The following is a 113,843-nucleotide window of genomic DNA, read 5'->3' on the forward strand; positions in this document are numbered from 1 at the left end:
TTTTAAAGAGCATTTCTGCGAGAAACCTGGAGTTTCTCAGCAGCGCTGCGTTTTCAGCAGCAGAGAAGCGAGATTATGAACCGTCTTTTTCAGCTCGTCAACAACTTTCTGAACTGCTTCGTTGCGACGACCGGGGTTCAACTTCGTGTGCGCCGGGGTTCTACCACCGCCCTCGTCCGCACCGCTCCCCTTTTCCTCCCGCGCCGCGTTTCCGTGAGCGCGAAAGAGGCGTGATTCTAAGCAGCTCCCGGCGATCGCGCAAGGGGTTTCTCGAAAAAATATAAGGCCCCGCACGCTACCGCGTGCGGGGCCTTATATAGAGGCAGCCGAAGCGTCAGACCATACGCGCCTGGCGCGCCACTATCTCCATATAGTGATCGAGACCAGGCGTCACCTTGCCCTCTTCCTTCGCGGTATCGTCCCAGCGGCGCAGGCGCAGAGCGTCCTCCGCGAACGGGCGCCGCAGGAACGCCGCCGTTTCCTCTTCACTGAAGATGCCTCCCTGCAGCGCGAGGCTGCGCACCGAATCCGGCGACAGGCTCCCGAAGTAGCCGGCGTCCGTGCGGCACAGGCAACGCTTGGCGTCGACGTGCAACCGGATCGGCTCCAGCACCGCCTCGTTGAACAGCGGCCGCAGAAACGGCAGCACGTAATACTGATGCAGGTCGTCGATCCCCCGCGCGCTCGGCGTCTCGCCCTGCCGATTCAGCAGATGCCCCAGGTCGTGCAGGAACGCGGACGCAACCAATGCGTCGTCGGCGCCCGCTTCCTCCGCCAGCAACCCGCTCTGCAACGCATGCTCCAACTGCGTGACCGGTTCGCCGCTATACGCGACGTGGCCATGCTCGCGATACAGCCCATGAATCTCTTCCACCGTCAGTGCCATCCGCTCACTCCCAAGGCAGCGAAAACGTCTTCAGGTTCGTGAAGCTCTTCATCGCTTCCTGAACGCCTTCCTTATAGCCGAGCCCCGAATCCTTGATCCCGCCGAACGGCGACAGCTCGATCCGGTATCCGGGCACTTCCCAGACATTCACCGTCCCGACGTTCAGCTCGTTCACGAACCGCACGACCGCGGCCGTACTGTCCGTACAGACACCCGACGACAGCCCGAACGCCGTGCCGTTGCTGATCCGGATCGCGTCGTCGATCGTGTCGAACGCGATGACGGGCGAGACGGGGCCGAAGGTCTCCTCGCGCACGATCGTCATCGACGGATCGACGTTGTCGAGCACGGTCGGCGAATAGAGCGCCCCGCGACGCACGTTGCCGATCAGCAGGCGCGCCCCCCGCGCGACCGCCTCGCCGACCCGCGCCTCGAACAGTCGCGCCGCCGCGTCGTCGATCACCGTGCCCATTTCATTCGCGGGATCGAACGGATCGCCATATTTCCATGCACGCGTCTTCTCGACGAGCAACTCGGTGAACGCCGGCGCGATCGAGCGCTGTACCAGGATCCGCTTGACGGCCGTGCAGCGTTGCCCCGAATTCCGGTACGAGCCGAGCACGGCCAGCGATGCGGCACGTTCCAAATCGGCGTCGTCGAGCACGATCAGCGGATCGTTGCCGCCGAGTTCCAGCACGATGCGCCGATAGCCGGCCCGCGCGGCGATCGCCTTGCCGATCGACACACCGCCCGTAAAGGTGATCAGCGATGCGTGCGGATGCGTGACGAGTTCGTCCGAGATTTCGCGCGGGTCGCCGGTCAGTACCTGCAGCATCGGCTCGGGCAAGCCGGCCTCGTAGAGCAGGTCCGCCAGATAGAACGCCGACAACGGCACCTTCTCCGACGGCTTCACGATCACGCGGTTATTGGTCGCGATCGCCGGCGCGATCTTGTGTGCGACCTGATTCATCGGATGATTGAACGGCGTGATCGCGACGATCACGCCGTCGAGCGGCTGCCGCTGCGAAAACACACGGCGCGCCTTGCCGTGGGGCGTCAGGTCGCACGAGAAGCTCTGCGCGTCGTCGCGCAGCGCCTCCACCGCCGCGAACTTCAGCACGTCGGCAACGCGGCCGATCTCATAGCGAGAATCCCGTTTCGACAATCCCGATTCGAGCGTGATCAGGTCGGATGCTTCCTCGGTACGCTCGCGCAGCAACGCCGCCGCGCGTTCGAGAATCTGCGAACGCTCGTAACGCGTGAGCGCCGGCCGGTACGCCATCGCGTAGTCGAACGCGGCGCGCACGTCGTCGACGCTCGCCAGCGGCACCGTGCCGACACGCGTGCCGGTATACGGATCGGCGACGTCGAGAACACGGTCGCGCGTCGCACGCGTGCCGCACCAGCGCAGCGCCTCGGCGCGAAAGGCGGGGTGATCCTGTCGGGGATGAGCCATCATGACGCGACCCGGTTCAGCACGAAATCGAAGACGTCGAAGTTGCGCGGACGACGTACGGGGTCGTCCCGCTCGATCCGACGGTTGAACAGCAACGGCACCTCCTGCTCGGACACGCCGCCGTGCGAACGCAGCGGCACGGTCAGGCCGGACAGGTCGTGTTCGCGCTCGCGCGTGCCGAGCGTCATGTCGCGCCGACCGATCACGACGAGGTCGCCGATCCGGTCGGCCGGCAGCTCGAAGCGCGCGGAGGCTTCCGCGTTGTCGAGCACGAGCTCGACGCCGTCGATCCCGCCAACGCGCCACATCGCTTCGGTCCGGTCGACGCCGGGTGCCAGGTAGACGGTCGCGAACGAGCCAAGCGCGCCGTGGTGCACGACGTACGGATCGGTGATCGGCAGGATCACGCGAGCGGCCCGCGCGCCGAACCAGCCGTCGAACGCGTCCTGCAGATAGATCACGTTCGGGCGGCCCGTTGCCGGATCGTGCTTCGCGTTCATCCCGTGGTCGGCCGTGAGCCCGATCGCCCAGCCGAGCGCGTCGAGCTGCGCGAGATAGCCGTCCATCATTGCGTAGAACGCGTTCGCGCCGGCACTGCCGGGCTCGCACTTGTGCTGCACGTAATCGGTGGTCGACAGGTACATCAGGTCGACCTGGCGCGTTTGCGCAAGCCGCACGCCGGCCGCGAACACGAATTCGGAAAGCGCCGCGCTGTACACGTCGGGCGACGGCAGGCCAACCCAGTCGAGCACGTCGACGATCCCGTTTTCCGCGAGATTCGCCTGCGCGGCCTTCTCGGCGGAAAAACAGATGCCCTTCATCTGCCAGCCGAGCAGCCGGCGCAGCTTGTCCTTCGCCGTGACGACGGCCACCCGCGCGCCGGCGTCGGACGCCGCCGCGAGCAGCGTGCCGGCGCGCAGGTAGGCTGGGTCGTTCATCATCACTTCGGCACCGCGTCCGCCGTCGGCGGCCGGATCCCAGAAGTAGTTGCCGCAGATCCCGTGGACCGCCGGCGGCACGCCGCAGACAATCGACAGATTGTTCGGGTTGGTGAAGGTCGGCACGACGCAGTCGGCGCGCCAGGCCGTGCCTTCCGCGATCATCCTGCCGATGAACGGCGCGACGCCCGCATCCACCGCGCGCTCGAGATAATCGTACTCGCAGCCGTCGACGCAGACGACGACGGTCGGTTCGACCGGCAGCCGGTAGCGCCGGCCGTTGACGTCGACGGAACGCCCCGCGAGATCCGCCGATACCTTGCCGGCGGCCGGTTGCTCGCCGGGCTGCCGCAATGCGAACGCGGCGTTCATGATGCCGCCCGCTTGCCGCGCGGCACCCGCGCGGCGATCAGCAGCAGCGCCGCGAGCGACGCGCCGAGCATCAGCAGCGACAGCGCCGACGCCGGAAGGTAGTAGCCGCGCTCGACCTGACCAATCACGACGATCGGCACGGTCGCGAAACCTGGCGGGTAGACGGTCAGCGTCGCGCCGAGTTCGCCGAGCGACAGCGCGAAGCCGAGCGCGAGACTCGCGCGCAGCGCCGGCACGAGTTGCGGCAGCAGTACGCGGCGCAGCACCATCGCGGGCGGCGCACCGAGGCTCGCCGCGGCTTCGCGCAGCACGGTCAGCTCCGGGCGCAGCGCGGCGGCCGCGCAGCGATAGCAGAACGGCAGAATCAGCGCGAGTTGTACGAGCACGACGATCGCGGCGGAACTCGACAGATCGAGCGGCTTCTGGTGATACGCGATCAGCACCGCAAGCCCGAGCACGACGCTCGGCACGCCGTTCGGCACCATCACGAGCGCATCGACCACCGCGCCGAGACCGCGCCGGTCGCGCCCTTCGAGCGCGAGTGCGAGCCACAGCCCGAGGATCGTGCCGATCGCCGACACGCCGAAGCCGATCTCGAGGCTCGTCAGCAGCGCGTCGTATTCCGGCGAACCCAACCGCTCGAACCAGCGCAGGCTGTAGCCGGCCGGCAGGATCGTGCCCGACCACTGCGTCGACACGCTCGACAGTGCAACGACGATGACCGGCAGCACGAACAGCCAGAAGCAGGCGAACGCGGCCAGCGCGAGCGCCGCGCGCGACGCATGCTTGAGCAGCGTGTCGCCCCAGCCGATCCGATGGCGCGGCACGGCTTGCCCGATACGAAATTCAGCGGACATCGTTCCCTCCCGTCGCACGCCGGTTTACCCGGCGATAAACCGCATAGAGCGCCAGCGACAGCGCGAGCATCACGACCGCGCCGGCCGATGCGGTCGGCAGGTCGAGGTCGACGGTCGCGCTGCTGTAGATCGCGACCGGCAGCGTCACGAGCCGCGCGCTGCCGAGCACGAGCAGGATGCCGAACTCGTTCAGCGTCAGCAGGAAGCACAGCACGGTGCCGGCGGCGATGCCCGGCCACGCGATCGGCAGCACGACACGGCGCGCGAGCATCCAGCCGGACGCGCCGAGGCTGCGTGCCGCCTCGATCAGGCGCAGGTCGAGCGTCGCGAACGACGCGAGCGTCGGCCGCACGACGAACGGCGTATAGAACACGGTCTGCGCGAGAATCACGCCGCCGATGCCGAACAGGAAATCGAGCGGCGGGGTCTCGAGATGGAACAGGTGCTGCAGCGCGATGCTGATCGAGCCTTGCGAGCCGTACAGGAAGATCAGCGTGAACGCGACGAGGAACGACGGGAACGCGACGTACAGTTCCAGGAAGCGCGTGACGAGCGATGCGCCCGGAAACGGCTTGAAGAACAGCAGCGCGGCCAGCAGCACGCCGAGCACCGACGCCGTGCCGGCGCTCGCGAACAGCACGCCGACGGTCGTCAGCAGCACGTTGCGCGTATCGGGGTTGCCGAAGAACGTTCGGTACGCGGCAAAGCTCAGCCCGTGATCGCCGGACACGCTCAGCAGCACGAGCCGCACCAGCGGATAGACGACGAGCGGGCCGAGCACGACGATCGCGAGCGCAGCGAGGTGCAGATCGCCCATGCGCTTGCGGCGCCGCGCGGCGGCGGCATGCGCGGCGGCCGACGCGAGCACGTGCGGCGGCAGGCCGGCTTCAGGGCGCGATAAGGACGACATCGTCTGCCTCGCAATGCAGGGAAACGCGCGCCCCGCGCTCGGGAGCCGCGCCGCGGCCGCGTTGCATCGTGACGCGCACGGGTTCGTCGGGCGCCGCGTCGATCACGACCGCGATCGACAGGTCGGCGCCCTGCCATTCGACCGACGACACCGTGCCGTGCAGGCCGCCCGCCGCGAGCGGCATCACGGTCAGGCGCTCGGGACGCACGCAGGCGACCTTGCCGCGCACGTCGTGACGCGGGTCGCCGAGCGGGAAGATCACGTGCGGCGGCAGCAGGTTGGCCGGGCCGAGATAGCGCGCGACGTAGCCGTCCCGCGGCGCGTCGTACAGCTGCTGCGGCGTGCCGAGCTGCGCGATGCGGCCGTCGCGCATCAGCAGCGCGCGGTCGGACAGCACGAGCGCGTCGTCGCGGTCGTGCGTCACGCAGACGACGGTCAGGTTCGGCAGGCGCTCGTGCAGCGCCTTCAGCTCGCTGCGCACCGACGCGCGCAGGTTGGCGTCGAGCGCCGACAGCGGTTCGTCGAGCAGCAGCACGTCCGGCTCGATCACGAGCGCGCGGGCCAGCGCGACGCGCTGCTGCATCCCGCCCGACAGTTGCGCGGGCAGGTGGTGGCCGGCCTCGCCGAGCTGCACGAGCTTCAGCGCGTCGGCGACGCGGCGCGTCACTTCCGACGAGGCCATCCCGCGCGCGCGCAGCCCGAATGCGACGTTCTCGAACACCGACAAGTGCGGGAACAGCGCGTAATTCTGGAACAACAGACCGAGATTGCGCTTGTGCGGCGGCGCATGGGTCAGGTCGCGTCCGGCCACGGTCAGTGTGCCGGTCAGGCCATCGGCCTTCACGAACCCGGCGATGAAGCGCAGCAGCGTGGTCTTGCCGCAGCCGCTCTTGCCGAGCACGGTCAGAAATTCACCGGCGCCGATCGACAGCGACAGATCTTCCAGCACCGTGCGTGCGCCGTAGCGCACGCTCAGGTGCTCGATCTGCACGCCGCCCGGCGCGCCGGACCGCAGCGTGGCGCGCGGTTCGGCGGCGCCGAATGCGCCGGGATGGGTCAGGGTGGTTTCCACCGGGTTCATCCTCTTGCTCACTAATACAGGCGGCGTGTGCCGATCACTTCGGCTTGACGACGTCGAGCTGCTTGCCCGAGCTGCCGATCACGTCCTTCTTCCAGCGCTCGATCCACACCGGCTTCTTCGCCATCACCTGCGCCCAGTCGACCGGGATCAGCTTCACGCCCGCGATCGCCTTCTTGACCGCTTCGCCGTTCTTGCCGGCCAGCGGCACGTCCGTGCGGCCCGGGATGCCGTACATGTCCGGCACCTTCGACTGCACGTCCGTCGACATCAGGTAGTCGATCAGCTTCTTGCCGGCGTCCTGGTTCGGGCCGCTCTTGATCAGGCCGATGCCGTACGGCAGCTGGAAGGTGGTCGGCTGGTCGCCGTCCTTCGCGGCCAGGAAGATCGGCTTGACGGCCAGCGCGCCGTGCTCGGCGTCGTCGAGATCCATCTGCAGGTCGCCGTTGGCGACGCTGATCTCGTTACGCGACAGCAGCACGTTCAGATAGCCGGTGCCCTTCGTGTGGAATTTCACGCTCTGCGACAGCTTCGCGAGGTAGTCGAACGCCTTGTCCTCGCCCATCAGCGACGTCGTCAGGATCAGCACGGCCATCCCGTCGCCGGCCGTGGCCGGGTTCGAGTACGCGACCTTGCCCGCGTAGGCCGGCGACAGCAGGTCCGCGAACGTCTTCGGCTGGTTCTTCACGACGTCCGGGTTGATCGCGAACGAGAAGTAGTTGTTCACGAACGTCGCCCACGTGCCGTCTTCCGCCTTCGCGATCGCCGGCACATTCTTGTAATTGACGCTCTGGTACGGCTGCAGCAGGCCCATCTGGCCGGCTTGCTGGATGAACGGCGGCAGCGTGACGATCACGTCCGCCTTCGGCGAGTTCTTTTCGATGTTCGCGCGGTTGACGACCTCGCCGCTGCCCGCCGTCACGATGTTCACCTTGACGCCTTCCTTCTTCTCGAACGCCGGCAGCACATCGCGATAGAGATTCTCGAGACCGTCCGCCGTATACAGCACGACCGCGTTCGCCGCATGCGCGGGCATCGCGGCGCCTTGCAGCAGACCGGCGGCGCAGGCGGCCAGCGCGAGCTTGCGGAACGCGCCGGCAGCGGCGCGCGAGGAATTCTGCAGTGTCATCTCACTTCTCCGTAGGCGGAACACCAAACGGCCGGGGCACGATCCGGCTCCTTTCAGTCGGACAGACCGACGACCGGCCTGCCTCGCTGCCGCGCTGCAGGTGGTCTCGCGCGGCAACCGAAGGATCACAGCGTTCGATGACAACGCCGTGACGCGCGCCACAATTTCCACAAAATGACACATTTCGCCAATATCATGCAAGTCGCCCAGAAATGCCAACCTGGCGTTTCGTCCGATCTTTGCTGGAGAAAATGTCATGCCCGCCCCGATTCTGCTCACGCCCGGCCCGCTCACCACGTCCGCCACAACACGCCACGCAATGCAACATGACTGGGGCTCGTGGGACGCCGCTTTCAATCAATTGACGGCCAGCGTCTGCGCGGATCTCGTCACGATCGCGCGCGGCGGCGACGAATACGTGTGCGTGCCGATGCAAGGCAGCGGCACGTTCTCGGTCGAGGCCGCGCTGGGCACGCTGGTGCCGCGCGACGGCGTCGTGCTGGTGCCGGACAACGGCGCGTATTGCGCGCGCATCCTGAAGATCCTCGGCCGGCTCGGCATCGAGGCGATCGCGCTGCCGTTCGGCGAGGACGCCGCGGTCGTCCCGGCGGCGATCGAAACCGCGTTCGCGCGCGAGCCGCGCATCACGCACGTCGCGCTGGTGCATCTGGAAACGAGCGCCGGCATTCTGAATCCGCTCGACGCGATCGCGGCCGCATGCCGCCGGCACGGCAAGCGGCTGATCGTCGACGCGATGAGTTCATTCGGCGCGTTGCCAATCGCGCTGGCGGACAGCGGGATCGACGCGCTGATCTCGGCGAGCGGCAAATGCCTGGAAGGCGTGCCGGGGATGGGGTTCGCGATCGTACGGCGCGACGCGCTCGACGCGTGCGAAGGCAATTCGCCGTCGCTCGCGCTCGATCTCCATGATCAGTACGCCTACCTGCGCAAGACGGGCCAGTGGCGCTTCACGCCGCCGACCCACGTGATCGCCGCGCTGCGCGCCGCGCTCGACCAGTACCTGGCCGAAGGCGGCCAGCCCGCGCGCGGCGCGCGCTATGCGGAGAACTGCCGGACCTTGATCGAATCGATGCGCGCGCTCGGCTTCACGCCGTTCCTCGACGCCAGCGTGCAGGCGCCGGTGATCGTCACGTTCCATGCGCCCGACCATCCGGCCTACGATTTCCGCCGCTTCTACGACGCGGTGCGCGACGCGGGCTTCATCCTGTATCCGGGCAAACTGACGCAACGCGAGACGTTCCGCGTCGGCTGCATCGGCGCGATCGATGCCGGCGACATCCGGCGTGCGGTCGCGGCGATCGCGCTCGCGGTCGAATCGCTCGGGATTGCCGTGCAGCGCGCGTGAGCGCTGACGCATGCCACGGCGCGCAAGCAGGGAACGCAGAAACAAAAAAGCCCGGCGACCCACAGGTCGCCGGGCGAACGCACCGAGAGTGCGTGGAGCCGGTACTTACAGTTCGATCCGCTTGATGTCGCCGACGACGAAGATGTACGACAGCGCACCGATCAGCGCGATCACGCCGATGAACACGAGCGCGCCGACGAACGATCCGGTCGTTGCGACGATGAAGCCGACGACGAGCGGCGTGATGATGCCCGCGAGGTTCGCCGCGAAGTTGAAGATGCCGCCGGTCACGCCGAGCAGGCCGTCCGGCGCGATGTCGGACACGAGCGTCCAGCCGAGCGCGGCCATCCCCTGCGCGAAGAATGCGACCGACATGATCGCGATCACGGCTTCGTTGCTTTGCACGTAGTTCGCGAGAATGATCGTCGACGCGAGCAGCAGGCCGGCGATGATCGGCAGCTTGCGCGCGAGGTTCGCGGACTTGCCGCGGCGCAGCAGCCAGTCGGAGAAGATCCCGCCGAACATCACGCCGACCGACGCGGCGATGAACGGCATGATCGCGAAGAAGCCGATCTTCAGCCAGCCCATATGGCGCTCGGTCGCGAGATAGGTCGGGAACCAGGTCAGGAAGAACACGAGCGTCGAGTTGCCGGCGAACTGGCCGAGGCAGATACCCGCGAGCTGGCGCTTCTTCAGCAGCCGGCCGGCCATCGACCAGCTGAACTTGGCCTGCGCGGGCTTGCCGCTCTTGTCGCCGTCCTTGCGCGCGCCGTGCACGAGACCGCCGCCCGCTTCGATGTACGCGAGTTCCTCCGAATTAGCGGCCGGATGGTTGCGCGGCTCGTGATAGAACTTCCACCAGACCAGACCGAACACGATGCCGACCGCGCCGACGACCCAGAACAGCGAGCGCCAGCCGAACGCACCCATCAGCGCGAACAGCACGGGGCTGAAGAACGCGAGGCCGATGTACTCGCCGACGGTGTAGGTGCCGGTCGCCATCGCGCGCTCGTTCTGCGGGAACCACGTCGCGACGACCCGGCTGTTGGTCGGGAAACACGGCGCTTCCGTCACGCCGAGGCCGAGCCGGCATGCGAGCAGCGTCCCGACACCGGGCACGAAGCCCTGCAGCAGCGTGCACAGCGACCACAGCGTCATCGACCAGTAATAAGTGATCTTGCTGCCGAAACGGTCGAGGAACAGGCCGCCGGGCACCTGCATCGCGACGTACGTCCACGAGAACGCGGAGAACATGATGCCCATCACCGCCGCGTTGATGCCGAGCTCCTTGGTGAGCTGCGGCGCAGCCACCCCCAGCACGGTACGGTCGAGATAGTTGATCATCGTGCCGATCGCGAGCAGCGCGAGGATCTTGTAGCGCGCCGAGGTCCGCCGGACCGTGCCGGCCGCCGCGGGCGCGGCGTTCGTGTGGGTGGTGTGCTGCATGGTTGTCTCCTGGTCTATTTTTCAGCTAGTCGGTAGAAGGGTCAGCGTGCGACGAGCGACTGAAAGTGTTCGAACATCCGCTCGTCGTCCGGCGTTCGTCCGGTGAAGATCTCGAACGCATCGACGGCCTGGTACACGGCCATCCCGCCGCCCGGCAGCGTCGCGCAGCCGGCCGCGCGCGCGGCGCGGATCAGTTCGGTTTCGAGCGGGAAATACACGATGTCGGCGACCCACATTCCCGCGTGGAGCAGCTCGGCCGGCAGCGGCAGGCCCGGATGCTTGGCCATGCCGGTCGGCGTGCAATGGATCAGGCCGGTCGCGGCCTGCATCGCGGCCGCGAGATCGCTGCCCGGCGTGACCCGGGCGGCCGGGAAGCGCTGCTGCAGCTCACCCGCGAGCGCGACGGCACGCGTGCCGTCGACGTCGAAGATCGTCAGCTCGGCGGCGCCCATCTGCAGCGCAGCATGCGCGACGGCCGCACCCGCGCCGCCCGCGCCCAGCTGCACGACACGCTCGAGCGACGCGTCGGGCAACCCCCGGCGGAACGACTTCGCGAAACCCGACCAGTCGGTGTTGTGGCCGATCCGCTTGCCGTCCTTGAACAGCACCGTGTTCACCGCGCCGAGCGCGCGCGCGTCGTCCGACAGCGCGTCGAGGTGCTCGATCACGCGCTGCTTGCACGGATGCGTAATGTTGAGCCCGTTGTAGCCCATCCGCTGCGCGGCATCGAGCAGCTCCGGCAGCGCGTCGGCGGTCACGCCGAGCACGTCGAGATCGATGCGCCGGTACACGTAGCCGAATCCCTGGCGGAAACCTTCTTCCTCATGCATCGCGGGCGACAGCGAACCGCCGATGCCCTGGCCGATCAGGCCGATCAGAAAAGACGGGCGGCTCATCGTGCGGCTCCCTGCGCAAAAAGGGTCGACAGGCGCTGCAGCGCGAATACGTAGCCTTCGGTGCCGCAGCCGCAGATCACGGCTTCGGCCACCGCCGACACATACGAGTGGTGACGGAATGCCTCGCGACGATGCACGTTCGAGATATGCACCTCGATCACGGGTTTCGCGATCGCGGACAGCGCGTCGGCCAGCGCGACCGACGTGTGCGTATACGCGGCCGGGTTGATCACGATGCCGTGCGTATCGTGACGCGCGGCGTGCAGCCAGTCGATCAGCTGGTGCTCGGCGTTCGACTGGCGAAAGTCGATCTCCAGTCCGAGCCCCTCGGCCGCCGTGCGGCAGCGCTGCTCGACGTCGGCAAGGGTTTCCGCGCCGTAGATGTGGGGCTCGCGGGTCCCCAGCAGATTCAGGTTCGGGCCGTTCAGCACCAGCACCTTGTGCTTGCTCATGGTGTTTCTGCTCCTAAAACGGGGGCGCATCGCTAGCCGACTTCGCCCCTTGAAGTCAAGATTTGGCGCTAGTGTGCGCTTGCGCAAGCGCAATGTCTTTTCGGGTTTTCGCTAATTTGTACCATCTAGTTAGTTTGTATAATTCGCCATACTCCCTTAGTAAATTCGGGATGTGGCGCCCGCAGGTCGTTCAACGACTGGTTCATTCCGGCCCGATCCGGCCGACGCCACGCCCCGCTCACCCGCAGGATTCGCCCATGCAGCGCTCGATCGCCACCGTGTCACTGTCCGGCACGCTCGCCGAGAAGCTCACCGCCATCCAGGCCGCCGGCTTCGACGGCGTCGAAATCTTCGAGAACGACCTCGTCTACTTCGATGGATCGCCCGCCGACGTGCGGCGCATGGCCGCCGATCTCGGCCTCGACATCGTGCTGTTCCAGCCGTTTCGCGACTTTGAGGGCGTGAGCCCGGCCCAGCTCGCCCGCAATCTCGACCGCATCCGCCGCAAGTTCGACGTGATGCACGCGCTCGGCACCGACCGCATCCTGGTGTGCAGCAGCGTGGCGCCCGACACGATCGCGGACGACGCGCTGCTGGTCGACCAGCTCGGCACGCTCGCCGAAGCCGCGCGCCAGGCCGGCGTGGTCGCCGCGTACGAGGCGCTCGCGTGGGGCCGCGTCGTGAACCGGTACAGCCACGCATGGCAGCTCGTGAACGCGGTGAACAGCCCGCATCTCGGCCTCGCGCTCGACAGCTTCCATACGCTGTCGCTCGACGATTCTCCGGACGCGATCGCCGACATCCCGGGCGACCGGATCGCGTTCGTGCAGATCGCCGACGCGCCGAAGCTCGCGATGGACGTGATCGAATGGAGCCGCCACTTCCGCTCGTTTCCCGGCCAGGGCGACTTCGACCTCGCGCGCTTCACGGCCCGCGTGATCGAGTCCGGTTATACGGGGCCGCTGTCGCTCGAAATCTTCAACGACGGCTTCCGCGCCGCACCGACCGCGATCACGGCCGCCGACGGCCACCGCTCGCTGCTTTATCTGGAAGAACTGACGCGCGCGCGGCTCGCGCAGGACGGCCGCGCGCCCGCCGCCGGCCAGCCGCTGTTCGCGCCGCCGGCGCCGCCCGCGCACGTCGGGTTCCAGTTCATCGAATTCGCGGTCGACGCGCAGGCGGCAGCCACCGTCGGCGAATGGCTCGGCCGGATGCGATTCCGGCTCGCGGGCCGCCATCGATCGAAGGACGTGACGCTGTTTCAGCACGGCGCCGCGTCGATCGTGCTGAACGCCGAGCGCGACTCGTTCGCCGACGCGTTCTTCCAGCAGCACGGGTTGTCGCTGTGCGCGTCGGCGTTCCGCGTCGACGATGCGAAAGTGGCATTCGAACGCGCGGCCGGCTTCGGCTACGCACCGTTTTCAGGGCGCGTCGGCCCGAACGAGCGCGTGCTGCCGGGCGTGCAGGCGCCGGACGGCAGCCTCGAATATTTCGTCGACGAGACGCCGAACGCGCCAACGCTGTATGAATCCGATTTCGTGCTGACCGACATCGACGGCCCCAGCGAGGTCGGTCCGCTGACGGGCATCGATCACGTCTGCCTCGCGCTGCCGGCCGACGCGCTCGATACGTGGATCCTGTTCTTCAAGACCGCCTTCGGCTTCGAGGCCGAGCGCAGCTGGCTCGTGCCCGATCCGTACGGCCTGATGCGCAGCCGCGCGGTGCGCAGCGCCGACGGCTCGGTGCGGATCGCGCTGAATGCGTCGGTCGACCGCCACACGGCCGTCGCGGAATCGCTCGACCGCTATCACGGCACGGGGCTGAACCACGTCGCGTTCCGGACCGACGACATCGTGAAGACGGTCGCCGCGTTCGCGGCCGACGGCGTGCCGTTCCTGCGGATTCCGCCGAACTATTACGACGATCTCGCCGCGCGCTACGCGCTGCCGGACGAACTGATCGAGACGCTCAGCGCCCACCATCTGCTGTACGACCGCGACGACGACGGCGGCGAATTCCTGCATGCGTATACGGAACTGGTCGACAACCGCTTCTCGCTCGAAATCGTCGAGCGGCGCGGCGGCTACGACGGCTACGGCGCGGCCAACGCGGCCGTGCGGCTCGCCGCGCAGGCCCAGCGCAGGAAATAAGGGAGCAAGCGAATTGCGCGCAGGGGGCGAATCGAATGGGAAAACTACGTCGACCCTGCGACGTGCGACGCGCGGACGCACCGTCGTGGTGAATACCGCGGCGGCGCCCCGCCCGGCAAGGCCGGCCGCTCGGCACCGGAAACCATCGCCGGGCGGAGGTTACATCCCGTAACGCACGCCGCACTGCAGCATCGGCCTGGCCACCGCGGTTTTAAGAATCGCTTAAGTCTTCGACGGCACCATCCGCAACCAGTACCCGACGGATATCTCGAAAAGGAGGACAGCGATGAGCGCCGTAGATGCACCCGCGGGCCGCCCGGCCGCGCCCCCTGTGAAAAAGACGATGCTGCGCCGTTTGCTCAGCCATCATGAAATCGCGACGCTGCTCGTGCTGCTGCACGCACCGATCGGCGCAAACGCCAAACCCGAATTGCCCGCGCTGCAGGAAGCCGGCCTCGTCGAGATGATCAAGCTCGACGCCGACACGGCACCGAGCTTCCGGCTGACCGAAGACGGCACGGCCGTCCTGAAAGGCCTCGGCTACCGCTGAGCCGCCGCTTTCCCACTTCCTTTCCCCGCTTCGTACTCTCGCACCGCCCCGATCCTTCAGACCCGCCGGCCCGCCCGGCGCGTCACTTCACCCTGCCCGGTCCTGCAGCATCAGCCGGTATTCCGTCGGCGTCATGCCGACCGTCGCCTTGAACTGGCGCGTGAACGCGCTGTGATCCGTATAACCGCATAGCGCCGCGACGTCGGTCACCTTGTCGTGCGTGACGAGCAGCGCCGTGGCCGCGTCGAGCCGCGTTTTCAGCAGCACCTGGCGCGGCGTCAGGTGAAACACCTTGTGGAAGTAGCGTTCGAGCTGCGCGACCGACATCCCGGCCATCTGCGCAAGCTGCTTCAGGTTCAGCGGTTGCACGTAGTGATCCTGGATGTGCTGCACCACGTCGGCGAGCTTGCTGTAGGCCGGATGCGATCCCTCGTGCGCCTTCAGGTCGCGCGAGATGCCCGCGAGACCGACCACCTTGCCGGCCGCGTCGCGCAGCGGCTCCTTGCAGGTCAGGCACCAGCCCGGCTGGCGGCCCGGATACAGATGCAGCTCGAGCTGGTCCATCAGCTGCTGGCCGGCGGTGATCGTCGCCATGTCCTGTTCGAAGTAGGTCCGGCCGAAGCGGCGCGGAAACACCTCGTCGGTCGTCTTGCCGAGCAGGTCGCGCTTGTCCTTGTAGCCGCAGCGCATCGCCAGCGTGCGGTTGACGAGCGCGTAGCGGCCGTTCGCGTCCTTCACGAAGAACGCGACGTCGGGCAGTGCGTCGAACACCGGCTCGAGCAGGCGGAAGTGCGCGAGCATCGCGCCGAGATCGGCGTTGTCGGGCTGGTAGCGCAGCGTATCGGACAGGCTCATGGGCGGTGCGGCAAGAAAGGTCGTCATCCCGGCATTGGCGAAGGGAGTGGCTGATGGCGTCGATTATAGGAGCGCGCTCGAGAACACGTCGTGGCGATCTCGGGCAAGCGATCGGGCGGCGCGATGAACGGCGGTCCGCGCAACGCGCCGCCGATCGGCGACGATCAGCGACGATCGGGGGGCCGCATACGTCGGCGCATCGTACGCCGTGCGGTTGTGCGCGCAACCACTGCGGCGCGCTTGTCGGGCGGCGCCGATTTCGCATCGGCCCGCTGCATGGCGCCGGGCATCCGTCGGCAACGTCGGCGATATCGATGCACCCCGCTGGCGCCGCGACAACCCGCGCCCGGACCCGCCATCCTAGAAATGCCGGCGTGTCGCGTCTTGGCGCGATTGCGCATTCCACATGACGATTTCGGCACATATCAGGGTTATCGACGATATGCCGAAATCGTCGCCGGCCGCGCATCGAACGCGCAAGACGCGCGCATTTTCGCTACCTAGACTTCGATCAACGGTTACGAGACGACATCCCGCCGACACCGCGCACGCCGATTCCGGCACAACCTGCGCGGCGCATGGCACACACCGCACGGCCGTCGCAACGGCCTGCGGACCGATACGTCTCGCCCGGTTTACCGCACCGGCCCGCTGGCCGGCGGCGGCCCAACCACGCCATCAAGGGGAAGTGAAAGTGAAGCTGAAGGTATCGCACGTCGCGCTGGCCGCTGCCTGCGCACTGTCGGGCGCACACGCCATCGCCGCAGACGTCGTCAAGATCGGTTTCGCCGCACCGCTGACGGGGCCGCAGTCGAACTACGGCACGGACATGCAGAAGGGCGTGCAGCTCGCGATCGCCGATTTCAACGCGACGCATCCGACGATCGGCGGTCAGCCGGTCACGTTCCAGCTCGACTCGCAGGACGACCAGGCCGACCCGCGCACCGGCACGACGGTCGCGCAGCGGCTGATCGACGACAACGTCCGCGGCGTCATCGGCCACTTCAACTCGGGCACCAGCATTCCGGCGTCCGACCTGTACGATCGCGCGGGGCTGCCGCAAATCTCGATGGCGACGTCGCCGCAATACACGGCGCGCGGCTACAAGACGACCTACCGGCTGCTGACGAGCGACGCGCAAGCGGGCCGAATCGTCGGCACGTACGCGGTGAAGACGCTGCGCTTCAAGCGCATCGCGATCATCGACGACCGCACGGCCTACGGCCAGGGCATCGCCGACGAATTCGCGAAGGCCGTGCAGGCCGCCGGCGGCACCATCGTCAAGCGTGATTTCACGAACGACAAGGCGCTCGACTTCTCTGCAATCCTGACCAACCTGAAGGGCATCAACCCCGACGCGATCTTCTACGGCGGCGGCGACGCGCAGTCGTCGCCGATGATCCGCAAGATGCGCCAGCTCGGGATGAAGGCCGCCTTCGTGACCGGCGAGATGTCGCGCTCGCCGACGTTCCTGAAGGTCGGCGGCGAAGCGGCCGAAGGCGCGATCGTCTACATGGGCGGGCTGCCGAAGGAAAAGATGCCGGGCTTCGCCGGCTACGCATCGCGCTACAAGGCACGCTTCAATGAAGACGTGATCACCTATTCGCCCTACTCGTACGACGGCACGATCGCGCTGCTCACCGCGATGAAGGATGCAAACTCGACCGACCCGAAGGTTTACACGCCGTATCTCGGCAAGGTGTCGATCAAGGGCGTGTCGGCGCCGAGCATCGCGTACGACGCGAAGGGCGACCTGAAGGATGCGCCGGTGACGATCTACAAAGTCGAGCACGGCGCGTTCAAGCCGGTCGACACGATCGCCGGCAACTGATCGAGCAGACCCTGTCACGCGCGCGGCGCGGCAAGCGGTTCACCCGCCTGCCGCGCCGCGTGCGTTTCGTCCCGACGAAGTCCGAAGCATTCCTCGGCGCGGCCCCGCGCGCACGCATTTCGCGCTCCTGTAGAATCCCCCCACCCGCTTTGTGACGCTTCGTCTGCGTCGTGCCCCATCCCGGTGCGACGGTGCGTGTCGCGTGCCCATCCGGCGCTCGGCACACGCTCGACGACGCAAGCCGCGCCTTGCCAGTCCATGCCGATAGCGGGTTCTGGAGACGCAGCACCGACAACAACATTCGAAAACCGATCGTCCTGACCATGCAAGCTTCCGAATTGAGCGGCGTGCCTCGCGCCGCCGAACGCGCGCTCACGCGCAGCGACTATAAAACTCTTGGCCTTGCCGCACTCGGCGGCGCCCTCGAGTTCTACGACTTCATCATCTTCGTGTTCTTCGCACCCGCGATCGGACAGCTGTTCTTCCCGCACGACATTCCCGACTGGCTGCGCCAGCTGCAGACGTTCGGCATCTTCGCGGCCGGCTATCTCGCGCGCCCGCTCGGCGGCGTGATCATGGCGCACTTCGGCGACCTGTTCGGCCGCAAGCGGATGTTCACGCTGAGCGTGCTGATGATGTCGGTGCCGACGCTGCTGATGGGCCTGCTGCCGACCTACGACTCGATCGGCATCCTCGCGCCGGTGTTGCTGCTGCTGTTCCGCGTGCTGCAGGGCGCGGCGGTCGGCGGCGAAGTGCCGGGCGCATGGGTGTTCGTGTCGGAGCACGTGCCGTCGCGCCACATCGGCTATGCGTGCGGCACGCTGACCGCGGGCCTCACGGCCGGCATCCTGCTCGGCTCGCTGGTCGCCGCCGGCATCAACAGCCGTTACTCGGGCGCCGAAGTCACCGCGTTCGCGTGGCGCATTCCGTTCCTGCTCGGCGGCGTGTTCGGCCTGTTCTCCGTGTACCTGCGCCGCTGGCTGCACGAGACGCCGGTGTTCGCCGAGATGAAGGCGAAGAAGGCGCTCGCGGCCGAGATTCCGCTGAAGGCCGTGCTGCGCGACCACGGCCGCGCGGTAATCGTGTCGATGCTGCTCACGTGGATGTTGTCGGCGGCGATCGTCGTCGTGATCCTGATGACGCCCGCGTTGCTGCAGAAGCAGTTTCACCTGACGCCCGCGACCACGCTGTTCGCGAACAGCATCGCGACGCTGTGCCTGACGGCCGGCTGCATCACCGCCGGCTCGCTCGCGGGCTGGATCGGCGCGAAGCGCGTGCTCGGCATCGGCGGCCTCGTGCTGGCCGCGTGCTACTACCTGCTGTTCGCGCAGGTCGCGGCCGATGCGTCGACGCTGCCGCTGTACTACGGGATCGCCGGCTTCGCGGTCGGCACGATCGGCGCGGTGCCGTTCGTGATGGTGAAAAGCTTCCCGGCCGTCGTGCGCTTCTCGGGCATCTCGTTCTCGTACAACGTCGCGTATGCGATCTTCGGCGGCCTGACGCCGGTGATCGTGTCGCTGATGATGAAGTCGAACCCGCTCGCGCCGGTCGTGTACGTCGCGACGATCTGCGTGCTCGGCGCGATCGCCGTGCAGTTCTCGAAGGATGCGAAGGACCTGAAGGACGCGCGCTGAACCCCGGCGCGCATGCGCCCGCTGGATGAACAAAGGGCCGAATCCCGCAGCATGCGGGATTCGGCCCTTTTGATTTGGTTCAGCGCGGTGCGCGACGTGCGAGCGTCGCGCCGTTCTGCCCGGTTCGACTCAGCGCAGCGCGCCGTACGACGAACTCGGCCGGCGCAGCGCGTCGATGCTCGCGCCGCCCGCGCCGGTCACGAACAGCAGCAGGAAGCCGCCGGCGATCGCGATGTTCTTCCAGAAGTGGATCACCATGTCGTGCTGGACCGCGGCGTCGGTCGCGTCCCAGAAATTGTGTCCGACCATCGCGGTCGCGACCGTATAGAACGCCATCAGCAACGCGAGCGGCTTCACCTTGTAGCCGACGATCAGCAGCAGGCCGCCGAGCGCTTCGATCGTGACGACGACCGGGCCCGTCACCTGCGGATAGGGCACGTTCAGCCCATGCAGATAGCCGATGAAATCGCTGTAGCCGAGCAGCTTCATCACGCCGCCCCACAAGAACAACGCCGCCAGCGCCAGGCGTGCGAAAAAAATGACGCCGGAATCGACGGAACGCGTCATGCCACTCTCCTCGTATGCAATTCGGCCGTCCGCGCGAGGCGTGCCCGCGCGGTTCGGAGCCGCGCGGCCCTGTCGGGCCCGCGGCAAATGGGCCAGCATAGAGGGTCTTTTCGCGGTGTCCAAGAAAAAGGTTGTAGCAAATCTTTACACCGCGGCGGCGACGCAGGCATGACGGCACCACGAAGAACGACGCCCGGCCGCCGCCGCGAATAAAGGGAACGAGCCTTAACCGGCGTCGCTCAGCAGCACGCCTTTCTTGAACAGGAAGCAGCCGTAGCCGCGCAGCTCGCCGGTGACGATCACCGCATACGCCTGCTGCGCACGCTCGTAGAACGCGAATCGATCGACGCCCACGAGCGGCACGGCGCGCCCTTCCGCGCGATCGATTTCGGCCTGCACCTCGCGCTGCACGGGCGGCACCGCGGCCGGATCGCCGACCACTTCCATCCGCCACGCCGGCGTCTCGACGAACGTATCGAGCGGCAACACGGACAGCACCGCGCGCGCGACGCGCGCCGAGTCGGCGCCGTCGATGCGCAGTGCGCGGCCGACCACCGTGTGCTCGGCGACGGATTCCGCCGGAAAATTCGCATCGCAAATCGCCACTTCATCTCCGTGGCCCATCGCGCGCAGCGTGTGCAGGATGTCGGCGTGCAGCAGAGGATCGAGATTCTTCAGCATGTGGGCAAGTCTCCGGGATCGGGAACGAATGGCATAAGTTACCCGATCCCGGCGGCCGCGGGGCATGCATCGCTCACGTCACGACGCCGCGCCCGGCATTTCGTCGATGAAACCCGTGACCGACTTCAGGCGGCCCGACGCATCGACGATGCCGAAATCCGAACCCTTCACGATCGCCGCGCCGTCGGGCGACACGAGCGCCCATGAGAAGCGCAGATGCTGGCCGAATCCGTCGACGTCGGTCGTGCGGCGGAATCGGAACGCGGGGAAGCGCGCCTGCACCGCGGCGATCATCGTGTCGATGCCCGCGTGGCCGTCGCCGGCCATCAGCGGATCGCGATAGGCCGCGTCGCTCGCGTAGGTCGCATCGATCAGCGCGCGCCGGCGTGCGACGTCGGGCTCGTTCCACGCGTCGAAATAGCGGTCGATCAGATCGGCGTGTGCGGACTGGACGGTTTGGGCGGTGTTCATGCGAGGCTCCTGGTCTGGATGAAGGGAGGACAGCGCCGCGGACGTTTCGTGTTCGCGTGCCGCCATCGTCGCCGGCCTCGCATCGGCGGTCGATTACGTTCGAGGTAAGGAAATCGCGTCGCCGCAATCAAAAACGGGCGCCCGAAGGCGCCCGCATGGTCTGCCGTTGCAAGCGCGCGCGTCAGGTCACGGGCGCCGGATTGAACAGCGTCAGCGCATTCGCGAGCTTCCATTGCTCGGCCCACGTGCGGCGCTTGCCGCTCGCGACGTCGAGCATCAGCCGGAACAGCTCCCAGCCCACGTCCTCGATCGACGCCGCGCCGGTCGCGATCTGCCCCGCGTCGAGATCCATCAGGTCGTGCCAGCGCCGCGCGAGATCGCTGCGCGTGGCGACCTTGATCACCGGCACCTGCGCGAGGCCGTACGGCGTGCCGCGGCCGGTCGTGAAAACGTGCAGGTTCATCCCCGCCGCGAGCTGCAGCGTGCCGCAGATGAAATCGCTCGCAGGCGTCGCCGCGTACAGCAGCCCCTTCTGCCGCGCCCGATCGCCGGGACGCACGACGCCGGCGATCGGCGCGCTGCCCGACTTCACGATCGAACCCATCGCCTTCTCGACGATGTTCGACAGGCCGCCCTTCTTGTTGCCGGGCGTCGTGTTCGCGCTGCGATCGACGCGGCCGCGCTGCAGATAGCGGTCGTACCAGTCCATCTCGCGGATGATCTCGCGGGCGACGTCCTCGTTCGCCGCGCGCGACGTGAGCTGCGCGACGCCGTCGCGCACTTCGGTCACTTCCGAGAACATGATCGTCGCGCCCGCGCGCACGAGCAGGTCGGCCGCGAAGCCGACCGCCGGGTTCGCGGTCAGCCCCGAGAACGCGTCGCTGCCGCCGCACTGCACGCCGACGACGAGATCCGACGCCGGACAGGTTTCGCGACGGCGGCGGTTCAGTCGCTCGAGATGCGATTCGGCCATCGTCATGATCGAGTCGATCATCGAGTTGAAGCCGACGTGCGCGGCGTCCTGCAGGCACACGACGCCGCCGTTGTCCGTCGCGCCGTCGGCCGCCAGCGGAATCGTGCCGGGCGGCAGCAGGCGCTCGGGCTGCAGCTTCTCGCAGCCGAGGCTCACCGTCATCACCTCGCCGCCGAAGTTCGGGTTCAGGCTGATGTTGCGCAGCGTGCGGATCGGGATGTCGGCATCGGGCGCATCGATCGCGACGCCGCAGCCATACGTGTGCTCGAGCCCGACCACGTCGTCGACATTCGGGTAACGCGGCAGCAGTTCGTCCTTGATCCGCTTCACCGCATGCTCGACGACGCCCGACACGCACTGCACGGTCGTCGTGATCGCGAGGATGTTGCGCGTGCCGACCGACCCGTCGGGATTGCGAAAGCCCTCGAACGTATAGCCTTCGAGCGGCGCCAGCGGCGGCGCGGCACGCGTGGCGAGCGGCAGGTCGTCGAGCCCCGGCGGCTCGGGCATGCGCATCGTGCGCTCGTTGACCCAGCTGCCGCGGCGCAGCTCGGCGAGCGCGTAGCCGATCACGACGTTGTAGCGGACGATCGGGTCGCCGGCCGCGAGGTCGACCAGCGCGACCTTGTGCCCTTGCGGCACGCCTTCGCGCAGCGTCAGGCCGTCGGCGAACGTCGCGCCCTCGGGCAAGCCGCCGTCGTTGACGACGATCGCGACGTTGTCGTCCGGGTGCACGCGGATATAAAGGGGGGAAGCAGTCATTGGAATTCCTGGAAGGCTACCAGCCAAATCGTTAGTCATCATATGACATTCGACGTCAACCCGCGATGCTGCGTAAACCCTTATCCGGAAAGACCCTACCCTTTACCCGCCGGCAAACCGCTTGCGCTGCGCTTTCCTGCGTTGTACGATGACATACAACGACATCGCCAATATGGCTCGGATGGCGTACCCGACGAACCCAGCACTGCGCTAGACGGACGACCCAACCATGACCTCACCGCAAGAACTCAAACAGATCATCTCCCACGGCCTGCTGTCGTTTCCGCTGACGGACTTCGACGCGGACGGCAGCTTCCGCCCGACCACCTATGCCGAGCGTCTGGAATGGCTCGCGCCGTATGGCGCGACCGCGCTGTTCGCGGCCGGCGGCACCGGTGAATTCTTCTCGCTCACGCAGCGCGAGTATTCGGACGTGATCCGCGTCGCGACGGAAACCTGCAAGGGCAAGGTGCCGATCCTGGCCGGCGCCGGCGGCGGGACACGCGTCGCGATCGAATATGCGCAGGAAGCCGAGCGCCTCGGCGCGAGCGGCGTGCTGCTGATGCCGCACTACCTGACCGAAGCCAGCCAGGAAGGCATCGCCGAACACGTCGAGCAGGTGTGCCGCGCGCTGAAGATCGGCGTCGTGGTGTACAACCGCGCGAATTCGAAGCTGAATGCCGACATGCTCGAGCGCCTCGCCGACCGCTGCCCGAACCTGATCGGCTTCAAGGACGGCGTCGGCGAAATCGAGAGCATGGTCACGATCCGCCGCCGCCTCGGCGACCGCTTCGCGTACCTCGGCGGCCTGCCGACGGCCGAAGTCTATGCAGCCGCGTACAAGGCGCTCGGCGTGCCGGTGTACTCGTCGGCCGTATTCAACTTCATCCCGAAGACGGCGATGGCGTTCTACGAAGCGATCGCGAAGGACGACCACGCAACGGTCGGCCGCCTGATCGACGAATTCTTCCTGCCGTACCTGAAGATCCGCAACCGTCGCGCGGGCTACGCGGTCAGCATCGTGAAGGCGGGCGCGAAGCTCGTCGGCCACGACGCGGGCCCGGTGCGCGCGCCGCTCGTCGACCTGACCGACGCCGAAATGGCCGAACTCGACGTGCTGATCAGGAAGATGGGCCCGCAATAAGCGGATATGGCCGGCGCGGCGCCTTCGACGGCAGCGCGGCCGGCTCGTTGCCTGTGTTGCATCGCGGCCGGCGCCTGCCGGCCGCGGTCGTTTGCAGCGGCGGCCATGCCACGCGTCCCGCCGCGATGCACGCGGTCACATCTGCGCGATGACGCCGATGATTCGGTGACGCACGTTGCCGAGCTTGATCCGGGTCGCCTCGATCTGCCCTTGCGCACCCGCACGCACGCGTGCATTCGACCCGTCGCCGAGAATCTGCCCCAGCACGTCGCGATCGACGACCGCGTCGAAGAACCGGCCGACCGTGATCGTCGCCGACTGCTTCGCGGTCAGAAGCGCGCTGTTGGCCTGCATCAGCGCTTCGGTGCGCAGGCTCTGGTCGCGGTCGTCGATGTTGCGGCGATGCTCGAGCGCGAACACCAGCGCTTCCATGTCCTGCCGGAAACGTCGCACGGCGAGGCCGAACATGAGCGAATGCGCATCGGAGCCCGTGACGGGCCGCCCCTGGTTGATGGTCACGTCGAATTCGCTGCCGCCCAGGTCGCGCTGGAATTCCAGCAGCGCATTCGCGAGTACGCGCCCTTCGCTGTACTGGCCGATCCGGCTGCGCACCGAATGCGCGACGTCGCCGATCGCCTTCCACAATCCGGCGGCGAACAGGTGGTCGCCGCGCTTGCTGATGTTCATCGGATGGTTCCCTCTTGGAATTTTGTGGTCTCTCAGGCTCGCCTGCGGGCCGGGCGGCCCGAGGCCCCGCTACTGTAGGAGAAATTCCGGTGACGCGGAAGCCATCATGAAAAAAGCGGAGGCAGCCCGCCGGCCGCCCCCGCTTTCAGTCGTTCAGCAAGCGGCCAGGCTTCGCGCCGCGCCGCCGCACCGTCACTCCGCCTTTCCGTCCCGCAGCCGCGGAACGCCGAGCGGATTGCTTTCCTGCAGCCCTTCGGGCAGCAGGTCGTCCGGGAAGTCCTGATAGCACACGGGCCGCAGGAAACGGTCGATCGCGGTCGCGCCGACCGACGTGACCGCCGGGTTCGACGTCGCCGGGAACGGCCCGCCGTGCACCATCGCGTCGCACACTTCGACGCCGGTCGGGTAGCCGTTGACGAGCAGGCGCCCGGCCTTGCGTTCGAGGATCGGCAGCAGGCGGCGCGCGAGCGGCTTGTCGTCGGCGTCCATCTGGAGCGTGGCCGTCAGCTGGCCCTCGAGTGCGTCGAGCACGCGTGCGACTTCGTCGAGATCACGGCAACGCACGATCAGCGATGCCGGCCCGAACACTTCGTGGCCGAACGCCGGCTCGGCCAGGAACGCCGGCGCCGCGACTTCGTACAGCGCGCCGCCTGCCTGGCATTCGGTCTGCGCCGCCTCGCCCGCGCCGACTTCGCGCACGCCCGGCAGTTCGGCCAGCTTGCCGCGTCCATTGCGATACGCGTCGGCGATGCCGCTCGTCAGCATCACGCCGGCCGGTTTCTTCGCGAGCGCCTGTGCCGCGACGGACTCGAAGCGGTCGAGATCGGGGCCATCGACCGCCAGCACGAGGCCCGGATTCGTGCAGAACTGGCCGGTGCCGAGCGTCAGCGAATCGACGAAGCCGGTCGCGATCGCGTCGCCGCGCGCGGCCAGCGCGGCCGGGAACAGCACGACCGGGTTGATGCTGCTCATTTCCGCATAGACGGGAATCGGCTGCGGGCGCGCGTTCGCGAGCTGCACGAGCGCCATGCCGCCCTGCCGCGAGCCGGTGAAGCCGACGGCCTGCACCGCCGGATGGCTGACGAGCGCCGCGCCGGTCACGCGGCCGGGGCCGATCAGCAGCGAGAACACGCCGGCCGGCATCCCGCATTTCGCGACCGCGGCGCGGATCGCGCGGCCGACCAGCTCGGACGTGCCGAGGTGCGCCTCATGGGCCTTCACGATCACCGGGCAGCCGGCCGCGAGTGCCGACGCGGTATCGCCGCCGGCCACCGAGAACGCGAGCGGGAAGTTGCTCGCGCCGAACACCGCGACGGGCCCGAGCCCGACCTTCTGCAGCCGCAGGTCCGAGCGCGGCAGCGGCGTGCGCGCGGGCTGCGCGGGATCGATCGACGCGGCGAGGAAGCGTCCGTCGCGCACGACGCGCGCGAACAGCCGGAGCTGGCCGACGGTGCGGCCGCGCTCGCCCTGCAGCCGCGCGACGGGCAGGCCCGTTTCGGCGTGTGCGCGCTCGATCAGCGCGTCGCCGAGCGCGACGATTTCGTCGGCGATCGTTTCGAGAAACACCGCGCGGGCCGCCAGCGGCTGCGCGCGGTACGCATCGAACGCGTCGCGCGCGAGCTCGCACGCGCGGTCGACGTCGGCCTGCGTCGCGACGCCGAAGGCCGGCGCATCGATCGGCGCGCCCTTCGTCGGGTCGAACGCGTGCAGGGTACCGGCCGAGCCGGCCACCGCATCGGCGCCGATCAGCATCTCTCCAGTCAGTTGCATGGGGTGTGCTCCGTGTTTCGGGAATGATTGGTTCATTGTAGCTCAACAGATACGATGTCTGCCGACACGATTACAGGATTCGCGCCGATCGTCGATCCTGCCACACTCTGCGCGAAACCCTTATCCATTCGGGTCTTGCCCAAATGTTGGCCATTTCACGCCGCTTCGCCAAGGGAAAACCCGACGTTTCGGGTTCGGCGAGGCCTCATGAACTTCTGGTCATGTCATACGACGACGTACGTTAAAGCACCCAATCAAACCTCCCCTCGCGATCTTCCGATCGATCTTGCACGCACCGCCCGCCGCACCGCCGTGCGCTACTGGATCCTGGCGATGCTGTTCGCCGTCTCGGGGTTCAGCTGGGGCATACGTGCCCGCGCAATTGCCGAACGACTTGCAAAGACGACGGCGGCCGCGCATGAGCGGCCGCCGTTCTTACATCGCTCAAGCCGCCGAATGCGCGACGCGCAGCATGTCGTGCACGCCGGACGTCATCAGCGCGAGAAACGCGAGCAGGCCGACGTAGAAAAGCGCGTAGGTCGTTTTCGTCTCGACCGACGTCGTGTAGTACGCGCGGTTCTCCGGCGCGTCGGGATCGTAGCGCCAGGCGCGCTTCAACTGCGGCAACGCGAGGATCGCCATCACGATCAGGAGCGGGCTCGGCCGGTACGCGAACAGCGCGATCAGCACGGGCACGCCCGCGAACCAGATGCGCGGCGACAGCACCGCCGTGATGCGCCCGCCGTCGAACGGCGACAGCGGAATCATGTTGAACAGGTTCAGGAAGAAGCCCGTATAGGCGAGCGCGAGCAGCAGGTTGCTGTCGTAGTGCCGCGCGGCCGCGTAGCAGGCCAGCGCGCCGAGCGTGCCGACGAACGGCCCGGCCAGCCCGACGTACGCTTCGGTTTCGGCGTCGTGCGGCATCTCCTTCAGCTGGATCCACGCGCCGACGAACGGAATGAACGTCGGCAGCCCGACGTCGAGCCCGCGTCGCTGCGCGGCCATGTAGTGGCCGGCTTCGTGAACCAGCAGCAGCGCGACGAAACCGGCCGCGAAGCGCCACCCGTAAAACAGCGCGTAGACCGCGATCGACGCCAGCATGGTGCCCGCCGACATGAGCACCTTGCCGAGCTTCAGGCCGCCGAAGATCAGCAGCAGCAGCTTGGTCATTCCTTGCGCTCCATGCCGGACACGGCGGCTGCGTCGGTTGCATCGGCGACGACCGGCACGGCCGCCGGCTTCGGCTTGCGCCCGAAGAAGCGCTTCAGCGCCGCGCCGCCTGCCAGCAACGCGACCGCGCCGATCTTGAAGAACTTCACGGCGAACGCGCCGATCAGCGCGAGCAGCCCGAGCTTCTTCGCGCCGACGCCGACGATCAGCGCCGCGAGCCCGTACTCGGCGACGTGGTCGGTCGACTTGTTGAAATCGGCATAGCGCTTGCCGTCGTTGAAGCGGATGTTCGCGAGCAGGTCGTCGGCCGAAGCCTTGTACTTCGGCAGATCGGCGAGCGTCGACGCCATCGTCAGCGACAGGTAGCCGTCACGGCCGAGCACGAGCGTCCGGTAGTTCACGCCGTCGCTCTCCGCATTCGCGGCCGCGCCCTTGTCGCGGATGATCGCCGACCACACGAGCCGGTGCGTGGCGGCGTCGTACGCGGGCGCCTGCGCCCAGCCGACCACCTCGGTCTCGGGCAGCCCGCGCTCCTTGCGCGCCGGGTTGTTTTCCTCGGTGCCGGCCTGCAGGCTCTTCAGCAATTCGTCGGGTTTCCAGTCTTTCGCGTCGTCGTCGCGGATGTAGCCGCTCGGCTCGAACGACACGACCGAGATCCAGTCGGCGTCCGGGTCCTCGGGCAGCACGAGGCCGACCAGCTTCGATTCGTCGATCGAGTTGCCCATCGAGCGCAGGTAGCGTCCGGCTTCGGCGGCCGGCACGAACGATTCGCCTTCCTTCAGCTTCAGCACGGCTTCGTGCTTGACGTCGATATCGGCCGGCCCCTTCACGACGACCTTGTTGGCGGCCGCGGCGGCGGCCCTCATTTCGACCTGCGCGGCTTCGGTCTGCGCATGGCCGCTGGTTGCGGCGAGCGCGAGCATCGCCACGCAGGCGACGCGGACGGCGATTTTTTTCATTGTTGGATTCCCCTGGAATGCCTTGTCGTGAATGTGCGCGGCATCCGGCCCGTGCGTGGTGGTCGCGGGTCCGGTGCCGCCTCTCAGGTGGCACGAGGGCTATGGTAACGCAGCGTCGGCGCGCATCCGGGATCGAAATGCGGGGGCGGAAGAGAGCTTCAGGCGACAGCGGGCGGAGGCGGCGATGCACGCCCGATGCACATCGATCCGGAATGCTTACCTCGCAGGTAATGCCCGATGCGCGCGGGATTGCCTATCATCCTCGTCATGAACTCGACCGCCGCCCTTCAATCGCTCCCCCCGTCCGCCGGCCGCGCGTCCGGCATCGGCTCGCTGCTGCGCACCTGGCGTCAACGCCGGCGCCTGAGCCAGATGGCCCTCGCGCTGGAGGCCGAGGTGTCCGCGCGGCACCTGAGCTTCGTCGAATCGGGGCGCGCGCAGCCGAGCCGGGAGATGGTGCTGCATCTCGCGGAGCGCCTCGACGTGCCGCTGCGCGAGCGCAACGCGCTGCTCGTCGCGGCCGGCTATGCGCCGCTGTTTCGCGAGCGGCCCTTCTCCGATCCGCAGCTCGATGCGGCGCGCCACGCGGTCGAAGCCGTGCTGCGCGGCCACGAGCCCTACCCGGCACTCGCGGTGGATCGCCACTGGACGCTGCTCGCCGCGAACCGGATGCTCGGCGCGCTGGTCGCGCAGGCCGATCCGGCGCTCCTGCAGCCGCCCGTCAACGTGCTGCGCCTCAGTTTGCATCCTGACGGCCTCGCGCCACAGATCGTCAACTGGCACGAATGGCGCGCGCATATCCTGCACCGGCTGCAACGGCAGATCGACGCGAGCGGCGACCGCACGCTCCATGCGCTGCGCGACGAACTCGCCGCATATCCGGCACCGGCCGGCCAGCCCGACGACACGCATGCGCGCGCCGACTATGCGGACATCGCGGTGCCGCTGCGGCTGCGCACGGCCGCCGGCGAACTGACGTTCTTCAGCACGACGACGGTGTTCGGCACGCCGGTCGACGTCACGCTGTCGGAACTCGCGATCGAGGCGTTTTTCCCGGCGAACCCGGAAACGGTGGACGCGATGCGCGCGCTGGCGGACGCGCTGCCGGCTCCTCAGTGAGCATCGTCAACGACGTTCGAACGCCAGCTTCACGCCCAGCCCGAGGAGCACCGCGCCGCTCACCCGATGCATGCGGGTCAGGATGTGCGGATTACGCCGGATCGACGTCGACAGCAGGCCGGCGAACAGCGCGACCGGCCCCTTGACGAGAAACGTCAGGCCGGCAAACGTCATGCCGAGCACGAACAGCGACACCATCGGATGCGCGGCGCCCGCGGGCACGAACTGCGGCAGAAACGCGAGATAGAACAGCGCGACCTTCGGATTCGACACGTTGGACAGCGCGCCCTGCGCGAACGTGCGCCACCCGGACGCCGGCGCATCGCGACCGCTCGCGAGCGTCAGCTCGCCGGACGAACGCAGCAGCGTGATGCCGAGGTACAGCAGGTACAACGCGCCGATCATCTTCAATGCAGTGAACAGCCATTCGGATGCCTGAAGAAGCGCGCCCAGCCCGAGCGTCGCGAACATCGTATGCACTAGCAACCCGACGCTGACGCCCGCAGCGGTCACGAGGCCCGCCCGCGTGCCGCCGGATAGCGTGCGCGACATCACGAGCACCATGTCCTGGCCCGGCGTCAGAATGATCAGAAGGGAAGTGGCCATGAACGGCAACCAGGCTACGTGCGGCATCGGAATTCTCCTGAAAGCGGCACCGGGCGCGACGGACGGGAATCGCACACGCCTCCGGGGCCGGGCAGTCATCGGATTATCGGCAAGTTGCCGTGGAGAATGGCTGCGAAATTGGCTACTTTCGATGCTTGATGTGGGGTTATTCTCCAACATCGACATTCTTGGTAGCTAAAAATGCCAATCAAGCTGGACGCCATCGACCGGCGCATTTTGCGTGCGCTGCAACGAAACTCGAACCAGACGAATGCCGAGCTCGCGCAGCAGGCCGGCCTCTCGCCCACGCCCTGCCTGCGCCGCGTTCACCTGCTCGAGGAACAGGGCGTCATCGACGCATACGTCGCCCTGCTGAACCCGGCGGCCGTCGAGCTGCGATTCACGGCATTCGTGCGCGTCACGCTGGAACGCCAGGACAAGACCACCGTCGAACGCTTCGCGCGCGAGATGGAGCAGGCGCCCGAGGTGCTCGAATGCCACCTGATGGCCGGCAGCTACGACTATCTGCTGCGCGTCATCGCGAAGGATCTGGACGATTACCAGCGCTTTCAGATGGAGACGCTCACCCGGATCGAAGGGGTACGCAACGTCGAAACCGAGATCCCGCTGAAGCGCATCAAGCAGACGGTACGTCTGCCGATCTAGGCATGCGGAAAGGCGAGGGCGTGCGCGCTGCCGTCATCGGATCGATGCGCCGGAACACTACAGTGACGTCCGTTCGTACAAGATCCTGAAATGCCGTTCGCCGTCCGGGCCACACCGGCGGCGGCACCCGATTTTCTCCGGCACCTTCTTCATCGTTCTCGGCATTTCGTTCCTGGCGGCGATCGGGTGGCGGGCCGAGGCGAATATCAGAAAGGAAGAAACCGCGAAGCATCCGGCGCTCGAGAAAAGCGCGCGTCTGCCGTGCATCGAGATGCCGCCCGGTACGCGGCTGTCGCTCTCGCGCGCCGGCGACATGAAATCGATCGAGAAAGCCGAGTTCCCGCACGCGGTCGATGTCTACGGCATTCCCGTCGTCGCAATGACGGTCGGGACGGAATTCGACGATGAAGTGCCGCACGACGAGACGCCTACCCGCACGAGCGCGCCGCACCACCTGCCCACCACCGCCCCCCCTCACCGACCGAGTTTCTCCCGAAACATAGCGTTCAGACGCCGCGGCAAACATAGGCTCGGCCGAGGCCAATCAAAATGCGTCGTCGCGGCTCGAGCTTCGGATCCCCGAAGTCCGGATGTGGCCGCGACCGAAGCACGTAGCTGCGATCCGTGCGCGGTTCTTGTCTCTTCAATACCGGCGAATGTCGAATTTGATTAGTAGACCTTTTGTTTGCCGGATGGACAGGCGGCACCTGTCACGAAAGAGACACGAACGATTCGATGCGAGCGTGAAATCGTGCGCGGACCGTGCAAAACACAACACGACTTTTACATTGAGCCTGGGAACACGAAATGAACAAGCATCAACGAGGGTTGGAACTTTCCGCACGACGCGCACCGAAGAAGTCGAAGGCCACGCTTGCCGTCGCGGTCAGCGCCGCCATGGTCGCATTCGCCGCCTCCGCGCCGGCGCGGGCCGACTACGTGCAGAACGGCACATCGACCGAAACGTCGGGCGGCTGCGTCGGCAACATCGCGATCTCGGGAAGCAGCACGTATCCGGCGGCCGCAACGGGTTGTGACAACGTGGCAATCGGCACCGCGGCGGTGGCGAACTCCGGTTCGTCGACCGGCGCCTATAGCGAAACCGTCGCGATCGGCCGCATGGCCGGCGCGACCGGCACGCAGGCAACCGCGGTCGGCGGCAATTCCACCGCCAACGGAGACCACGCAACGGCGCTCGGCGCGCTTACCCGAGCAACCGGTATCCAGGCGACGGCAGTCGGCGACGGCGCGATCGCCAATGGAGCCACCGCGTCGGCATTCGGTCAGGGTGCCTCGGCCGTCGACCAGGCAACGGCGGTCGGACAAGGCGCGAGCGCGACCGCGACGTTCTCGACGGCGGTCGGCAAGGGCAGCGTGGCAGCCGGCGGGACGGCCCTCGGCTTCCAGGCGAACGCCGGCGCCAACGATGCGGTCGCGCTCGGCATCGACAGCTCGGCGTCCGCAACCGGCAGCGTGGCCATCGCCCGCGCGACGGCATCCGCCGTGAACGCGGTCGCCATCGGCGAAGGCGCGAACGCCGCCGACGCGAACTCCGTCGCATTGGGCTCGAATGCAGCGACGCGCGCGTTCACGACCGTGAGCAGCGTAACGCTCAACGGCGTCAGCTACAGCGGCTTCGCGGGCACGCCGGTCGGTGTGGTCAGCGTCGGCAGCGCCGGTGCCGAGCGGCAGATCGTGAACGTCGCGGCCGGTGCAATCAGCTCAACCAGCACGGACGCCGTCAATGGTTCGCAGCTGTTCTCGATCGCAAGCCAGGTTTCGACGTTGACGACGGATCTCGCGGCGCTGACCACCACCGTCGGCAAGATCTCGTCGAGCGTCCCGAGCGGCACGGTGACGGACACGACGGACACCGCGATCGGCACGAATACGTCGGTCACCGCCACGAATGGAACGGCAGTCGGCAACGGCTCGAACGTCTCGGGCGACAACGGTACGGCGGTCGGCGTGAATTCGACCGTCACCGCGACGAACGGCACGGCCATCGGTACGAATTCGAAGGTCACCGCCACGAACGGCACGGCGATCGGCACCGGCTCGAACGTGTCCGGCACGGACTCCACCGCGATCGGCACGAACAGCCGCGCGAGCGCCAACAATGCCGTGGCGTTGGGCGCGAACTCGATCGCGGATCGCGACAACACGGTTTCGATCGGCGCGCCGGGTGCCGAACGCCAGTTGACCAACGTGGCCGACGGCACAGCGCCAACGGACGGCGTCAACGTGCGCCAGTTGAACGGTGCGATCAATTCGGTGCGCGAAGAAATGTCGAAGTACCGCAAGGACGCGAACGCTGGCACGGCGAGCGCGATCGCGATGGCCAACCTGCCGCAGGCCGTGCTGCCCGGCGAGAAGGTCGTTGCGCTCGGCGGCGGCACGTACGGCGGTCAAAGCGCGATGGCGGTCGGCCTGTCGGTCGCGACGACGAAATGGCTCGTCAAAGGCTCGATCACGACGGCGGTGTCGGGCCACGGCTCGTTCGGCGCCGGCGCGGGCGTCGGCTATCGCTGGTAGGCGACACCGAGCTGCGCAGCGCCGGCGGACGGCTTGCCGACGCTACGTATACAGCGACGCCTGCGGCAATTCCCCCGTCAACGCGAACCGGCCGACGTCGCGCAGCCGGTAGTCGAGCGGATCGTGCAGCGTATGCGTGCGCGCGTTGCGCCAGAAGCGGTCGAGGCCGAGCGATGCGGCCGTCGCGCGCGCGCCGCACGCATCGAACAGCGCCTCGCCGTTGTCGAGCGCCGCGCGCTGCGCGACGATCTTCGCGTCCGACACCGCGAGCGCCACTTCAGCACGTTCGCCAGCCGTCAGCGCGTCGCGCCGCGTCCATGCGCGCTGCAACGCGACGGCCGCGCGATCGGCCAGCGACGCCGCCGCAACCGCCCGCACGCGCATGTCGCCGAAGCGCTGCAGCGTATAGGGATCGTCGCTCGCCTGCGCGACGCCCGAGTCAATCCACGGCCGGCCGTGCGCCAGCACGTATTCGCGCGCCTCGGCCAGCGCGCCTTCCGCAAGCCCGACGAACAGGTTCGTCAACACGAGCTGCGACACCAGCGTGCGCAGCGTCGCGCGCGGCGTCGGCGGCGTCTCGGACCGGTGCAGCACGTCGTCCGGCGCGAGCGTCACGCCGTCGAAGCGCACGCTGCCGCTGTCGGTCTGGCGCTGGCCGACCGGATCCCAGTCGTCGTTGACCGTGATCCCGTCGCGATCGGTCGGCACGACGCCGAACACGGCGCGGCCCGTTTCCGGATCGTGCGCGGACACGGTCATCCGCTGCGAGCCGCGCGTGCCCGAGCAGAATCCCTTCACGCCGTCGAGCCGGTAGCCGCCGTCCGGCGTCGCGGTCGCCACCAGCCGCGTGTCGAGCGGGTTCACGGCATTGCCCCACCACCAGCGATGCTCGACCGTGCCGCGCAGATAGCGTTCGCGCTGCGCCGCACTGCCCCACACGTCGACGCTCACCACCTGCAGTATCTGGAACCCGACCAGATGCGCGAGCGCGCTGTCGACGCGCGCGATCCGCCGGATCGTGTCGTAGATCGCCGGCCACTCGGCTTCCTGTCCGCCGAATTCGCGCGGCACCGCGAGCGTCAGCAGGCCCGCGTCGGCGAGCCGCTGCTTCTCGTCGGCCGCATGACCGCCCGCGCGGTCGCGCGCGGCGGCCGTCGCACGCAGCGCGTCGATCGCACGCGCCAGCGCATCGGCGTCGATCGCGCTGGCGTCGGAGTCCGGCGCCAGCGTCGCCGGGCCGCGAGGATCGTTCATGCGACGGCTTCCTGCGCAACGGTTGCGTGCGCAACGACATCGCTCGACAGCGGCACCAGCGCGCCGAGTCGACGGCCGGTCAGCCGCGACAGGATCTCGCGCCGCCAGTCGTCGTAGATCGCGCGGTATTCGGCGATATCGGCACCGAACACGTGCGCGGTGTGCGCATATTCGTCGTGCAGATAACCGTCGAGCCGTGCCTGCGTTTCCTCGTCGGCCGCGATCACGCGATCGATCAGCGCGTCGCGCTCGGCGGCCGGCAGCGCCTTCAACGTGTCGAACCACCACTGGACGATCTGCACGCGATGCCACTCCTCGTCCGGTCGAATCCGGTTCTCGCCGTGCTCGCGCATCGCGCCGTCGGCGATGCGGCCGGTCTTGCGCTGAATCCACAGCTTCGCGAGGATGTGCAGTTCGTAATGCCATTCGAACGCGAGAAAGCCCGCGACGTCGCGCACCGCGATGTCTCCGATGCGTTCCCAGTGCGCGGCGACGAGCCGATCGACTTCCGGCAGCGGATCGCGGCCCGTCAGTTCGGTCACGCGTTCGCGACCGATCACGGCGTGCGCGCCGTCGTCGCCGAGCTGACGCGACAGGATCAGCTGGAAATGCGGGTCGTCGCGGAACAGCGTGTCGATCGCCTTCGCGACGACCTGCACGATGAACAGGTCGTGCGACGCCATCTTCGTGTAGTAGTCGGCGACGGCGGCCCGTTCGTCTTCATCGCGAGGCTCGCGCGGCGGTGTCGCCAGCTTGTCCGGGAAGTCGGGGCGATGGCGTCGCGCGACGTCCAGAAACAGCGCTTCCTCGAATTGTCCGTTCCATTCGCGCGGCGCGCCGGTAGGTAAGGTCATGGGTATGGTTCTCTCAGGGTCTTCAATGAAAAGAGCCGGCGCTCGTGGCGCCGCTCAGGTACGCCGGGTCACGCGTCGGACCAGGCGGTCGCCCGTGATTTGCACGGCCGAAACGAGTGCGATCAGGATCACGATCACGGTCACCATGACGGTGGTGTCGAAGCGCTGGTAGCCGTAGCGGATCGCGAGATCGCCGAGCCCGCCCGCGCCGACGGCGCCGGCCATCGCGGTCGAGCCGATCAGCGCGACGACGGTGATCGTGAAGCCGCCGAGCATGCCGGGCAGCGCCTCAGGCAGCAGCACGTGCCACACGATGTGGCGACGTTTCGCGCCCATCGCGAGCGCGGCCTCGATCAGCCCGCGATCGACTTCGCGCAGGCTCACCTCGGCAATCCGCGCGAAGAATGGAATCGCGGCGATCGACAGCGGCACGACGGCCGCCCACACGCCGATGGTCGTGCCGATCAGCACGCGCGTGAACGGCAGCAGCGCGACGAGCAGGATGATGAACGGCGTCGAGCGGAACACGTTGACGAGCGCGCCGAGCACCGCGTTCACGCCGCGCCGCGCGTAGATGCCGCCCGGCGCGGTCGTCACGAGGATCACCGCGAGCGGGATGCCGATCAGCGCGGCGATCGCGGCCGACGCGGCGACCATCGACAGCGTGTCGCGGATCGCGTCGAGCAGTTCGGGCCACCAGAGTTCAAACATAGCCGAGCACCTCCGCGTGGTTCGCATGGCGGCGTGCGCGTTCGAGCAGTGCCGCGACCGCGCCGCCGCGTGCCGGCGGCTGCCCCGCGTCATCCGCGCGCGGCGATGCCGCGATCACGAGACGCCCCTGCGCATGGCCCTGGATCCGCTCGATCCCGCCGTGCAGAAAGCGCACCGAACCGCCGAGCGCCGCCGCGAGCGCGCCGACGTCCGGCTCGCCGCCGCTCTCGCCCGTATAGCGAACGTCGAGCACCACCTGCGCGCCGTCGGGCAGCGCGGCCTGCTCGGGCAACGGCCGCACGCGCGCGGCCAGTTCGGCCGGCAGGTCGTGCACGAGCGTGCTGAGCAGCGCCCGCGTCGCGCCGTGGCGCGGTTCGCCGAACACGCGCCACACCGGGCCCGTTTCGACGACCTCGCCCTGCTCGATCACCGCGACCGTGTCGCAGACCGCGCGAATCACTTCCATCTCGTGCGTGATCAGCACGATCGTCAGCCCGAGGCGGCGGTTGATGTCGGCGAGCAACGCGAGGATCGATTGCGTCGTCTCGGGATCGAGCGCCGAGGTCGCCTCGTCGCACAGCAGCACCTCCGGGTCGTGCACCAGCGCCCGTGCGATGCCGACGCGCTGCTTCTGGCCGCCCGACAGGCTCGCCGGATACGCGTCGCGCTTCGCGGCGAGCCCGACGAGTTCGAGCAGCGCCTCGGCCTTGCGCGTGCGCTCGGCCTTCGGCACGCCGGCGATCTTCAGCGGCAGCGCGACGTTCTCGAACACCGTCTTCGCCGACAGCAGGTTGAAATGCTGGAACACCATGCCGGTGCGACGCCGCAGCGCGACGAGCCCGTCCTCGTCGAGCGCGCCGACGTCGACGCCCTGCACGCGTACGCTGCCCGAACTCGGCCGCTCGAGGCCGTTCACGAGCCGCAGCAGCGTCGACTTGCCGGCACCGCTGCGGCCGATGATCCCGAACACCTCGCCGCGCCGCACGTCGAGCGTCACGTCGCGCAGCGCGGCGGCCTGGCCGCGCGGCGTCGAGAACACCTTGCCGACGTGCGCGAGCGACACGGCGGCGCCGTCGGCGCGCGCGGCCGCTTCGTCAAGCGCCCCTTGTGCGTGCGCGCCTGCGCCGGCCCGCGCGGCCGAAGCCTCGATGAAACCCAGCGTATCGAACAATTGCGTCATCGCTTCGCTCCGTCACGTTCATGCATGCGCGGGATGCGCGGGTTCCGTCGCCGGCGCGGCGGTGGGCCGGTGCCGCGCGCCCGTGTGCCAGGCCGGCAGCCGTGCGCCGGCGCCGAACAGTTTCTCGCGCAGCGTCGGGGCGGGATCGTAGTCTTCCTTGTAGACGCCGCGGTTCTGCAATTCCGGCACGACCCAGTCGACGAAATCCTCGAACGACTCGGGCATCACGGTGCGCGTCAGGTTGAAACCGTCGATGCCCGTCTCGTCGATCCACGACTGCAGTTCGTCCGCGACCTGCGACGGCGAACCGACGATCGGCGCATAGCGGCCGCCCAGCGACATCTGTTCGAGCATCCGGCGCACGGTCCACGTGCCGGTCGTGCTCTTGCGCGAGATCGCGTCGACGGCCGACTGGATCGAGTCGGTCTTCACGTACGAGATCGGCTCGTCGAGGCCGTACTTCGCGAAGTCGATGCCGGTCGAGCTCGCGAAATGCGCGAGGCCGGCTTCCGGGCTCGCGTAGCGCCGGTATTCGTCGAACTTCTCGCGCGCGAGACGTTCGGTCTCGGCGGTCACGACGCTCACGCCGGCGAAAATCCTGATCGATGCCGGGTCGCGCCCCTGCCGTGCGGCGGCCGCGCGAATGTCGAGCGCGGCCGCGCGCGCGGCGGCCTTGCTCTGCCCGTTCACGAACACGCATTCCGCATGCCGCCCCGCGAATTCGACGCCGCGCGCCGACGAACCGGCCTGGTACAGCACCGGCGTGCGCTGCGGCGACGGCTCGCTCAGGTGAATCGCGTCGACCGAATAGAACGGCCCGTCGTGCTTCACGCGCCGCACCTTGCCCGGCTGCGCGAACACGCGCGCGTGCGCATCGCGGATCACCGCGTCGTCGTCCCAGCTCAGTTCCCACAGCTTGTAGACGACGTCCATGTAATCGTCCGCGCGTTCGTAGCGGTCGTCGTGGCCGATCTGCTGCGCGAGGCCCATCCCGCGCGCGGCGCTGTCGAGATAGCCGGTCACGATGTTCCAGCCGACGCGCCCCTTCGTCAGATGGTCGAGCGTCGACATGCGGCGCGCGAACAGGTAAGGCGGCTCGTAGGTCAGGTTCGCGGTCACGCCGAAGCCGAGATGTTGCGTGACCTGCGCCATCGCGGGCACGAGCAGCAGCGGATCGTTGACGGGCACCTGCACCGATTCGCGCAGCGCGGCGTCCGGGCCGCCGCCGAACACGTCGTACACGCCGACGATGTCCGCGAGGAAGATCCCGTCGAACTTGCCGCGTTCGAGCGTCCGCGCGAGATCGGCCCAGTAGTCGAGATCGGTGTAGTGCGCGGAGCGGTCGCGCGGATGCGTCCACAGCCCTTGGTTGATGTGCCCGACGCAGTTCATGTTGAACGCGTTGAGCAGGATCTTCTTGCGGTTCGCCGTCGTCATGTCGCCTCCGTCACCACGCGATCGCGTACAGCGAGCCGAACGCGTTGTCGAGCGCCCGGCGCACCGCCGGCGAGTGCTGGTAGATCGCGATGAACTTGCGGATGCGCGCATCGTTCACGCTCTCCGGCCGCACGACCCACTGGATCGCGAAGTTCTTGTTCTCGGTGCCGTCGAACAGCAGCGCGCTGTTCGGGTCGGTCGTGCCGGCGAGCTTGATGAAGCTCGGGTAGCCCTGCGCAAGGTCGACGTCGTCGAGCGAGCGCGCGAGCTGCGACGCTTCGAGCGGGATGATCTTCAGGTGTTTCGGATTCGACACGATGTCGTGCGTCGTCGCGCGGTAGTCGGCGCCCGGCTTCAGCGTGATGAGGCCCGCGCGCTGCAGCAGCAACAGCCCGCGCCCGCCGTTCACCGGATCGTTCGCGATCGCGACGCGCGCGCCGTCCTTCAGCTCGTCGAAGCGCTTCACCTTCTTCGAATAGAGGCCGATCTTCATGATCGTGCCGGGCGCGATCGATACGAAGTTGTAGCCGCCCTGCTTCTTCGCGTTCTCGAGAAACGGAATGTGCTGGAAGTAGTTGACGTCGATGTCCTTGTTCGCGAGCGCCGCGTTCGGCGTATTCCAGTCGGTGAACTCGACGATCCGCACGTCGAGGCCCTGCTCCTTCGCCTCCTTCGCGGCGATCTTCAGCGCATCGATCTGCGGGCTCGTCGAGATGCCGACCTTCAACGGCGCGGTATCGGCGCGCGCGCCGTTCAGCATCGCGACGCCGAGCAGCGCGGCGACCAGCAGGCTGGCCACGCGGCCGGGGGAAAAGCGGGTGGAAAAGACGGCATGCAGCATGGGAACCACTCTCCTGTCCAAAGACGGTATCGACGGATGAGCGACGCCGCGGCGAACGCGCGGGCGTTCTCCGGATGGTCGTCGTCGCATCGGAAAAGGATCAGTCGATGATAGAGAGCGGCGGGAAGGCGGTCTACGAAGCGATTGTGCGAAGAAAATCGCGTGCGGCGATATGGCGCGCGATCCGCCGCGCGGGCAGCCGCCCGGATGGCCAGTTGGCCGAAATCTCGGCCTGGCCGGCGGGCGAATTCCGAAATCTCGGCCACCTGCGGCTGCAACCCTTTCCGCAGACGAAACAAATCCGTTATGAATCAATGCATTGAAAATATTCCGGCAGGCCGGATTTCTGGCACGGGGGTTGCGTAATAGACGGCACACGATGCCGCGAAGCCATGCAGGCATTCCAACATCAGGAGACACGTCTTGCAGACCTCAATCCCTACCCCCACCCGTGCCGAGCCGATTGCCGAAGCCGGTCCCGCCACGCGCGAGCGCTTCTGGCCTGAAGGCTGGTGGAAGCTGATGGAAATCCGCATCGGCATCATCCCGCTGCCGGTCTACGTGATCCTGTTCGGGCTGATCGTCGGCTTCGCGGTGACGGGCAAGGTGCCCGGCGAGATCTCGATGGCGATCGCCGTGCTCGCGTTCTTCGGCTTCACCTGCGCGGAACTCGGCAAGCGCCTGCCGCTCTTGCGCAACATCGGCGCGGCCGCGATCTTCGCGACCTTCGTGCCGTCGGCGCTCACCTACTACCACGTGCTGCCGAAGCCCGTGCTGAACCTCACCGTCGAGTTCACGAAGTCGACGAACTTCCTGTACCTGTTCATCGCGTCGATCATCGTCGGCAGCATCCTGAGCATGGACCGGCGCGTGCTGATCCAGGGCTTCGTGAAGATCTTCATTCCGCTCGCCGCCGGCTCGGTCGCGGCCGCGATCGTCGGCACGGCGGTCGGCACCGCGCTCGGCCTCGGCGCGCGCCACACGCTGCTGTACATCGTCGTGCCGATCATGGCGGGCGGCGTCGGCGAAGGCGCGATTCCGCTGTCGATCGGCTATTCGGAACTGATGCACCTGCCGCAGGGCGAGATGTTCGCGATGGTGCTGCCGCCGGTGATGCTCGGCAGCCTGACCGCGATCATCCTGTCGGGCGCGCTCGACATGCTCGGCAAGCGCCTGCCGCACCTGACCGGCAACGGCCGCCTGCAGGTCGGCGAAAGCGGCGACATGACGCCGGAAAGCGAGGAAATCCGCGGCCACGTCGACGTCACGCACATCGCGGGCGCCGGCATCACGGCGATCACGCTGTACCTCGTCGGCCTGATGGCGCACAAGCTGTTCGGCCTGCCCGCGCCGGTCGCGATGCTGTTCCTCGCGGTGCTGGTGAAGCTCGCGCGCGCGGTGTCGCCGCCGCTGCAGGAAGGCGCGTTCGTCGTCTACAAGTTCTTCTCGACCGCCGTCACGTATCCGCTGCTGTTCGCGATCGGCGTCGCGATGACGCCGTGGGACAAGCTGACCGCCGCCTTCACGATCGTCAACGTCGTCACGATCGTGTCGACCGTCGCGACGCTGATGGGCACGGGTTTCGTGGTCGGCCGCCTGCTGAAGATGTACCCTATCGACACCGCAATCGTGAACGCCTGCCACAGCGGGCAAGGCGGCACCGGCGACGTCGCGATCCTGACCGCCGCGAACCGGATGCAGCTGATGCCGTTCGCGCAGATCGCGACGCGCATCGGCGGCGCAATCGTCGTCACGGTGACGCTGATCCTGGTCGCGCACTTCGGATGACGCGCCGCTGCGCGCACCGTCGCGCAGGCTGCTTCGCACGCGCCGCCGCCGGCCCTGCCGGCGCGCGGCGCGCGTCGTTCGGGGCGTCGCTCCGGGGGCCGGTTGCGGACGACCGGTTGCGGGCTTCGATGAGGGCGAACGTGCAGAAGAGCTTCAAGGGAATCCCGTGGTGGGGGTGGGCGTCGGCCGCCGTGCTGTATGTCGGCGTGGCGGGCGCGGCCGTCGATTTCGCATGGGAACGCGCGATCGACGCGCTCGAGGAAACCGGCGCGCATCGGCTCGACCTGTACGCATCGAGCCTGAAGAGCGAACTCGGCCGCTTCGAGATCCTGCCCGGCCTGGTCGCCCGCCAGGACGGCGTGCGCACGCTGCTGCGCGCCGCGCCGCAAGACCGGCCCGCGCTCACGCACACCGTGAACACGTATCTCGAAGCCGTGAACCGCGACGCGGGCAGCGGTGCCGTCGACGTGATCGACCTGCAGGGCGAAGTGATCGCCGCCAGCAACTGGAACGAGACGATCAGCTTCGTCGGCACCAACGTGTCGTACCGGCCGTACTTCAAGGATGCCCTGGCGCACGGCAGCGGCCGCTTCTTCGGGATCGGCACCAACACCGGCGTGCCGGGCGTCTACTTCGCGAGCGCGGTGCGCGACGACGGCGTGCCGATCGGCGCGACCGCCGTGAAGATCAGCGTCGACCCGCTCGAATCCGCGTGGCGCGCGCCGGGGGTCGCCGCGATGGTGGTCGACGGCAACGGCGTGGTCGTGATCTCGACCGAGCCGGCGTGGAAATTCACCGCGCTGCGCCCAATCACCGCGCAGCAGCAGCGCGACATCCAGGCGTCGCGGCAATACGCGGGCCGCACGGTCGACGTGCTGCCGTACCGCCACATCGGCGACCGCAGCGCCGCCGCATGGTTCGGCACGTTCCCGGATCCGCGTCACGCCGGTCGCAGCACACGCTATCTCGTGATGTCGCGGCCCGCGCCGCAGGCCGGCGACTCGCTGATGGTGCTGCTCGACATCGCCGGCGCGCGGCGCCAGCAGCAAACCGCGTTCGTGTTCGTCACCGGCGCGTTCCTGATCGCCGCGCTGCTGGTCGGCTACGCGATCCAGCGCCGCCGGGCGATCGTCGCGCGGCTGAACGCGCAGGACGCGCTGCGCCGCGCGAACGACCGGCTCGAGTTGACCGTCGCGCAGCGCACGGCCGCGCTGACGGCCGCGAACGAGCGGATGCAGCGCGAGATCGTCGAACGCGAACGCACCGAGCAGCGGCTGCGCGATTCGCAGCAGGAAGTCGTGCACGCGGGCAAGCTCGCGGTGCTCGGGCAGATGGCCGCGGGCCTCACGCACGAGCTGAACCAGCCGCTCGTCGCGATCCGCACGCTGTGCGACAACGCACGCACGTTCTTCGAGCGCGGCCAGCCGGCGCCGGCATACGCCAATCTCGAACGGATCGGCAAGCTGGTCGACGGCATGGCCGTGCTCACCGGCGAGCTGAAGACCTTCGCGCGCAAGCCCGACGTCGAGCGCGTCGCCGTGTCGCTGAACGAGGCCGTCGCGCACGCGCGGCTCATCTACGATGCGCGGATCCGCGACGAAGGCGTGCAGCTCGACGTGAACATCGCGCCCGGCACGACGGTATCCGCGGAATCGAGCCAGTTGCAGCAGGTGATCGTGAACCTGCTCGGCAACGCGCTCGACGCGGTGCATGACGCGCCCGTGCGGCGCATCGTCATCGAAGCCGACGATGCGGACGCAGCCGGCCGCGTGCGCCTCACCGTCGCCGACAGCGGCGCCGGCATCGCGCCGGAGGTGCTGCCGCACCTGTTCGAGCCGTTCGTCACCACCAAGCCGCGCGGCCAGGGCCTCGGGCTCGGCCTCGCGATCACGTCGCGCATCGTCGAGGCGTTCGGCGCGAAGATCGCCGCGACGAACCGCGACGCCGGCGGCGCGCAGTTCACCATCGAATTCGCGGCGGTCACGCCGCAACAAAGGACAGAGCATGGAAGATGAGATTCGCGTGCTGGTCGTCGAGGACGATGAAAACGTCCGGATCGGCGTCGAGCAGGCCGTCGCGCTCGCGGGGTTCCCGGTCGACGCGTTCGCGTCGGCCGCCGACGCGCTCGCGCACGTCGCGCCCGGCGCGCCCGTCGTGATCGTGTCGGACGTGCGGATGCCGGGCATCGACGGGCTGCAGCTGCTCGAACGCGTGATGGCCGTCGATACGCAGATTCCGGTCGTGCTGATCAGCGGCCACGCCGACATTTCGACGGCCGTCGGCGCGATGCAGGACGGCGCATACGACTTCATCGAGAAGCCATTTTCGTCGGACGTGATCGCCGGCCGCGTCGCGCGCGCGGTCGAGAAGCGCAGGCTCACGCTCGAGGTGCAGGGGCTGCGCGCGGCGCTCAACAACTGGCAAGGTATCGAGGCGTTCGTGCTCGGCAAGTCGCCCTCGATGGCCGACGTGCGCAAGAAGATCCTGCGCCTCGCCGATACGTCGGTGTCGGTGCTCATCACCGGCGAGACGGGCACCGGCAAGGAACTGATCGCGCGCAGCCTGCACGACTTCGGCGGCCGGCGCGATGCGCATTTCGTCGCGCTGAATTGCGGCGGCCTGCCCGAGCAGGTGTTCGAGAGCGAGCTGTTCGGCCACGAGGCCGGCGCGTTCACCGGCGCGATCAAGAAGCGCATCGGCAAGATCGAATGGGCGCACGGCGGCACGCTGTTTCTCGACGAGATCGAGACGATGCCGATTCCGCTGCAAATCAAGATGCTGCGCGTGCTGCAGGAACGCGTGGTGGAGCGGCTCGGCGCGAACGAGCTGATTCCGGTCGATTGCCGCGTCGTCGCCGCGTCGAAGGCCGATCTCGCCGAACTCGCGGCCGACGGGCGCTTCCGCGCGGACTTGCTGTATCGGCTCAACGTCGCGCAGATCGAGCTGCCGCCGCTGCGCGAGCGGCGCGAGGACGTGCCGCTGCTGTTCGAGCATTTCGTGCTCGCGGCCGCGCGGCGCTTCGGGCAGCCGGCGCCGGTCGTCACCGCTGCGCAGGTGTCCGAACTGATGACGCATGCATGGCCCGGCAACGTGCGCGAACTGCAGAACGTGGCCGATCGCTTCGTGCTCGGGCTGACCGGCGACAGCCTGCTGTCGTCCGGCGGCGAACCGGCGGCGGGCGGCACGCTTGCCGAGCAGATGGCGTATTTCGAGCGGATGCTGATCGAGGACATGCTGCGGCGTCACAACGGCAACGTGGCGGATGCGAGCGTTGCGCTCGGCATGCCGAAGAAGACGCTTTATCACAAGCTGCGCAATCTGCGGATTCCCGCGCGCGGCGACGCGGCGGCCGACGGCGGCGAATGAAGCGAAAGGATACGCACGGCATGGATCGCATCGACATCACCGCACGCGGCCGCATCGACGGCCACCTGATCCGCGGTGTCACCCGAGCACACAAGACGTTCCGCCCGAGCGACTGGCCCGAACGGCTCGCGGGCGTCATCACGCTGTTCGTCGGCGAGCGGCGGCCCGGCTATCCGTGCGCGCTGTCGCGGCTCGCGATGCCGGTCGTCGACGGCGGCGTCAAATGCCTGTTCGTGTCGGACGAATTGCGCGACGTATGCACCGACGCGTTCGACTTCGCGATGCAGTTCGCCGCCGACAACGATCTTCCCGTCGAGCTTCAGACCGCGCCGGCGTTGGTGGTGCGGTAATGCGCGGGCCGCGTTCGGCGGCCTTCGCCGCGCTTTCATCCGCGCAGCCAATCATCAGATGATTGAAAGCTTCGCCACATCCCCACGCTGCGGCAAGGGTTTTCAGCCGAACCATCAATAAAATTGATCGTGACGATGAAAATTATGCGTTTTCCTTGCAGCTTGCCGTGAGGCATAGTTGCGACGTGATGACGCACCCATTGAGTTTTCAGTCATGAACATGCGAATCGAGCCGTCGGTGCTCGCGAACCCGGACCTGCAATTTGCGACGCTTTCGTCGGGCATCAGCCTGCCGTATGTCGAGCGGGGGAGCGGCGCGCCGATGGTGTTCGTGCACGGATCGTTGTGCGACTACCGTTACTGGGATCCGCAACTCGCGTCGCTGTCGGCCCACTACCGCTGCATCGCGCCGAGCCTGAGCCACTACTGGCCGGCCGTCGAAGCGGGCATCCAGGACGAGTTCAGCTGGCAGAACCACGTCGACGAGCTCGCCGAATTCATCGACGCACTCGATCTCGGCCCCGTGCATCTCGTCGGCCACTCGCGAGGCGGCAGCGTCGCGTTCAACGTCGCCCGCCAGCATCCGCACCTCGTCGACACGCTGACGCTCGCCGATCCGGGCGGCCCGCTGCAGCAGCCGGGCGTGCGCGAAGCCGCGCTGCCGGCCGCCGCGATCGCACTGCGCACGAAGGCCGTGAACCTGATCGGGGAAGGCGAAGTGGAAGCCGGCCTCGAGATGTTCGTCGATTCGGTGAGCCTGCCCGGCGCATGGAAGAAGAGCACGTCGCGCTTTCGCACGATGGCGATCGACAACGCGAGCACGCTGCCGAAGCAGCTTCAGGATCCGCTGCCCGCGTATTCGCAGCACACGGCGTCGGATATCGCGTGCCGTACGCTGCTGATCGACGGCCAGCGCAGCCCGAAGATGTTCCGCAACAACGTCGACACGCTGTCGCAATGGATCGGCGATGCGCAACGGCAGACCGTCGCCGGTGCGTCGCACGGGATGAACGCGGCGAGCCCCGCGGTGTTCAACCGTTACGTGCACGAGTTCGTCGCCGCGTAACGCTCGCGGGCGGCATTCGCGCCGCCCGTCTTCCTCTCTCTCTTGCAGAAGCGAAACGGCGCACGCAATCCGCATCGTTTCGCATCCCTCTGCGTCACGCCACTGGCGCCGCCTTGCGCGTCACCGCCTCCGGCAATCCGAACACGCTGTCGAACGCCCAGTTGTACGTAAACGTGAAGATCGGGAAGAACACGATCAGCACCGCGTCGTACAGGAACGCCTGCACCAGCGACACGTCGAGCCACCACGCGATCAGCGGGATCAGGAACGTCACGAGCGCGACCTGAAAACCGATCGCATGCACGACGCGCCGCGCGACGGTGCGCGTCGTTTCCGCGCGGCGCCGCTCCCACGCCTCGAACCCGAGGTTGTACAGAAAATTGACGATGACGCCCGTCGTCGAGATCATCACGCCGAGCAGGCCGCTCGTCGTCGCGCTCGCGCCGCTCAGCATGCCGAGCACCGACGATGCGACGAGGATGCCGAGCACCTCGAACATCACGACGTAGACTATGCGTCTCTTCCATCCTTGCATGACCCACCACCTTCATATCGAACGAGGTGGCGAGACTACAGCGGGCACTTCGCCCGCAAAAGTCAGGTCCTTTCAATTTTTCTGACAGGAGGCCGCCGATGCTGACCAGCGACCACATCGACATGCTGCTGACCGTCATCGACAAAGGCTCGTTCTCGGTGGCCGCGCGCGCGCTCGGCCGCACGCCGTCGGCGGTCAGCATGGCGATCGCGAACCTCGAGGCCGAGCTGGACCTCGTGCTGTTCGATCGCGGCACGCGCGAGCCCACGCCGACCGCCGCGATGGCCGCGCTGCTGCCCGATGCGCGGTCGATCGCCGAACGGTTGCAGGCGTTGCGCGCGCATGCGCAGCACTTGTCGGAAGGCGTCGAGGACACGCTGCGGCTCGGCCTCGCGGCGGAGCTCGACGGCGCGCCCGTTGCGCGCGCACTGACCGCCGTCGCCGCGAAATATCCGGCGCTCGCGATCAGCATCGTCACCGCGCCGCAGGACGCGATCGTCGACGCATTGCATCGCGGCGCGGTTGATCTCTGCGTCGCGTACGGCGGGCTCGATCTTCATCCGCAGGAACAGATCCACGCGCTGTGGACCGAAACGCTGATCGCCGTCGCCGCGCCCGGCCATCCGTCGATCGCCGAAGGCGCGCATCCCGAGGCGATCGAACGGCTGTCGGGGTTTCGGCAGATCGTCATCGCGGACCCGGAACGGCCGCTCACCGACGTGCGTCCCGTGATCGGCAACCGCACGTGGAAGGTGACCGACATGGCCACCGCGATCGCGCTCGTGAAGGCCGGACACGGCTGGGCGAACCTGCCCGAATCGCTGATCGGCCGGCATGTCGAAGACGGCGAACTGGCGCCGCTCGTCTTCGCGAACATCCGCAACGGGCTGCCGCTGCCCGTGTACCTGCGCCGGCCGAAGTACACGGGGCTCGGCAAGGCGGCCAGCGAACTGGTGCGGGCGCTGCGGGCGGAAAGCGACAACAGGTAAGCGGTGCGGCGGCGAACGCCGCCGCAGCGTTGGTCAATGCCCGACGGCTAGACCGTTAGTTGCAGTTGCTTCGCGTCTTCCGGCAGTCCCCGATTCGCCCTGGGACCTGCAACCGGAGCGACGCACATGGCGACACCGGGACAAAAGGCCAATAAAAAACCCGATCCGCGTCACCACGGATCGGGTTCTTCGATCGACCGCCTGTTACGGCAGCCCGTCGCCGGCCGGCATATCAACGCACGGCGACTTCCTGCTTGCCCTTCCCCGCATCGCCGACCGCCGTCGGCGCCGCGCCCCACCCGCCGCCCAGCGCGCGGATCAGGTTGACGGTCGACACGGCCTGCGCGCCGGTCAGCTGGTTCGCCTGCAACTGCGACTGCAGCACCGACCGCTCGCTGTCGATCACGTCGAGATAGGCCACCTCACCTTCCTGATACTGCGTACGCGACAGCGTCGCCGCACGGCGCGACGCATTGACGGCCGCATCCTGCGCGCGAATCTGGTCGTCGAGCAGACGCAGATCGGCGAGATTGTCCTCGACCTCGCGGAATGCGACGAGCACCTGCTGCCGGTAGTTCGCGACCTGCTCGTCATACTGCGCGCGCGCCTGCTGCACGCCGGCCGCACGACGCCCGCCGTCGAACAGCGGCAGCGTCAACGCGGTGCCGGCGAACGGCCCGAGCAGGAACGTGCGGCTCGACCACAGGAACAGGTTGCCGAGTGTCGACGCTTCATAACCGAACGCACCCGTGATATCGAGCTTCGGGAAATACGCCGATTTCGCGAGACCGATCCGCGCGTTCGCGGCCGCCATCGCGCGCTCGGCCGCCGACACGTCCGGGCGGCGTTCGAGCAGCGCGGACGGCAGGCCGGCGGGCACCTTCACCGCGACCGGCACGATCGGCGTCTCCTTGAACGCGAAGTCCGCGGGCGCCTTGCCGAGCAGGATCGCGAGCGCATGCTCGGACGCCGCGCGCCGACGCGCGACGCCGACCGCATCGGCCTGCGCGGTCGCCAGTTCGTTCTTCGCGCGCGACACGTCGAGCTCGCTGATGTCGCCTTCGTTGAAGCGGCGCTGCACGAGCTTGAGCGCCTGGTCGCGCAATTCGACCGTGCGACGGTACAGGTCCTGATCCGAGTCGAGCTGGCGCAGTTCGAAGTAGTTCTGCGCGACGTCCGCCTGCAGCGCGAGCTGCACCGAACGGAACAGCGCTTCGCTCTGCGCCTGGTCGGCGCGCGACGCCTCGACGTTGCGGCTCACGCGGCCGAACAGGTCGGCCTCGTACGACACCGTGCCCTGCGCGCGCCACAGCGTCGCGGTGGTCGGGCCCGTGCCCTGCGGCTGGAACTGCGACGCCGACGACAGCCCTTCGCGCGTCGGCCCGAACCCGGCGCCGACCTGCGGGAACCACTGCGAGCGCGCGGTGCGGGTCGCCGCACGCGCTTCCTCGACGCGCGCCGCCGCGGCCTTCAGGTTCTGGTTCGCGGCGAGCGCCTGCGACTCGAGCGAGTCGAGCACCGGATCGCCGAACACCTTCCACCATTCGCCGCGATGCTCGCCGTCCGCCGGTTCGGCGGTCTTCCACGTGCCGGCCTGTTCGCCGGCCGCGAGCGTCGGCGCTTCCTTGAACGCCGCGGGCGTCGACACGTCCGGGCGCTTGTAGTCGGGCCCCACCGCGCACGCGGCGAGCAGCGTCGCGAGCAGGGTGCTCGCGGCCGCCACCTTCGCGAAGCGCATCAGGCCATTCGAGTTGTGCATGTTGTCCATCTTTTTATCCTCAAGCATCCGAAGCCGGTACGCCCTGGCCCGGCACGCCATAGCCGGCGGAGTCCTTGCCGGCGACGTGGATCTTGCCGCCCGCCAGCGTGCGCAGCACGACGTAGAACACCGGCGTCAGCATCAGCCCGAACAGCGTCACGCCGAGCATCCCGAAGAACACCGCGATACCCATCGCATGTCGCATCTCGGAGCCCGCGCCCGTCGACATGACGAGCGGCACGACGCCCATGATGAACGCGATCGACGTCATCAGGATCGGGCGCAGCCGCAGCCGGCTCGCCTCGATCGCGGCCTCGAGCGGCGTCCTGCCGTCATGCTCCAGTTCGCGTGCGAATTCGACGATCAGGATCGCGTTCTTCGCCGACAGCCCCACCAGCACCATCAAGCCGATCTGCGTGAAGATGTTGTTGTCGCCCTGCGTGAGCCACACGCCCGTCAGCGCCGACAGAATGCTCATCGGCACGATCAGGATCACCGCGAGCGGCAGCGTCAGGCTTTCATACAGCGCGGCGAGCACGAGGAACACGAGCAGCACGCTGATCGGGAACACCCACATCGCCGAATCGCCCGCGAGGATCTGCTGGTACGTGAGGTCGGTCCATTCGAACCGCACGCCGCGCGGCAGCGTTTCATGCGCGATGCGCTCGATCGCGGCCTGCGCCTGGCCCGACGAGAAGCCCGGCGCCGGGCCGCCGTTGATGTCGGCCGCCGTATAGCCGTTGTAGCGCACGACCATTTCCGGGCCGAACGTCGGCGTCACCGTGACGAGCGACGACAGCGGCACCATCTCGCCACGGTCGTTGCGCGTCTTCAGCTGCAGGATGTCGTCCGCGCGCTGACGGAACGGCGCATCGGCCTGCACGCGCACCTGGTACACGCGTCCGAAGCGGTTGAAGTCGTTCACGTACAGCGAGCCGAGATACACCTGCATCGTGTTGAACACGTCGGTGACCGGCACGCCGAGCTGCTTCGCCTTCACGCGATCGAGATCGACGTTGAGCTGCGGCACGTTGATCTGGTAGCTCGTGAACAACGGGCCGAGTTCCGGCGCCTGCTGCGCGCGCTTGATGAAGTCGTTGGTCGCATCCGACAGCTTCGCGTAGCCGACCGCGCCGCGATCCTCGATCTGCATCTTGAACCCGCCGAGCGTGCCGAGGCCGAGCACCGGCGGCGGCGGGAACACCGCGACGAACGAGTCCTTGATCGCGCCGTACTGCTGGTTCAGCGCACCGGCGATCGCGCCCGCCGACAACGCCTTGCCGTGCCGCTCCGAGAACGGCTTCAGCGTGACGAACACGATGCCCGCGCTCGAGCTGTTGGTGAAGCCGTTCACCGACAGGCCCGGGAACGCGACCGCGCTCTCGACGCCCGGCTGCTTCAGCGCGATCGAGCCCATGTCGCGGATCACCTTCTCGGTGCGATCGAGCGACGCGCCGTTCGGCAGCTGCGCGAACGCGATCAGGTATTCCTTGTCCTGCGCGGGCACGAAGCCGCCCGGCACGATCTTCGACACGAGCACGGTCGCACCCACCAGCACGAGGTACACGCCGAGCATCAGCGTCTTGCGCGACAGCACGCCGCGCACGCCACGGCCGTAGTTCTCCGCGCCGCGATGGAACACCTTGTTGAAGCGCCTGAAGAAGCCGCCGAGCACGCGGTTCATCGCGCGCGTGAGCCAGTCCTCCTTGTCGCCATGACCCTTCAGCAGGATCGCGGACAGCGCCGGCGACAGCGTCAGCGAGTTGAACGCCGAGATCACCGTCGAGATCGCGATCGTCATCGCGAACTGCTTGTAGAACTGGCCGGTCAGGCCCGACATGAACGCGAGCGGCACGAACACGGCGACGAGCGTCAGCGCGATCGCGATGATCGGCCCGCTCACTTCCTGCATCGCCTTGTAGGTCGCCTGCCGCGCGTTCATCCCGCTTTCGATGTTGCGCTCGACGTTCTCGACGACCACGATCGCATCGTCGACCACGATACCGATCGCGAGCACCATCCCGAACAGCGACAGCGCGTTGATCGAATAACCGAAGCCGAGCAGCAGCGAGAACGTGCCGATGATCGACACCGGCACCGCGATCAGCGGAATCAGCGATGCGCGCCAGGTCTGCAGGAACACGATCACGACGATCACGACCAGCGCGATCGCTTCGAGCAGCGTGTGCACCACGGCCTTGATCGACGAGCGCACGAACTGCGTCGGGTCATAGACGATCTTGTAGTCGACGCCGGCCGGCATGTCCTGCTTCAGCTCGGCCATCGTCTTGCGCACTTCGTCGGAAATCTGCAGCGAGTTCGCGCCCGGCGACTGGTTGATCGCCATCGCGACGGCCGGCTTGTTGTCGAGCAGCGAGCGCAGCCCGTATTCGGACGCATCCAGTTCGATGCGCGCGATGTCGCGCAGGTGCGTAACGCCGCCGTCCGGCGTCGTCTTCACGACGATGTCGCCGAACTCGTCTTCCGTCTGCAGACGGCCGCGCGCGTTCACCGACAGCTGCAGCGGCGTGCCGGGCAGCGACGGCGACGCGCCGATCACGCCGGCCGCGACCTGCACGTTCTGCTCGCGGATCGCCTGCACGACGTCCTCGGCGGACAGCCCGCGCTGCGCGACCTTCTGCGGATCGAGCCACACGCGCATCGCATAGTCGCCCGAGCCCCACAGCTGCACCTGACCGACGCCCTGGATCCGCGACAGGCGATCCTTCACGTTGATCAGCGCGTAGTTGCGCAGGTAGGTCATGTCGTAGCGGTTGTCCGGCGAGATCAGGTGGACCACCATCGTCAGCGTCGGCGAGCTCTTCACCGTGGTGATGCCGAGCCGCTGCACGTCTTCCGGCAGGCGCGGCAGCGCCTGGTTCACGCGGTTCTGCACGAGCTGCGTGGCCTTGTCCGGATCGGTGCCCAGCTTGAACGTGACGGTGATCGTCATGTTGCCGTCGCTGTTCGCCTGCGACTGCATGTAGAGCATGTCCTCGACGCCGTTGATCTGCTCCTCGAGCGGCGACGCGACCGTCTCGGCGATCACTTTCGGGTTGGCGCCGGGGTACTGCGCCTTCACGATCACCGAAGGCGGCACGACTTCCGGATACTCCGAAATCGGCAGCAGGAACATCGCGATCACCCCGCCGAGCAGGATGATCACCGATAGGACTCCTGCAAAGATCGGCCGGTCGATAAAGAATTTTGAAATGTTCATGTGTGGCTCTGTCTGGTTGAACGCGGAAACCGTAGCGGCGGGCCGCTTACGATTCCGCCTTCGCCGGTGCGGCCGGCTTCGCGTTATCCGCGAGCGGCGTGGACGGCGCATCGCCGCCCGTCATCGGGACCATGTGCGGCTTCACCTGCTCGCCCGGGCGCACGCGCTGCGTGCCGTTCACGATCACGCGATCGCCGGCGGACAGGCCGCTCACGATCACGCGCCGGTTGCCGTGCTGCAGGCCCTGCTGCACTTCGCGATACGACACGCGGCCCTGCTGGTCGACGACGAACACGAACTTCTTGTCCTGGTCGGTGTTGATCGCCGCGTCGTCGACGAGCAGCGCCTGGTGCGGCGCGCTGCCGCCCACCTTCACGCGGGCGTAGAGACCCGGGACGAGCGCGCCGTCCGCGTTGTCGAAACGCGCGCGCACGCGGATCGTGCCGGACGACGTGTCGAGCCGGTTGTCGACCGAGTCGATCTCGCCGCTGCGCGAGTAGCCCGTTTCATTCGCGAGGCCGAGCTCGACCGGCACCTTGCGGCCGTTGCGCGCGCCGTTGATGTATTGCAGGTAGGTCTGCTCGTCCGCGTCGAACGATGCGTAGATCGGCGACACCGATACCAGCGTCGTCAGCGGCGCGGCCGACGCGCCGGCCGACACGACGTTGCCGAGCGTGATTTCCGCGCGCGACACGCGGCCCGACACGGGGGCGGTGATGCGCGTGTAGCCGAGGTTGATGCGCGCCGTTTCCAGCGCGGCTTCGGCGGCCTTCAGGTTCGCGCTCGCCTCGCGCGCGGCGTTCTGCTTCTCGTCGTAGTCGCGCTTCGCGATCGCGTTGTCGCCGATCAGCCGCTGCGCGCGCTGCCAGTCGCTCTGCGCATAGCCGTTGCGGGCCTGCGCGGCGGCGAGCTGCGCGGCCGCGCGGTCGGTTTCGGCCTGATACGGACGCGGGTCGATCACGAACAGCACGTCGCCCTTCTTCACGAGCGCGCCGTCCTTGAAGTTCACCGCGACGATCGTGCCCGACACCTGCGGGCGCACGTCGACTTTCTCGACCGCCTCGAGGCGGCCCGAATAGCTTTGCCAATCGGTGACGGTCTGCGGCACGACGGTCGCGACGTCGACTTCCGGCAGCGGCGCCGCCGCTTTCTCGGGTGCGTTCGCGTTCACGCGCATCGCGCCGAACGTGCCGAGGCCGACGACGGCGAGCGTCACGATCGCCGCGGTCGCGATTCGGGAGCGGGAGGTGCGTAGGATGGCCATGTGGATCTCCAATAAGCGTGGATTGGTCTGGTTATTCGGAACGGTTCGGCTGGCGCGCCTGGAAGCGGCACTGGAAGAAGCGCACGGCTTCCTCGAGCGCGGCTTCGTGCGTCGCGAGCGACGCGTGCGTGACGTCCGGGTAGCGGATCACCTGCGTGAGCACGCCCGATGAAATCAGGCAGCCCGCATATTTCTCCGCTTCGACGTGCAGCACGTCGTTCTGCGCGGTGACGACGAGCGTTGGCGGCAGGCCCGCGAGGCGCACCGATTCGAGCGGCGCCGCATACGGGTGCATGCGCTGCGCCGCCTGCGGCAGATAGGCGCGATAACAGGCCGCGCATTCGCGCGCGGTGATGTCCGATGCAAGGCGTTCGGCGTCGCCGATGCGCGTCATGCTCGGGTCGAGCATCGGCCCGAACAGCGCCTGCGCGGCGATCGACACTTCACCGCGATCGCGCGCGATGAATGCGAGACAGTTCGCGAGCTGGCCGCCCGCGTCGTGCCCCGCGACGCCGATCTTCTTCGGATTGCCGCCGAACGCGCGGGCGCGCGTCGCGGCCCATACGGCGGCGCGATACGCATCCTCCGGCGCGGCCGGAAAAGGAAAGGCCGGCGCGAGCGAATAATCGACCGACACTACGAGAGCTGGTAAGCGTTCTGCTAAAAAGCGCGCGGCAAAGTCGGCGTCGTCGAGCGTGCCGCGCACGAAACCGCCGCCGTGGAAATAAAGCACTACCGGCAGTCCGGTCTTGTCCGCACGCCGATAGAGGCGCAGCACGATGTCCTGCGCGTAGCCGGGGATTTCCACCTCCGCGACCGTCAATGCCGCGCCGGCTCTGGCTTCGGCGGGCAACGCGGCTTTCAGGAATTTGCTGAATTCAGAAGCGTCCATGACGATGCAGCATCCATTTCGAGATGGAACGAATTCTGGGTCCGGCAGACATTGGGATAAATGCCTATAATCCGGCAACACAATTCAACACCCCCGAACAATCCCAGGCTGCGTCGCCTACAAAGCGGCGCAGCCTTCTTGTTCCGGCGGCAAATTAGATTGCGGAGGTTGTGATGGACCGGCTTCAGGCCATGCAGGTATTTACTCGCGTCGTCGATACAAGCAGCTTCACCAAGGCAGCAGAAACGCTCAGCCTGCCGCGGGCATCCGTCACGACGATCATCCAGAATCTCGAAGCATTTCTCGGCGTGCGCCTGATGCACCGGACCACGCGCCGCTTGTCGCTGACGCCTGACGGCGCCGCGTACTACGAGCGCTGCGTGCGGATCCTCGCCGATGTCGAGGAAACCGAAGCAAGCTTCCAGAACAACAACCGGAAGCCGCACGGAAAGTTGCGTATCGACATGCCGGGCTCGATCGGGCGGCTGCTCGTGATTCCGTCGCTGTGCGAATTCCACACGCGCTATCCGGACATCGACCTGCAACTCGGCCTGTCCGACCGACCGGTCGACCTGCTGCAGGAAGGCGTCGACTGCGTGATCCGCGTCGGTGCGCTGCAGGACTCGTCGCTCGTCGCGCGCCGCGTCGGCCTGTTCGAATGCGTGTCGGTGGCGTCGCCCGCGTATCTCGAGAAGCACGGCGAGCCGCACGCGATCGAGGACCTGGGCGACCACCGGGCCGTCAACTACTTCTCGAGCCGCACGGGCCGCACGATCGACTGGACCTTCCTCACGGACGGCAAGGAAGTCGAGGTCAAGATGAACGCGATCGTGTCGGTCAACGACGCCGATGCGTACGTGACCTGCGGGCTCGAAGGCTTCGGCCTGATCCAGCCGCCGTTGTTCATGGTGCTGCCGCACCTGCGCGACGGCCGGCTCAAGGAAGTGCTGCCCGGCCTGAAACCGCTGCCGATGCCGATCTCGGTCGTGTATCCACACAGCCGGCATCTGTCGCCGAAGGTGCGCGTGTTCGTCGACTGGATCGCCGAAGTGTTCGACCGCTGCCCGCTGCTGAGCGGCAAGGGCAGCCTCGACGCGACGTGCAGCAAGCGCACGTTCGAGGAAGCCGAGCGCGCGCCGGCGCTCGACACGCCGGTCATCAACGAGTGGGTCGCGTAATCGTCTGAACCGCGGCGCGCGGGCTGTCCGACCCGCGCGCCGTCCCGCCTTCGTGCCGCGTCGGTGTCGCCTTCGTGCCACCTTCCTCGCCGCGCACCTCGTCTTTTCCGAATCCGCATCACACCTTTTCGCCGCGTGCGGCAATGGTCCGCGCACGTCATTGCGCGAGCGGCGGTATACCGCCGCGAGGCCCGTTCCACGCGGCTGCGGGCGATTTCGACATCGCCCCGACGACGTTGCGAATCGCGATTGTTCCTCGATCACGACAAATCAATTCGCGTCTGCCGCATTTATCGCGTCGGGACAGATACCTAGAGTAAACCCTGTCGCGCACCTCGTTGCGCATCGAACAGCCCCGTTTGACGGGACCGGAGCGAGCGCTCAGGCGCCAACTCCGACCAACACAGGAGTTACGTCATGAACCGCCGCCATCTTCTCTCCGCCGTCGCCCTCGCACTCGCCGTGTCCGCACCGGCCTTCGCCGATACGACCACCGCGCACGCCGGCGACTACGGCAACACGTCGTGGTACACGCAGCACAACGGCCCGCGCACGCGCGCCGAAGTCAGCGCCGAAGTCGAGCAGGCACGCCGCGACGGCACGCTGGCCTGGCTGCGCAAGGCGAATTCGTATCCGCAAGGGCTCGAACTCGCGCAAGGCCCGTATCGCTCGATGCCGGAAAGCAACCAGCTCGCAGGCGGGGCCCGCTGAGCGTCGGTAAACGCGCAACGCCGCGCAGCGGATGATCCGCCGCGCGGCGTCGCGATACCGCCGTCCAACATTCGATTAGTCAGTTAGTTGCAGGAGTCTGTGATGAACGACCACCTTCCTTCGCCGCTCGATCATTGGGACGACACCACGCCGGTGTGGACGCCGTTCCGTTCCGCGCCGCAATCGCATTGACCTTCGCGCCGACGTCTCGTCGACGGCGTGCGCCCGTCAACGGCGCGGCACGCCGTCGCGCCATTCGCCCCAGTGCGTGACGATGTCCTGCACGAGTGGGTTGCCGGCGCGATACAGGTTTTCGGTCGCCGGCGCGAAGCCGCCCTGATCCGCGTAGTTGAGCAGGTTGTCCGCGCTCGTCTGCCCCGCATACGGCCGGTCGAAATCGGAGCCCGTGCGCAGCACCGCGACGCGCGACAGGTCGACCCGCTTCACGCTCGCCGCGCGCTTGAGCGCTTCGTACGTCGCGTTGTCTTCCTGCGCGGTCATGCAGTAGGTGCCCTTGCCGTCGGTGAGGATCTTCGTCCACTGACGCGCGCGCTCGCCGATCAGCGTGCCCGAGAACCACGTATTGCCCGATGACGTGTCGCACTGGATCACCGTCGGCGGCCGGTTCGCCGGCGCATACGTGAACTTCGCGCGCGCGGCCTGGGCCTGCGCGCTGTCGGCGAGCACGACGTTGCGCGACAGCGCATACGCGGCGTCCGTCAACTGCGGGTTGAGCTGGAATACTTCGGTGCGGTAGTCGAGCGGCGGCTTGTCGTTCGGGCTCTTCGTATTGATGCCGAGGAAGCCGGTGTTCCAGCCGGCCGGAATCTCGCGCGCATCGAGCTCCCACTGCAGGCTGAAGTCGACCAGATATTTCGACCAGGCGGCGGAACCGACCGTGCCTTGCGCGGGGTCGACGCCCGCGATGCCCGACACGAGGAAGTACGTGCGACGCAGGTCGAAGCGCTGCGAGAACGTGAGCGCCATGATCGTCGCGGAGGCGTTCGCGTAGCCCATGCCGGTCGTCACCACGCACACGTCCTGCTTGTTGCAGTGAACGGCCGGATAGTCGGGCGACAGGCCGGGCACGGTGATGTCGCGCCACGGGCCGAGCCGGTCGAGCCATGCCTGGCCCTCCGGACCGAACATCGTGATGATCATGACCTTGACCGGGCGGCCCTGTGCACCGGTCTCGGCGAATGCGGCATTGCCGGCGTCGTTGCCCTGGTGATCCTGCGCGATCGACGGTGCGGTCGCACAGGCGGCAAGCGAGAATGCAGCGGCGGAAAGGATGGAGCGAGTCAGCATCGGCGTTCCTTGTTTCGGTGATGTTGGGTGAGAACGGCTCTCGGAGACTGCGCGAGGGAGTATAGAACGCGCGTGCGCGATGCGGAACCCGGCTACGAAACGGCTCGCGGCGTTCGATCACGCGGTTCGTGTGCGCGTGGTTCGAACGATATCCGACAAAAAATCAGGAATGCCATTCGATTGGGCGACGCGACATCGCCGCTATCGATCGTGACCGGCGACGGCATCCGATTCGCTAGACGCGCAGCATCCCCGCGACGCCATAACCGAGCACGACGAGCGCCGCCAGCACATGGCTCGCCACGAGCCATCGCGGCGACTTCACGATGCGCCCGATCGCGCTGCCGCCGAACGCGAACACGAGTTGCCCGGCGAGACTGCCGGCAAACACGCACGCGGCGCCCGCGCGCATCCCGTGGTTCGCGATCATCAGCGCGACGGGCCCGACCGACAGCGCGATCGTCAGCCCGAACAGGAAATCGTTCATCGGTCGTCGATGCCGTCGAGGGAAGGCATCGATTCCAGCGACCGATGGCGATCCGCGGTAAGGAAACGCGTCAGGCGACGTCGACGCGCGCGGGGCCGTCCACCATCTCGCCGATCACGGCCGCGCGATCGAAACCGTCGGCGCGGAAGCACGCGAGCACGTCGTCGACCGCGTCCGGCGCACATGCGACCAGCAGGCCGCCGGACGTCTGCGGATCGGTCAGCAGCGCCTGCGCGACCGGCGGCAGCCCGTCGGCGAGCCGCACGTCGGCGCCATACGCCGCCCAGTTGCGGCCCGATGCGCCGGTGAACACGCCGTCGGCGACGAACGCCTCGACGCCCGCCAGCCACGGCAGCGACGCGTAATGCACGCGCGCGGTGAGATTCGCGCCGCGCGCGAGTTCGAGCGTATGGCCGAGCAGCCCGAAGCCCGTGACGTCGGTCAACGCATGCACGCCCGGCAGCGCGGCGAGTTCGGCACCCGGCCGGTTCAGCTTGGTGGTGGTCGCGACCATCTGCGCGTAGCCCGCGTCGTCGAGCTGATTCTTCTTCAGTGCGGCCGACAGCACGCCGACGCCGAGCGGCTTGCCGAGCACGAGCACGTCGCCCGCGCGCGCGGCCGCGTTGCGCTTCACGCGCGACGGATGCACGACGCCGATCGCCGCGAGCCCGTAGATCGGCTCGACCGAATCGATCGAGTGGCCGCCCGCGACCGGAATGCCGGCATCCGCGCACACCGATTCGCCGCCGCGCAGCACGGCCGCGATAGTCTCGTGCGGCAGCACGTTGATCGGCATCCCGACCAGCGCGAGCGCGAGAATCGGCTTGCCGCCCATCGCGTAGACGTCGGACAGCGCGTTGGTTGCCGCGATGCGGCCGAAGTCGAACGGATCGTCGACGATCGGCATGAAGAAGTCCGTGGTCGCGACGATCGCCTGCTCGTCGTTCAGCCGGTAGACGGCCGCGTCGTCGGAGGTCTCGGTGCCGACCAGCAGGTCCGGGAACAGCGCCGGCGGCGTGGCCCGCTTCAGCAGCTCGGACAGCACGCCCGGCGCGATCTTGCAGCCGCAGCCGCCGCCGTGGGACAGGCTCGTGAGGCGCGGAACGGCGGGCGGGGTGAGGGGGGCTTCGGTCATCGTCGGCATCCGGTGAATAACAACGCTCCATTATCGACAATTCCGCGCCCGCGCGCCGGATACCCACATAATTGACGGCGCTCGCCGCTCCCCTTCCCGTCCGCGCCTTCGTTCATGGATCACCTGTTCATCGGTCTCGTGCTGTGCTCCGCGTTGCTGCACGCGATCTGGAATGCCTTCCTCCATGTCAGCGAAGACCGGCTCGTCCAGCTCGGCACGATGTCGCTGCCGTATCTCGCGTTCGGCATCGCCGGCGCCGTGCTGCTGCCCGCGCCGGCGCCCGCCGCCTGGCCGTATGTCGCGGCGTCGGCGGTGCTCGAGGTCGCGTACTGCTTCACGCTGGCGCGCGCGTACAGCAACGGCGAATTCGGGCAGATCTATCCGATCGCGCGCGGGATCTCGCCGCTGCTCGTGTCGGTGCTGGCGCTCGCGATGCTGCACGAGCGGCCGACGCCGTTCGGCTTCGCGGGCATCGCGCTCGTGTCGTTCGGCATCATGTCGCTCGCGCTGCGGCGCGGCTTCCGGTTCTCCGGCGAAGGCGTGCCGTATGCGCTGCTCACGGGTGTGTTCATCGCCGCGTATTCGATCTGCGACGGCATCGGCTCGCGCGTGTCCGGCAGCGCGCTCGGCTACATCGCGTGGGTGTATCTGCTGTGGAGCGTGCCGCAGCTCGTGCTCGTCTGCGTGCTGCGCGGCGGCACGCGCGCGGTGCTCGCGTCGCGCACCGCGCTCACGCAGGGCGCGATCGCCGGCACGATCTCGCTCGCCGCATACGGGATCGTGATCCTCGCGTACCGGCACCTGCCGGTCGCGACGGTGTCGGCGCTGCGCGAGACGAGCTCGATCTTCGCGGTCGCGATCGGCTGGTTCGCGATGCGCGAGCGGCCCGGCGCGCAGCGGCTCGCCGCGTGTGTGCTGGTGGTCGCGGGCGCGGTGTTGATTCGGCTGTAGCGCATGCCGACGATCGGTTCGCATCGCGGAGGCGATCGTTGGCTCACCCGTCGACGGCCCGCCCCGCGGCGCGCGCGTGCCGCCGTGCCGTTCCCGTCAGACCCTCGCGACGACCTGGTCGAACGCCCGCTCGTCGATCGCCTCGGCCAGCGTCGCGAACGCCGTCGCGATCTCGTCCTCCGGCACGCACGCATAACCGAGCAGCAAGCCCGATGCCGCACGTTCGCGCTGCGCGTAATAGCCGGACAGCGGCCGCACGACGATGTTGCGTTCAAGCGCGGCCTGCGCGACCGCGCGATCGTCGACACCGTCCGGCAGCCGCGTGACGAGATGCAGCCCCGCATCGCTGCCGAGCGCCTGCAGCGTGTCGCCGTAGCGGCGCGCGACCGCGTCGAGCAGCACCTCGCGGCGCTGCCCGTACAGCGTGCGCATCTTGCGGATATGCGACACGAAGTGCCCTTCCGCGATGAATTCCGCGAGCACCGCCTGCTGCAGCAGCTGACCTTCGCGATACAGCTCGGCGCTCGCGGTCGCGAAGCTCTCCGCGAGCGGCTCCGGCGCGACGAGATACCCGACCCGCAGCCCCGGGAACAGCGTCTTGCCGAAGCTGCCGACGTAGATCACCTGCCCGGCCGTATCGAGCCCCTGCAGCGACGCGAGCGGCCGGCTGCCGTAACGGAATTCGCTGTCGTAGTCGTCCTCGATGATCCAGCAGCCGTGCTGGCGCGCGTATTCGAGCAGCATCCGCCGCCGCGCGAGGCTCATCACCATCCCGAGCGGATACTGATGCGACGGCGTGACGAGCATCAGCTTCGGCGGCTCGGCGAGATCGGCGGCCGACGGCGCGATCCCTTCTTCGTCGACCGGAATCGGCCGCGTGGTGAGCCCCGACACGTTCAGCACGCTGCGCACGCCCCAGTAGCACGGATCCTCGGTCCAGATCGCGTCGCCCGGATCGGTCAGCAGCCGCACCGCGAGGTCGATCGACTGGTGGATCCCGGTCGTGATCACGATCTGCTCGGGCGTGCAGCGCACCGAGCGCGACGTGCGCAGATAGTCGGCCAGCGCCTCGCGCAACAGCGCGAGCCCGCCGCCCGGCGCGTAGGTCAGCAGGTCCGGGCGCAGGCGCCGCCAATACTTGTTGTGCAGCCGCGTCCACACGCGCGCCGGAAATCGCGACACATCGGGCACGCCCGGCATGAACGCGCCGCCCTGGCGCTTCGACACGCCCGCGCCTTCGACGAGCCGCGTGCCGCGCGAGGACAGCCGCCGCGCGGAAGCAGGCACCACCGCCGGCCCGGCGCCCGCGTCGGCCGGCGCGCCGACGATCTCGTCCGGCGCGCTGTCGGCGACGAACGTGCCGCGCCCCGTCGCCGAGTTCACATAGCCTTCGAGCGCAAGCTGTTCGTAAACCTGCGTGACCGTGTTGCGGGCGATCCCGAGCTCGGCCGCCAGCAGCCGCGACGACGGCACGCGCGTGCCGGCCGGCAGTTCGCGCGACAGGATCGCCTGCTGCAGCAGGCGGTGCAGCTGCCGGTAGATCGGCTGTTCGCCGCCGCGCACGAGGCGCTGCGCCAGCCAGTCCGACAACACGCTTGCGCGCATGATTGGCTCCTGAATATTTATTGAAATGGCTCTGATTGCCAGAGCCAAATGTGATTATAGTCGCCTCCATGGGCTGCCAACGCGGCCGATTTTTATCCCACCGGGCAAAACATCAAGGAGATGACCGTGAAGAATGCCGACCTGCAGGCCCGCAAGAACGCCGCCACCCCGCGCGGCGTCGGCGTGATGTGTGATTTCTACGCAGCCCGCGCCGAGAACGCGGAGCTGTGGGATGTCGAAGGCCGCCGCTTCATCGATTTCGCCGCCGGCATCGCGGTGCTGAACACGGGCCACCGCCACCCGAAGATCGTCAAGGCGATCGCGGATCAGCTGAACAGCTTCACGCACACCGCTTACCAGATCGTCCCGTACGCGTCGTACGTCGAGCTGGCCGAAAAGATCAACGAACGCGCGCCGGGCGACTTCCCGAAAAAGACCGCGTTCTTCACGACCGGCGCCGAAGCCGTCGAAAACGCGATCAAGATCGCGCGCGCGGCAACCGGCCGTCCGGGCGTCATCGCGTTCTCGGGCGGCTTCCACGGCCGCACGATGATGGGCATGGCGCTGACCGGCAAGGTCGCCCCGTACAAGCTGAACTTCGGCCCGTTCCCGGGCGACGTGTTCCACGCACCGTACCCGAACGCGCTGCACGGCGTGACGACGGCCGACTCGATCAAGGCGATCGAGATGCTGTTCAAGGCCGACATCGATCCGAAGCGCGTCGCCGCGATCATCTTCGAACCGGTCCAGGGCGAAGGCGGCTTCAACCCGGCGCCGGCCGAGTTCGTGCGCGCGCTGCGCAAGATCTGTAACGAGCACGGCATCCTGCTGATTGCCGACGAGGTGCAGACGGGCTTCGCGCGCACCGGCAAGCTGTTCGCGATGCAGCACTACGACGTGCTGGCCGACCTGATCACGATGGCGAAGAGCCTCGCGGGCGGCATGCCGCTGTCGGGCGTCGTCGGCCGTGCCGACGTGATGGACGCGGCTGCCCCCGGCGGCCTCGGCGGCACGTACGCGGGCAACCCGCTGGCCGTGGCGTCGGCGCACGCGGTGCTCGACATCATCGACGAAGAGAAGCTGTGCGAACGCGCGACACAGCTCGGCGACGTGCTGAAGGCGAAGCTGAATTCGCTGCAGGCCGACGTGCCGCAGATCGCCGACGTGCGCGGCCCGGGCGCGATGATCGCGGTCGAGTTCCTGAAGCCGGGTTCGGGCGAGCCGGACGCGGAATTCACGAAGCGCGTGCAGGCGCGTGCGCTCGAGCGCGGGCTGCTGCTGCTCGTGTGCGGCGTGTACTCGAACGTCGTGCGCTTCCTGTTCCCGCTGACGATCCCGCAGGCCGTGTTCGACGAAGCGCTCGTGATCCTCGAGGAAGTGCTGAAGGAAACGGTCGGCGTGCCGGCCTGAGTTCCCGTCCGCTTCAATTGAATGCGCCGCCGCCGTCTTCGTGACGGCGGCGGCCGTTTCATCCGTCATTTTCAACGCAGGCGATGCATATGAGCACTGTTCAGGAAACCCTGGCACTGAAAGACCCGTCGCTGTTCCGCCAGCAGGCGTACGTCAACGGCGAATGGCAAGGCGCGGCGAACGGCGAGTCGTTCGAGGTCCGCAACCCGGCAACCGGCGGCCTGCTCGGCACCGTGCCGGCGATGGGCACGGCCGAGACGCGTCACGCGATCGAAGCCGCGAACGCCGCATGGCCGGCGTGGCGCAAGAAGACCGCGAAGGAACGCGCGGCGATCCTGCGCAAGTGGCACGACCTGATGATGGAAAACGCCGACGACCTCGCGCTGATCCTGACCACCGAGCAGGGCAAGTCGCTGGCCGAGGCGAAGGGCGAGATCGGCTACGCGGCGTCGTTCCTCGAGTGGTTCGCGGAGGAAGGCAAGCGCGTGTACGGCGACACGATCCCGACGCCGGCGAGCGACAAGCGCATCGTCGTGACGAAGGAAGCGATCGGCGTGTGCGCGGCGATCACGCCGTGGAACTTCCCGGCGGCGATGATCACCCGCAAGGTCGGTCCGGCGCTCGCGGCAGGCTGCCCGATCGTCGTGAAGCCGGCTGAAGCGACGCCGTTCTCGGCCCTCGCGATGGCCGTGCTGGCCGAGCGCGCGGGCGTGCCGGCCGGCGTGTTCAGCGTCGTCACGGGCGACCCGAAGGCGATCGGCGGCGAACTGACGTCGAACCCGATCGTGCGCAAGCTGTCGTTTACCGGCTCGACGCCGGTCGGCCGCCTGCTGATGTCGCAATGCGCGGCAACCGTCAAGAAAGTGTCGCTGGAGCTCGGCGGCAACGCGCCGTTCATCGTGTTCGACGACGCCGATCTCGATGCGGCCGTGCAGGGCGCGATCGCGTCGAAGTACCGCAACAGCGGCCAGACGTGCGTGTGCACGAACCGCTTCTACGTGCACGAAGCCGTGTACGACCAGTTCGCGCAGAAGCTCGCGGCGGCGGTCGGCCAGCTGAAGGTCGGTCGCGGCACGGAGCCGGGCGTCACGCAAGGCCCGCTGATCAACGAAGCGGCCGTGCTGAAGGTCGAGGCGCACATCGAGGACGCGCTCGCGAAGGGCGCGACCGTCGTGACGGGCGGCAAGCGCCACGCGCTCGGCCACGGCTTCTTCGAGCCGACCGTGCTGACCGGCGTCACGCCGGCGATGAAGGTTGCGAAGGAAGAGACGTTCGGGCCGCTCGCGCCGCTGTTCAAGTTCGGCAGCGACGACGAGGTGATCCGCCTCGCGAACGACACCGAGTTCGGTCTCGCCGCGTATTTCTACAGCCGCGACATCGGTCGCGTGTGGAAGGTCGCCGAGGCGCTCGAATACGGGATGGTCGGCGTCAACACGGGCCTGATCTCGAACGAAGTCGCGCCGTTCGGCGGCGTCAAGCAGTCGGGCCTCGGCCGCGAAGGCTCGCACTACGGCATCGACGATTACGTCGTGATCAAGTACCTCTGTCTCGCCGTCTGACGGTTCGGGGCCTGTCGCGTCCGTGACAGGCCCTGACCGCCCGGCCGGAACCGGGCGGTCCCGACGCGGGCCGGCGCCCCTCTCCGCCGCGCCCGCGTCACCTCCCTCCGCCGCCTTCAACGAAACACGTTCACCGCATCGACGAGCCGCGTCGCCTGCTGCTTCAGGCTTTCCGACGCCGCCGCGCTCTGCTCGACCAGCGCCGCGTTCTGCTGCGTGATGTTGTCCAGATGCACGACCGCCTGGTCCACCTGCGCGACGCCCGTGCTCTGCTCGGCCGTCGACGAGCTGATCTCCGCGATCAGGTCCGACACGCGCTTCACCTGCGTGACGATGTCTTCCATCGTCTTGCCCGCGCCGTCGACGATCCGTGCGCCCGATTCGACCCGCTCGACGCTCGCGCCGATCAGCGTCTTGATTTCCTTCGCCGCGTTCGCGCTGCGCTGCGCGAGCGCCCGCACTTCGCCGGCGACCACCGCGAAGCCGCGCCCCTGATCGCCCGCGCGCGCCGCCTCGACCGCCGCGTTCAGCGCGAGGATGTTGGTCTGGAACGCGATGCCGTCGATCACGCCGATGATGTCGGAAATCTTGCGCGAACTCGCCGTGATGTCGTTCATCGTCGTCACGACCTCGCTCACCGCCTGCCCGCCGCGCTCGGCCGCCTCGCTCGCCGAAACCGACAACTGGTTCGCCTGCAGCGCCGTCTCCGCGTTGCTAGACACCGTGGCCGTCATCTCGGCCATCGACGCGGCCGTCTGCTGCACGCTGGTCGACGCCTGCTCGGTGCGCGCGCTCAGGTCGTTGTTGCCTTGCGCGATCTCGTTGCTCGCGCGCTGCACGTTGTGCACCTGCTCGCTGACGTCGTCGACGAGCCAGCGGAACATCAGCCCAAGCTGGTTGATCGTGCGCAGCGTCATGCCGATCTCGTCGACGCGGTTCATCGCCACGCCGGTGCGGCTCTCGCCGGTCGCGACGCGCAACGCCTGGTCACGCAGTTGCATCAGCGGACGCGCGATCTGCGCATCGAGCCACAGGCCGGCGGCCACCGACACGCCGGCCGTCGCGGCGCCGAACGCCGCGAGCCCGCCGCCGGCCAGCCCGCATGCCCAGCCCGCGCCGACGACGGCCGGCGCCAGCACGCACAGCGTCGAATGCAAACGCGCGCGCACCGACATCGTCTGGAACAGCGACGCGACGCGCATCAGTCCGGTCCGGACGATCAACCCCTTGTGGAAACGGCGATTGCCGGCCTTGCCTTCGCGGAACGCGCGGTACAGCGCGTCGGCCGCCGCGATCTCGTCGCGCGTCGCCTTGGTGCGCACCGACATGTAGCCGGTCGGCTGCCCGTTGCGCATCACCGGCACCGTATTCGAACGGACCCAGTAGTGATCGCCGTTCTTGCGGCGATTCTTTACCAGTGCGGTCCATGGTTCGCCGTTCTTCAGCGTCGCCCACATGTCGGCGAACGCCTCCTTCGGCATATCCGGATGCCGCACGACGTTGTGCGGCTGGCCTTCGATTTCCTCGGGGGAAAATCCGCTGACCTGAATGAACGCGGCATTCGCGTATTTGATGTAACTGTCCGCGTCGGTGGTCGACATCAGCGTCGCGTCATCGGGGAATTCGAATTCGCGTTGCGTCACAGGCTGGTTATTGCGCATGGTGTGGAGTTCCCGGTTGCGAATCTTGTGTCCGCTTGTGGATTGGATCGAGACCGTACGCATCGCGGCTGTCCCGCATGCGTTCGGTCACACTCCTGCGCTTTCGGCAAATCCGGCGAAAACATTATGCCGGCTCCGGGTAAATATGCATTAATTTCGCATCATCTTGATTCAGCCGAAAACTTTGTTTATACGTGAATCAAAAACCCCGTTTTATCAAGTACTTGAGTGTCAATTGTCTGACTAATGGAAACATTTCCTCCGCCTGGATTAGCGAATAAATCCGGGTTCGGAAATGAGAATCCCTCTCGTTCGATACATTCGAATCGAATCGGAAAGCCGGGATTTAACCGGCTCGCCGCGACGGAACGCACGGACGCGCCCCCCGCCGATTATCGAAACACGTTCACCGCATCGACGAGCCGCGTCGCCTGCTGCTTCAGGCTTTCCGACGCCGCCGCGCTCTGCTCGACCAGCGCCGCGTTCTGCTGCGTGATGTTGTCCAGATGCACGACCGCCTGGTCCACCTGCGCGACGCCCGTGCTCTGTTCCACCGTCGACGAGCTGATTTCCGCGATCAGGTCCGACACGCGCTTCACCTGCGTGACGATGTCTTCCATCGTCCTGCCCGCATCGTCGACCCGGCGCGCGCCCGACTCGACCCGCTCGACGCTCGCGCCGATCAGCGTCTTGATCTCCTTCGCCGCGTTCGCGCTGCGCTGCGCGAGCGCCCGCACCTCGCCGGCGACCACCGCGAAGCCGCGCCCCTGTTCGCCCGCGCGCGCCGCCTCGACCGCCGCGTTCAGCGCGAGGATGTTGGTCTGGAACGCGATGCCGTCGATCACGCCGATGATGTCGGAAATCTTGCGCGAACTCGCGGTGATGTCGTCCATCGTCGTGACGACCTCGCTCACCGCCTGCCCGCCGCGCTCGGCCGCTTCGCTCGCGGACACGGCGAGCCGGTTCGCCTGCAGCGCGGTCTCGGCATTGCTGTCGACGGTGGCCGTCATTTCGGCCATCGACGCGGCGGTTTCCTGCACGCTCGACGCGGCCTGCTCGGTGCGCGCGCTCAGGTCGTTGTTGCCCTGCGCGATCTCGTTGCTCGCGCGCTGCACGTTGTGCACCTGCTCGCTGACGTCGTCGACGAGCCAGCGGAACATCAACCCGAGCTGGTTGATCGTGCGCAGCGTCATGCCGATCTCGTCGACGCGGTTCATCCGCACGCCGCGGCGGTTTTCGCCGGTCGCGACATTCAGTGCCTGGTCGTGCAGCCGTTTCAGCGGCCGCACGATCTGCGCATCGAGCCACAGGCCGGCCGCCACCGACACGCCGCCCGTCGCGGCGGCAAACGCCGCCAGCCCGCCGCCGGCCAGCCCGCATGCCCAGCCCGCACCGACGACGGCCGGCGCCAGCACGCACAGCGCCGAATGCAGCCGCGCGCGCACCGACATCGTCTGCGGCAACGACATGATCCGCAGCAGCCCGGTCCGGACGATCAACCCCTTGTGGAACCGGCGCTGGCCGGCCTTGCCTTCGCGGAACGCGCGATACAGCGCGTCGGTGGCCGCGATCTCGTCGCGCGGCGCCTTGGTGCGCACCGACAGGTAGCCGTGCGGCACGCCGTCGCGCATCACCGGCACCGCGTTCGCGCGCACCCAGTAATGATCGCCGTTCCGGCGGCGGTTCTTCACGAGCGCGGTCCACGGCTCGCCGCTCTTCAGCGTCGCCCACATGTCGGCGAACGCCTCCTTCGGCATATCGGGGTGCCGCACGACGTTGTGCGGCTGACCGACGAGTTCGTCGTTCGAGAAGCCGCTCACGTATTCGAACGTCGTGTTCGCGTACGTGATGATGCTGTCGGCATCGGTGGTCGACATCAGCGTGACGTCGTCGGGAAATTCGAATTCTTGTTGGGTGACAGGTTGGTTGTTGCGCATGCAAGGCTCCGAAAGGCGGATCCGTCTGCGGGATCCGCGCGGCGCGAAAATCACGCTCAGTAGCCGAAAAACGGTTTATCGCTTTACGACGGTCTCGTCCTTACTGTCGGCAATCACCGGGAAATCCTGAGTCCGAAAGCGCCGGAAAATCTGAATTCCGTCGTTGACATGATTTCGATCAAGTAATCCCGCGATAATCGCGTCCGGCGCTTTGCGGATACGGCCCGATGCTTTGCTGGATTACATCAGGCGACGCATCGGTTCACATAACCATTGCACACAGCGAAACGATTCAGTCTGCTCGGCTCCATTCGACCGGCATTTGAATTCGATGAAAAAATCCAACGATCAATGGAATCGGAATCGGTCGTGCCGGAATGCGGCGGCGGACATGCCGCCCGGCGCGAGATCCTCCGTCATCCGTACGCGCGCGAACGCAACCCGCGCGTAGAATTTCCGCTCGCTCAACACCGCCTGCTCGGAGAACGACATTGCAGAACGCGTCGCAGCCGCCGGCCTCGCCGAAGATCCTCGTCAGCATGTGCGTGCTCGGTCACCCCGTCCGTTACAACGGCTCGGCGAAGACCGCCGCGCATGAAACGCTCGCACGATGGCAGCGCGAAGGGGCCTGGTGCCCGTGTGTCCGGAACTGGCAGGGGGATTGAGCGTGCCGCGACCGCCCGCCGAAATCGCGGATGGGGCATCAGGGCAACGCGTTCTGTCGGGTGCCGCGCGCATCGTCGACGTGCACGGCACCGACGTGACGGCGCCGTTCATCGACGGCGCGCGCACCGCGCTCGCGCTGGCACGCGCGCACGACTGCCGCTACGCGATCCTGGCGGACGGCAGCCCCTCGTGCGGAAGCACGTTCATTTACGACGGGCGTTTTGCGGGCCGACGGCATGCCGGCGCCGGCGTGACGGCGGCGCTGCTGCGCCAGCATGGCGTCGAGGTGTTCGCGGACACCGAGATCGACGCGCTCGTCGCACGCCTCGCGCAACGAGCGCAAGCTGAATGACGATGTGGCCGGCGCGACGATCGCGTGCCGGCCACATCGTTTGAAGCGGGAATCCGGTCAAGCGGCGTGAACGCCGCCGCTTCACCGGATGACGCGATCAGACGCGCTCGATCGCGATCGCGATGCCCTGGCCGACGCCGATGCACATCGTGCACAGCGCGAAGCGGCCGTTGGTGCGATGCAGCTGATACATCGCGGTCGTCACGAGGCGCGCGCCCGACGCGCCGAGCGGATGGCCGAGCGCGATCGCGCCGCCGTTCGGGTTCACGCGAGGATCGTCGTCGGCGACGCCCAGCATGCGCAGCACCGCGAGGCCCTGCGACGCGAACGCTTCGTTCAGCTCGATCACGTCGAACTGGTCGATCGTCATCCCGAGCCGGGCGAGCAGCTTCTGCGTGGCCGGCGCGGGGCCGATGCCCATCACGCGCGGCGCGACGCCGGCCGTCGCGATGCCGAGCACGCGCGCGCGCGGCGTCAGGCCGAAGCGCTTCGCGGTGGCTTCGTTCGCGAGCAGCAGCGCGGCGGCGCCGTCGTTGACGCCCGACGCGTTGCCGGCCGTCACCGAGCCGTCCGGACGCACGACGCCCTTCAGCTTCGCGAGCGTCTCGAGCGACGTTTCGCGCGGATGCTCGTCGCGCGAAAAGACGACCGGATCGCCCTTCTTCTGCGGAATCGTGACCGGCACGATTTCCTCGGCGAGCGTGCCGTCCTGCTGCGCACGCGCGGCCTTCTGCTGGCTGCGCAGCGCGAACAGGTCCTGGTCGGCGCGGCTGACGTTGTAGTCGACCGCGACGTTCTCGGCCGTCTCCGGCATCGAATCGACGCCATGCAGCTGTTTCATCAGCGGATTGACGAAGCGCCAGCCGATCGTCGTGTCGTAGATGTCGGCCTGGCGCGCGAACGCGCTGGCGGCCTTGCCCATCACGAACGGGGCGCGCGTCATGCTTTCGACGCCGCCGGCCACCATCAGCGCGGCCTCGCCCGACTTGATCGCGCGCGCGGCCACGCCGACCGCGTCCATCCCGGAACCGCACAGGCGGTTGATCGTCGAACCCGGCACGCCCTCCGGCAAACCCGCGAGCAGCGCGGACATGCGCGCGACGTTGCGGTTGTCCTCGCCGGCCTGGTTCGCGCAGCCGTAGATCACGTCGTCGATCGCCGTCCAGTCGACGTCGCGGTTGCGCTCGACGAGCGCCTTGAGCGGCACCGCGCCGAGGTCGTCGGCGCGCACACCGGACAGCGCGCCGCCGTAACGGCCGATCGGGGTACGGATCGCATCACACAGAAAAGCTTCGGTCATCAGTGTCTCCGGTCTCATGCAAAGCTGGGAAGTGAATGAAACGCGCCCCTTGCATTGCCCGCCGGGATGCGCTTAAATGTTCTATATACGAACATAAGATCGTGTATCGAACGTTCAACGCATCATAGGGAGTGCGGGGACGACCTGTCAAGCGCCCGGTCCGCGGTGCGGTTGGCGTGTCGGGCCCCATGCGCTATCTTCTCGGCTGCACGACAATCCGACCGTTCATGACAACCGAAGACATCCAGACGAAACCGGGCGACTCCTATGTGCAGTCGTTCGCGCGCGGCCTCGCGGTGATCCGCGCATTCGACGCCCAGCGCCCGGAGCAGACGCTCACCGAGGTCGCCTCGGCCACCGGGCTCACGCGCGCCGGCGCGCGCCGGATCCTGCTGACGCTGCAGACGCTCGGCTATGTCGAGGCCGACGGCCGGCTGTTCCGGCTCACGCCGAAGATCCTCGAACTCGGCTTCGCGTATCTCACGTCGATGCCGTTCTGGAGTCTCGCCGATCCGGTGATGGAGCAGCTGTCCGCGCAGATCCACGAAAGCTGCTCGGCCGCCGTGCTCGACCGCACCGAGATCGTCTACGTGCTGCGCGTGCCGACCCACAAGATCATGACGATCAACCTGTCGATCGGCAGCCGCCTGCCCGCGTACTGCACGTCGATGGGCCGTGTGCTGCTGTCCGCGCTCGACGACGCGGCGCTCGACGAAACGCTCGCGCAGAGCGGCATCCGCGCGCACACGCCGCGCACGATCACCGACATCGGCGAGCTGAAGGCGACGATCGCGCAGGTGCGCCAACAAGGCTGGGCCGTGGTCGACCAGGAACTCGAAGTGGGCTTGATGTCGATCTCGGCGCCGATCCGCAACCGGCGCGGGCAGGTGATCGCCGCGATGAACATCAGCGGCAACGCGCAGCGGCATACCGCGAAGCAGATGGTGAAGGAGTTTCTCGGGCCGCTGCAGCAGGCCGCGCAGACGGTGTCGGAACTGGTGGCACGGCGCGGGTGAGTGCACCGCGCGATGGCCGGACCACTGCGACGGCCATTCGCGGACACAAAAAAAACGGGGGCATCTGGCCGCCCGTTCAATGCTCCGACACTGCTGTAACGCTCGCTCAATTCGACAAGTACGACATTGCGCGGCGCCGCTCAGGCACCGCGACCAGCACTCACGCCCCGAGCAGCATCCCCGTGCGCACCGGCACCGTCCCCGTCACGCGGCCGAGCGGCGCACCGGCCGTCACGAAGCGGATCGCGCGGCGCATGTAGAACACGCCGTCGGTGCCGCTCGACACCGTCGTGATCGCGTCGGTCAGCGGATCGACGATGTCGAACAGCGGATCGCCCGTACGAATCGTCGCGCCGATCGCCGCGCGGTGCACGAGAATCCCGCTCACCGGCGCGTAGAACTGCTCGCTGCCCGCGAGCGGCGTGGCCGGCGCGGCGAGCGGCGGCAGCGGCGTGCGCTCGCCGCGCACCGCGCCGCACCACACCAGATAGTCGACGAGCGCATCGGCGTCGCGCGCCGCGTATTCGTGCGTCACGTCGCGCTGGCCGCGGCACTCGACGGTCACGGCCACCGTGCCCGCCGCCATCGGCGTGCGTTCCGGCAGATGCTGCCGCAACTGCGTCCACAGCAGGTGATGCGCATCGTCGAACGCGTGGCCGCCGGAATCCTCGGCGAGCAGCGACACCTCCGCGCCGAGATAGCGCGCGAGCGGCTCGACCTGCGGCCATGCCGCGTCGCTCGTGTACACGTGCATCACCGCTTCGAGCGAGCAATGCAGGTCGATCACGACGTCCGCGTCGTGCGACAGCTTCAGCAACGCAAGCTGCAACGCGTCGAATTCGGTGCGCGGCGCGATCTCGCCGAGCGCCGCGCCGACGCATTCGCGCACGATCGCGCGATTGCGTTCGGGATCCGCGCCGAGCCGGTCGCGCGCCCGCGCGGCGATGTCGGCGAGCGGCAGGAAGCCGCGATTGAAATTGCGTCCGCTCGCGAGATCGAACCGGCCGATGAATTGCCCGAGCAAATGGTGGTTGAGCCCGATCGGATTCGCGACCGGCACCAGTACGACCTCGGCCGCGAGCCGGCCGGCCGCGTCGAGCTGCGCGAGTCGCTGCTTGAGCGCGACGGCGGCGAGCATCGCGGGCGTCTCGTCCGCGTGCAGCGCGGCCTGCAGGTAAATCTTGCGGCCGGCGTCGGCCGGCCCGAAGTGAAAGCTCGTCAGCGTGCGCTGCGTGCCGATCGACGGCGACAGGAGCGGCGTGGTGCGAATCTGCATCGAGGATCCCGAATGAAAAATGCGAGGGAAACGGCGCGTTCGGCTCAGTCGCCGTACGGGTTGAAATCGAAGTACTGCTTCGCGATCCGCTCGTACGTGCCGTCCTTCAGCATCGACGCGATCGCGCCGTCGATCGACGCCTTGAGCGCCGTGTCCGACTGGCGCATTCCGATGCCGACACCGCGATCGCCCAGGTCGAGCGGCGCGCCGACGAACGCGAAGCCCTTGCCCTTCGGCTGGCGCAGGAATCCGTAGTCGGCTTCCACCGTGCCGAGCAGCGCGGCGTCGAGCCGGCCGTTGACGAGATCGGCGAACACGTCGTCCTGGCTCTTGTACGGCACCACGCCGACACCGGCCGGCGCCCAGTGCGCGAGCGCCCACGATTCGAACTGCGTGCCCGACTGCACGCCGACACGCTTGCCGGCCAGCGACGCGGCCGTGCTGCCGAGCCCGCGCTCGGGCCGCGCGACGAGTCGCGACTTGAAGCGGAACAGTTTCGACGAGAACAGGATCTGCTTCTCGCGCTTCTCGGTGATCGCCATCGACGACAAAATCGCGTCGATCTTGCGCGCCTGCAGCGCCGGGATCATCCCGGAGAATTCAAGCTCGACCCACTGGCAGCGCAACTGCGCGCGGCGGCAGATCTCGTTGCCGAGATCGACGTCGAAACCCTTCAGGCTGCCGTCGGGCGCCTTCGTGTCCATCGGCGGATAGGTCGGATCGATGCCGAGGCGCACCACATGCGCATCGAGCGCGTGCGCGGACGGCGCGGCGAAACCGATGCACAGGGAAGCCAGCGGAACGAGGAAGCGGCGGAAGCGAGGGAGGCGTGGCACGCGTTTCATGATCGACGGAAGGCGGGAAGTGGGACAACCGGCATGAGCCGGACTGCCTGCGATCGTAGTGCGCGCGCGTCGCCGCCGGAACGCGCGGCTGTCTTATCATGATCGGTATTTCCGATCACCGGCCTCGCGCTCGACCATGGCGTTCACGCTGTCCCAGCTCCGCATCTTCCAGGCCGTCGTCGAACACGGCAGCCTGCGCGCCGCCGCACGCGCGCTGGATCTCGCGCAGAGCGGCGTCACGCAGCAACTGCAGAGCCTCGAAGCGACGCTCGGCGCGACGCTGTTCACACGCACCAATCGCGGGATCGTGCCGACGGCCGTCGGCCAGCGGCTGCTCGCGCGCTCGGGCGCGATCCTCGGCGAATGCGAACAGGTCGAGCACGAGATCCGTCAGCTGAGCGGCGCCTACGAAGGCACCGTCACGCTGGGCCTCGTGACCGAACCGCTGATCGATGCGTTCGCGCCGGTGCTGACCGCGTTCCGCGCGCGCTTCCCGAAGGTCGACGTGCACTTGCGCACCGGCACGTCGCGGATGATGATCGGCTGGCTGCGCGAGAGCGCCGTGGATTTCGCGATCGCGCTCGTCGCGAAGCAGACCGACACGACGGATCTCGCGGTCACGCCGCTGCATGCGTCGGCGCCGGTGGTCGTGTGCCGCAACGGCCATCCGCGGCAGCACGCGCAATCGCTTGCCGAGCTGGCCGACTACGCGTGGGTGTCGACGCGTTCGCCGAACCTGAGCGCCGATCCGGTCGTCAACCGGCTGCTCGCGTATTTCGACGCGCATGCCCAGCCCGCGCCGACGATCATCGCAACCGTGGAAGGGATGTTCGAAACGCTGCAGCTCGTCACGCAGACGGATTGCCTCGCGCTCGAATCCGAAGCCGTGACGCGGCACGGGCCGTTCGCGGGCGCGCTCGCGAAGGTGCGCGTGCGCGAGCAGGCGGAATCGCAGGAAGTCTGCCTGCTGCAGCGCGCGGCCGTGCCGTTGACGCCCGCCGCGCAGGAACTGGCGACGATGCTCGCGTCGTATCTGAGGACCGTGCGCGGGCGGTAATCCACACGCGGATCGCCGCCCCCGGCGCCGCACGTCAGTCCATCGATTCGCGCGCCGTCTCGCGCAGCATCGCGACCGCGATCAGCGACAGCACCACGCACATGGCCACGTAGCCGGCCGGCGCGAGCTTGCTGCCCGTCGTCTTCACGAGCCAGGTCGCGATCAGCTGCGCGGTGCCGCCGAAGATCGTCACCGCGAGCGCATACGCGATCGAGATGCCCGTCGCGCGCACGTGGCGCGGCAGCGATTCGCACATCAGCGCCATTTCGGACGCCGAACCGAGCGAATAGAACAGCAGCATCAGCGCGGTCAGCGGCAGGATCACCGACAGCGTCGGATGATGGTTCATCAGCCAGAACGCCGGGAACAGCAGCAGGACCAGCACGCCGCGTCCGACGAAGATCGGCATGCGCCGGCTGCCGAGGCGGTCCGACAGCCAGCCGAACAGCGGACACGTCACCAGCATCACGCAACCCGACGCGACGCCGACGAACATCGACAGCTTCATCGGCAGCCCGAGCGTATGGATCGCATAGGTCGGCATGTAGAAAGTCAGGATGTAGGTCGACACCGTGCCGCCCATCACCGTCAGCATCAGCAGCAGCACGGTGCGCGTGTGCTGCGAGAACAACTCGCGCAGCACGCCGCGTTCGATCCCGTGATGGCGGTCGGAGGGCGCATCATCAGCGAGCCGGCGGCGCAGAACCATACCCACCGGCGCGATCAGCACGCCCACGAGGAACGGCAGGCGCCAGCCCCAGCCCTCGAGCACGTCCTTCGTCAGCGTGTTCGACAGCAGCGCCGCGAAGCCCGAACCCATCAGCGCCGCGCCGCCCTGCGTCGCCAGCTGCCAGCTCGCGCGGAACGCGCGGTGCGACGTGCCGCCCTGCTCGATCAGCGTGGAAGTCGCCGCGCCGAATTCACCGCCCTGCGAGAAGCCCTGCATCAGCCGTGCGCAGACGACCAGCAGCGGCGCGGCCACGCCGACCTGCGCGTAGGTCGGCGCGATCGCGATCAGGCCGGTGCCGAGCGCCATCAGCATGATCGTCAGGTTCAGCGCGGCTTTGCGGCCCTTGCGATCCGCATAGACGCCGAGCACGACGCTGCCCAGCGGCCGCGTGAAGAAGCCCGCGGCGAACGTCGCGACCGACAGCAGCAGCGACGTGGTCGGATCGCTCGACGGGAAGAACAGCTTGCCGATCAGCACCGCGAAAAAGCCGTACACGGTGAAATCGAAGAACTCCAGCCAGTTGCCGATCACGGCCGCCGCGATCGCGCCGCGCTTCGTGACGGCCGGTGCGCCGCGCGTATCGGCTTCGGCAGCCCCCGCCGACGCGGGGTGCAGCGCGAGATGGTCTTTCTGCATCGTTCGTTTCTCCTCTCAATGCGGCCGGAAGCGCCGGCCGCGCGCCGCCGCCGGGGCTACTGCCCGAGGTACCGCTCGACGAGGCGCGTCCAGAACGCCGCGCCGATCGGCAGGTTGCGATCGTTGAAGTCGTACTTCGGGTTGTGCACCATGCAGCCATCTTCGCCTTCGCCGTTGCCGAGCCGCACGAACGAGCCCGGCCGTTGCTGCAGCATGAACGCGAAATCCTCGCTGCCCATCAGCAGGTCGGCCTGCTCGACCACGTGCGCGTCGCCGACCAGCTCGCGCGCGACCTGCGCGGCGAAATCCGTTTCGGCATCCGTATTGACGACGACCGGATAGCCTTCGATGTACTCGACGTGCGCGGTCGCGCCGTAACTCGCGGCCTGCGCTTCGGCGAGCTCGACGATGCGGCGCTTGAGCAGCGCGCGCACGTCGGGGCTGAACGACCGCACGCTGAGTTCGAGGCGCGCGCCGTTCGGGATCACGTTGTTCGCAGTGCCCGCGTGCATCGAGCCGACCGTGACGACGGCCGGCTGCGACGGGTCGACGTTGCGCGCGACGATCGTCTGCAGCGCCATCACGATGCTCGCCGCGACGACCACCGGATCGACCGTCAGGTGCGGCCGCGCCGCATGGCCGCCGACGCCCTCGATCGAGACGATCGCCTTGTCGCCGGCCGACATGAACGGGCCGCGCCGCGTGAGGAACACGCCGGGCGCCGCGCCCGGATGGTTGTGCATGCCGAACACCGCATCGCACGGAAAGCGGTCGAACAGGCCGTCGTCGATCATCTTCTTCGCGCCGCTGTCGACGCCGTGCTCTTCCGCCGGCTGGAAATACAGATGCACGGTGCCGGAGAAGTTGCGCGTCTTCGCGAGGTGTTGCGCGGCGCCGAGCAGCATCGTCGTGTGGCCGTCGTGGCCGCATGCGTGCATCTTGCCGTGCGTGCCGCTCGCGTACGGCAGGCCGGTCGTCTCGAGGATCGGCAGCGCGTCCATGTCCGCACGGATGCCGATGCTGCGCGTGCCGTCGCCGACGCGCAGCGTGCCGACCACGCCCGTCTCGCCGACCCCGCGCGTCACCTGCCAGCCCCATTGCTCGAGCTTGTCCGCGACGAGCGCGGCCGTCTCGTGCTCCTCGTACGCGAGCTCCGGATGATGGTGAATGTGATGGCGAATCTCGCGCAGCCCGCCGGCGGCGGGCATCAGATCCTCGATTTCGGTGAATCGGACGTCGGTGGTCATCAAGCGGCTCCTGCTGATCGTCAGCGTGTCAGCCGCACGCGAACGGTTGCGTGCGGGAAAGCGAGCCACTATAGCGAGCCGATATCCGTTCAATAAGATGCGGAATTTTTCACCGCGATAAATTTATTTAATCAGGGTTTGTACCAGTGCGAGTGAGATCCCATGCTTGCACCGTTCGCTGACAGACTTGCTCCATCCGGCTAGAAACACGCTCTTCGGCGTCGGCAGCGTCATCCTGCTTGGCGAGGAGCGGATGAACAACCCGATTCGCGGCGACATCATCGTCGTCGTCAACGCATGACGCCACTGGCAACACGCGATGTTTCATTTTCAGGCCGGCGGCTCGTGCGTCGAGACCGCCCGTGCCACTTCATCCAGGAGACCTCATGACCGCTGCAGACAACACGCCCGTCAGCCGCTTCCCCGTGCCGGCACTCGAAGACCTGCCCGACGACATTCGCGAACGGATCGCGGCCGTCCAGGAAAAATCGGGCTTCGTCCCGAACGTATTCCTCACGCTCGCGCATCGCCCGGACGAGTTTCGCGCGTTCATGGCGTACCACGACGCGCTGATGGACAAGCCGGGCAACCTCACCAAGGCCGAACGCGAAATGATCGTCGTGGCCACCAGCAGCGCGAACCAGTGTCAGTACTGCGTGATCGCGCACGGCGCGATCCTGCGCATTCGCGCGAAGGATCCGCTGATCGCCGACCAGGTCGCGACCAACTATCGCAAGGCCGACATCACCGCTCGACAGAAGGCGATGCTCGACTTCGCGATGAAGGTGTCGCAGACCGCGCACCAGGTGGGCGAAGCCGACTTCGATCTGCTGAAGTCGCATGGCTTCACCGACGAGGACGCCTGGGACATCGCGGCGATCTCGGCGTTCTTCGGGATGTCGAATCGCATCGCGAACGTGACGAACATGCGGCCCAACGCGGAGTTCTACGCGCTGGGGCGCTGAAGGCCGCCGGCAACGACGATCGCGGTCGACGACCGGCGCGGCGCTCAAGCGAACCCGCGATGCCCCGGCTTCCCCGGCTTACCCGACCTTCTTCAACGCCTGCAGCCCATCCGGCAGCTTCGCGTCCGGGAACATCGTCGACAGCGTCGCATCGCGCCACCGCGCCGCCTCCTCCGCGCGCTGCGCTTCCGCCTGCTCGCACACGAACAGCGCATCGCCGCCGAGCAGCAGACGCATCGGCACGTCGTCGCGACGCGACAGCTCGACGATCAGCGCCGCGATCCGTGCGGGGTCGCCGACCTCGTGGCCGCCATACGCGCCGAGCAATTCGAGAATCTTCCCGACCGACGGCTGGTAGTCGGGCAGCAAGCCGTCGACCTCGCGCTTCGCCTGCGCCGCCCATTCGGTGCGCATCCCGCCCGGCTCCAGCGTGCACACGCGCACGCCGAACGGCGCGACTTCCTTCGACAGCACGTCGCTGAACCCGCCGACCGCCCACTTCGCGGCCTGATACGCGGACAGGCCGGCCGTCGCCGTGCGCCCGCCGACCGACGACACCTGGAAGATGTGGCCCGCGCGCTGCGCACGCATCGTCGGCAGCACCGCGCGCGTCATGTTGACCACGCCGAACAGGTTCGTTTCGATCTGGTCGCGGAAAGCGTCGGCGGCCATCTGCTCGAACGGCGCCGTATGGCCGTAGCCCGCGTTGTTCACCAGCACGTCGATGCGGCCGAACGCGTCGCGCGCCGCCGCCACCGCATGCGCGGCCTCGGCGGCGTCGGTCACGTCGAGTTCGATCGGCAGCAGCCGGTCGCCGTACCGCTCCTCCAGATCCGCGAGCCGCGCGGGATCGCGCGCACCGGCCACCAGACGATCGCCCGCCGCCAGCACCGCTTCCGCGATCGCACGCCCCAGGCCGCGCGCGGCCCCTGTTACCAACCAGACTTTCGACATTTTCCACTCCTCGACAAGGTTGAAACCACAAAATGAATGATTACTCACTCATTAATATGGGCGCTGACACGATGGTTTTCACCGTGCGTCGCCCTGCCTGAAACCGCCTTCCGTCGCGGCGGACACGCGCCCGATCCGAACGCGCCGCCGATCATCCGCCTCCCGCTGTCCGCCGCGCAGCCCGCCGGGCGGGCCGTTTGCTCAGACCGCATGCAACACGGCCCACAGCGCACGAAACCCGGCCTCCCGATATTCGTCGGCCAGCGCCGGATCGCGCGCGATCGATTCCATCGCCGTCTCCGCGATCGACGTGAACAGCGCCGCGCAGAACGCGTGCGCATCGTCGGCCTTCAGCCCGCCCGCCGCGGCAACTTGCGCGCGCAGCAGCGAGCCGATCGCGCCGAACCCTTCGGCCCCGGCCGCGCGATGCGCGTCGTCGATGCGGCCGCTCACGCCGAGCTGCCGCAGCGCGCGACGCCCGTCCGGGTTCGCGACGCCCCACGACACGTAGCCGTTCCACGCATGCCGCATCGCCTGTTCGGCCGGCGCATGCTCCGGAAACCCGGTCATCATCGCCTCGCGCATCTCGGCCTTCAGGCTCAGGTACAGCGCATTCAGCAGCGCATCCTTGGTCTCGAAATAGGTAAACACCGTGCCTTCCGCGACGCCGGCGAGCCGCGCGATGCGCGCGGTGGTCGCGCTCGCGCCGTCCTCCGCGAGCGCGCGGGCGGCGGCGGCGAGGATGGCGTCGTGCTTGTCGGGACTGCGCGGTCGGGCCACGTTCGATTCCTTTAATGAGTGAGCGCTCAATCATAATCACGGCATGCGTGCGATGCAAGTCCCGTTACAACACGGGAACACATACGCAATCGATCAAAAGCGTGCACTATTAGCGTTTTCACGTACTGGCGCGCCAACGCACCGGCGCCCGGCGCTTCGACGTTCGTTCCACGCTCACACCGCTTCAGACCGCGATCCACTCATGACGAATAAGCCCAACCAGACCGAAGCCGACCAGCCCGTCGACATGATCATCTTCGGCGGCGGCGGCGACCTGGCCGCCCGCAAGCTGTTGCCCGCGCTGTACATGGCGCACCTGCACTGCAACCTGCCGCCGGAGACGCGCATCATCGCGGTCGGCCGGCGCGACTGGGGCATCGACGGCTATCGCAAGTTCATGGACGAGCAATCGCGCCCGTTCATCGACGACAAGGCGTTCGACGCCGACGCATGGGCCCGTTTCCTCGACCTGTTCAAGTACGTGCTGATCGACGTGAACGCGCCGGAAGACTACGCGCGCCTCGCCGACGCCGCGCGCGGCGATGCGATCCGCGTGTTCTACCTGTCGACGTCGCCGGAGCTGTTCACGACGATCTGCGACAACCTGTCGGCCGCGCACCTCGTCGACGCGCGCTCGCGCGTCGTCCTCGAAAAGCCGCTCGGCCACGATCTCGCGTCGGCGCAGGCGATCAACGACGCGGTCGGCAAGCATTTCGCGGAATCGCAGATCTACCGGATCGACCATTACCTCGGCAAGGAAACCGTGCAGAACCTGATGGTGCTGCGCTTCGGCAACCCGATCTTCGGGCCGCTGTGGCAGGCGCCGAGCATCCGCAGCGTGCAGATCACGGTGGCGGAGACGGTCGGCGTCGGCAGCCGCGCGGGCTTCTACGACCATACCGGCGCGCTGCGCGACATGGTGCAGAACCACCTGCTGCAACTGCTGTGCATCGTCGCGATGGAGCCGCCGGTGTCGCTCGACCCGGACGCCGTGCGCGACGAGAAGCTGAAGGTGCTGCGCTCGCTGCGGCCGATGGCGCTGTCGGACGTCGCGCGCGACACGGTGCGCGGCCAGTACACGGCCGGCGCGGTCGACGGTCAGCCGGTCAAGGGCTATCTCGAGGAAGACAACGTGCCGGCGGACAGCCACGCGGAGACCTTCGTCGCGCTGCGCGCGCACATCAACAACTGGCGCTGGGCGAACGTGCCGTTCTTCCTGCGCACCGGCAAGCGGCTGCAGCGCCGCCAGTCGGAAATCGTGATCGAGTTCGCGGACATGCCGTTCTCGATCATCCCGAGCGGCCCGCGCCACTACAGCAACCGCCTCGTGATCCAGCTCCAGCCGGAAGAGTCGATCCAGTTGCAGATGCTCGCGAAAGAGCCGGGCAGTGGGATGAAGATGGTGCCGGTGAGCCTGAACCTCGACCTGCAGCAGGCGATTCCCGAACGGCGCGCGGAAGCGTACGAGCGACTGCTGATCGACGTGATCCGCGGGCGCCTCACGCACTTCATGCGCCGCGACGAACTCGAGGCCGCGTGGTCGTGGGTCGAGCCGATCCTCGACGGCTGGAAGCAGCTCGGCGATCGCCCGCGGCTCTATACCGCGGGCACGTTCGGACCGGCGGCATCGTCGGCGCTGCTGGCGCGCGACAACATGTCGTGGTCCGAGGAAGCGTAAGCGCTGCACGACGGCGTGCCCGCGGCGCAAGCGCCGTGCGGCACGCCGGATCACGCCCGGCCCACCGCCGCCCCCCCGTTTCCCTTCCGGCGCGCCGCCGTTACAGCGGCCCCATCCAGGCGGCCTTGCGCCGCGTCGGCGCATCGCTGCCGCTGCTCCCGCCGCCCAGCACCTCGATCATGTAATCGACGAACGACGCGATCCGCGACGAGATCGCGGTGTTCCGGTAATACACCGCGTTGATCGGCTGTTCGACTTCGAGCGTCTGCCGTGCGAGCACCTGCACGAGCCGGCCGGCCTCGCGATCCTGCGCGGTCATGAAATCCGACAGGCACACCATGCCCGCCCCCTCCAGCGCGAGCTGCCGCAGCGTCTCGCCGCTCGACGACCAGATGCCGGGCTCGATGCGGCTCGGCTCGCCGTCTGCGCCGAGGATCGGCCACACGTTCAGCGATTCGGGCTGCGTGAAGCCGAGCAGCGTGTGCTTGGCGAGATCCTCGACCTTGCGCGGCTGGCCGTGCGCTTCGATGTACGCGGGGCTCGCGAGGATGCGCAGCCGGCTGTTGCCGATCCGCCGGCTGTGCAGCGTCGAATCCTTCAGGCGGCCGATCCGGATCGCGACGTCGGTGCGCCGCTCGAGCAGGTCGATGATCCCCTCGTTGCTGTTCAGCTCCAGCTCGACCTTCGGGAAGCGTTCGCGGTAGCCGCGCACGAGCGGCACGATCACGTGCAGCATGAACGGCGTCGCGGCATCGACGCGCAGCCGCCCCGACGGCATCTCGCGCCGCGCGAGCATCTGCTCCTCGGCGTTCTCGACCGATTCGATGATCGCGCGCGCATCCTGCAGGAACGCACGCCCTTCTTCGGTCAGTTCGAGCCGGCGCGTGGTCCGGCGCAGCAGCGTGGTCTTCAGCTTCTCCTCGAGCCGCGCAAGCGTGCGGCTCGCCGCCGACACGGTGACGTCGAGCTGCTGCGCGGCGGCGGTGATCGACCCGGTGTCGACCACGGCGGCAAAGGCCTGGAGTTCGTCGAGCGTGATTTTCATTGTTGACCTGAAATCAAAACAATTTGGTTTATAGACCAGTTTTTCCGCAAAAGTAAAGGCGGCACACTGCGATCCATTCTTACTGGAACCTGGATCCCGCCATGCCACTCGCCCTGCTTGCGCTGACCATCAGCGCCTTTGCCATCGGCACGACCGAATTCGTGATCGTCGGGCTCATTCCGACGATCGGCGCCGATCTCGGCGTCAGCCTGCCGTCGGCCGGCCTGCTCGTCAGCCTCTACGCGCTGAGCGTCGCGATCGGCGCGCCGCTCCTCACCGCGCTCACCGGCCGCGTGCCGCGCAAGACGCTGCTCGCCGCGCTGATGGCGCTGTTCACCATCGGCAACCTCGTCGCCTGGCAGGCGCCCGGCTACGAATCGCTGATCGTCGCGCGCGTGCTCACCGGCCTCGCGCACGGCGTGTTCTTCTCGGTCGGCTCGATCATCGCGACCACGCTCGTGCCGAAGGACAAGGCCGCCAGCGCGATCGCGACGATGTTCAGCGGCATGACCGTCGCGTTCGTGGCCGGCATTCCGCTCGGCACCTTCATCGGCCAGCACTTCGGCTGGCGCGCGACGTTCCTGATCGTCGCGCTGTTCGGCCTCGTCGCGTTCCTCGGCGCGGTTGCCTTCGTGCCGCGCGGTCTTCCGCGGACGCCGCCGGCGCCGCTCGCCCGCCAGTTCCGCGTGCTGGCCCAGCCGCGCCTGCTGCTCGTCTATGCGATGACGGCAGTCGGCTACGGCGGCTCGCTGATCGCGTTCACCTACATGGCGCCGCTGCTCGAACAGATCGCCGGCTTCACGCCGTCGCAGGTCAGCCTCGTGCTCGTCGGCTACGGCGTGTCGGTCGCGTTCGGCAACGTGTGGGGCGGCAAGCTCGCCGACCGCGTCGGCCCGGTCAAGGCGCTCAAGCAGATCTTCCTGCTGCTCGCGATCGTGCTGCTCGCACTGACCTTCACGGTGCACGTGAAGTGGCTCGCGGTGCTGACGATGCTCGCGTGGGGCGCCGTCGCATTCGGCAACGTGCCGGGCCTGCAGGTGTACGTCGTCAAGCAGGCGCGCCACTTCGCGCCGGACGCCACCGACGTCGCATCGGGCTTCAACATCGCCGCGTTCAACCTCGGCGTCGCCGGCGGCTCGTCGCTCGGCGGCCTGATCGTCGCGAACGTCGGCCTCGGCCATACGCCGTGGATCGCCGCCGTCGTCACGCTCGGCGCGTTCGCGCTGACCGCGCTGAGCGGCCGCCTCGACCGCGGCCAGGGCCTGCCCGAACGCACGGCCGAACCCGTCGAACTCGCCCATTGAACGTCACTTGTTTGCAGGAGCCGCCCAGCATGAACGCATCGACCCGACGTCCGCCGTTCGCCGGCAAGACTTTCGAAGTCCGTTACGACGGCCTCACCGCCCTCAACGCATATGACGAGGACGGCCTCCACATGCGCTACGAGATCACCGAAGGCGCATACGCCGGCGCGACGGGCGAAGTCGCCTTCACGTGGCAGCACGTCGCCGGCGAGACCTACGCGATCTCGTGGCAGGAAGCCGACCGCGCGACGGTCGTGCACCTCGACGATTTCGCCGCCGGCACGTCGCGCGCGTTCTTCACCGCGTCGTCGCTCGACTTCTACCGGCTCGCCGGCAGCCTGCGCGCCATCTGAACGGAGACGCCCGACCATGTCCACTTCACTCGACAAGCTCGCCGACGGCGGCTTCAGCATCGGCATCGAACTGCCGCTCGACAACGACTGGTCGCCGGCCGGCGACGCGAAGCGCCAGCATGACGGCCGCCGCCCCGGCGTGCCCGACCTGGAAATCCACGCGGAGCTCGCGCAACTGGCCGACACGCTCGGCTTCCGCGCGCTCTGGGTGCGCGACGTGCCTGTGTACGACCCGTCGTTCGGCGACGCCGCGCAGGTGTTCGAGACCTTCTCGTATCTCGGCTACCTCGCCGGCATCACGCGCGACATCCTGCTCGGCACGGCGGCCGTCGTGCTGCCGCTGCGCGAACCGCTGCTCACGCTGAAATCGGCCGCGACGATCCAGGAACTCAGCCGGGGACGCCTGCTGCTCGGCGTCGCGAGCGGCGACCGGCCGGTCGAATATCCGCTGTTCGGCCGCGACTTCGCGTCGCGCGGCGCGAACTTCCGCGACCAGATCGCGCTGCTGCGCGACGGCGCGCGTGCGCATCTGCCGCCCGGCCTCGACGTGCTGCCCGCCGCGCGCTCGCCGGTGCCGCTGCTCGTCGCCGGTCTCGCGCAGCAAACGCCCGCATGGATCGGCGAGCACATGGACGGCTGCCTCGCATATCCGGGCACGCCGGCCGATCACGTGCGGCGCGTCGCGAACTGGCGCGCGGTGGCCGGCGACAAGCCTTACGTGAGCTTCATCCACCTCGACCTCGCGGACGATCCGCACGAACCGCTGCAACGGCACCGCTTCGGCGCGCGCGCCGGACGCATCGCGCTGACGGAGGAACTCGCGGCAATGCGCGACGCCGGCGTGCAGCACATCGGCCTGCATTTCCGCCGCAATCGCCGCCCGCTCGACGAGACGATGGCCGAGATCGCGTCGGACGTGCTGCCGGCATTCCATGCGAATGCCGCTGCGACCGCGCTGGCGGGCACCGCCTGAGGCCGGCACACCGCCAGTCAGCCCGATCCACGACCGATATTTGACTTCAAATCAAATATTTTTGACCTCTAGAGGCGTTTATCTCATCAGTCCAGGACGCCAGAATGACTCCCATACCGCAATCGGCCCACCTCTTCCAGGAACACAAGATGAGCAACATTCCCGCATTCGGCCTCGGCACTTTCCGCCTGCAAGGTCAGGTTGTCATCGACTCGGTCCGCAACGGCCTCGAAGTCGGCTACCGCGCGATCGACACCGCGCAGATCTACGGCAACGAAGCCGAAGTCGGCGAAGCGATCGCCGCATCGGGCGTGCGCCGCGAAGACCTGTTCCTCACGACGAAGATCTGGGTCGACAACTACGCGCCGGAAAAACTGGTCGCCAGCCTCGAGGAAAGCCTGCGCAAGCTGCGCACCGACCACGTCGACCTGACGCTGATCCACTGGCCGGCTCCGGAAAGCGGCGTGTCGGTCCAGACGTTCATGACCGCGCTCGCCGACGCGAAGGCAAAGGGCCTCACGCGCCGGATCGGCATCTCGAACTTCAACATCGAACTGACGAAGGAAGCGATCGCGGTGGTCGGCAAGGATGCGATCGCGACGAACCAGATCGAACTGAGCCCGTACCTGCAGAACCGCAAGCTGGTCGAGTTCCTGAACGGCGAAGGCATCCACGTGACGTCGTACATGACGCTCGCATACGGCAAGGTGCTCGGCGACCCGGTGATCGGCGCGATCGCGCAACGTCACGACGCGACGCCGGCGCAGGTCGCGCTGGCCTGGGCGCTGCAGCTCGGCTACTCGGTGATCCCGTCGTCGACGAAGCGCGAAAACCTCGCAAGCAATCTGCTCGCGCAGACGCTGCGCCTGACCGACGAGGACATGGCGCAGATCGCCGCGCTCGAGCGCAACGGCCGCGAAGTCGACCCGGTCGGCCTCGCGCCGACGTGGGACTGAACGCACCGCTCCCTCAATCGAACCGTCCGCGGCCAGCCGGCCGCGGCACCGACAGGAATCCATCATGACCCAGGACCCGCTTTTCCAACCGCTGCAATTCGGTTCGCTGACACTGCCGAACCGCATCGTGATGCCGCCGATGACGCGTTCGCGCGCCAGCCAGCCCGGCGACGAAGCCAACGAACTGATGGCCGCGTATTACGCCCAGCGCGCGAGCGCGGGCCTGATCGTCAGCGAAGGCACCTACATCGCGCCGCTCGGCAAGGGCTACGCATGGACGCCCGGCATCCACACGCCGTCGCAGGTCGCCGGCTGGCGCAAGGTGACGGACGCCGTCCACGCCGCGCACGGCCGCATCTTCGCGCAGCTCTGGCACGTCGGCCGGCTGAGCCACACGAGCCTGCTCGGCGGCCGGCAACCCGTGTCGTCGTCGCCGCTCCAGGCGAAGGGCGTGAACGTGTTCGTCGCCGGTGAAGACGGCACCACGCCGGGCTTCGTGCAGGCCTCCGAGCCGCGCGCGTTGTCCGTCGACGAAATCCACGAGATCGTCGATCAATATCGCGCCGCCGCGCGCAACGCGATCGAAGCCGGCTTCGACGGCGTCGAGCTGCACGGCGCGAACGGCTATCTCGTGAACCAGTTCATCGACTCGAACGCGAACACGCGCACCGACGCGTACGGCGGCTCGCTCGAAAACCGGCTGCGCTTCCTGCGCGAAGTCGCGCAGGCGCTGATCGAAGGCACCGGCGACGCGTCGCGCGTCGGCATCCGCCTCGCGCCGCTGACCACGCTGAACGGCTGCGTCGACGACGATCCCGAGACGACCTACCTCGCCGCCGCGAAGCTGCTCGGCGAACTCGGCGTCGGCTACCTGCACATCGCGGAAGCCGACTGGGACGACGCGCCGCTGATGCCGGTCGAATTCAAGCAGCAGCTGCGTGCCGCGTATCCGGGCGTGCTGATCTACGCCGGCGCGTACACCGCCGAGCGCGCGCGCGAAGCGATCGCCGCCGGCTGGGCCGACCTCGTCGCCTTCGGCCGCCCGTTCGTCGCGAACCCCGACCTGCCCGAGCGCCTGCGTACCGGCGCCGCGCTCACGCCGCACGACCGCAACACGCTGTTCGGCGGCGGCGCACGCGGCCTGACCGACTATCCGACGCTCGCGCAGGCCGCGGCCTGAGCGATCGACAGGAGTCCGACATGAGAATCACATCCCCTTCCCGCGTGGGTTTCGGCACCGCGCCGCTGGGCAACATGTATCGGGACATCCCGAACGAAGAAGCGCTGGCGACCGTCGACGCGGCCTGGGAAAGCGGTATCCGCTACTTCGACGCGGCGCCGCTGTACGGCGCCGGCCTCGCCGAGCTGCGCCTCGGTGAAGCGCTCGCCGGCCGCCCGCGCGACGAATATTCGCTCGGCACGAAGGTCGGCCGCCTCGTGCTCGACGAGCACGAGGATGCGTCGCAGCGCGATCTCGGCGAGAAGGGCGGGCTGTTCCGCCATGGGCTGCCGAACAAGGTCGTCTACGACTACACGGAAGACGGCACGCTGCGCTCGATCGAGGCGAGCCTCGAGCGGCTGCGCACCGACCGCCTCGACACCGTGTGGATCCACGATCCGGCGATCGACTTCCACGGCGAGCGCTGGCTCGACGTGTTCGACGTCGCGATGTCGGGTGCGGCCAAGGCACTCACGCGGCTGCGCGACGAGAAGGTCATCAAGGGCTGGGGCCTCGGCGTGAACCGGATCGAGCCGTGCGAGCTCGCGCTCGAGCGCTCGGACCCGGACGGCTTCCTGCTCGCCGGCCGCTACACGCTGCTCGACCATGCGGGCGCGCTCGAACGGCTGATGCCGGAAAGCGCGGCGCGCGGCCTCGGCATCATCGTCGGCGGCCCGTACAACTCCGGCGTGCTCGCGGGCGGCACGCACTTCGAATACCAGCCGGCCACGCAGGAGATGCTCGGCCGCGTCGCGCGCATCCGGCAGATCAGCGAGCAGTTCGGCGTCGACGTCCGCGCGGTGGCGCTGCAGTTCTCGCTCGCGCACCCGGCCGTCGCGGCCGTGATCCCGGGCGCGAGCCGGCCCGATCGCATCGACGAGAACCTGCGGCTCGCGGCGGCGCCGATTCCGGCAAGCCTGTGGGACGCACTGAAGGCCGAGCGCCTGATCGCGGAACACGCTCCGACGCCGGCCGGCGCGGCCTGAGCCGCTTCCGCGCGACCGCCGCGACGAGCGGCCGCGCACGTCCCTTCCCTTGCAATCGCGGCGACTATCGCCGCGATTGCCATTTCCGAATTGCCGCCTGCGCGATCGCCGCCTAACGTTTACACGATCGACTCCGCACGACCGTCACCCGACCTGAAAGGACGCCCCGCCATGCCAAGCCGCTTTCCGACACGCGACATGCTGCGGGCCCTCGCGGCCGGCCTTTCGTTCGCGGCCTGCACCTTGCCGGCCTACGCCGACGATGCAACCGGTCTCGTGCCGCCCCAGCCGGCGTCGCCCGTGCTGTCGACGACCGCGACCGGCGTGCAGATCTACGCATGCGAATACGACGCCGGACACCGGCTCGCATGGGCATTCCAGCGCCCGGAGGCGATGCTGTTCGACGGCACCGGCGCGCTCGTCGTCCGGCACGGCGCGGGGCCGTCGTGGGAAACGCTCGACGGCAGCCGCATCACCGGCAAGAAGCTCGCGGAAGCGCCCGGCGCGCGCCCGGGCAGCATTCCGCAGCTCCTGCTCGCCGCGACGCCGGCCGCAACCGGCACGCTCGCCGGCGTGCGCTTCGTCCAGCGGCTCGATACCGTGGGCGGCACACCGCCGGAGGCGACGTGTGCGACCGAGCATGCAATCGGCCGCTTTCCGTATTTCGCGCGATACGTGTTTCTGAAGTAACGCGCGGCGGCATCCCGAAGCGCGGACGCCGCCGTCGGCGTGCTGATCACCACGTCCGTTTGATCAGCTATCCTGCATTTACCGATCGGATGCCCGACGCATGCATCGTCATCGATCCGGTCACGCGCGCGGTCCCGGTATCATCCGGACTCACGTTGCGCACGGCGGCGCGACCGCATTCACGCACCTGCTCGGCCTCGATGAAAGACATTCGTAATCCCCGATGCCTCACCCGCCCCCGCCCTGCCCGCCGCCCCGGCGTTCAAATAATCGCCTTAACGGATTCGAACTAGGCGTATACACGCGTTCCGCGACGACGAAGCCCCGTTGCACGCCGATATAAGCGCTGCGACATGCGCTGCATGCTCTTCCCCCAATGGGACGTGATGGGCCGTTCGCCTAACCTTCGCTACGGCAAAGCACACGTGACGGGGTCGACCACGCCACGCGTCGTACGACGCGGCACACGCGCGGACGACGACACGAAGCACGCGTGATGCGTCCCCACGACGCTGCCGATAATTTCAACCAGATACGAGACACCCTGACGACGGCCTGCCACAGGCCGTTTCAGCATGCTGATAAAGGAGCAAGCTCATGAGTGATACCCCGGTGCAGCCGACGGTCGGCGTCGGCGCGGAAGAAACGGACTTCGGCACCAAGGGAGTCATCGACCGGTACTTCGGCATTTCGTCGCGCGGCAGCACGCAGCGTCGCGAAATCGTCGCGGGCGTGACCACTTTCCTCGCGATGGTCTATTCCGTGTTCGTCGTGCCCGGCATGTTCGGCAAGGCCGGCTTCGACACGAGCGCGGTATTCGTCGCGGTCTGCCTCACCACCGCCTTCGGTTCGCTGCTGATGGGCCTGTGGGCGAAGCTGCCGATCGCGATCGGCTGCGCGATCTCGCTGACGGCGTTCACCGCGTTCGGCCTCGTGCTCGGCAAGGGCCTGCATCCGAGCGTCGCGCTCGGCGCCGTATTCCTGATGGGCCTCGTGTTCACGGGCATCTCGGTCACCGGCGTGCGTTCGTGGATCCTGCGCAACCTGCCCGCGGGCGTCGCGCACGGCACCGGGATCGGCATCGGCCTGTTCCTGCTGCTGATCGCGTCGAACGACGTCGGCCTCGTGATCAAGAATCCGGGCGCCGGCCTGCCGGTCTCGCTCGGCCAGATCACCGCGTTCCCGGTCATCATGTCGGTCGTCGGCCTGGCCGCGATCTTCGGGCTCGAAAAGCGTCGCGTGCCCGGCGGCATCCTGCTCGTCGTGGTCGCGATCTCGCTGATCGGCCTCGTGTTCGATCCGGCCGTGAAGTATCGCGGCATCTTCGCGCTGCCGTCGCTGAGCGCACCGGGCCACGCATCGCTGATCGGCGCGATGGACATCAAGGGCGCGCTGTCGATGGCCGTGCTGCCGAGCGTGCTCGCGCTCGTGATGACCGCCGTGTTCGACGCGACCGGCACGATCCGCGCGGTCGCGGGCCAGGCGGGCCAGCTCGACGAGAACGGCCGCATCATCAACGGCGGCCGCGCGCTGACCGCCGATTCGATCAGCTCGATCTTCTCCGGCTTCCTCGGCGGTGCACCGGCCGCGGCGTACATCGAGTCCAGCGTCGGCGTGGCCGCCGGTGCGAAGACGGGCCTCGCGGCCGCGGTGGTCGGCGTGCTGTTCCTGGTCGTGATGTTCTTCTCGCCGCTCGCGGGCCTCGTGCCGTCGTACGCGACGGCCCCGGCGCTGATGTACGTCGGCCTGCTGATGCTCGGCAGCGTGAGCAAGCTGCACATGGACGACATGGTCGATGCGATGTCGGGCCTCGTGTGCGCGGTGTTCATCGTGCTGACCGCGAACATCGTGACCGGCATCATGCTCGGCTTCTCGACGCTCGTGATCGGCCGCATCGCCAGCGGCGAATTCCGCAAGCTCAACGTCGGCACCGTGCTCATCGCGGCCGTGCTCGTCACGTTCTATCTCGGCGGCTGGGCGATCTGACCGCGCATCGTGCGCGACGTCGCCGGCAGAAGCACGGCGCGCATCGGGACGACACCGTCTCCTCCACCATCGTCGTCGATGGCCTCCGGCCTGGAAACGCATGTTTCCGGGCCTTTTTTGTCGGTGCGGCCGGCGTGGCGGCGCGGCGCACCGCGAGTCCGAACGCGGTGCTAGGATCACATTTTGTCCTCCGGAACGACCATGAATCCGTTCGGCATCGTCTCTGAATCAGACACGCGGACCGCGGCGAGCAAGCCGCCGTTCATCCCGTCGTTCGGCTTCGTCGAAGTTCATGAATCGCGGCCGATCGACGCGCCGCCGTCGCGCATCATCGACGCCGTGGCCGCGCTCGACATGCGCGCCGATCCGGTCATCGACGCGCTGCTTGCCGTGCGCGAATCGCCGGCGGCCATCGCGCGTGCACTGGGCAACCGCCCCGCCGAAGCCGCACGCGAACGCTTTGGCTTCGATACGTTCACGCTGCTGCATCGCGACGACACGTCGCTGTCGCTGGGGCTCATCGGACGCTTCTGGCGCCCGACGCCCGACGTGCGGACGATCGACGACGCCGCGGCCTTCGTCCGGCACGACGATCCGCGCGACGCGAAGCTGGTGCTGCGGTTCGAGGTCGTCGGACTGTCGTCCGGCACGCGCCTGCTGCGCACCGAAACCTTCGTGCACTGTCCGAGCACGCGCACGCGCCTGCTGTTTCTGCCGTACTGGCTCGCGATCCGGCTCGCGAGCGGCTGGATCCGCCGCCGCACGCTCGCGGCCGTCGAACTGGCGCTTGCCTGACACACCGGGCCGCCACGAAAACTTCACGCGGTGTGTCGTCGCGCGGCGCATCTCGGCAACGTCACGCACCGCATGCACCGTCATCTGCGATCCTGATCGCCGCGCCGCGCCTTGCGGTTTTTGTTCCGCCCGGCGTTCGCCGTCGCGGCGCGCTACCCTATCGATCTTCGCGCCGGCGCCCCCGCCCGCCGCCAGATCCGAACCGATCGATGACCCGCATCCGAAACCACCTGAACATCGCGCAGCTCCAGGCGTTCGTCTCCGCCGCGCATCACAAGAGCCTGCGCGCCGCCGCGCGCGAACTCGGCGTCACGCAGCCCGCGATCACGCATACGATCCGCGAGCTGGAAACGGCGCTGAACGCGGAACTGCTCGCGCGCAGCGTGCGCGGCGTCGAGCTGACCGCGTGCGGCCATGCGCTGCTGCCGCGCGCCGAGCAGCTGCTCGGCGACATGCGCCGCACCGTCGAGGCCGTCGAGCAGGTGAAAGGGGAAATGTCCGGACGGGTCGCGGTCGGCACGATGCCGTCGATCGCGCTGACCGCGCTGCCGCACGCGGTCACCGCCTTCCGCCGGTCGATGCCGAACGTGAGCCTGCATCTGGAGGAAGTGACGGTGCCGGACGCGCTCGCGCAATTGCGCAACGGCACGCTCGACATCGCTGCGATGCACCATGTGCCCGCGCTCGACCGCGATCTCACGCAGGTGCCGCTGCTGTCGACCGAGTTCACCGTCGTGATGCGCGAAGGCCACCCGCTCGCGCACGCGCGCCGGTTAGAGGAATTGCTCGACGCCGAATGGATCGTCACGGTCGGGGCCGAGCAATTCCCGCACAGCGTGATGGTCGGCATGTTCGAGGCGCGCGGGCTGCCGCTGCCGAAGCGCCTGCTGCGCTCGCCGATGTCGTTCGCGGTGACGCTCGGGCTCGTCGCGCGCTCCGACGTGATCGGCTGCTTCACGCGCCCGCTGGCCGCGGTGGTGGCGCCGCTCGGGGTTCGCACGGCCGACCTCGACGAAAGCATGCCGCGCTTCGACCTGTCGATCATCGCGCGCCGCGACCTGCTGCCGACGCCGGCCGTGTCGCAATTCGTCGCCTGTCTGCAGCGCGCGGTCAACGAAACGCTCGGTTGAATCGTTCCTTCGTCTGAAACGGTCGCGCGCAGCATGCGCGGCCGTCGGGTCCGGTATCGGGGCATGTCCTAGGCGCCCTGCCGGTATTTTGTCTTGATAATCTTGCGCACGTCGCGCGCCCGCATCGGGCAGCGAAACGGACAGTCCGACGCGAAGCCGCGCCGGACCGAAGGCTTACGGCGCGGCACAACCGCGCACCCATCGAACAAAACGAGGAGTCACCGAGTGAAAAAGATTCTTGCGGCTGTGACCGTAGCCCTGCTCGCCGTATCGGCCGGCACTGCATACGCGAAGGACTGGACGACCGTGCGCTTCGGCGTCGATGCAAGCTACCCGCCTTTCGAATCGAAAGGCGCCGACGGCAAGGTGGTCGGCTTCGACGTCGACCTCGGCAACGAAATCTGCCGCCGCATGAACGCGAAGTGCGTGTGGATCGAAAACGACTTCGACGGGATGATCCCGGCGCTGAAGGCACGCAAGTTCGACGGCGTCCTGTCGTCGATGTCGATGACGCCGGCGCGCCAGGAACAGATCGCGTTCTCGTCGAAGCTGTTCAACACGCCGACGCGCCTCGTCGCGAAGAAGGGCGCCGGCCTGATGCCGACGGCCGAATCGCTGAAGGGCAAGTCGGTCGGCGTCGAGCAGGGCACGATTCAGGAAACCTACGCGAAGACGTACTGGGCCCCGAAGGGCGTGAACGTCGTGCCTTACCAGAACCAGGACCAGGTCTACGCGGACCTGATCTCCGGCCGTCTGGACGGCGCGCTGCAGGACGCGGTGCAGGCTGAAATCGGCTTCCTGAAGACGCCGCGCGGCGCGAGCTTCGATTTCGCCGGCAAGGACATCGACGATCCGAAGACGCTCGGCAACGGCGCCGGTATCGGCCTGCGCAAGGAAGACACCGACCTGAAGGCGAAGATCGACGGCGCGATCGCCGGCATGCGCAAGGACGGCACGTACGACAAGATCGCGAAGAAGTACTTCGATTTCGACGTGTACGGCAAGTAACACCGCGCAACGCGCACTTCGCATCCGCGCAGACGGGCTCCGGAAGGAGCCCGTTTTTTTTGCCCGCGCGCGCCGAAAGACCGCGAGGCACGCATGAGCGAAGGGCCGTGGCGACGTTATTTTTTACGCAACAACCCGATGATTCGTAAAGGAAATCGACTTGCCGTGTACGCGGTTTGATAGGTTCGCGGAAGGCAACGTACAATCGATCTTCCACGCATACCGGATCACTCGCGGCTGCGCCGCCCTTCCCTCATCATGCAAACGCAGACCCATCCGCTGATTTCCCCCGCCGTCGGCACCGAACGCCAGATCACGAGCTTCCACTACGGCCCGCGCGGCGCGAAGAAGGTCTACATCCAGTCGTCGCTGCACGCGGACGAACTGCCCGGCATGCTGGTCGCCGCGCTGCTGCGCCGCAAGATCGCCGCGCTCGAGACGGCCGGCAAGCTGCGCGGCGAGGTGGTCATCGTCCCCGTTCCGAACCCGATCGGCCTGTCGCAGCACGTGTTCGGCGATCACCTCGGCCGCTTCGAGCTCGGCTCGATGCAGAACTTCAACCGCAATTTCCACGATCTCGCGGCGCTCGTGATGCCGCGCATCGAAGGCCGGCTGACGAACGACGCGCAGCGCAACCTCGCCGCGGTACGCGCCGCGATGCGCGAGGCGCTCGACGAACAGAAGCCGCGCACCGAGCTCGAATCGCAGCGCCTCGCGCTGCAGAAACTGTCGTTCGACGCCGACATCGTGCTCGACCTGCATTGCGACAACGACGCGGTGATGCATCTGTATACGAACCCCGATCTGTGGGAAGACGTCGAGCCGCTGGCGCGCTATCTGGACGCGCAGGCGTCGCTGCTCGCGCTGAATTCGGTCGGCAATCCGTTCGACGAGATCCACAGCTTCTGCTGGTCCGATCTGCGCGGCCGGTTCGGCGATCGCTTCCCGATCCCGAACGGCGCGATTTCCGTCACCGTCGAACTGCGCAGCGAGCGCGACGTGTCGTACGAGTTCGCGGAGAAAGATTCGCAAGCGATCGTCGAATACCTGACCGAGCGCGGCGTCATCGACGGCACGCCGGCGCCGCTGCCGCCGCTCGCGCATCCGGCCACGCCGCTCGCGGGCACCGATCCGCTCGTCGCGCCGGTGTCGGGCGTGATCGTGTTCCGCACGCCGGTCGGCGCGTGGATCGAAGCCGGCCAGGACGTCGCCGACATCGTCGATCCGCTGACCGATCGCGTGATCACGCTGAAGAGCAGCGTGTCCGGCGTGCTGTACGCGCGCCAGGTTGTGCGCTTCGCGACCGCCGGGATGGAAGTCGCGCGGATCGCCGGCGCGACGCCGATCCGCACCGGGTCGCTGCTGTCGGCCTGAGCCCCCGGGCCGCCCGAGCGGCCGGCCCGTGCGCCGCATCGCGGCGCGCCAACGAAATCGCCCGCTTGCGCGGGCGATTTGCTTTCCGGTCCGGCGCGATGCCCGGCGACGCGGCCGGGCATCGGCCGACGATCAGAACGCCGGCACGATCGCACCGCCGAACTTCTGGTCGATGAACTTGCGCACGTCGTCCGATTCATAGGCCGCGACGAGCTTCTTCACCCACGGCTTGTCCTTGTCCTGCGCGCGCACCGCGATCAGGTTCGCGTACGGCCCGCGCAGATCCTCGATCGCGATCGCATCCTTCACCGGCGTGAGCCCGGCCTTCACCGCGTAGTCGGTGTTGATCGACGCGGCGTCGAGGTCGGGCAGCGCGCGCGGCAGTTGCGCGGCATCGAGCTCGACGATCCTGATCTTCTTCGGATTCTCGGCGACGTCGAGCGGCGTCGCGTTCACGCCGTTCGTGCCGGCGCCCGCCTTCAGCTTGATCACGCCGTATTTCTGCAGCAGCAGCAGCGCGCGGTTGCCGTTCGACGGATCGTTCTGGATCCCGACTTTCGCACCGGTCGGCAAATCCTTCAGCGACTTGAGCTTCTTCGAATAGAAGCCCATCGGCGCCGTGTAGGTCAGCCCGACGTTGACGATCCGGTAGCCGCGCTGCTTGATCTGGCTGTCGAGAAACGGCTGGTGCTGGAAACCGTTCGCATCGAGATCGCCCGCGTCGAGCGCCGCGTTCGGCTGCACGTAGTCGTTGAATTCGATGACCTTGATCGCGAGGCCTTCGCGTGCGGCGACTTTCGTCACCTCGGTCCAGATCTGCGCGTCGGGGCCGCTCATCGTGCCGATCTTCAGCGTCTGGGAGTCGGCGTGCGCGCCGGGCGCGGCAAAGGCCAGCGCCGCGGCAAGCGCGCCGAGGCCGGTCAGGATCGAACGTCGCATGGTGTCCTCTTGTCCCGTGTCGTTGTTGAAGCGCGCATCGTGACACGGGGCCGGAACGGCACCAACCAAGCTTATTTCATGTGCATATTCCGGATCCCGATCGAATCTCAGCCGAAATCGGTATAACTCCCCGCTGTACAACCGGGCAGAATCCAGTGTCGCTTCGGCACCACAGATTCGTCATATGACAAAGCCTGTCACATTCATTACGTGGCCCGCCGATAAAGTTGCGACCGGTCCGTGAAAGCGCCCATAGAGAGAGCGCCGGAACCGCAACTGGACACGCCATTTATTCGCTCGGAGAATCCTTTGAACAAGAAACTGTTGACCATCGCCGTCCTCGCAGCAACGGCCGGCGCGGCACACGCACAAAGCAGCGTGACCCTGTATGGCGTCATCGATGCCGGTATCAGCTACGTGAACCACAGCAAGACCGCGAACGGCGGCAGCGGCAAGCTGTTCAAGTACGACGACGGCGTGGCCCAGGGCAGCCGTTGGGGCCTGCGCGGCACCGAAGACCTCGGTGGCGGCCTGAAGGCGATCTTCGTGCTCGAAAACGGCTTCAACAGCGGCAACGGCACGATCGGCCAGGGCGGCGCGATCTTCGGCCGTCAAGCCTACGTCGGCCTGAGCCAGTCGCAATACGGCACGGTCACGTTCGGCCGCCAGTACTCGTTCTCGACCGACATCCTCGGTTCGAACTACTCGACGGGCGGCAACACGGTCGCGGGTAACTACGCGTACCACGTGAACGACATCGACCAGCTCACGTCGAGCCGCATCAACAACTCGGTGAAATTCCAGAGCGCGAACTACGCCGGCTTCACGTTCGGCGCGTTGTACGGCTTCTCGAACTCGACCGACTTCGCCGGCGCACCGTCGACGACGACGGGCACCACGACGACGGCCGGTTCGTCGCGCGCATACAGCTTCGGCCTGAACTACGCGAACGGCCCGTTCGCACTCGGCGCCGCATACACGGACATCCGCTTCCCGAGCCAGTCGACGCCGGCATTCTCGACGTCGATCGCGAACATCGCGCTGACGAACATCCGCGACCTGCGCACGTACGGCGTCGGCGGCCGCTACATCTTCGGCCCGGCAACGGCATGGCTGCTCTGGACGCGCACGCAGTTCACCCCGATCGCGGCTGGCGCGTCGGGCACGTTCTACAACGCGTATGAAGCAGGCGTGAAGTACGCGATCACGCCGGCCCTGTCGGCAGCAGCGGGCTACACGTACACGAACGCCACGCAAAGCGGCAACTCGGCGCACTGGAACCAGGGCAACCTGGGCCTCGACTACGCGCTCAGCAAGCGTACGGACGTGTACGGCCTGGTCGTCTACCAGAAGGCGTCGGGCAACGGCGTGCAAGCGCAAATCGGTTCGAGCACGAGCTACTTCAGCACGTCGGGCAACGGTTCGTCGAACCAGCTGGCCGCTCGCGTCGGTATCCGTCACAAGTTCTAAAGCATCCGATTAACTCGTCCGCGCATGTCGCGGACGACGACGGCAAGAAGCGCCCCGCTCCACGCGGGGCGCTTTTTTATGGGCTTTTAAGTTTCGCTTAATTCTGGGCTGAGAGGATGCTCTCACCCCCCCTGTTGGCCGCCTGAGCATCGGCGGCTTTTTTTTTGAGACCCACTACGGCACCGCCATCAACTGCCCACAAGACAGGATCGGAGCCCAAGATGATCGAAGATACCGTTTTCAGCCATCTGCACGCGATTCTGACGCGCCGGCATTCGCTGCCGGTCCAGAGCTGCCGCGTGTCGGTCGAAATGCAGCGCCCGTGGGGCCGCCCGTACCGGCTCGTCGAATGGACGATGCATCTCGACGCACCCGCGCGGCGCCAGATCGTGCCGGCCGAATCGACCGACGAAGAAATCGCCGAGGTCGTGGCGTCGCACGTGCCGGGCCGCCTGTACGGCGACGGCCGGCTGCAGTTCTGATTCCCCCCGCTACCCGCCATTACCCGCCGTTGCCCGCATCGCGGCCGGCCCGCACGCATCGTGCGGCACTCGGTCTCGTTTGACGCGGCAACGAAGTCTGCTACGCTGCGCGTTTTCGTCCACGCAACACACGATGGAAAACGCATTCAACGAACGCGGCGTGATGGTCACCCGCAACGGCCTGTCGGCCGCCGGGCAGGTCTTCCCGCTGCGTGACATCCGCAACGTCGATGTCGTCAAGATTCCGAAAAATCGCCTCGTGCCCTGGCTGATCTCGCTGATCGGCGTGGCCACCGCCGTCGCAGGCGGCATCGGCGCATCGAGCGCCGCGCTGGTCGTCGGCGTGATGCTCGCGGTCGTCGGCTATCTCGCCTGGACCACGCAGGACATCACCTACCGCCTGATGGTCGAGATGCCCGACGGCAAGCGCGAAGCGCTGTCGAGCGTCGACGCCGAATTCGTCGAGCGCGTCGCGCAGGTCGTGCGCGATGCACGGACGGCGACGGCCGCCGGCTGATTTCCGCTGCGCGCGCCGACCACCTACTATGAAATGAGCGGCACGCCGCCGCGTCGTTCGAGGAGGTCGGCATGAACGCCCAATCGCTGTCCGGCATGCTGCGCGCGCAGGAACTGCTGCTCGTCTCGATGATCCGAGCGCTGCCGCCCGACACACGCAGCGCGCTCGTCGACCTCTACGCCGAACAGCTCGCGTTCGCCGAACAGGCCGGCTTCGAAGGCCACGGCGATCGCGCGACGCACGATGCGTTCATCGCGCATGCGCGCAACCTGCTGATTCGTATCGAATCGCTGGCCTAGGGCCAGCCTGCTTTCACCGCATGTCTCGCCGCGCGCGGATCGCCCGATCCGCGCCGACGGCGCGCGTCCGCACGCGCCGCTTTTCGCCCTTGTATTGATAATGATTCCCATTTACACTGGCGAAATTATCAATTCCCTTTCAATTCGCCGTTCGCCGCCAGTCGCGCGCGAACGGGCCAGCCAGGTGAACGCGTCACCCAGCCAGCCTTCGGGCTAGTCATCGTCAATGGGAGACCACCTGTGCATTGCCATCCACTCGCGCGGCGGCCGATCTGTGCCGCGTTGTTCGGCGCGTTCGGCCTGTCCGCCGCCCCGGCTCATGCCGATTCGCCGCCGCAAGGCGCCAATCCGCCACCTGCCGTCCTGACCGCCGCCGCGTCCACGCGCGGCGATGCGGCGCTGCTCGACCCCGTCACCGTCACGGCCACCCGCACCGCCACCGCCGCGAGCCGCACGGCCGCGTCCGTGTCGGTGATCACCGACGACGATCTCGAAGAACAGCAGGCCACCAACATCAAGGATGCGCTGCGCTACGAGCCGGGCGTCACGGTGCGCCGCACCGCGTACCGCCCCGGCAGCGCCGCGCTCGGCGGCGGCCGCGACGGCGATTCGAGCATCAACATCCGCGGCCTCGAAGGCAATCGCGTGCTGCTGATGGAAGACGGCATCCGCCTGCCGAACGCGTTTTCATTCGGCCCGCTCGAAGCCGGCCGCGGCGACTACGCCGATCTCGACATGCTCAAGCGCATCGAGATCCTGCGCGGGCCGGCATCGGCGCTGTACGGCAGCGACGGGCTGACCGGCGCGGTGAACTTCATCACGAAGGATCCGCGCGACCTGCTGTCGATCTACGGCAAACCCACCTACTTCTCGTTCCGGCCGAGCTACGACTCAGCCGACCGCAGCATCGGCGCGACCGTGTCGGCCGCGGGCGGCAACGAACGCGTACAGGGGATGATCATCGCCGACGGCCGGCGCGGCCACGAGGTCGACACGCGCGGCGGCAACAACTCGGCGAGCACGCTGCGCACCACGTCGAATCCGCAGGACGTCTATTCGGAATCGCTGCTCGGCAAGCTCGTGCTGACGCCCACCGCGCGCGACTCGATCAGGTTCATCGCCGAAACCGTGCAGCGCCGCGTGAGCACCGACGTGCTGTCCGCGATCAACCCGCCGGCCACGCTCGGCCTTACGACCCACGACCGGCTCGAACGCAACCGTTTCAGCGTCGACTACGATTTCCGCGACGATACATTCCGCTGGTTCCAGACCGCCCATGCGCAGTTTTACTACCAGGACGCGAAGCAGGACCAGTACGCGTTCGAGACGCGCGGCCGGCAGCCTTCGCGTTCCCGCGACAACCAGTACAAGGAGCGCACGTTCGGCGGCGCCGCGTTCGCCGAAAGCGGCTTCTCGACCGGCCCGTTCGCGCACAAGCTGCTGTATGGCGTCGACGGCAGCGTGTCGCGCGTGACGAACCTGCGCGACGGCACGGTGCCGGGCGTCGGCGAGACGTTCCCGAACAAGGCGTTCCCCGACACCGACTACACGCTGTTCGGCGCGTTCGTGCAGGACCGGATCGGCTATGGCCGCCTGCTCGTCACGCCGGGGCTGCGCTTCGACACGTATCGCCTGAGCCCGACGCGGAACGATCCGCTGTTCACCGGCACCGCGGTGTCGACAAGCGCGAACGAAGTGTCGCCGCGCGTCGCGGTGCTCTACGAGATCGCGCCCGCGGTCATTCCGTACGTGCAGTACGCGCACGGCTTCCGCGCGCCGACGCCCGACCAGGTGAACAGCAGCTTCTCGAACCCCGTGTACGGCTACACGTCGATCGGCAATCCGAACCTGAAGCCCGAGACGAGCGACACGTTCGAAGCCGGCCTGCGCGGCAAGGCCGGCACCGGCTACGGCATCGTGCGCTACAGCGCGGCCGCGTTCACGGGCCGCTACCGCAACTTCATCTCGCGCACGACGATCGCCGGCAGCGGCCGCCCGGCCGATCCGTTCGTATTCCAGTACGTGAACTTCGCCGACGCGCGCATCCACGGCCTCGAAGGCCGCGCCGAATGGGCGATGCCGAACGGCATCACGCTGAAGACGGCAATGGCGTTCACGAAGGGCTCGACGCAGAACGACGGCGCGGCGAGCCAGCCGCTGAACACGGTCAATCCGTTCTCGGCGGTGTTCGGCGTGCGCTACGAACCCGGCGAACGCTGGTTCGTGCAGACCGACCTGCTGTTCCAGGCCGCGAAACGCGACAAGGACATCGACAAGTCCGACTGTTCGAACAAGACGTGCTTCTCGCCGCCGTCGTCGTTTGTCGTCGACCTGCGCGGCGGCTACCGCTTCAACAAGCACGTGAGCGCGACGATCGGCATCCGCAACCTGTTCGACCGCAAGTACTGGAACTGGTCGGACGTGCGCGGGATCGCCGCCGATTCGCCGGTGCTCGATGCATACACGTCGTCCGGCCGCACCGTCGCGGTCAGCATGAAGGTCGATTTCTGATGCGCGCCGCCCGCGCTGCCACCCCAACCGTTACTTGAAGGAGTCCGACATGATGCAATCCGCCCTTCCCGGTCAGCCGGCCACGCCGGCCCGCGCGCCTGCCGCGTTGCGCGACGCGTTCATCAAACTCAAGACCGAGCGCCAGCTGCGCAACCGCGACGTTGCGCAGGCGCTCGGCGTCAGCGAAGGCGAGGCGCTCGCCGCGTTCGTCGGCGAACACGTCGTGCGGCTCGACGCGCGCTTTCCGGCGATGTTCGAGGAAATGCCGCGCCTCGGCCGCGTGATGGCGCTCACGCGCAACGACACGGCCGTCCACGAGAAGGACGGCGAATATGCGCAGATGAGCCATGACGGCCCGGTCGGCCTCGCGCTCGGCGACATCGACCTGCGCATCTTCTACCGCCACTGGGCGTCGGCATTCGCGGTGCGCGACGAAACCGCGCACGGTCCGCTCGAGAGCCTGCAGTTCTTCGACGCGCAAGGTCATGCGATCCACAAGGTCTACCTGCGCGCGCACAGCGATCACGCGGCGTACGACGCGTTCGTCGAACGCTGGCGCGCGGCGTCGCAGGCGCCGGGGCTCGACGTCGCGCCCGCCGCGCCGAAAGCGCCCGAGCGCGCGGACACCGAGATCGACGTCGCGGGCTTTCGCGCCGCGTGGGACGCGATGACCGACACGCATCAGTTCTTCGGCATCACGCAGCGCTTCGGCGTGAGCCGCATGCAGGCGCTGCGCCTCGCCGATCCGCAATTTGCGTATCCGGTCGAAGCGGCACACGCGCTGCGTCACGTGCTCGAACGGGCCGCGTCGAGCGGCCAGCCGATCATGGTGTTCGTCGGCAATGCGGGCATGATCCAGATCCACACAGGCCCCGTCGCGAACGTGCGCGAGGTCGGCGCGTGGATCAACGTGCTCGACCCGGGCTTCAACCTGCATGTGCGCGAGGACCTGATCGCCGCCGCGTGGGTCGTGAAGAAGCCGACGAGCGACGGCATCGTCACGTCGCTCGAGCTGTTCGACCGGCAGGGCGACCACGTCGCGCTGCTGTTCGGCGAGCGCAAGCCGGGTCAGGTCGAACGCGACGACTGGCGCGCGCTCGTCGCGACGCTGCCGTCGGCGGCGCGCGGAGATGCACGGTGAGCGCGCGATCGTTCCTGCCGCGTCGCCGCGTCGTGCTCGCGAGCGCGGTCGCCGGTGCGCTCGCGGGCGCGCTGCCCGGTCGAGCGCGCCCGCAAGCCGCGCAAAAGCGCGTCGTCGTGATCGGCGGCGCGCTCGCGGAAACCGCGTTCGCGCTCGGCGGCGCCGACGCGCGCGGTTACCGGCTCGTCGGCGCCGACACGACCTGCACGTACCCGGACGCCGCGAAACGCCTGCCGAAGGTCGGCTATCAACGGGCATTGTCAGCCGAGGGGCTGCTGTCGCTGCGCCCCGATCTCGTGCTCGCGTCGGCGGAAGCCGGCCCGCCTGCCGCGATCGCGCAAGTGAAAAGCGCGGGTGTCGCGGTGACGACGTTCAACGAGCGGCATGACGTCGACTCGGTGCGCGCGAAGATCACCGGCGTTGCGCAGGCGCTCGACGTGCGCGACGCGGGCGCCGCGCTGCTGCGGCGCTTCGATCGCGACTGGCAGGCCGCCCGCGACGCGGTCGCCGCGCGCGTGCCCGGCGGCGCGCAGCCGCCGCGCGTGCTGTTCGTGCTGAACCATACGGGCAACCAGGCGCTCGTCGCCGGCCAGCGCACGGCCGCCGACGCGATGCTCCGCTACGCGGGCGCGCGCAACGCGATGCAGGGCTTCGATCACTACAAGCCGCTGACGACCGAGGCGCTGGCCGCCGCCGCACCCGACGTCGTGCTGATCTCCGACGAAGGGCTCGCGGCGGTCGGCGGCCGCGACGCGCTGCTCGCCGCACCCGGCTTCGGCGCGACGCCGGCCGGCCGCGCGCGGCGCGTCGTGTCGCTCGATGCGCTGTTCCTGCTCGGCTTCGGCCCACGCCTGCCGCTCGCCGTCACGACCCTGCACCGGCGCCTGTCGGATGCGCTCGCCTGATTCCGGATCGACACGATGCCCGCTCACGCTTCGCCTTTCCCCGCACGGTCGCACGTAGCGCGCACCGGCGCCGCGCGCGTCGGCGCGTCACGCCGCATCGCGCCCTTCGCGCTGGCCGCGCTTGCCGTCCTCGTGTGCGCCATGTCCGTCGTCGCGCTGTGCGTGGGCGCGTATCGCATTCCGTTCGCGGAAGCCTGGGCCGCGCTGAGCGGCGACCCGGCCGCGCAACAGGCACGCGCGGTGCTGGTCGACATCCGCGCGCCGCGCGTCGTGCTTGCGCTGCTGGTCGGCGGCGGCTTCGGCGCGGCCGGCGCCGCGATGCAGGCGCTGTTCCGCAACCCGCTCGCCGATCCGGGGCTCGTCGGCGTGTCGAGCGGCGCGGCGCTCGGCGCGACGACGACGATCGTGCTCGGCCCCGCGCTGTTCGCCGCGCATGCAGGCGCGGTCGCGCTGCCCGTCGCCGCGTTCGCGGGCGCGCTCGCGGTCGCGGCGCTCGTCTACCGGCTCGCCGCGTCGCGCGGCCGGCTCGCGCTGCCGCTGCTGCTGCTCGCCGGCATCGCGATCAACGCGCTGGTCGGCGCGGCGATCGGGTTGCTCACGTTCGTCGCCGACGACGCGCAACTGCGCTCGCTGACCTTCTGGAGCCTCGGCAGCCTCGGCGGTGCGCAATGGCCCGCGCTGGCGGCCGTCGCGCCGTGCGTCGCGATCGGCTGCGTGCTGCTCGCGCGCGACCGTGACGCGCTCAATGCACTGCAGCTCGGCGAGACCGAGGCGTTGCATCTCGGCGTGCCGGTGCAGCGGCTCAAACGGCGCGTGCTCATCGCGGTTGCGCTCGCGGTCGGCGCGCTCGTGTCGTGCGCCGGCATCATCGGTTTCATCGGCCTCGTCGCGCCGCACTGCGTGCGCCTCGCGTGCGGCCCCGACCAGCGCGTGGTGCTGCCCGGCGCCGCATTGCTCGGCGCGCTGCTGACGCTCGCCGCCGATCTCGCCGCGCGCACCGCCGCCGCGCCCGCCGAGATTCCGCTCGGCGTGCTCACCGCGCTGCTCGGCGCGCCGTTCTTTCTCGCGCTGCTGTGGAAAAGCCGCGGCGCGCTCAGCGGCTGATCCTTCCTTCGCTCATCATGCTGACCGCCCAACATCTCGACGTCGCCCGCCGGCACCGCATCGTTCTGCACAACCTGTCGCTGTCGATCGAACCCGGCCGCGTGACCGCGCTGCTCGGCCGCAACGGCGCAGGCAAGAGCACGCTGCTGAAGATCCTGGCGGGCGAACTGACCGGCAGCGTCGCGCCGAGCGGCGTGCGCGTAACCGGCGACATCACGCTGAACGGCGAACCGCTCGCGCGCATCGACGCGCCGCGGCTCGCGTGCCTGCGCGCCGTGCTGCCGCAGGCCGCGCAACCGGCGTTTCCGTTCAGCGTCGACGAAATCGTGCTGCTCGGCCGCTATCCGCATGCACGATGCGGCGGCGCGCGGCACGTGATCGCACACCGCGATCGCGACATTGCGTGGCAGGCGCTCGAACGCGCGAGCGCCGAGACGCTCGTCGGCCGCGACGTCACGACGCTGTCCGGCGGCGAGCTCGCACGCGTGCAGTTCGCGCGCGTGCTCGCGCAGCTGTGGCCGGACGACGACGCAACGGAAAACGGCCCGCGCTACCTGCTGCTCGACGAACCGACCGCCGCGCTCGATCTCGCGCATCAGCACCGGCTGCTCGACACCGTGCGCACCGTTGCGCGCGAATGGCGGCTCGGCGTGCTCGCGATCGTCCACGATCCGAACCTCGCCGCGCGGCACGCGGATACGATCGCGATGCTCGCGGACGGCACGATCGTCGCGCAGGGCGCGCCGCGCGACGTGATGACGCCCGCCCATATCGCGCAGTGCTACGGATTCGCGGTGAAGATGGTGGAAACGGGTGACGGGTCGCCACCGGTCATGGTGCCGGCGTAGCGCACGCGTGCCGTCGCATCCGTGCGGCGGCCTCGCTCAATGCTCGACGTCCGCGACGCCGAACGTCCGCATTTTCCATCCGAGCCGCACCGCAAGCATGCGCGTCGTGAAGCCCGCCGCCAGCGCGACCATCGACGCCAACCCGGCATCGATGCCGAGATGCTGGATCCCGACGTACAGCGTGCCCGTGAAGAACGCGACGCTCGCATACAGTTCCTCGCGCAGGATCAGCGGCATCTCGTTGCACAGCAGGTCGCGCAGCATCCCGCCGCACACGCCGGTGATCGCGCCGGCCAGCACGACGATGATCGGCGCGCTGCCCGTCGACGCGCCGATATCGCAGCCGATGATCGTGAACGCCGCGAGACCGATCGCGTCGACGGTGACGAACAGCGTCTTCATCCGCGCGACGTGCCGCGCGGCCCACGACGCGACGGTCGCCGCGGCGAGCGTGATCACCAGATATTCGGGATGCGCGATCCAGCCGAGCGGATAGTGGCCGAGCAGCACGTCGCGCACCGTGCCGCCGCCGAGCGCCGTTACCGCGCCGACGAGCGCGAGCCCGAAGCGGTCCATCCCGCGCCGCATGCCCATCAGCGCGCCCGACATCGCCTCCGCGACGATTGCGATCAGATACAGCGTATGCATCGCGCGCCTCAGTCTTCGGTACGGAACAGGTCGAGCACGCGTTCGCGCTCGGCCGCATCGACGGCCGCGGGCATCGGCTCGTCGGGCCTGCCCTTCTCGCCCGAAGCATCCGGCGCCTCGGCCGCCGGCGCGCCGCCGCACGCGAAGCGGCTGCGGATGTACGACGGCACGTCGGCCGTGCACGTGCCGCGCGTGTATTCGGCGTACACGAAATCGCCGTCGACGAGCGCGACGTCCTGCGGCGGCGTCGCAGCGACCGGCGTGCGTCCGTCGACGGCCGTCTTCATGTAGTCGAGCCAGACCGGCAGCGCGAGCGTCGCGCCGGTCGCGCGCCCCATCGGGCGCGGCGTGTCGTAGCCGAGCCACGCGACCGCGACGATGCCCGACGAGTAGCCGGCGAACCAGACATCCTTCGATCCGTTCGACGTGCCCGTCTTGCCGGCTGCGTCGTCGCGGCGCAAGGCGAGCGCGCCACGCGCGGTGCCGGCCTTCACGACGTCGCGCAGCATGCTGTCCATCATGAACGCGTTGCGCGCCGACACGACGCGCGCGCCTTCAGGCGTCGTCGCCTCGTACATCGCGCCGCCGTGACGCTGCTTCACCGACAGGATCAGGCGCGGCTCCATCCGCGTCCCGCCGTTCGCGAACACGCTGTACGCGCTCGCGAGTTCGAGCGGCGTCACCGCGCCCGCGCCGAGCGCGAGCGGCAGCGACGCCGGATTGCGCTGCGCGTCGAAGCCGAAATGCACCGCGTGCTGCTGCACGTAGCGCGCGTCGGTGGCCTGCATCAGGCTGACCGCGACCAGGTTCTTCGAGCGCACGAGCCCGCGCCGCACCGGAATGAAGCCCTCGTAGCGGTTGCCGAAATTGCGTGGGCGCCACGGCCGCGCGCCGGTTTCCTCATGGGTCAGCGTGCGCTGCGTGTCGTCGACCAGCACGCCCGGAAAGTAGCCCTTCTCCAGCGCCGCCGAATAGACGAACGGCTTGAAGCTCGAACCCGGCTGGCGATACGCCTGCAATGCGTGGTCGAACACGTTGCGGTTGAAATCCGCGCCGCCGACGAGCGCGAGCATGTCGCCCGTCGCCGCATCCAGCGACACGAGCGCGCCTTCGAGCCCGTTGCGCGCATCGCGCTTCGCGCCTGGCTGCCGGCTCAGCGTGCGCTGGAGCGCGGCTTCGGCCGCGCGCTGGTCGCGCATCGAGATCGTCGTGGTCACGTCGAGGCCGAGCGTATAGGCGTCGTCGTGAAAGCGCTCGACCATCATCCGGCGCGCGCGCTCCGCGACGTACGGCGCCGCGATGATGCCGGGCGGCGGCGTGGTCGCCAGCGCGATCGGCGCGTCGACCGCCGCGCGATAGGTCGCCTCGTCGAGCTCGCCGAGCGCATGCATGCGGCCGAGCACGTAGTTGCGCCGCGCGGTCGCGCGCGCCGGATTGACGACCGGATTGAACGCGGACGGCGCCTTCGGCAATCCGGCGAGCACGGCCGCTTCGCCCGCGCTCAGCGCGTCGAGCGGCTTGCCGAAATACACGTTCGCGGCCGCCGCGAACCCATACGCGCGCTCGCCGAGATAGATCTGGTTCATGTAAAGCTCGAGCAGCTTGTCCTTGCTGTATTCGCGCTCGAGCTTGATGGCCATCAGGATCTCGGCGAGCTTGCGGCTCAGCACCTTGTCGCGCGTCAGGTAGAAGTTGCGCGCGACCTGCATCGTGATCGTGCTGCCGCCCTGCCCAGGCTGTCCCGTCACGACGTTCGCGAACGTCGCGCGCGCGAGGCCGCCGATATCGACCGCGCCGTGCTGGTAGAACTTCGCGTCCTCGGCCGCGAGCAGCGCGTGCCGCATGAGCGGCGGAATGCGTTCGAGCGGCACGAATTCGCGGCGCTCGACGCCGTACTCGGCCAGCAGTTCGCCGTCGCGCGAGAAAATCCGCAGCGGCAGCGCGGGCCGGTAGACGGCCAGGTGCTCGACGGATGGCAACTGCGTCCAGATGCGATCGATCGTCCATGCGCCGATGCCCGCGCACGCGAGCGTCAGACCGAAGAGCGCGCCGGCGAAGATGCGCCATGCGCGGCGGCGCGGCGATGCGGGAGGCGGGGCCGGTGGCGTTGGAGGGTTGGCGGTGTGGTCGGTCATGCAGGCTCCTTCTTCAATGCGGCGAATGCGGGCGCGCAACAGGCGCCCGTCGGTCACGGAAGGCGCGCATTGTCGAAGGGATGCCGGGATACCGGAACACTCTTTAGCCTAAGTTTGGCTGGCTAAATTTTATTTAGGAATGGTTGCGCGGCAGCCGTGCCGGGTGACCCGCGCGGCGCACGAGCCGGTTCGCCTGTACCATCGTCTGCATGTTCGACACGTATCTGCGCCTGTGGGACCTCGTTCCCGACGGTGGCCCGATCCTGACCGCGAGCGGCGGCGTGCTGCCCGTCGTCTGGCACGCGCGTCCCGCGATGCTCAAGGTCGCGACCTGCGACGAAGAGCGCCGCGGCAATGCGCTGATGACGTGGTGGAACGGGGATGGCGCCGCGCGCGTGTGGCTGCACGACAGCGACGCGGTGCTGCTCGAACGCGCGCAGCCGGCGCCGACGCTCGTCGGCCTGTCCGCCGCGGGCCACGACGACGATGCGATCCGGATCGCATGCCGCGCGGTCGCGCGGCTGCACGCGCATCGCGCACCGGCAGCGCCCGAGGTCGTACCGCTGACCGACTGGTTCCACGCGCTGCTGTCGCATGACACCGGCGATGACACGCTGCGGCGTTCGGCCGCGACGGCGCGCCGGCTGCTGGCCGCGCCGCCCGTCGACGACGACGACGTCGTGCTGCACGGCGACATCCATCACGGCAACGTGCTGCACTTCGGCGATCGCGGCTGGCTGGCGATCGACCCGAAGGGTTTGCGCGGCGACCGCGCGTTCGATTACGCGAACCTGTTCTGCAATCCCGCGCACGACATCGCCGTCGATCCCGCCCGCTTCGCGCGGCGCGTCGCGCTCGTCGCCGAAGCTGCGCAACTCGACCGCCGCCGGTTGCTGCAGTGGATTCTTGCGTGGGCCGGCTTGTCGGCGGTCTGGCTGATCGAGGACGGCCTGCCGCCCGATACGCGGCTGCAGGTCGCGAGCCTGGCCGCCTCGGCGCTCGACGCGTAGCGTGCGACGACGGCCCGGCCGCCACGTCCGCTGCATCGCACGGCGGCATCAATAAAAAACCCGCCGGCATGCACCGGCGGGTTTTCGTGTCCGACGTGCGCGACGCTTAGCGCGCCGGATTCAGCGTCAGGTTCATGTGACGGTTCACATCCTTGTACAGCAGGTAACGGAAGCGGCCGGGGCCGCCCGAATAGCATGCCTGCGGGCAGAACGCGCGCAGCCACATGAAGTCGCCCGCTTCCACCTCGACCCAGTCCTGGTTCAGGCGATACACGGCCTTGCCTTCGAGCACGTACAGGCCGTGCTCCATCACGTGCGTCTCGGCGAACGGAATCACGCCGCCCGGCTCGAACGTCACGATGTTCACGTGCATGTCGTGACGCATGTCGCTCATGTCGACGAAGCGCGTCGTCACCCATGCGCCGTTGGTGCCCGGCATCGGGATCGGCTCGACGTCCTGCTCGTTGGTCACGAACGCTTCCGGCAGCGCAATGCCGTCGACGGCCTGATAGTGCTTGCGGATCCAGTGGAAACGCACGGCGGCATCGCTGACGTTGTGCAGCGTCCAGTCGGCGCCCGGCGGGATGAACGCGTAGCCGCCCGGCTTCAGCGTGTGCTGCTTGCCCTGCAGCGTCAGTTCGGCCTCGCCTTCGACGACGAACAGCACGGCTTCGGCGTTCTTTTCCTGCTCGGGCTTGTCGCTGCCGCCGCCCGGATTCACTTCGACGATGTACTGCGAGAAGGTTTCGGCGAAACCCGACAGCGGACGCGCGATCACCCACAGGCGCGTGTGGGTCCAGAACGGCAGCCAGCTCGTGACGATGTCGCGCATCACTCCCTTCGGAATGACCGCATACGCCTCGGTGAACATCGCGCGATCGGTCAGCAGATCGGTCTGCGGCGGGTGGCCGCCATGCGGCGCGTAATACGTTGTCTTAGACATAAAGCATCCAGGCAATGGGTTGGTCCGGCCCCGGGTCGCAACGGCAGGCGCGGCACGCGCGTGGGGCACGCATGCGACGGCGGGACATCGTTGCCGGGGTGGCTTGAAAGCGCGGGCGCCTTCGTTCGGTCGGCCAGGCTTCGCGACGGGCCCGCCCGGTTCAGCGGGCGGGGCGCCCCATGCTTGCGGGTCCGGCGGCCGGGCCGCGGACACTCGGGGTCATGCGGCGGGGCACGGGGGACGGCACGGTTCGATTCCGTACGCGGGCAGCGTTGACGATAGCGAAGTCGATCCGGATCGACCAATTAAATGTTGCGATGACATCCATTCGATTTCCCACTACCCGCCGTGGCGCGCGATGGCCCGTGAACGCGTGACGCGGACGCGTCGGCGCCTCGGGGAAATCCTGATGACCGGACGGCAACCCGTCGATCGGCGATGGCGAAATGGGGAGGGCCGACCCTGCGCGGTTGCATGTCGATGCAACTGGCGATGTCGTCTACAAGCGGGAAAGGTGAAGCGGGAGAGAGCGCGCCAACCCGTCGAGCGGGGCCGGGCATAAACTGCCGAAGGGGGTGAAGGCCGCCGGTCTTGCCGGCGATGGCGGCCCGGCTGAGGCCGCCGGGCCGGCTGTCGGATCGGGTGCCGACGCGTCGGGCGCGCCGGTGCGCAGGCCGCGCACCGTGCCGCGCCCGCGGCGATCAGTCCCAGTCGCGGTGGTGACGATGCTTGCGGTGACGATGGCCGCGATCGCCATAATCGCCGCCGCGATCGTACGAGTTGCGCGACAGGTTGCCGCCGAGCGCCGCGCCGGCGCCGCCGCCGACGGCCGCGCCCAGCAGGCCGCCCGTGCGGCCGCCCATCGCGTTGCCGGCCGCGGTACCCGCGCCGCCGCCGAGTGCGCCGCCGATGATCGCGCCGGTGCGCTCGCGACGGTTCGACGTCACGGCGCCACCCGCGCCGCCGCCGATCGCGCCACCGATCACGGAGCCGGTGCTGCCGCCGACCGCGCCGCCGACCGCTGCGCCGGCAACCCCGCCGAGCGCGCCGCCGAGCGCGTTGTTCATGTCACCGGCCAATGCCGGCACTGCGGTCGCGCCGGTCAGCACGGCGACGACGAGAGCGGGGGCGATTTTCTTCCACATTCCCGTATTCTTCCTTGTTCGCAATCTGGTTATCGAAGGTCCGCTCGATACGACGATCTGAATCGATCGACGTCGATGCCGGCATTGTGCCGAATCCCGGACCAATTCATTTCAATGAGCTTGCGGCGAAGAATAGCACCGGTCGAGCCTGCTTGCCGTCGACATTCTGGTAACAAGTTGTTTACCGAAAGCGGACCGGAAAAGCTTGCCGGAAACCGCCGGGAACGCCCGCCGGCAGGGGCTTCGGCCATGGTCAAGCCCCGTTTTTCGGCGATGCGGAACGTGCCTGTCGCGCGGGTTCGGACACACGTGGCAACACATCGGCGGCATGCCGCGAGCCGACGGAATCGCCCGGTCGTTCGGGTCGAACGAGGGTCAGTACACGCCCGGAATCAGCCGCCAGGTGTGCGCGCAATACGCGTCGTATTCGGCGCCGAATTGCGTGCGCAGCAACGCTTCCTCGGAACGGATCCGCGCGACGAGCGGAATCAACGTCAACGCGACGAGCAGCAGCCCGACGCCCGAGCGGAACGCCAACGCCCAGCCGGCCGCATTGACGAGCAGGCCGAGATAGCTCGGGTTGCGGATCCTGCTGTAGATGCCGTCCGTCACCAGCGTGTGGCCCGGCTGGATCGCGACGAGCCCGCTGAAGCGCTTGCCGAGCACGAACACCGGCCAGAGGCGCAGCACGCCGCCCGCGACGTACAGCGCGACGCCGATCCAGCGCACCGTGTCGCTGCCGAAGGTCCACACGTCGAGCCGGTCGGTCAGCGCCGGCAAATACGCGAGCAGGAATCCGCTCGCGCCGAAGGCCGCGAGCACCCAGCGATTGTCGCGGTTCTCGCGTTCGCCGGCGCTCAGGTTGCCTTCGGTAAACATCGCGACGACGGCAAGCGCGAGCGTCGCGACGGCAATGGCGATCAGTGGCGGATGCGAGAAGAAGGCGGCGAACCCGCCGATGCCGAGCACGGCAAGCCCGAGATAGACGAGCGTGGAGACGCTCGCAACGATTGCGAACTTGCGCGTAACGGCCATGGCTTGCCTCGCCGGAGTGGGCTTTCCTGTGAAGTATAGGAACCCGGGCGGGCGATGCGCACGCGCACCGTCATGCGGCGCGCGCGTTTTCCCTGCGAGAAGCGGCGGCGGCGCGTCGAACGACGCGCTCGATCGGCGCGCGGGCTGTGCCCGCGACCGCCGTCCGGTCAGCGAATGCGGAAGTTGCCGCCGATCCCGACGCTGACGGGCGGTGCGTAATAGGCCGGCGCATAGCCGTAATAGACCGGCGCGGGCGCGTAGCCGTAAGGCGGCGCGACATAGCAGCCGGACAGGCCGCCGATCAGCGCAAACGTGATGAGAACTTTGTACATGGCTCGATTCCCGGCGAAGAGGACACGTCGCATCGCGTGAAAGCCGCGCCGTCGCAACCCGTGACGGCCGGCACGAAGAGGCGACCAGCCCTTCCTGTCGCTCGATGCGGCAATGCGAATGCGCGGAGTCTAGCGCCGGCGCCGCCAGGACGAGTTTCGCGAGCGGTTACACGTGTTACGTGGTGTGACCGCTGAAACAGGCGCGAACGGCGTCGCCGCGCGCGCCCGCTGGCGCCGCCCGAATCACGAGCCGTACAGGCGTTACACGAAATGCGCGCGGATGCGCTCGGCGAGCGATTCGAGCGTGGCCGCGTCGGCGATGTCGCGCGCGTGCATCCGCAGGTCGACGCCTTCCCAGCGCGGAATCACGTGGAAATGCACGTGCGGGACCGTCTGGCCCGCCGCCGCGCCGTTGAACTGACCGATGAACACGCCGTCCGGCCCGAGCGCCGCGCGCACGGCCGCCGCGACGCGCTGCGTCATGCGGATGCCGGCCGCCGCCGCGTCGCCGGACAGCTCGAAGATCTGCGCGGCCGGCTCCTTCGGGATCACGAGCACGTGACCGTCGGCCTGCGGCATGAGATCCATGATCGCGAGCGTCGCGTCGTCTTCGGCGACCTTCACGCACGGCAGTTCGCCGCGCAGGATCCGGGCGAACGGGTTGTTGTTGTCGTAGGACATGGCGTTTTCCGAT

At 68.0% G+C, this 113,843-nt stretch carries 103 protein-coding genes and 2 pseudogenes; 51 read left to right on the forward strand and 54 right to left on the reverse strand.

The window, feature by feature from the left end; genetic code table 11:
- A partial coding sequence (locus tag WS45_RS35855; protein WP_218921625.1) for a hypothetical protein occupies positions 1-284 on the forward strand: 284 nt, incomplete at its 5' end.
- A gap of 50 nt (positions 285-334) precedes the next feature.
- On the opposite strand, the gene WS45_RS02150 is transcribed toward WS45_RS35855, so the two are convergent.
- The 7 genes from WS45_RS02150 to phnS are packed head-to-tail and all read right to left on the reverse strand — an operon-like array spanning position 335 to position 7,626.
- Positions 335-886: a phosphonate degradation HD-domain oxygenase gene (locus tag WS45_RS02150; protein WP_059697921.1), complete on the reverse strand. Its 552-nt coding sequence runs from the start codon at positions 884-886 to the stop codon at positions 335-337.
- A 4-nt stretch (positions 887-890) separates the two neighbouring features.
- Positions 891-2,345: a phosphonoacetaldehyde dehydrogenase gene (phnY, locus tag WS45_RS02155; RefSeq protein WP_059697923.1), complete on the reverse strand. Its 1,455-nt coding sequence runs from the start codon at positions 2,343-2,345 to the stop codon at positions 891-893.
- The gene (phnA, locus tag WS45_RS02160) at positions 2,342-3,652 is read right to left on the reverse strand and encodes a phosphonoacetate hydrolase (RefSeq protein WP_059697925.1); all 1,311 of its coding nucleotides are present in this window, start codon (positions 3,650-3,652) and stop codon (positions 2,342-2,344) included. Before phnA ends, phnY begins: the two co-directional genes overlap by 4 nt.
- Positions 3,649-4,509, reverse strand: a complete 861-nt coding sequence (phnV, locus tag WS45_RS02165) for a 2-aminoethylphosphonate ABC transport system, membrane component PhnV (protein WP_059697927.1) — start codon at positions 4,507-4,509, stop codon at positions 3,649-3,651. Before phnV ends, phnA begins: the two co-directional genes overlap by 4 nt.
- Positions 4,499-5,419: a 2-aminoethylphosphonate ABC transporter permease subunit gene (locus tag WS45_RS02170; RefSeq protein ID WP_059697929.1), complete on the reverse strand. Its 921-nt coding sequence runs from the start codon at positions 5,417-5,419 to the stop codon at positions 4,499-4,501. The genes phnV and WS45_RS02170 overlap by 11 nt, the downstream gene beginning before the upstream one ends.
- Positions 5,397-6,500, reverse strand: a complete 1,104-nt coding sequence (gene phnT / locus WS45_RS02175) for a 2-aminoethylphosphonate ABC transport system ATP-binding subunit PhnT (RefSeq protein WP_059528364.1) — start codon at positions 6,498-6,500, stop codon at positions 5,397-5,399. The genes WS45_RS02170 and phnT overlap by 23 nt, the downstream gene beginning before the upstream one ends.
- A 34-nt stretch (positions 6,501-6,534) precedes the next feature.
- Positions 6,535-7,626 (reverse strand): 2-aminoethylphosphonate ABC transporter substrate-binding protein, encoded by a 1,092-nt coding sequence (phnS, locus tag WS45_RS02180; RefSeq protein ID WP_059528366.1) that lies wholly within the window; start codon positions 7,624-7,626, stop codon positions 6,535-6,537.
- 256 nt (positions 7,627-7,882) lie between these two features.
- Between phnS and WS45_RS02185 the strand changes: the two genes are divergently transcribed.
- Complete coding sequence (locus WS45_RS02185) at positions 7,883-8,992, forward strand: 2-aminoethylphosphonate--pyruvate transaminase (protein WP_059697931.1); 1,110 nt, start codon at positions 7,883-7,885, stop codon at positions 8,990-8,992.
- Positions 8,993-9,097: 105 nt separating this feature from the next.
- On the opposite strand, the gene WS45_RS02190 is transcribed toward WS45_RS02185, so the two are convergent.
- From WS45_RS02190 to aroQ, 3 genes are read right to left on the reverse strand one after another with little or no spacing between them, the layout of a single operon-like run.
- Entirely contained in the window at positions 9,098-10,438 is a 1,341-nt protein-coding gene (locus tag WS45_RS02190; RefSeq protein WP_059697933.1) for an MFS transporter, read from the reverse strand.
- Positions 10,439-10,479: 41 nt separating this feature from the next.
- Positions 10,480-11,334, reverse strand: a complete 855-nt coding sequence (locus WS45_RS02195; protein WP_059697935.1) for a shikimate dehydrogenase — start codon at positions 11,332-11,334, stop codon at positions 10,480-10,482.
- A complete protein-coding gene (aroQ, locus tag WS45_RS02200) occupies positions 11,331-11,786 on the reverse strand; it encodes a type II 3-dehydroquinate dehydratase (protein WP_059528374.1) in 456 nt (151 codons plus the stop codon). Before aroQ ends, WS45_RS02195 begins: the two co-directional genes overlap by 4 nt.
- 257 nt (positions 11,787-12,043) lie before the next feature.
- On the opposite strand from aroQ, the gene WS45_RS02205 reads away from it, so the two are divergent.
- Positions 12,044-13,936, forward strand: coding sequence for a bifunctional sugar phosphate isomerase/epimerase/4-hydroxyphenylpyruvate dioxygenase family protein (locus tag WS45_RS02205; RefSeq protein ID WP_059692296.1), 1,893 nt, complete (start codon positions 12,044-12,046; stop codon positions 13,934-13,936).
- A gap of 286 nt (positions 13,937-14,222) precedes the next feature.
- Complete coding sequence (locus WS45_RS02210) at positions 14,223-14,486, forward strand: hypothetical protein (RefSeq protein ID WP_059528378.1); 264 nt, start codon at positions 14,223-14,225, stop codon at positions 14,484-14,486.
- Positions 14,487-14,573: 87 nt separating this feature from the next.
- Here the strand turns inward: WS45_RS02210 and WS45_RS02215 are convergent, their stop codons facing one another.
- Positions 14,574-15,368, reverse strand: coding sequence for an AraC family transcriptional regulator (locus WS45_RS02215; protein ID WP_059528381.1), 795 nt, complete (start codon positions 15,366-15,368; stop codon positions 14,574-14,576).
- Positions 15,369-16,035: 667 nt separating this feature from the next.
- Here WS45_RS02215 and WS45_RS02225 point away from each other — a divergent pair.
- Both WS45_RS02225 and WS45_RS02230 read left to right on the forward strand, forming a co-directional pair.
- On the forward strand, positions 16,036-17,172 hold the full coding sequence (locus WS45_RS02225; RefSeq protein ID WP_059529087.1) for a branched-chain amino acid ABC transporter substrate-binding protein: 1,137 nt from the start codon (positions 16,036-16,038) through the stop codon (positions 17,170-17,172).
- A 323-nt stretch (positions 17,173-17,495) separates the two neighbouring features.
- Positions 17,496-18,806 carry an MFS transporter gene (locus tag WS45_RS02230; protein WP_059528387.1) on the forward strand — a complete coding sequence of 437 codons (1,311 nt, stop codon included), beginning with the start codon at positions 17,496-17,498 and terminating at the stop codon, positions 18,804-18,806.
- 129 nt (positions 18,807-18,935) lie between these two features.
- Here the strand turns inward: WS45_RS02230 and WS45_RS02235 are convergent, their stop codons facing one another.
- The 4 genes from WS45_RS02235 to garD form a co-directional block, all read right to left on the reverse strand.
- A complete protein-coding gene (locus WS45_RS02235; protein WP_059528390.1) occupies positions 18,936-19,373 on the reverse strand; it encodes a DoxX family protein in 438 nt (145 codons plus the stop codon).
- A 225-nt stretch (positions 19,374-19,598) separates the two neighbouring features.
- Positions 19,599-20,054, reverse strand: coding sequence for an RbsD/FucU family protein (locus WS45_RS02240; protein WP_059528393.1), 456 nt, complete (start codon positions 20,052-20,054; stop codon positions 19,599-19,601).
- A gap of 78 nt (positions 20,055-20,132) precedes the next feature.
- Positions 20,133-20,525: a nuclear transport factor 2 family protein gene (locus WS45_RS02245; RefSeq protein WP_059692309.1), complete on the reverse strand. Its 393-nt coding sequence runs from the start codon at positions 20,523-20,525 to the stop codon at positions 20,133-20,135.
- A gap of 181 nt (positions 20,526-20,706) precedes the next feature.
- Complete coding sequence (garD, locus tag WS45_RS02250) at positions 20,707-22,260, reverse strand: galactarate dehydratase (RefSeq protein WP_059697938.1); 1,554 nt, start codon at positions 22,258-22,260, stop codon at positions 20,707-20,709.
- A 229-nt stretch (positions 22,261-22,489) separates the two neighbouring features.
- Here garD and kdgD point away from each other — a divergent pair, with 229 nt between their 5' ends.
- Complete coding sequence (gene kdgD / locus WS45_RS02255; RefSeq protein WP_059528402.1) at positions 22,490-23,404, forward strand: 5-dehydro-4-deoxyglucarate dehydratase; 915 nt, start codon at positions 22,490-22,492, stop codon at positions 23,402-23,404.
- A gap of 135 nt (positions 23,405-23,539) precedes the next feature.
- Here the strand turns inward: kdgD and WS45_RS02260 are convergent, their stop codons facing one another.
- The gene (locus tag WS45_RS02260) at positions 23,540-24,091 is read right to left on the reverse strand and encodes a hypothetical protein (RefSeq protein WP_059692294.1); all 552 of its coding nucleotides are present in this window, start codon (positions 24,089-24,091) and stop codon (positions 23,540-23,542) included.
- A gap of 192 nt (positions 24,092-24,283) precedes the next feature.
- Positions 24,284-25,861, reverse strand: coding sequence for an aldehyde dehydrogenase (NADP(+)) (locus tag WS45_RS02265; RefSeq protein ID WP_059697940.1), 1,578 nt, complete (start codon positions 25,859-25,861; stop codon positions 24,284-24,286).
- A gap of 207 nt (positions 25,862-26,068) precedes the next feature.
- On the opposite strand from WS45_RS02265, the pseudogene WS45_RS35980 reads away from it, so the two are divergent.
- Positions 26,069-26,236 (forward strand): annotated as a pseudogene (locus WS45_RS35980) (MFS transporter); the annotation flags it as partial.
- Positions 26,237-26,305: 69 nt separating this feature from the next.
- Here WS45_RS35980 and WS45_RS02270 read toward each other — a convergent pair.
- Together WS45_RS02270 and WS45_RS02275 are read right to left on the reverse strand one after the other, a co-directional pair.
- Entirely contained in the window at positions 26,306-27,031 is a 726-nt protein-coding gene (locus WS45_RS02270; protein ID WP_059697942.1) for a site-2 protease family protein, read from the reverse strand.
- Complete coding sequence (locus WS45_RS02275; RefSeq protein ID WP_059697944.1) at positions 27,028-27,990, reverse strand: DUF2167 domain-containing protein; 963 nt, start codon at positions 27,988-27,990, stop codon at positions 27,028-27,030. The genes WS45_RS02270 and WS45_RS02275 overlap by 4 nt, the downstream gene beginning before the upstream one ends.
- Before the next feature lie 267 nt (positions 27,991-28,257).
- Here WS45_RS02275 and WS45_RS02280 point away from each other — a divergent pair, with 267 nt between their 5' ends.
- The gene (locus WS45_RS02280) at positions 28,258-29,109 is read left to right on the forward strand and encodes a helix-turn-helix domain-containing protein (RefSeq protein ID WP_059697946.1); all 852 of its coding nucleotides are present in this window, start codon (positions 28,258-28,260) and stop codon (positions 29,107-29,109) included.
- 6 nt (positions 29,110-29,115) lie between these two features.
- On the opposite strand, the gene WS45_RS02285 is transcribed toward WS45_RS02280, so the two are convergent.
- The gene (locus WS45_RS02285; protein WP_059697948.1) at positions 29,116-29,742 is read right to left on the reverse strand and encodes a LysE family translocator; all 627 of its coding nucleotides are present in this window, start codon (positions 29,740-29,742) and stop codon (positions 29,116-29,118) included.
- 174 nt (positions 29,743-29,916) lie between these two features.
- On the opposite strand from WS45_RS02285, the gene WS45_RS02290 reads away from it, so the two are divergent.
- Complete coding sequence (locus tag WS45_RS02290) at positions 29,917-30,381, forward strand: Lrp/AsnC family transcriptional regulator (RefSeq protein WP_082721818.1); 465 nt, start codon at positions 29,917-29,919, stop codon at positions 30,379-30,381.
- On the opposite strand, the gene WS45_RS34675 is transcribed toward WS45_RS02290, so the two are convergent.
- Positions 30,353-30,799 (reverse strand): hypothetical protein, encoded by a 447-nt coding sequence (locus WS45_RS34675; protein WP_156437011.1) that lies wholly within the window; start codon positions 30,797-30,799, stop codon positions 30,353-30,355. The two genes, WS45_RS02290 and WS45_RS34675, sit on opposite strands and share 29 nt — an antisense overlap.
- Before the next feature lie 389 nt (positions 30,800-31,188).
- On the opposite strand from WS45_RS34675, the gene WS45_RS02300 reads away from it, so the two are divergent.
- On the forward strand, positions 31,189-32,916 hold the full coding sequence (locus WS45_RS02300) for a YadA family autotransporter adhesin (protein ID WP_059697954.1): 1,728 nt from the start codon (positions 31,189-31,191) through the stop codon (positions 32,914-32,916).
- Between the two features lie 42 nt (positions 32,917-32,958).
- Here the strand turns inward: WS45_RS02300 and WS45_RS02305 are convergent, their stop codons facing one another.
- Genes WS45_RS02305 through WS45_RS02330 form a run of 6 tightly spaced genes read right to left on the reverse strand, consistent with a single transcriptional unit; the run spans position 32,959 to position 39,193 of the window.
- Positions 32,959-34,170 carry an acyl-CoA dehydrogenase family protein gene (locus tag WS45_RS02305; RefSeq protein WP_059697957.1) on the reverse strand — a complete coding sequence of 404 codons (1,212 nt, stop codon included), beginning with the start codon at positions 34,168-34,170 and terminating at the stop codon, positions 32,959-32,961.
- Positions 34,167-35,024: a hypothetical protein gene (locus tag WS45_RS02310; RefSeq protein WP_059528427.1), complete on the reverse strand. Its 858-nt coding sequence runs from the start codon at positions 35,022-35,024 to the stop codon at positions 34,167-34,169. The genes WS45_RS02305 and WS45_RS02310 overlap by 4 nt, the downstream gene beginning before the upstream one ends.
- Positions 35,025-35,078: 54 nt before the next feature.
- A complete protein-coding gene (locus WS45_RS02315) occupies positions 35,079-35,735 on the reverse strand; it encodes a methionine ABC transporter permease (RefSeq protein WP_047902352.1) in 657 nt (218 codons plus the stop codon).
- The gene (locus tag WS45_RS02320; RefSeq protein ID WP_059697959.1) at positions 35,728-36,915 is read right to left on the reverse strand and encodes a methionine ABC transporter ATP-binding protein; all 1,188 of its coding nucleotides are present in this window, start codon (positions 36,913-36,915) and stop codon (positions 35,728-35,730) included. The genes WS45_RS02315 and WS45_RS02320 overlap by 8 nt, the downstream gene beginning before the upstream one ends.
- Before the next feature lie 18 nt (positions 36,916-36,933).
- On the reverse strand, positions 36,934-38,352 hold the full coding sequence (locus WS45_RS02325; protein ID WP_059697961.1) for an LLM class flavin-dependent oxidoreductase: 1,419 nt from the start codon (positions 38,350-38,352) through the stop codon (positions 36,934-36,936).
- 10 nt (positions 38,353-38,362) lie between these two features.
- Positions 38,363-39,193, reverse strand: a complete 831-nt coding sequence (locus tag WS45_RS02330; protein ID WP_059528440.1) for a MetQ/NlpA family ABC transporter substrate-binding protein — start codon at positions 39,191-39,193, stop codon at positions 38,363-38,365.
- A 74-nt stretch (positions 39,194-39,267) separates the two neighbouring features.
- On the opposite strand from WS45_RS02330, the gene WS45_RS34680 reads away from it, so the two are divergent.
- From WS45_RS34680 to WS45_RS02360, 6 genes are all read left to right on the forward strand, one after another.
- A complete protein-coding gene (locus tag WS45_RS34680) occupies positions 39,268-39,516 on the forward strand; it encodes a hypothetical protein (RefSeq protein WP_059697964.1) in 249 nt (82 codons plus the stop codon).
- 100 nt (positions 39,517-39,616) lie between these two features.
- Complete coding sequence (locus WS45_RS02340; protein WP_059692283.1) at positions 39,617-40,981, forward strand: 2-hydroxycarboxylate transporter family protein; 1,365 nt, start codon at positions 39,617-39,619, stop codon at positions 40,979-40,981.
- Positions 40,982-41,109: 128 nt separating this feature from the next.
- Positions 41,110-42,996, forward strand: coding sequence for a sensor histidine kinase (locus tag WS45_RS02345; RefSeq protein ID WP_059692307.1), 1,887 nt, complete (start codon positions 41,110-41,112; stop codon positions 42,994-42,996).
- Positions 42,986-44,347: a sigma-54-dependent transcriptional regulator gene (locus WS45_RS02350; protein ID WP_059692282.1), complete on the forward strand. Its 1,362-nt coding sequence runs from the start codon at positions 42,986-42,988 to the stop codon at positions 44,345-44,347. The genes WS45_RS02345 and WS45_RS02350 overlap by 11 nt, the downstream gene beginning before the upstream one ends.
- A 20-nt stretch (positions 44,348-44,367) precedes the next feature.
- Positions 44,368-44,697 (forward strand): DUF3579 domain-containing protein, encoded by a 330-nt coding sequence (locus WS45_RS02355; protein WP_059698222.1) that lies wholly within the window; start codon positions 44,368-44,370, stop codon positions 44,695-44,697.
- 214 nt (positions 44,698-44,911) lie between these two features.
- Complete coding sequence (locus WS45_RS02360; RefSeq protein ID WP_059697965.1) at positions 44,912-45,763, forward strand: alpha/beta fold hydrolase; 852 nt, start codon at positions 44,912-44,914, stop codon at positions 45,761-45,763.
- Positions 45,764-45,857: 94 nt separating this feature from the next.
- Here WS45_RS02360 and WS45_RS02365 read toward each other — a convergent pair whose 3' ends face one another.
- Positions 45,858-46,298, reverse strand: a complete 441-nt coding sequence (locus WS45_RS02365) for a PACE efflux transporter (protein ID WP_059697967.1) — start codon at positions 46,296-46,298, stop codon at positions 45,858-45,860.
- A gap of 98 nt (positions 46,299-46,396) precedes the next feature.
- Here WS45_RS02365 and WS45_RS02370 point away from each other — a divergent pair, with 98 nt between their 5' ends.
- Complete coding sequence (locus tag WS45_RS02370; protein ID WP_059697968.1) at positions 46,397-47,287, forward strand: LysR family transcriptional regulator; 891 nt, start codon at positions 46,397-46,399, stop codon at positions 47,285-47,287.
- Between the two features lie 232 nt (positions 47,288-47,519).
- Here WS45_RS02370 and opcM read toward each other — a convergent pair whose 3' ends face one another.
- From opcM to WS45_RS02390, 4 genes are read right to left on the reverse strand one after another with little or no spacing between them, the layout of a single operon-like run.
- Entirely contained in the window at positions 47,520-49,055 is a 1,536-nt protein-coding gene (gene opcM, locus WS45_RS02375) for a multidrug efflux transporter outer membrane subunit OpcM (protein ID WP_059528478.1), read from the reverse strand.
- Positions 49,056-49,065: 10 nt separating this feature from the next.
- Complete coding sequence (ceoB, locus tag WS45_RS02380) at positions 49,066-52,266, reverse strand: multidrug efflux RND transporter permease subunit CeoB (RefSeq protein WP_059528481.1); 3,201 nt, start codon at positions 52,264-52,266, stop codon at positions 49,066-49,068.
- Between the two features lie 46 nt (positions 52,267-52,312).
- On the reverse strand, positions 52,313-53,530 hold the full coding sequence (gene ceoA / locus WS45_RS02385) for a multidrug efflux RND transporter periplasmic adaptor subunit CeoA (protein WP_059697970.1): 1,218 nt from the start codon (positions 53,528-53,530) through the stop codon (positions 52,313-52,315).
- A gap of 31 nt (positions 53,531-53,561) precedes the next feature.
- Positions 53,562-54,422 carry an alpha/beta hydrolase gene (locus WS45_RS02390; protein ID WP_059528487.1) on the reverse strand — a complete coding sequence of 287 codons (861 nt, stop codon included), beginning with the start codon at positions 54,420-54,422 and terminating at the stop codon, positions 53,562-53,564.
- A 173-nt stretch (positions 54,423-54,595) separates the two neighbouring features.
- Between WS45_RS02390 and ceoR the strand changes: the two genes are divergently transcribed.
- Complete coding sequence (gene ceoR / locus WS45_RS02395) at positions 54,596-55,600, forward strand: putative multidrug efflux transcriptional regulator CeoR (RefSeq protein ID WP_059692278.1); 1,005 nt, start codon at positions 54,596-54,598, stop codon at positions 55,598-55,600.
- A gap of 417 nt (positions 55,601-56,017) precedes the next feature.
- Positions 56,018-56,311 (forward strand): DUF4148 domain-containing protein, encoded by a 294-nt coding sequence (locus WS45_RS02400; RefSeq protein ID WP_059528494.1) that lies wholly within the window; start codon positions 56,018-56,020, stop codon positions 56,309-56,311.
- Between the two features lie 228 nt (positions 56,312-56,539).
- Here WS45_RS02400 and WS45_RS02405 read toward each other — a convergent pair whose 3' ends face one another.
- The 3 genes from WS45_RS02405 to selD form a co-directional block, all read right to left on the reverse strand.
- Entirely contained in the window at positions 56,540-57,619 is a 1,080-nt protein-coding gene (locus WS45_RS02405; RefSeq protein ID WP_059528497.1) for a purine-nucleoside phosphorylase, read from the reverse strand.
- A 235-nt stretch (positions 57,620-57,854) separates the two neighbouring features.
- A complete protein-coding gene (locus tag WS45_RS02410) occupies positions 57,855-58,106 on the reverse strand; it encodes a hypothetical protein (protein WP_059697978.1) in 252 nt (83 codons plus the stop codon).
- Positions 58,107-58,176: 70 nt separating this feature from the next.
- Complete coding sequence (gene selD / locus WS45_RS02415) at positions 58,177-59,241, reverse strand: selenide, water dikinase SelD (RefSeq protein WP_063888591.1); 1,065 nt, start codon at positions 59,239-59,241, stop codon at positions 58,177-58,179.
- Between the two features lie 114 nt (positions 59,242-59,355).
- Here selD and WS45_RS02420 point away from each other — a divergent pair, with 114 nt between their 5' ends.
- Positions 59,356-60,192 carry a DMT family transporter gene (locus tag WS45_RS02420; RefSeq protein ID WP_059697980.1) on the forward strand — a complete coding sequence of 279 codons (837 nt, stop codon included), beginning with the start codon at positions 59,356-59,358 and terminating at the stop codon, positions 60,190-60,192.
- A 96-nt stretch (positions 60,193-60,288) separates the two neighbouring features.
- Here the strand turns inward: WS45_RS02420 and pdxR are convergent, their stop codons facing one another.
- Positions 60,289-61,797, reverse strand: a complete 1,509-nt coding sequence (gene pdxR / locus WS45_RS02425; RefSeq protein WP_059697982.1) for a MocR-like pyridoxine biosynthesis transcription factor PdxR — start codon at positions 61,795-61,797, stop codon at positions 60,289-60,291.
- Positions 61,798-61,917: 120 nt separating this feature from the next.
- Here pdxR and WS45_RS02430 point away from each other — a divergent pair, with 120 nt between their 5' ends.
- Together WS45_RS02430 and gabD are read left to right on the forward strand one after the other, a co-directional pair.
- A complete protein-coding gene (locus WS45_RS02430) occupies positions 61,918-63,207 on the forward strand; it encodes a 4-aminobutyrate--2-oxoglutarate transaminase (protein WP_059528511.1) in 1,290 nt (429 codons plus the stop codon).
- An 89-nt stretch (positions 63,208-63,296) separates the two neighbouring features.
- The gene (gene gabD, locus WS45_RS02435) at positions 63,297-64,766 is read left to right on the forward strand and encodes an NADP-dependent succinate-semialdehyde dehydrogenase (protein WP_044845770.1); all 1,470 of its coding nucleotides are present in this window, start codon (positions 63,297-63,299) and stop codon (positions 64,764-64,766) included.
- Positions 64,767-64,882: 116 nt separating this feature from the next.
- On the opposite strand, the gene WS45_RS02440 is transcribed toward gabD, so the two are convergent.
- Positions 64,883-66,427 (reverse strand): methyl-accepting chemotaxis protein, encoded by a 1,545-nt coding sequence (locus WS45_RS02440; RefSeq protein ID WP_059528514.1) that lies wholly within the window; start codon positions 66,425-66,427, stop codon positions 64,883-64,885.
- 392 nt (positions 66,428-66,819) lie between these two features.
- Positions 66,820-68,364: a methyl-accepting chemotaxis protein gene (locus tag WS45_RS02445; protein WP_059697984.1), complete on the reverse strand. Its 1,545-nt coding sequence runs from the start codon at positions 68,362-68,364 to the stop codon at positions 66,820-66,822.
- 539 nt (positions 68,365-68,903) lie between these two features.
- Between WS45_RS02445 and WS45_RS02450 the strand changes: the two are divergent.
- A pseudogene (locus WS45_RS02450) lies at positions 68,904-69,382 on the forward strand (DUF523 domain-containing protein).
- 97 nt (positions 69,383-69,479) lie between these two features.
- Here WS45_RS02450 and pcaF read toward each other — a convergent pair.
- On the reverse strand, positions 69,480-70,682 hold the full coding sequence (gene pcaF, locus WS45_RS02455) for a 3-oxoadipyl-CoA thiolase (RefSeq protein ID WP_059689352.1): 1,203 nt from the start codon (positions 70,680-70,682) through the stop codon (positions 69,480-69,482).
- A 227-nt stretch (positions 70,683-70,909) separates the two neighbouring features.
- Here pcaF and WS45_RS02460 point away from each other — a divergent pair, with 227 nt between their 5' ends.
- Positions 70,910-71,698, forward strand: a complete 789-nt coding sequence (locus tag WS45_RS02460; RefSeq protein ID WP_059528522.1) for an IclR family transcriptional regulator — start codon at positions 70,910-70,912, stop codon at positions 71,696-71,698.
- Between the two features lie 160 nt (positions 71,699-71,858).
- On the opposite strand, the gene WS45_RS02465 is transcribed toward WS45_RS02460, so the two are convergent.
- Positions 71,859-72,974 carry a succinylglutamate desuccinylase/aspartoacylase family protein gene (locus WS45_RS02465; RefSeq protein ID WP_059697986.1) on the reverse strand — a complete coding sequence of 372 codons (1,116 nt, stop codon included), beginning with the start codon at positions 72,972-72,974 and terminating at the stop codon, positions 71,859-71,861.
- 44 nt (positions 72,975-73,018) lie between these two features.
- Positions 73,019-73,771, reverse strand: a complete 753-nt coding sequence (locus WS45_RS02470; RefSeq protein WP_257140269.1) for a transporter substrate-binding domain-containing protein — start codon at positions 73,769-73,771, stop codon at positions 73,019-73,021.
- A 184-nt stretch (positions 73,772-73,955) separates the two neighbouring features.
- On the opposite strand from WS45_RS02470, the gene WS45_RS02475 reads away from it, so the two are divergent.
- Positions 73,956-74,876: a LysR family transcriptional regulator gene (locus WS45_RS02475; protein ID WP_059689349.1), complete on the forward strand. Its 921-nt coding sequence runs from the start codon at positions 73,956-73,958 to the stop codon at positions 74,874-74,876.
- Positions 74,877-74,910: 34 nt separating this feature from the next.
- Here WS45_RS02475 and WS45_RS02480 read toward each other — a convergent pair whose 3' ends face one another.
- Together WS45_RS02480 and WS45_RS02485 are read right to left on the reverse strand one after the other, a co-directional pair.
- A complete protein-coding gene (locus WS45_RS02480) occupies positions 74,911-76,242 on the reverse strand; it encodes an MFS transporter (RefSeq protein ID WP_059697989.1) in 1,332 nt (443 codons plus the stop codon).
- Between the two features lie 56 nt (positions 76,243-76,298).
- Positions 76,299-77,489: a M20 aminoacylase family protein gene (locus WS45_RS02485; RefSeq protein WP_059697992.1), complete on the reverse strand. Its 1,191-nt coding sequence runs from the start codon at positions 77,487-77,489 to the stop codon at positions 76,299-76,301.
- Between the two features lie 166 nt (positions 77,490-77,655).
- Between WS45_RS02485 and WS45_RS35985 the strand changes: the two genes are divergently transcribed.
- Complete coding sequence (locus WS45_RS35985) at positions 77,656-77,790, forward strand: hypothetical protein (protein ID WP_257140260.1); 135 nt, start codon at positions 77,656-77,658, stop codon at positions 77,788-77,790.
- 85 nt (positions 77,791-77,875) lie between these two features.
- Positions 77,876-78,454 (forward strand): peroxidase-related enzyme, encoded by a 579-nt coding sequence (locus WS45_RS02490; protein WP_059697993.1) that lies wholly within the window; start codon positions 77,876-77,878, stop codon positions 78,452-78,454.
- Positions 78,455-78,532: 78 nt separating this feature from the next.
- Here the strand turns inward: WS45_RS02490 and WS45_RS02495 are convergent, their stop codons facing one another.
- Together WS45_RS02495 and WS45_RS02500 are read right to left on the reverse strand one after the other, a co-directional pair.
- Positions 78,533-79,408, reverse strand: a complete 876-nt coding sequence (locus WS45_RS02495; RefSeq protein ID WP_059697996.1) for an SDR family NAD(P)-dependent oxidoreductase — start codon at positions 79,406-79,408, stop codon at positions 78,533-78,535.
- A 201-nt stretch (positions 79,409-79,609) separates the two neighbouring features.
- Positions 79,610-80,188, reverse strand: coding sequence for a TetR/AcrR family transcriptional regulator (locus WS45_RS02500; protein WP_059689339.1), 579 nt, complete (start codon positions 80,186-80,188; stop codon positions 79,610-79,612).
- A gap of 202 nt (positions 80,189-80,390) precedes the next feature.
- On the opposite strand from WS45_RS02500, the gene zwf reads away from it, so the two are divergent.
- On the forward strand, positions 80,391-81,866 hold the full coding sequence (gene zwf, locus WS45_RS02505; RefSeq protein WP_059528548.1) for a glucose-6-phosphate dehydrogenase: 1,476 nt from the start codon (positions 80,391-80,393) through the stop codon (positions 81,864-81,866).
- Positions 81,867-81,966: 100 nt separating this feature from the next.
- Here the strand turns inward: zwf and WS45_RS02510 are convergent, their stop codons facing one another.
- Positions 81,967-82,911 carry a LysR family transcriptional regulator gene (locus tag WS45_RS02510; RefSeq protein ID WP_059689338.1) on the reverse strand — a complete coding sequence of 315 codons (945 nt, stop codon included), beginning with the start codon at positions 82,909-82,911 and terminating at the stop codon, positions 81,967-81,969.
- 101 nt (positions 82,912-83,012) lie between these two features.
- Between WS45_RS02510 and WS45_RS02515 the strand changes: the two genes are divergently transcribed.
- The 12 genes from WS45_RS02515 to WS45_RS02570 all read left to right on the forward strand — a co-directional run bounded on the left by WS45_RS02515 (position 83,013) and on the right by WS45_RS02570 (position 95,685).
- A complete protein-coding gene (locus WS45_RS02515; protein ID WP_059528553.1) occupies positions 83,013-84,215 on the forward strand; it encodes an MFS transporter in 1,203 nt (400 codons plus the stop codon).
- Between the two features lie 29 nt (positions 84,216-84,244).
- Positions 84,245-84,568 (forward strand): MoaF-related domain-containing protein, encoded by a 324-nt coding sequence (locus tag WS45_RS02520; protein ID WP_059689337.1) that lies wholly within the window; start codon positions 84,245-84,247, stop codon positions 84,566-84,568.
- A 16-nt stretch (positions 84,569-84,584) separates the two neighbouring features.
- Positions 84,585-85,541: an LLM class oxidoreductase gene (locus tag WS45_RS02525; RefSeq protein ID WP_059697998.1), complete on the forward strand. Its 957-nt coding sequence runs from the start codon at positions 84,585-84,587 to the stop codon at positions 85,539-85,541.
- 149 nt (positions 85,542-85,690) lie between these two features.
- On the forward strand, positions 85,691-86,497 hold the full coding sequence (gene dkgB / locus WS45_RS02530) for a 2,5-didehydrogluconate reductase DkgB (RefSeq protein WP_059698000.1): 807 nt from the start codon (positions 85,691-85,693) through the stop codon (positions 86,495-86,497).
- Between the two features lie 64 nt (positions 86,498-86,561).
- The gene (locus tag WS45_RS02535; protein WP_059698002.1) at positions 86,562-87,677 is read left to right on the forward strand and encodes an alkene reductase; all 1,116 of its coding nucleotides are present in this window, start codon (positions 86,562-86,564) and stop codon (positions 87,675-87,677) included.
- A gap of 20 nt (positions 87,678-87,697) precedes the next feature.
- A complete protein-coding gene (locus tag WS45_RS02540; protein WP_059698003.1) occupies positions 87,698-88,702 on the forward strand; it encodes an aldo/keto reductase in 1,005 nt (334 codons plus the stop codon).
- A 171-nt stretch (positions 88,703-88,873) separates the two neighbouring features.
- Positions 88,874-89,392: a DUF3455 domain-containing protein gene (locus WS45_RS02545; RefSeq protein WP_059698006.1), complete on the forward strand. Its 519-nt coding sequence runs from the start codon at positions 88,874-88,876 to the stop codon at positions 89,390-89,392.
- Between the two features lie 597 nt (positions 89,393-89,989).
- Positions 89,990-91,378 (forward strand): NCS2 family permease, encoded by a 1,389-nt coding sequence (locus WS45_RS02550; protein WP_059528588.1) that lies wholly within the window; start codon positions 89,990-89,992, stop codon positions 91,376-91,378.
- 201 nt (positions 91,379-91,579) lie between these two features.
- Complete coding sequence (locus WS45_RS02555) at positions 91,580-92,173, forward strand: hypothetical protein (RefSeq protein WP_059528591.1); 594 nt, start codon at positions 91,580-91,582, stop codon at positions 92,171-92,173.
- Positions 92,174-92,382: 209 nt separating this feature from the next.
- On the forward strand, positions 92,383-93,303 hold the full coding sequence (locus tag WS45_RS02560; RefSeq protein ID WP_059698008.1) for a LysR family transcriptional regulator: 921 nt from the start codon (positions 92,383-92,385) through the stop codon (positions 93,301-93,303).
- A gap of 225 nt (positions 93,304-93,528) precedes the next feature.
- Entirely contained in the window at positions 93,529-94,311 is a 783-nt protein-coding gene (locus tag WS45_RS02565) for an ABC transporter substrate-binding protein (protein WP_059528597.1), read from the forward strand.
- A 258-nt stretch (positions 94,312-94,569) separates the two neighbouring features.
- Complete coding sequence (locus tag WS45_RS02570; RefSeq protein ID WP_059698010.1) at positions 94,570-95,685, forward strand: succinylglutamate desuccinylase/aspartoacylase family protein; 1,116 nt, start codon at positions 94,570-94,572, stop codon at positions 95,683-95,685.
- Between the two features lie 132 nt (positions 95,686-95,817).
- Here the strand turns inward: WS45_RS02570 and WS45_RS02575 are convergent, their stop codons facing one another.
- Entirely contained in the window at positions 95,818-96,624 is an 807-nt protein-coding gene (locus WS45_RS02575) for a MetQ/NlpA family ABC transporter substrate-binding protein (protein WP_059689331.1), read from the reverse strand.
- A 309-nt stretch (positions 96,625-96,933) separates the two neighbouring features.
- Here WS45_RS02575 and WS45_RS02580 point away from each other — a divergent pair, with 309 nt between their 5' ends.
- The 9 genes from WS45_RS02580 to WS45_RS02620 all read left to right on the forward strand — a co-directional run bounded on the left by WS45_RS02580 (position 96,934) and on the right by WS45_RS02620 (position 105,901).
- Positions 96,934-98,094: a porin gene (locus tag WS45_RS02580; RefSeq protein ID WP_059528606.1), complete on the forward strand. Its 1,161-nt coding sequence runs from the start codon at positions 96,934-96,936 to the stop codon at positions 98,092-98,094.
- 221 nt (positions 98,095-98,315) lie between these two features.
- Positions 98,316-98,576, forward strand: a complete 261-nt coding sequence (locus WS45_RS02585; protein ID WP_059528608.1) for a DUF2866 domain-containing protein — start codon at positions 98,316-98,318, stop codon at positions 98,574-98,576.
- 133 nt (positions 98,577-98,709) lie between these two features.
- Positions 98,710-99,093, forward strand: coding sequence for a DUF6232 family protein (locus WS45_RS02590; RefSeq protein WP_059528611.1), 384 nt, complete (start codon positions 98,710-98,712; stop codon positions 99,091-99,093).
- A 71-nt stretch (positions 99,094-99,164) separates the two neighbouring features.
- Entirely contained in the window at positions 99,165-99,392 is a 228-nt protein-coding gene (locus WS45_RS02595; RefSeq protein WP_059528614.1) for a hypothetical protein, read from the forward strand.
- Positions 99,393-99,632: 240 nt separating this feature from the next.
- Positions 99,633-101,903: a TonB-dependent hemoglobin/transferrin/lactoferrin family receptor gene (locus tag WS45_RS02600; protein ID WP_059698012.1), complete on the forward strand. Its 2,271-nt coding sequence runs from the start codon at positions 99,633-99,635 to the stop codon at positions 101,901-101,903.
- Between the two features lie 49 nt (positions 101,904-101,952).
- The gene (locus WS45_RS02605) at positions 101,953-103,044 is read left to right on the forward strand and encodes a hemin-degrading factor (protein WP_059698013.1); all 1,092 of its coding nucleotides are present in this window, start codon (positions 101,953-101,955) and stop codon (positions 103,042-103,044) included.
- Entirely contained in the window at positions 103,041-103,949 is a 909-nt protein-coding gene (locus WS45_RS02610; protein WP_059698016.1) for a heme/hemin ABC transporter substrate-binding protein, read from the forward strand. Before WS45_RS02605 ends, WS45_RS02610 begins: the two co-directional genes overlap by 4 nt.
- A 15-nt stretch (positions 103,950-103,964) precedes the next feature.
- Positions 103,965-105,053, forward strand: a complete 1,089-nt coding sequence (locus tag WS45_RS02615; protein ID WP_059698018.1) for a FecCD family ABC transporter permease — start codon at positions 103,965-103,967, stop codon at positions 105,051-105,053.
- Between the two features lie 17 nt (positions 105,054-105,070).
- Positions 105,071-105,901 (forward strand): heme ABC transporter ATP-binding protein, encoded by an 831-nt coding sequence (locus WS45_RS02620; RefSeq protein WP_059698224.1) that lies wholly within the window; start codon positions 105,071-105,073, stop codon positions 105,899-105,901.
- A 36-nt stretch (positions 105,902-105,937) separates the two neighbouring features.
- Here the strand turns inward: WS45_RS02620 and WS45_RS02625 are convergent, their stop codons facing one another.
- On the reverse strand, positions 105,938-106,549 hold the full coding sequence (locus tag WS45_RS02625) for a trimeric intracellular cation channel family protein (protein WP_059698020.1): 612 nt from the start codon (positions 106,547-106,549) through the stop codon (positions 105,938-105,940).
- Between the two features lie 8 nt (positions 106,550-106,557).
- The gene (locus WS45_RS02630; RefSeq protein WP_059698022.1) at positions 106,558-108,684 is read right to left on the reverse strand and encodes a penicillin-binding protein 1A; all 2,127 of its coding nucleotides are present in this window, start codon (positions 108,682-108,684) and stop codon (positions 106,558-106,560) included.
- Between the two features lie 209 nt (positions 108,685-108,893).
- Here WS45_RS02630 and WS45_RS02635 point away from each other — a divergent pair, with 209 nt between their 5' ends.
- The gene (locus WS45_RS02635) at positions 108,894-109,694 is read left to right on the forward strand and encodes an aminoglycoside phosphotransferase family protein (RefSeq protein ID WP_059698024.1); all 801 of its coding nucleotides are present in this window, start codon (positions 108,894-108,896) and stop codon (positions 109,692-109,694) included.
- Positions 109,695-109,800: 106 nt separating this feature from the next.
- On the opposite strand, the gene WS45_RS02640 is transcribed toward WS45_RS02635, so the two are convergent.
- From WS45_RS02640 to WS45_RS02655, 5 genes are all read right to left on the reverse strand, one after another.
- Positions 109,801-110,637 (reverse strand): bifunctional allantoicase/(S)-ureidoglycine aminohydrolase, encoded by an 837-nt coding sequence (locus tag WS45_RS02640; RefSeq protein ID WP_059698026.1) that lies wholly within the window; start codon positions 110,635-110,637, stop codon positions 109,801-109,803.
- Positions 110,638-111,338: 701 nt separating this feature from the next.
- Positions 111,339-111,782: a hypothetical protein gene (locus WS45_RS02645; RefSeq protein ID WP_059528642.1), complete on the reverse strand. Its 444-nt coding sequence runs from the start codon at positions 111,780-111,782 to the stop codon at positions 111,339-111,341.
- A gap of 375 nt (positions 111,783-112,157) precedes the next feature.
- Positions 112,158-112,817 carry a methyltransferase family protein gene (locus tag WS45_RS02650; protein ID WP_059698028.1) on the reverse strand — a complete coding sequence of 220 codons (660 nt, stop codon included), beginning with the start codon at positions 112,815-112,817 and terminating at the stop codon, positions 112,158-112,160.
- 167 nt (positions 112,818-112,984) lie between these two features.
- Complete coding sequence (locus WS45_RS35565; protein WP_175908542.1) at positions 112,985-113,149, reverse strand: hypothetical protein; 165 nt, start codon at positions 113,147-113,149, stop codon at positions 112,985-112,987.
- 261 nt (positions 113,150-113,410) lie between these two features.
- A complete protein-coding gene (locus tag WS45_RS02655; protein WP_059689320.1) occupies positions 113,411-113,830 on the reverse strand; it encodes an HIT family protein in 420 nt (139 codons plus the stop codon).
- Between the last annotated feature and the right edge of the window lie 13 nt (positions 113,831-113,843).

It is taken from the genome of Burkholderia sp. RF2-non_BP3 (assembly GCF_001522185.1).
Taxonomy (GTDB): Bacteria; Pseudomonadota; Gammaproteobacteria; order Burkholderiales; family Burkholderiaceae; genus Burkholderia; species Burkholderia diffusa.

What these genes read in the sequence shown, in the direction of transcription:
- WS45_RS02150 (WP_059697921.1), bottom strand. Translation starts at nt 886, where the DNA reads ATGGCACTGACGGTGGAAGAGATTCATGGGCTGTATCGCGAGCATGGC.
- phnY (WP_059697923.1), bottom strand. Translation starts at nt 2,345, where the DNA reads ATGATGGCTCATCCCCGACAGGATCACCCCGCCTTTCGCGCCGAGGCG.
- phnA (WP_059697925.1), bottom strand. Translation starts at nt 3,652, where the DNA reads ATGAACGCCGCGTTCGCATTGCGGCAGCCCGGCGAGCAACCGGCCGCC.
- phnV (WP_059697927.1), bottom strand. Translation starts at nt 4,509, where the DNA reads ATGTCCGCTGAATTTCGTATCGGGCAAGCCGTGCCGCGCCATCGGATC.
- WS45_RS02170 (WP_059697929.1), bottom strand. Translation starts at nt 5,419, where the DNA reads ATGTCGTCCTTATCGCGCCCTGAAGCCGGCCTGCCGCCGCACGTGCTC.
- phnT (WP_059528364.1), bottom strand. Translation starts at nt 6,500, where the DNA reads ATGAACCCGGTGGAAACCACCCTGACCCATCCCGGCGCATTCGGCGCC.
- phnS (WP_059528366.1), bottom strand. Translation starts at nt 7,626, where the DNA reads ATGACACTGCAGAATTCCTCGCGCGCCGCTGCCGGCGCGTTCCGCAAG.
- WS45_RS02185 (WP_059697931.1), top strand. Translation starts at nt 7,883, where the DNA reads ATGCCCGCCCCGATTCTGCTCACGCCCGGCCCGCTCACCACGTCCGCC.
- WS45_RS02190 (WP_059697933.1), bottom strand. Translation starts at nt 10,438, where the DNA reads ATGCAGCACACCACCCACACGAACGCCGCGCCCGCGGCGGCCGGCACG.
- WS45_RS02195 (WP_059697935.1), bottom strand. Translation starts at nt 11,334, where the DNA reads ATGAGCCGCCCGTCTTTTCTGATCGGCCTGATCGGCCAGGGCATCGGC.
- aroQ (WP_059528374.1), bottom strand. Translation starts at nt 11,786, where the DNA reads ATGAGCAAGCACAAGGTGCTGGTGCTGAACGGCCCGAACCTGAATCTG.
- WS45_RS02205 (WP_059692296.1), top strand. Translation starts at nt 12,044, where the DNA reads ATGCAGCGCTCGATCGCCACCGTGTCACTGTCCGGCACGCTCGCCGAG.
- WS45_RS02210 (WP_059528378.1), top strand. Translation starts at nt 14,223, where the DNA reads ATGAGCGCCGTAGATGCACCCGCGGGCCGCCCGGCCGCGCCCCCTGTG.
- WS45_RS02215 (WP_059528381.1), bottom strand. Translation starts at nt 15,368, where the DNA reads ATGACGACCTTTCTTGCCGCACCGCCCATGAGCCTGTCCGATACGCTG.
- WS45_RS02230 (WP_059528387.1), top strand. Translation starts at nt 17,496, where the DNA reads ATGCAAGCTTCCGAATTGAGCGGCGTGCCTCGCGCCGCCGAACGCGCG.
- WS45_RS02235 (WP_059528390.1), bottom strand. Translation starts at nt 19,373, where the DNA reads ATGACGCGTTCCGTCGATTCCGGCGTCATTTTTTTCGCACGCCTGGCG.
- WS45_RS02240 (WP_059528393.1), bottom strand. Translation starts at nt 20,054, where the DNA reads ATGCTGAAGAATCTCGATCCTCTGCTGCACGCCGACATCCTGCACACG.
- WS45_RS02245 (WP_059692309.1), bottom strand. Translation starts at nt 20,525, where the DNA reads ATGAACACCGCCCAAACCGTCCAGTCCGCACACGCCGATCTGATCGAC.
- garD (WP_059697938.1), bottom strand. Translation starts at nt 22,260, where the DNA reads ATGACTGCTTCCCCCCTTTATATCCGCGTGCACCCGGACGACAACGTC.
- kdgD (WP_059528402.1), top strand. Translation starts at nt 22,490, where the DNA reads ATGACCTCACCGCAAGAACTCAAACAGATCATCTCCCACGGCCTGCTG.
- WS45_RS02260 (WP_059692294.1), bottom strand. Translation starts at nt 24,091, where the DNA reads ATGAACATCAGCAAGCGCGGCGACCACCTGTTCGCCGCCGGATTGTGG.
- WS45_RS02265 (WP_059697940.1), bottom strand. Translation starts at nt 25,861, where the DNA reads ATGCAACTGACTGGAGAGATGCTGATCGGCGCCGATGCGGTGGCCGGC.
- WS45_RS02270 (WP_059697942.1), bottom strand. Translation starts at nt 27,031, where the DNA reads ATGACCAAGCTGCTGCTGCTGATCTTCGGCGGCCTGAAGCTCGGCAAG.
- WS45_RS02275 (WP_059697944.1), bottom strand. Translation starts at nt 27,990, where the DNA reads ATGAAAAAAATCGCCGTCCGCGTCGCCTGCGTGGCGATGCTCGCGCTC.
- WS45_RS02280 (WP_059697946.1), top strand. Translation starts at nt 28,258, where the DNA reads ATGAACTCGACCGCCGCCCTTCAATCGCTCCCCCCGTCCGCCGGCCGC.
- WS45_RS02285 (WP_059697948.1), bottom strand. Translation starts at nt 29,742, where the DNA reads ATGCCGCACGTAGCCTGGTTGCCGTTCATGGCCACTTCCCTTCTGATC.
- WS45_RS02290 (WP_082721818.1), top strand. Translation starts at nt 29,917, where the DNA reads ATGCCAATCAAGCTGGACGCCATCGACCGGCGCATTTTGCGTGCGCTG.
- WS45_RS02300 (WP_059697954.1), top strand. Translation starts at nt 31,189, where the DNA reads ATGAACAAGCATCAACGAGGGTTGGAACTTTCCGCACGACGCGCACCG.
- WS45_RS02305 (WP_059697957.1), bottom strand. Translation starts at nt 34,170, where the DNA reads ATGAACGATCCTCGCGGCCCGGCGACGCTGGCGCCGGACTCCGACGCC.
- WS45_RS02310 (WP_059528427.1), bottom strand. Translation starts at nt 35,024, where the DNA reads ATGACCTTACCTACCGGCGCGCCGCGCGAATGGAACGGACAATTCGAG.
- WS45_RS02315 (WP_047902352.1), bottom strand. Translation starts at nt 35,735, where the DNA reads ATGTTTGAACTCTGGTGGCCCGAACTGCTCGACGCGATCCGCGACACG.
- WS45_RS02320 (WP_059697959.1), bottom strand. Translation starts at nt 36,915, where the DNA reads ATGACGCAATTGTTCGATACGCTGGGTTTCATCGAGGCTTCGGCCGCG.
- WS45_RS02325 (WP_059697961.1), bottom strand. Translation starts at nt 38,352, where the DNA reads ATGACGACGGCGAACCGCAAGAAGATCCTGCTCAACGCGTTCAACATG.
- WS45_RS02330 (WP_059528440.1), bottom strand. Translation starts at nt 39,193, where the DNA reads ATGCTGCATGCCGTCTTTTCCACCCGCTTTTCCCCCGGCCGCGTGGCC.
- WS45_RS34680 (WP_059697964.1), top strand. Translation starts at nt 39,268, where the DNA reads ATGGTCGTCGTCGCATCGGAAAAGGATCAGTCGATGATAGAGAGCGGC.
- WS45_RS02345 (WP_059692307.1), top strand. Translation starts at nt 41,110, where the DNA reads ATGAGGGCGAACGTGCAGAAGAGCTTCAAGGGAATCCCGTGGTGGGGG.
- WS45_RS02350 (WP_059692282.1), top strand. Translation starts at nt 42,986, where the DNA reads ATGGAAGATGAGATTCGCGTGCTGGTCGTCGAGGACGATGAAAACGTC.
- WS45_RS02355 (WP_059698222.1), top strand. Translation starts at nt 44,368, where the DNA reads ATGGATCGCATCGACATCACCGCACGCGGCCGCATCGACGGCCACCTG.
- WS45_RS02360 (WP_059697965.1), top strand. Translation starts at nt 44,912, where the DNA reads ATGAACATGCGAATCGAGCCGTCGGTGCTCGCGAACCCGGACCTGCAA.
- WS45_RS02365 (WP_059697967.1), bottom strand. Translation starts at nt 46,298, where the DNA reads ATGCAAGGATGGAAGAGACGCATAGTCTACGTCGTGATGTTCGAGGTG.
- WS45_RS02370 (WP_059697968.1), top strand. Translation starts at nt 46,397, where the DNA reads ATGCTGACCAGCGACCACATCGACATGCTGCTGACCGTCATCGACAAA.
- opcM (WP_059528478.1), bottom strand. Translation starts at nt 49,055, where the DNA reads ATGGACAACATGCACAACTCGAATGGCCTGATGCGCTTCGCGAAGGTG.
- ceoB (WP_059528481.1), bottom strand. Translation starts at nt 52,266, where the DNA reads ATGAACATTTCAAAATTCTTTATCGACCGGCCGATCTTTGCAGGAGTC.
- ceoA (WP_059697970.1), bottom strand. Translation starts at nt 53,530, where the DNA reads ATGGCCATCCTACGCACCTCCCGCTCCCGAATCGCGACCGCGGCGATC.
- WS45_RS02390 (WP_059528487.1), bottom strand. Translation starts at nt 54,422, where the DNA reads ATGGACGCTTCTGAATTCAGCAAATTCCTGAAAGCCGCGTTGCCCGCC.
- ceoR (WP_059692278.1), top strand. Translation starts at nt 54,596, where the DNA reads ATGGACCGGCTTCAGGCCATGCAGGTATTTACTCGCGTCGTCGATACA.
- WS45_RS02400 (WP_059528494.1), top strand. Translation starts at nt 56,018, where the DNA reads ATGAACCGCCGCCATCTTCTCTCCGCCGTCGCCCTCGCACTCGCCGTG.
- WS45_RS02405 (WP_059528497.1), bottom strand. Translation starts at nt 57,619, where the DNA reads ATGCTGACTCGCTCCATCCTTTCCGCCGCTGCATTCTCGCTTGCCGCC.
- WS45_RS02410 (WP_059697978.1), bottom strand. Translation starts at nt 58,106, where the DNA reads ATGAACGATTTCCTGTTCGGGCTGACGATCGCGCTGTCGGTCGGGCCC.
- selD (WP_063888591.1), bottom strand. Translation starts at nt 59,241, where the DNA reads ATGACCGAAGCCCCCCTCACCCCGCCCGCCGTTCCGCGCCTCACGAGC.
- WS45_RS02420 (WP_059697980.1), top strand. Translation starts at nt 59,356, where the DNA reads ATGGATCACCTGTTCATCGGTCTCGTGCTGTGCTCCGCGTTGCTGCAC.
- pdxR (WP_059697982.1), bottom strand. Translation starts at nt 61,797, where the DNA reads ATGCGCGCAAGCGTGTTGTCGGACTGGCTGGCGCAGCGCCTCGTGCGC.
- WS45_RS02430 (WP_059528511.1), top strand. Translation starts at nt 61,918, where the DNA reads ATGACCGTGAAGAATGCCGACCTGCAGGCCCGCAAGAACGCCGCCACC.
- gabD (WP_044845770.1), top strand. Translation starts at nt 63,297, where the DNA reads ATGAGCACTGTTCAGGAAACCCTGGCACTGAAAGACCCGTCGCTGTTC.
- WS45_RS02440 (WP_059528514.1), bottom strand. Translation starts at nt 66,427, where the DNA reads ATGCGCAATAACCAGCCTGTGACGCAACGCGAATTCGAATTCCCCGAT.
- WS45_RS02445 (WP_059697984.1), bottom strand. Translation starts at nt 68,364, where the DNA reads ATGCGCAACAACCAACCTGTCACCCAACAAGAATTCGAATTTCCCGAC.
- pcaF (WP_059689352.1), bottom strand. Translation starts at nt 70,682, where the DNA reads ATGACCGAAGCTTTTCTGTGTGATGCGATCCGTACCCCGATCGGCCGT.
- WS45_RS02460 (WP_059528522.1), top strand. Translation starts at nt 70,910, where the DNA reads ATGACAACCGAAGACATCCAGACGAAACCGGGCGACTCCTATGTGCAG.
- WS45_RS02465 (WP_059697986.1), bottom strand. Translation starts at nt 72,974, where the DNA reads ATGCAGATTCGCACCACGCCGCTCCTGTCGCCGTCGATCGGCACGCAG.
- WS45_RS02475 (WP_059689349.1), top strand. Translation starts at nt 73,956, where the DNA reads ATGGCGTTCACGCTGTCCCAGCTCCGCATCTTCCAGGCCGTCGTCGAA.
- WS45_RS02480 (WP_059697989.1), bottom strand. Translation starts at nt 76,242, where the DNA reads ATGCAGAAAGACCATCTCGCGCTGCACCCCGCGTCGGCGGGGGCTGCC.
- WS45_RS02485 (WP_059697992.1), bottom strand. Translation starts at nt 77,489, where the DNA reads ATGACCACCGACGTCCGATTCACCGAAATCGAGGATCTGATGCCCGCC.
- WS45_RS02490 (WP_059697993.1), top strand. Translation starts at nt 77,876, where the DNA reads ATGACCGCTGCAGACAACACGCCCGTCAGCCGCTTCCCCGTGCCGGCA.
- WS45_RS02495 (WP_059697996.1), bottom strand. Translation starts at nt 79,408, where the DNA reads ATGTCGAAAGTCTGGTTGGTAACAGGGGCCGCGCGCGGCCTGGGGCGT.
- zwf (WP_059528548.1), top strand. Translation starts at nt 80,391, where the DNA reads ATGACGAATAAGCCCAACCAGACCGAAGCCGACCAGCCCGTCGACATG.
- WS45_RS02510 (WP_059689338.1), bottom strand. Translation starts at nt 82,911, where the DNA reads ATGAAAATCACGCTCGACGAACTCCAGGCCTTTGCCGCCGTGGTCGAC.
- WS45_RS02515 (WP_059528553.1), top strand. Translation starts at nt 83,013, where the DNA reads ATGCCACTCGCCCTGCTTGCGCTGACCATCAGCGCCTTTGCCATCGGC.
- WS45_RS02520 (WP_059689337.1), top strand. Translation starts at nt 84,245, where the DNA reads ATGAACGCATCGACCCGACGTCCGCCGTTCGCCGGCAAGACTTTCGAA.
- WS45_RS02525 (WP_059697998.1), top strand. Translation starts at nt 84,585, where the DNA reads ATGTCCACTTCACTCGACAAGCTCGCCGACGGCGGCTTCAGCATCGGC.
- dkgB (WP_059698000.1), top strand. Translation starts at nt 85,691, where the DNA reads ATGAGCAACATTCCCGCATTCGGCCTCGGCACTTTCCGCCTGCAAGGT.
- WS45_RS02535 (WP_059698002.1), top strand. Translation starts at nt 86,562, where the DNA reads ATGACCCAGGACCCGCTTTTCCAACCGCTGCAATTCGGTTCGCTGACA.
- WS45_RS02540 (WP_059698003.1), top strand. Translation starts at nt 87,698, where the DNA reads ATGAGAATCACATCCCCTTCCCGCGTGGGTTTCGGCACCGCGCCGCTG.
- WS45_RS02545 (WP_059698006.1), top strand. Translation starts at nt 88,874, where the DNA reads ATGCCAAGCCGCTTTCCGACACGCGACATGCTGCGGGCCCTCGCGGCC.
- WS45_RS02550 (WP_059528588.1), top strand. Translation starts at nt 89,990, where the DNA reads ATGAGTGATACCCCGGTGCAGCCGACGGTCGGCGTCGGCGCGGAAGAA.
- WS45_RS02555 (WP_059528591.1), top strand. Translation starts at nt 91,580, where the DNA reads ATGAATCCGTTCGGCATCGTCTCTGAATCAGACACGCGGACCGCGGCG.
- WS45_RS02560 (WP_059698008.1), top strand. Translation starts at nt 92,383, where the DNA reads ATGACCCGCATCCGAAACCACCTGAACATCGCGCAGCTCCAGGCGTTC.
- WS45_RS02570 (WP_059698010.1), top strand. Translation starts at nt 94,570, where the DNA reads ATGCAAACGCAGACCCATCCGCTGATTTCCCCCGCCGTCGGCACCGAA.
- WS45_RS02575 (WP_059689331.1), bottom strand. Translation starts at nt 96,624, where the DNA reads ATGCGACGTTCGATCCTGACCGGCCTCGGCGCGCTTGCCGCGGCGCTG.
- WS45_RS02585 (WP_059528608.1), top strand. Translation starts at nt 98,316, where the DNA reads ATGATCGAAGATACCGTTTTCAGCCATCTGCACGCGATTCTGACGCGC.
- WS45_RS02590 (WP_059528611.1), top strand. Translation starts at nt 98,710, where the DNA reads ATGGAAAACGCATTCAACGAACGCGGCGTGATGGTCACCCGCAACGGC.
- WS45_RS02595 (WP_059528614.1), top strand. Translation starts at nt 99,165, where the DNA reads ATGAACGCCCAATCGCTGTCCGGCATGCTGCGCGCGCAGGAACTGCTG.
- WS45_RS02605 (WP_059698013.1), top strand. Translation starts at nt 101,953, where the DNA reads ATGATGCAATCCGCCCTTCCCGGTCAGCCGGCCACGCCGGCCCGCGCG.
- WS45_RS02615 (WP_059698018.1), top strand. Translation starts at nt 103,965, where the DNA reads ATGCCCGCTCACGCTTCGCCTTTCCCCGCACGGTCGCACGTAGCGCGC.
- WS45_RS02620 (WP_059698224.1), top strand. Translation starts at nt 105,071, where the DNA reads ATGCTGACCGCCCAACATCTCGACGTCGCCCGCCGGCACCGCATCGTT.
- WS45_RS02625 (WP_059698020.1), bottom strand. Translation starts at nt 106,549, where the DNA reads ATGCATACGCTGTATCTGATCGCAATCGTCGCGGAGGCGATGTCGGGC.
- WS45_RS02630 (WP_059698022.1), bottom strand. Translation starts at nt 108,684, where the DNA reads ATGACCGACCACACCGCCAACCCTCCAACGCCACCGGCCCCGCCTCCC.
- WS45_RS02635 (WP_059698024.1), top strand. Translation starts at nt 108,894, where the DNA reads ATGTTCGACACGTATCTGCGCCTGTGGGACCTCGTTCCCGACGGTGGC.
- WS45_RS02640 (WP_059698026.1), bottom strand. Translation starts at nt 110,637, where the DNA reads ATGTCTAAGACAACGTATTACGCGCCGCATGGCGGCCACCCGCCGCAG.
- WS45_RS02645 (WP_059528642.1), bottom strand. Translation starts at nt 111,782, where the DNA reads ATGTGGAAGAAAATCGCCCCCGCTCTCGTCGTCGCCGTGCTGACCGGC.
- WS45_RS02650 (WP_059698028.1), bottom strand. Translation starts at nt 112,817, where the DNA reads ATGGCCGTTACGCGCAAGTTCGCAATCGTTGCGAGCGTCTCCACGCTC.
- WS45_RS35565 (WP_175908542.1), bottom strand. Translation starts at nt 113,149, where the DNA reads ATGTACAAAGTTCTCATCACGTTTGCGCTGATCGGCGGCCTGTCCGGC.
- WS45_RS02655 (WP_059689320.1), bottom strand. Translation starts at nt 113,830, where the DNA reads ATGTCCTACGACAACAACAACCCGTTCGCCCGGATCCTGCGCGGCGAA.